The sequence below is a fragment of the Micromonospora sp. NPDC093277 genome, assembly GCF_044765245.1.
Lineage (GTDB): Bacteria > Actinomycetota > Actinomycetes > Mycobacteriales > Micromonosporaceae > Micromonospora.
In genome coordinates this window covers 518804-631069 of the sequence record NZ_JBIWJO010000001.1, presented here as the reverse complement: position 1 = coordinate 631069, position 112266 = coordinate 518804, and the positions used below count along the sequence as shown (strand labels likewise).

General features: G+C 72.8%; 106 protein-coding genes, 4 tRNA genes and 1 pseudogene (1 of these 111 running past the window's edge). 42 read left to right on the top strand and 69 right to left on the bottom strand.

Annotated elements, in window-relative coordinates; genetic code table 11:
- The 14 genes from ACIRG9_RS02900 to ACIRG9_RS02835 form a co-directional block, all read right to left on the bottom strand.
- On the bottom strand, positions 1-545 hold a 545-nt coding region (locus ACIRG9_RS02900), incomplete at its 3' end, for a putative Ig domain-containing protein (RefSeq protein ID WP_402849209.1).
- Between the two features lie 121 nt (positions 546-666).
- Positions 667-2148 (bottom strand): Asp-tRNA(Asn)/Glu-tRNA(Gln) amidotransferase subunit GatA, encoded by a 1482-nt coding sequence (gatA, locus tag ACIRG9_RS02895; RefSeq protein ID WP_402849207.1) that lies wholly within the window; start codon positions 2146-2148, stop codon positions 667-669.
- Positions 2145-2450 carry an Asp-tRNA(Asn)/Glu-tRNA(Gln) amidotransferase subunit GatC gene (gene gatC, locus ACIRG9_RS02890; RefSeq protein WP_402849205.1) on the bottom strand — a complete coding sequence of 102 codons (306 nt, stop codon included), beginning with the start codon at positions 2448-2450 and terminating at the stop codon, positions 2145-2147. The genes gatA and gatC overlap by 4 nt, the downstream gene beginning before the upstream one ends.
- Before the next feature lie 186 nt (positions 2451-2636).
- The gene (locus ACIRG9_RS02885; RefSeq protein WP_402849203.1) at positions 2637-5318 is read right to left on the bottom strand and encodes a putative bifunctional diguanylate cyclase/phosphodiesterase; all 2682 of its coding nucleotides are present in this window, start codon (positions 5316-5318) and stop codon (positions 2637-2639) included.
- A gap of 164 nt (positions 5319-5482) precedes the next feature.
- On the bottom strand, positions 5483-7618 hold the full coding sequence (gene ligA, locus ACIRG9_RS02880) for an NAD-dependent DNA ligase LigA (protein WP_402849201.1): 2136 nt from the start codon (positions 7616-7618) through the stop codon (positions 5483-5485).
- A 248-nt stretch (positions 7619-7866) separates the two neighbouring features.
- Positions 7867-8880 carry an ADP-ribosylglycohydrolase family protein gene (locus ACIRG9_RS02875; protein ID WP_402850226.1) on the bottom strand — a complete coding sequence of 338 codons (1014 nt, stop codon included), beginning with the start codon at positions 8878-8880 and terminating at the stop codon, positions 7867-7869.
- Positions 8881-8912: 32 nt separating this feature from the next.
- Positions 8913-9281, bottom strand: a complete 369-nt coding sequence (locus ACIRG9_RS02870; protein WP_402849199.1) for a VOC family protein — start codon at positions 9279-9281, stop codon at positions 8913-8915.
- A 39-nt stretch (positions 9282-9320) separates the two neighbouring features.
- A complete protein-coding gene (locus tag ACIRG9_RS02865; protein ID WP_402849197.1) occupies positions 9321-10325 on the bottom strand; it encodes a methionine synthase in 1005 nt (334 codons plus the stop codon).
- 95 nt (positions 10326-10420) lie between these two features.
- Positions 10421-11494 carry a tRNA 2-thiouridine(34) synthase MnmA gene (mnmA, locus tag ACIRG9_RS02860; RefSeq protein WP_402849195.1) on the bottom strand — a complete coding sequence of 358 codons (1074 nt, stop codon included), beginning with the start codon at positions 11492-11494 and terminating at the stop codon, positions 10421-10423.
- Between the two features lie 37 nt (positions 11495-11531).
- On the bottom strand, positions 11532-12707 hold the full coding sequence (locus tag ACIRG9_RS02855; RefSeq protein WP_402849192.1) for a cysteine desulfurase family protein: 1176 nt from the start codon (positions 12705-12707) through the stop codon (positions 11532-11534).
- 206 nt (positions 12708-12913) lie between these two features.
- Positions 12914-13873: an electron transfer flavoprotein subunit alpha/FixB family protein gene (locus tag ACIRG9_RS02850; RefSeq protein ID WP_402849189.1), complete on the bottom strand. Its 960-nt coding sequence runs from the start codon at positions 13871-13873 to the stop codon at positions 12914-12916.
- Between the two features lie 9 nt (positions 13874-13882).
- The gene (locus ACIRG9_RS02845) at positions 13883-14662 is read right to left on the bottom strand and encodes an electron transfer flavoprotein subunit beta/FixA family protein (protein WP_402849186.1); all 780 of its coding nucleotides are present in this window, start codon (positions 14660-14662) and stop codon (positions 13883-13885) included.
- A 187-nt stretch (positions 14663-14849) separates the two neighbouring features.
- Positions 14850-15260, bottom strand: a complete 411-nt coding sequence (locus ACIRG9_RS02840) for a hypothetical protein (protein ID WP_402849183.1) — start codon at positions 15258-15260, stop codon at positions 14850-14852.
- Entirely contained in the window at positions 15257-16054 is a 798-nt protein-coding gene (locus tag ACIRG9_RS02835; RefSeq protein WP_402849181.1) for a GNAT family N-acetyltransferase, read from the bottom strand. The genes ACIRG9_RS02840 and ACIRG9_RS02835 overlap by 4 nt, the downstream gene beginning before the upstream one ends.
- An 11-nt stretch (positions 16055-16065) precedes the next feature.
- Between ACIRG9_RS02835 and ACIRG9_RS02830 the strand changes: the two genes are divergently transcribed.
- From ACIRG9_RS02830 to ACIRG9_RS02820, 3 genes are read left to right on the top strand one after another with little or no spacing between them, the layout of a single operon-like run.
- Positions 16066-16482, top strand: a complete 417-nt coding sequence (locus tag ACIRG9_RS02830; protein WP_402849179.1) for a YidH family protein — start codon at positions 16066-16068, stop codon at positions 16480-16482.
- Positions 16479-16778 (top strand): DUF202 domain-containing protein, encoded by a 300-nt coding sequence (locus ACIRG9_RS02825; RefSeq protein ID WP_402849176.1) that lies wholly within the window; start codon positions 16479-16481, stop codon positions 16776-16778. Before ACIRG9_RS02830 ends, ACIRG9_RS02825 begins: the two co-directional genes overlap by 4 nt.
- 28 nt (positions 16779-16806) lie before the next feature.
- Positions 16807-17214 (top strand): PLD nuclease N-terminal domain-containing protein, encoded by a 408-nt coding sequence (locus ACIRG9_RS02820; protein WP_402849173.1) that lies wholly within the window; start codon positions 16807-16809, stop codon positions 17212-17214.
- Positions 17215-17252: 38 nt separating this feature from the next.
- Here the strand turns inward: ACIRG9_RS02820 and ACIRG9_RS02815 are convergent, their stop codons facing one another.
- Entirely contained in the window at positions 17253-18875 is a 1623-nt protein-coding gene (locus tag ACIRG9_RS02815; protein ID WP_402850223.1) for an acetolactate synthase, read from the bottom strand.
- 108 nt (positions 18876-18983) lie between these two features.
- Entirely contained in the window at positions 18984-19757 is a 774-nt protein-coding gene (locus ACIRG9_RS02810) for an enoyl-CoA hydratase-related protein (protein WP_402849170.1), read from the bottom strand.
- 98 nt (positions 19758-19855) lie between these two features.
- Between ACIRG9_RS02810 and ACIRG9_RS02805 the strand changes: the two genes are divergently transcribed.
- Both ACIRG9_RS02805 and ACIRG9_RS02800 read left to right on the top strand, forming a co-directional pair.
- Complete coding sequence (locus ACIRG9_RS02805; RefSeq protein WP_402849167.1) at positions 19856-20371, top strand: DUF6232 family protein; 516 nt, start codon at positions 19856-19858, stop codon at positions 20369-20371.
- Between the two features lie 105 nt (positions 20372-20476).
- Positions 20477-20959, top strand: a complete 483-nt coding sequence (locus ACIRG9_RS02800; protein WP_402849164.1) for a DUF6232 family protein — start codon at positions 20477-20479, stop codon at positions 20957-20959.
- A gap of 7 nt (positions 20960-20966) precedes the next feature.
- Here the strand turns inward: ACIRG9_RS02800 and ACIRG9_RS02795 are convergent, their stop codons facing one another.
- Entirely contained in the window at positions 20967-21419 is a 453-nt protein-coding gene (locus ACIRG9_RS02795) for a rhodanese-like domain-containing protein (protein WP_402849161.1), read from the bottom strand.
- A gap of 72 nt (positions 21420-21491) precedes the next feature.
- Here ACIRG9_RS02795 and ACIRG9_RS02790 point away from each other — a divergent pair, with 72 nt between their 5' ends.
- Positions 21492-22460, top strand: coding sequence for a helix-turn-helix domain-containing protein (locus ACIRG9_RS02790; RefSeq protein ID WP_402849158.1), 969 nt, complete (start codon positions 21492-21494; stop codon positions 22458-22460).
- Between the two features lie 21 nt (positions 22461-22481).
- Here the strand turns inward: ACIRG9_RS02790 and ACIRG9_RS02785 are convergent, their stop codons facing one another.
- Together ACIRG9_RS02785 and ACIRG9_RS02780 are read right to left on the bottom strand one after the other, a co-directional pair.
- Positions 22482-23381, bottom strand: a complete 900-nt coding sequence (locus tag ACIRG9_RS02785) for a ribokinase (RefSeq protein ID WP_402849155.1) — start codon at positions 23379-23381, stop codon at positions 22482-22484.
- A 17-nt stretch (positions 23382-23398) separates the two neighbouring features.
- Positions 23399-24250, bottom strand: a complete 852-nt coding sequence (locus tag ACIRG9_RS02780; RefSeq protein WP_402850220.1) for an ABC transporter ATP-binding protein — start codon at positions 24248-24250, stop codon at positions 23399-23401.
- A gap of 75 nt (positions 24251-24325) precedes the next feature.
- Between ACIRG9_RS02780 and ACIRG9_RS02775 the strand changes: the two genes are divergently transcribed.
- Positions 24326-25336 carry an ABC transporter ATP-binding protein gene (locus tag ACIRG9_RS02775; RefSeq protein WP_402849152.1) on the top strand — a complete coding sequence of 337 codons (1011 nt, stop codon included), beginning with the start codon at positions 24326-24328 and terminating at the stop codon, positions 25334-25336.
- Positions 25333-26343: an ABC transporter permease subunit gene (locus ACIRG9_RS02770; RefSeq protein ID WP_402849149.1), complete on the top strand. Its 1011-nt coding sequence runs from the start codon at positions 25333-25335 to the stop codon at positions 26341-26343. Before ACIRG9_RS02775 ends, ACIRG9_RS02770 begins: the two co-directional genes overlap by 4 nt.
- 114 nt (positions 26344-26457) lie before the next feature.
- Here ACIRG9_RS02770 and ACIRG9_RS02765 read toward each other — a convergent pair whose 3' ends face one another.
- Complete coding sequence (locus tag ACIRG9_RS02765) at positions 26458-27663, bottom strand: ROK family protein (RefSeq protein WP_402849146.1); 1206 nt, start codon at positions 27661-27663, stop codon at positions 26458-26460.
- A 126-nt stretch (positions 27664-27789) separates the two neighbouring features.
- Here ACIRG9_RS02765 and ACIRG9_RS02760 point away from each other — a divergent pair, with 126 nt between their 5' ends.
- The 6 genes from ACIRG9_RS02760 to ACIRG9_RS02735 all read left to right on the top strand — a co-directional run bounded on the left by ACIRG9_RS02760 (position 27790) and on the right by ACIRG9_RS02735 (position 31892).
- Positions 27790-29241 carry a glycoside hydrolase family 3 N-terminal domain-containing protein gene (locus tag ACIRG9_RS02760; protein WP_402849143.1) on the top strand — a complete coding sequence of 484 codons (1452 nt, stop codon included), beginning with the start codon at positions 27790-27792 and terminating at the stop codon, positions 29239-29241.
- 84 nt (positions 29242-29325) lie between these two features.
- On the top strand, positions 29326-29826 hold the full coding sequence (locus ACIRG9_RS02755; protein ID WP_402849141.1) for a hypothetical protein: 501 nt from the start codon (positions 29326-29328) through the stop codon (positions 29824-29826).
- On the top strand, positions 29823-30320 hold the full coding sequence (locus ACIRG9_RS02750; protein ID WP_402849138.1) for a thiol-disulfide oxidoreductase DCC family protein: 498 nt from the start codon (positions 29823-29825) through the stop codon (positions 30318-30320). The genes ACIRG9_RS02755 and ACIRG9_RS02750 overlap by 4 nt, the downstream gene beginning before the upstream one ends.
- Entirely contained in the window at positions 30256-30960 is a 705-nt protein-coding gene (locus ACIRG9_RS02745; protein ID WP_402849136.1) for a TetR family transcriptional regulator, read from the top strand. Before ACIRG9_RS02750 ends, ACIRG9_RS02745 begins: the two co-directional genes overlap by 65 nt.
- Before the next feature lie 105 nt (positions 30961-31065).
- Positions 31066-31251, top strand: a complete 186-nt coding sequence (locus ACIRG9_RS02740; protein WP_402849133.1) for a DNA repair protein — start codon at positions 31066-31068, stop codon at positions 31249-31251.
- 122 nt (positions 31252-31373) lie between these two features.
- Positions 31374-31892, top strand: a complete 519-nt coding sequence (locus ACIRG9_RS02735; protein WP_402849130.1) for a hypothetical protein — start codon at positions 31374-31376, stop codon at positions 31890-31892.
- Positions 31893-31942: 50 nt separating this feature from the next.
- Here the strand turns inward: ACIRG9_RS02735 and ACIRG9_RS02730 are convergent, their stop codons facing one another.
- The 6 genes from ACIRG9_RS02730 to ACIRG9_RS02705 all read right to left on the bottom strand — a co-directional run bounded on the left by ACIRG9_RS02730 (position 31943) and on the right by ACIRG9_RS02705 (position 39129).
- A complete protein-coding gene (locus tag ACIRG9_RS02730) occupies positions 31943-32674 on the bottom strand; it encodes a Clp protease N-terminal domain-containing protein (RefSeq protein ID WP_402849128.1) in 732 nt (243 codons plus the stop codon).
- Positions 32675-32747: 73 nt separating this feature from the next.
- The gene (locus ACIRG9_RS02725; RefSeq protein ID WP_402849125.1) at positions 32748-33179 is read right to left on the bottom strand and encodes a DUF3592 domain-containing protein; all 432 of its coding nucleotides are present in this window, start codon (positions 33177-33179) and stop codon (positions 32748-32750) included.
- Positions 33180-33238: 59 nt separating this feature from the next.
- Entirely contained in the window at positions 33239-37570 is a 4332-nt protein-coding gene (eccCb, locus tag ACIRG9_RS02720; protein WP_402849122.1) for a type VII secretion protein EccCb, read from the bottom strand.
- Between the two features lie 2 nt (positions 37571-37572).
- Positions 37573-37998 carry a hypothetical protein gene (locus ACIRG9_RS02715; protein ID WP_402849119.1) on the bottom strand — a complete coding sequence of 142 codons (426 nt, stop codon included), beginning with the start codon at positions 37996-37998 and terminating at the stop codon, positions 37573-37575.
- Positions 37999-38086: 88 nt separating this feature from the next.
- Complete coding sequence (locus ACIRG9_RS02710; RefSeq protein ID WP_402849116.1) at positions 38087-38764, bottom strand: hypothetical protein; 678 nt, start codon at positions 38762-38764, stop codon at positions 38087-38089.
- Complete coding sequence (locus ACIRG9_RS02705) at positions 38761-39129, bottom strand: hypothetical protein (protein ID WP_402849114.1); 369 nt, start codon at positions 39127-39129, stop codon at positions 38761-38763. Before ACIRG9_RS02705 ends, ACIRG9_RS02710 begins: the two co-directional genes overlap by 4 nt.
- Before the next feature lie 159 nt (positions 39130-39288).
- Between ACIRG9_RS02705 and ACIRG9_RS02700 the strand changes: the two genes are divergently transcribed.
- Positions 39289-41271, top strand: coding sequence for a sensor histidine kinase (locus tag ACIRG9_RS02700; protein ID WP_402849111.1), 1983 nt, complete (start codon positions 39289-39291; stop codon positions 41269-41271).
- Complete coding sequence (locus tag ACIRG9_RS02695; RefSeq protein ID WP_402849108.1) at positions 41259-41912, top strand: LuxR C-terminal-related transcriptional regulator; 654 nt, start codon at positions 41259-41261, stop codon at positions 41910-41912. Before ACIRG9_RS02700 ends, ACIRG9_RS02695 begins: the two co-directional genes overlap by 13 nt.
- A gap of 20 nt (positions 41913-41932) precedes the next feature.
- On the opposite strand, the gene ACIRG9_RS02690 is transcribed toward ACIRG9_RS02695, so the two are convergent.
- The 8 genes from ACIRG9_RS02690 to ACIRG9_RS02655 form a co-directional block, all read right to left on the bottom strand.
- Positions 41933-42118, bottom strand: a complete 186-nt coding sequence (locus tag ACIRG9_RS02690; RefSeq protein ID WP_402849106.1) for a hypothetical protein — start codon at positions 42116-42118, stop codon at positions 41933-41935.
- 201 nt (positions 42119-42319) lie between these two features.
- Positions 42320-42967 carry a hypothetical protein gene (locus ACIRG9_RS02685; protein ID WP_402849104.1) on the bottom strand — a complete coding sequence of 216 codons (648 nt, stop codon included), beginning with the start codon at positions 42965-42967 and terminating at the stop codon, positions 42320-42322.
- Between the two features lie 157 nt (positions 42968-43124).
- The gene (locus ACIRG9_RS02680) at positions 43125-43850 is read right to left on the bottom strand and encodes a hypothetical protein (protein WP_402849101.1); all 726 of its coding nucleotides are present in this window, start codon (positions 43848-43850) and stop codon (positions 43125-43127) included.
- Between the two features lie 168 nt (positions 43851-44018).
- The gene (locus ACIRG9_RS02675; protein ID WP_402849099.1) at positions 44019-45797 is read right to left on the bottom strand and encodes an FtsX-like permease family protein; all 1779 of its coding nucleotides are present in this window, start codon (positions 45795-45797) and stop codon (positions 44019-44021) included.
- Between the two features lies 1 nt (position 45798).
- Positions 45799-46527, bottom strand: a complete 729-nt coding sequence (locus ACIRG9_RS02670; protein WP_402849097.1) for an ABC transporter ATP-binding protein — start codon at positions 46525-46527, stop codon at positions 45799-45801.
- Positions 46524-47063, bottom strand: a complete 540-nt coding sequence (locus tag ACIRG9_RS02665) for a PadR family transcriptional regulator (protein ID WP_402849094.1) — start codon at positions 47061-47063, stop codon at positions 46524-46526. Before ACIRG9_RS02665 ends, ACIRG9_RS02670 begins: the two co-directional genes overlap by 4 nt.
- A 97-nt stretch (positions 47064-47160) precedes the next feature.
- On the bottom strand, positions 47161-47976 hold the full coding sequence (locus ACIRG9_RS02660) for an alpha/beta fold hydrolase (RefSeq protein WP_402849091.1): 816 nt from the start codon (positions 47974-47976) through the stop codon (positions 47161-47163).
- A 113-nt stretch (positions 47977-48089) separates the two neighbouring features.
- On the bottom strand, positions 48090-48755 hold the full coding sequence (locus ACIRG9_RS02655; protein ID WP_402849088.1) for a DUF4097 family beta strand repeat-containing protein: 666 nt from the start codon (positions 48753-48755) through the stop codon (positions 48090-48092).
- 237 nt (positions 48756-48992) lie between these two features.
- On the opposite strand from ACIRG9_RS02655, the gene ACIRG9_RS02650 reads away from it, so the two are divergent.
- Positions 48993-49748 (top strand): helix-turn-helix domain-containing protein, encoded by a 756-nt coding sequence (locus ACIRG9_RS02650; protein ID WP_402849085.1) that lies wholly within the window; start codon positions 48993-48995, stop codon positions 49746-49748.
- A 641-nt stretch (positions 49749-50389) separates the two neighbouring features.
- Here ACIRG9_RS02650 and ACIRG9_RS02645 read toward each other — a convergent pair.
- The 4 genes from ACIRG9_RS02645 to ACIRG9_RS02630 form a co-directional block, all read right to left on the bottom strand.
- Complete coding sequence (locus tag ACIRG9_RS02645) at positions 50390-51049, bottom strand: YdcF family protein (RefSeq protein WP_402849082.1); 660 nt, start codon at positions 51047-51049, stop codon at positions 50390-50392.
- A 44-nt stretch (positions 51050-51093) separates the two neighbouring features.
- The gene (locus ACIRG9_RS02640) at positions 51094-51705 is read right to left on the bottom strand and encodes a hypothetical protein (protein WP_402849079.1); all 612 of its coding nucleotides are present in this window, start codon (positions 51703-51705) and stop codon (positions 51094-51096) included.
- Positions 51706-51957: 252 nt separating this feature from the next.
- Positions 51958-52033 (bottom strand) — tRNA-Lys (locus ACIRG9_RS02635).
- A 302-nt stretch (positions 52034-52335) separates the two neighbouring features.
- A tRNA-Lys gene (locus ACIRG9_RS02630) sits at positions 52336-52408 on the bottom strand.
- 186 nt (positions 52409-52594) lie between these two features.
- Between ACIRG9_RS02630 and ACIRG9_RS02625 the strand changes: the two genes are divergently transcribed.
- Together ACIRG9_RS02625 and ACIRG9_RS02620 are read left to right on the top strand one after the other, a co-directional pair.
- The gene (locus ACIRG9_RS02625) at positions 52595-53887 is read left to right on the top strand and encodes an Ig-like domain-containing protein (protein ID WP_402849077.1); all 1293 of its coding nucleotides are present in this window, start codon (positions 52595-52597) and stop codon (positions 53885-53887) included.
- Positions 53888-54106: 219 nt separating this feature from the next.
- Positions 54107-55429 carry an Ig-like domain-containing protein gene (locus ACIRG9_RS02620; protein WP_402849074.1) on the top strand — a complete coding sequence of 441 codons (1323 nt, stop codon included), beginning with the start codon at positions 54107-54109 and terminating at the stop codon, positions 55427-55429.
- Between the two features lie 174 nt (positions 55430-55603).
- Here the strand turns inward: ACIRG9_RS02620 and ACIRG9_RS02615 are convergent.
- Together ACIRG9_RS02615 and orn are read right to left on the bottom strand one after the other, a co-directional pair.
- Positions 55604-55676 (bottom strand) — tRNA-His (locus tag ACIRG9_RS02615).
- Positions 55677-55776: 100 nt separating this feature from the next.
- Positions 55777-56367 carry an oligoribonuclease gene (gene orn / locus ACIRG9_RS02610; protein ID WP_402849072.1) on the bottom strand — a complete coding sequence of 197 codons (591 nt, stop codon included), beginning with the start codon at positions 56365-56367 and terminating at the stop codon, positions 55777-55779.
- Positions 56368-56440: 73 nt separating this feature from the next.
- Between orn and ACIRG9_RS02605 the strand changes: the two genes are divergently transcribed.
- Positions 56441-57700: a glycosyltransferase 87 family protein gene (locus tag ACIRG9_RS02605; RefSeq protein ID WP_402849070.1), complete on the top strand. Its 1260-nt coding sequence runs from the start codon at positions 56441-56443 to the stop codon at positions 57698-57700.
- Positions 57701-57857: 157 nt separating this feature from the next.
- Here the strand turns inward: ACIRG9_RS02605 and ACIRG9_RS02600 are convergent.
- The 3 genes and pseudogenes from ACIRG9_RS02600 to ACIRG9_RS02590 all read right to left on the bottom strand — a co-directional run.
- Positions 57858-58283, bottom strand: a pseudogene (locus tag ACIRG9_RS02600) (hypothetical protein); the annotation flags it as partial.
- 671 nt (positions 58284-58954) lie between these two features.
- Entirely contained in the window at positions 58955-59683 is a 729-nt protein-coding gene (locus ACIRG9_RS02595; protein WP_402849066.1) for a YcnI family protein, read from the bottom strand.
- 17 nt (positions 59684-59700) lie between these two features.
- Positions 59701-61383: a copper resistance CopC/CopD family protein gene (locus ACIRG9_RS02590; RefSeq protein ID WP_402849063.1), complete on the bottom strand. Its 1683-nt coding sequence runs from the start codon at positions 61381-61383 to the stop codon at positions 59701-59703.
- Between the two features lie 209 nt (positions 61384-61592).
- On the opposite strand from ACIRG9_RS02590, the gene ACIRG9_RS02585 reads away from it, so the two are divergent.
- From ACIRG9_RS02585 to ACIRG9_RS02570, 4 genes are read left to right on the top strand one after another with little or no spacing between them, the layout of a single operon-like run.
- Positions 61593-61802, top strand: coding sequence for a sigma factor-like helix-turn-helix DNA-binding protein (locus ACIRG9_RS02585; protein ID WP_402849060.1), 210 nt, complete (start codon positions 61593-61595; stop codon positions 61800-61802).
- A gap of 32 nt (positions 61803-61834) precedes the next feature.
- Positions 61835-62359: a MauE/DoxX family redox-associated membrane protein gene (locus ACIRG9_RS02580; protein WP_402849057.1), complete on the top strand. Its 525-nt coding sequence runs from the start codon at positions 61835-61837 to the stop codon at positions 62357-62359.
- The gene (locus ACIRG9_RS02575) at positions 62352-63068 is read left to right on the top strand and encodes a DsbA family protein (protein WP_402849054.1); all 717 of its coding nucleotides are present in this window, start codon (positions 62352-62354) and stop codon (positions 63066-63068) included. Before ACIRG9_RS02580 ends, ACIRG9_RS02575 begins: the two co-directional genes overlap by 8 nt.
- Positions 63065-64195 (top strand): hypothetical protein, encoded by a 1131-nt coding sequence (locus ACIRG9_RS02570; RefSeq protein ID WP_402849051.1) that lies wholly within the window; start codon positions 63065-63067, stop codon positions 64193-64195. The genes ACIRG9_RS02575 and ACIRG9_RS02570 overlap by 4 nt, the downstream gene beginning before the upstream one ends.
- A 21-nt stretch (positions 64196-64216) precedes the next feature.
- Here ACIRG9_RS02570 and ACIRG9_RS02565 read toward each other — a convergent pair whose 3' ends face one another.
- Genes ACIRG9_RS02565 through ACIRG9_RS02550 form a run of 4 tightly spaced genes read right to left on the bottom strand, consistent with a single transcriptional unit; the run spans position 64217 to position 66895 of the window.
- Positions 64217-64987, bottom strand: a complete 771-nt coding sequence (locus tag ACIRG9_RS02565; protein WP_402849049.1) for an energy-coupling factor ABC transporter ATP-binding protein — start codon at positions 64985-64987, stop codon at positions 64217-64219.
- Complete coding sequence (cbiQ, locus tag ACIRG9_RS02560; protein ID WP_402849046.1) at positions 64984-65754, bottom strand: cobalt ECF transporter T component CbiQ; 771 nt, start codon at positions 65752-65754, stop codon at positions 64984-64986. Before cbiQ ends, ACIRG9_RS02565 begins: the two co-directional genes overlap by 4 nt.
- Before the next feature lie 11 nt (positions 65755-65765).
- Positions 65766-66179, bottom strand: coding sequence for a PDGLE domain-containing protein (locus ACIRG9_RS02555; RefSeq protein ID WP_402849043.1), 414 nt, complete (start codon positions 66177-66179; stop codon positions 65766-65768).
- A complete protein-coding gene (locus tag ACIRG9_RS02550) occupies positions 66176-66895 on the bottom strand; it encodes an energy-coupling factor ABC transporter permease (RefSeq protein ID WP_402849041.1) in 720 nt (239 codons plus the stop codon). Before ACIRG9_RS02550 ends, ACIRG9_RS02555 begins: the two co-directional genes overlap by 4 nt.
- Positions 66896-67055: 160 nt before the next feature.
- Between ACIRG9_RS02550 and bcp the strand changes: the two genes are divergently transcribed.
- The 3 genes from bcp (at position 67056) to ACIRG9_RS02535 (ending at position 68329) form a co-directional block, all read left to right on the top strand.
- Positions 67056-67526: a thioredoxin-dependent thiol peroxidase gene (gene bcp, locus ACIRG9_RS02545; protein ID WP_402849038.1), complete on the top strand. Its 471-nt coding sequence runs from the start codon at positions 67056-67058 to the stop codon at positions 67524-67526.
- 119 nt (positions 67527-67645) lie between these two features.
- Positions 67646-67731: transfer RNA gene (locus tag ACIRG9_RS02540), tRNA-Leu, on the top strand.
- A gap of 64 nt (positions 67732-67795) precedes the next feature.
- The gene (locus ACIRG9_RS02535) at positions 67796-68329 is read left to right on the top strand and encodes a GNAT family N-acetyltransferase (RefSeq protein ID WP_402849036.1); all 534 of its coding nucleotides are present in this window, start codon (positions 67796-67798) and stop codon (positions 68327-68329) included.
- Between the two features lie 41 nt (positions 68330-68370).
- On the opposite strand, the gene ACIRG9_RS02530 is transcribed toward ACIRG9_RS02535, so the two are convergent.
- Complete coding sequence (locus tag ACIRG9_RS02530) at positions 68371-69204, bottom strand: class I SAM-dependent methyltransferase (protein WP_402849033.1); 834 nt, start codon at positions 69202-69204, stop codon at positions 68371-68373.
- Positions 69205-69314: 110 nt separating this feature from the next.
- On the opposite strand from ACIRG9_RS02530, the gene ACIRG9_RS02525 reads away from it, so the two are divergent.
- Together ACIRG9_RS02525 and ACIRG9_RS02520 are read left to right on the top strand one after the other, a co-directional pair.
- The gene (locus ACIRG9_RS02525) at positions 69315-70388 is read left to right on the top strand and encodes an LCP family protein (RefSeq protein ID WP_402849030.1); all 1074 of its coding nucleotides are present in this window, start codon (positions 69315-69317) and stop codon (positions 70386-70388) included.
- Positions 70389-70638: 250 nt separating this feature from the next.
- Positions 70639-71919, top strand: a complete 1281-nt coding sequence (locus ACIRG9_RS02520; RefSeq protein ID WP_402849027.1) for a glycosyl hydrolase family 28-related protein — start codon at positions 70639-70641, stop codon at positions 71917-71919.
- A 22-nt stretch (positions 71920-71941) separates the two neighbouring features.
- On the opposite strand, the gene ACIRG9_RS02515 is transcribed toward ACIRG9_RS02520, so the two are convergent.
- The 7 genes from ACIRG9_RS02515 to ACIRG9_RS02485 form a co-directional block, all read right to left on the bottom strand.
- On the bottom strand, positions 71942-73174 hold the full coding sequence (locus ACIRG9_RS02515; RefSeq protein ID WP_402849024.1) for a hypothetical protein: 1233 nt from the start codon (positions 73172-73174) through the stop codon (positions 71942-71944).
- Between the two features lie 3 nt (positions 73175-73177).
- Positions 73178-74680, bottom strand: a complete 1503-nt coding sequence (locus tag ACIRG9_RS02510; RefSeq protein ID WP_402849021.1) for a hypothetical protein — start codon at positions 74678-74680, stop codon at positions 73178-73180.
- On the bottom strand, positions 74677-75861 hold the full coding sequence (locus tag ACIRG9_RS02505) for a glycosyltransferase family 4 protein (RefSeq protein ID WP_402849018.1): 1185 nt from the start codon (positions 75859-75861) through the stop codon (positions 74677-74679). Before ACIRG9_RS02505 ends, ACIRG9_RS02510 begins: the two co-directional genes overlap by 4 nt.
- Positions 75862-75871: 10 nt before the next feature.
- The gene (locus tag ACIRG9_RS02500) at positions 75872-76993 is read right to left on the bottom strand and encodes a glycosyltransferase (protein ID WP_402849015.1); all 1122 of its coding nucleotides are present in this window, start codon (positions 76991-76993) and stop codon (positions 75872-75874) included.
- Positions 76980-78122 carry a glycosyltransferase gene (locus ACIRG9_RS02495; protein ID WP_402849012.1) on the bottom strand — a complete coding sequence of 381 codons (1143 nt, stop codon included), beginning with the start codon at positions 78120-78122 and terminating at the stop codon, positions 76980-76982. Before ACIRG9_RS02495 ends, ACIRG9_RS02500 begins: the two co-directional genes overlap by 14 nt.
- 95 nt (positions 78123-78217) lie before the next feature.
- Entirely contained in the window at positions 78218-79465 is a 1248-nt protein-coding gene (locus tag ACIRG9_RS02490) for a hypothetical protein (RefSeq protein WP_402849009.1), read from the bottom strand.
- A 153-nt stretch (positions 79466-79618) separates the two neighbouring features.
- Positions 79619-81703, bottom strand: coding sequence for an acyltransferase family protein (locus ACIRG9_RS02485; protein ID WP_402849007.1), 2085 nt, complete (start codon positions 81701-81703; stop codon positions 79619-79621).
- 125 nt (positions 81704-81828) lie between these two features.
- Between ACIRG9_RS02485 and ACIRG9_RS02480 the strand changes: the two genes are divergently transcribed.
- Genes ACIRG9_RS02480 through ACIRG9_RS02445 form a run of 8 tightly spaced genes read left to right on the top strand, consistent with a single transcriptional unit; the run spans position 81829 to position 90390 of the window.
- Entirely contained in the window at positions 81829-82677 is an 849-nt protein-coding gene (locus tag ACIRG9_RS02480; protein ID WP_402849004.1) for a MurR/RpiR family transcriptional regulator, read from the top strand.
- 12 nt (positions 82678-82689) lie between these two features.
- Positions 82690-84342, top strand: coding sequence for a urocanate hydratase (gene hutU / locus ACIRG9_RS02475; RefSeq protein WP_402849001.1), 1653 nt, complete (start codon positions 82690-82692; stop codon positions 84340-84342).
- A gap of 10 nt (positions 84343-84352) precedes the next feature.
- Positions 84353-85573 (top strand): allantoate amidohydrolase, encoded by a 1221-nt coding sequence (locus ACIRG9_RS02470; RefSeq protein WP_402848998.1) that lies wholly within the window; start codon positions 84353-84355, stop codon positions 85571-85573.
- Positions 85574-85601: 28 nt separating this feature from the next.
- Positions 85602-86960, top strand: coding sequence for a formimidoylglutamate deiminase (locus ACIRG9_RS02465; protein WP_402848995.1), 1359 nt, complete (start codon positions 85602-85604; stop codon positions 86958-86960).
- 50 nt (positions 86961-87010) lie between these two features.
- Complete coding sequence (hutI, locus tag ACIRG9_RS02460) at positions 87011-88234, top strand: imidazolonepropionase (RefSeq protein WP_402850217.1); 1224 nt, start codon at positions 87011-87013, stop codon at positions 88232-88234.
- Positions 88222-89760, top strand: a complete 1539-nt coding sequence (gene hutH, locus ACIRG9_RS02455) for a histidine ammonia-lyase (protein WP_402848992.1) — start codon at positions 88222-88224, stop codon at positions 89758-89760. The genes hutI and hutH overlap by 13 nt, the downstream gene beginning before the upstream one ends.
- A gap of 34 nt (positions 89761-89794) precedes the next feature.
- Entirely contained in the window at positions 89795-90190 is a 396-nt protein-coding gene (locus ACIRG9_RS02450) for a hypothetical protein (protein WP_402848990.1), read from the top strand.
- Positions 90187-90390: a DUF6186 family protein gene (locus ACIRG9_RS02445; RefSeq protein ID WP_402848987.1), complete on the top strand. Its 204-nt coding sequence runs from the start codon at positions 90187-90189 to the stop codon at positions 90388-90390. The genes ACIRG9_RS02450 and ACIRG9_RS02445 overlap by 4 nt, the downstream gene beginning before the upstream one ends.
- Before the next feature lie 242 nt (positions 90391-90632).
- On the opposite strand, the gene ACIRG9_RS02440 is transcribed toward ACIRG9_RS02445, so the two are convergent.
- The 12 genes from ACIRG9_RS02440 to ACIRG9_RS02385 all read right to left on the bottom strand — a co-directional run bounded on the left by ACIRG9_RS02440 (position 90633) and on the right by ACIRG9_RS02385 (position 101981).
- Positions 90633-92360: an RNA-guided endonuclease TnpB family protein gene (locus tag ACIRG9_RS02440; protein ID WP_402848984.1), complete on the bottom strand. Its 1728-nt coding sequence runs from the start codon at positions 92358-92360 to the stop codon at positions 90633-90635.
- Between the two features lie 205 nt (positions 92361-92565).
- Positions 92566-93183, bottom strand: coding sequence for an RdgB/HAM1 family non-canonical purine NTP pyrophosphatase (rdgB, locus tag ACIRG9_RS02435; protein WP_402848982.1), 618 nt, complete (start codon positions 93181-93183; stop codon positions 92566-92568).
- A complete protein-coding gene (gene rph / locus ACIRG9_RS02430; protein ID WP_402848979.1) occupies positions 93180-93908 on the bottom strand; it encodes a ribonuclease PH in 729 nt (242 codons plus the stop codon). The genes rdgB and rph overlap by 4 nt, the downstream gene beginning before the upstream one ends.
- 230 nt (positions 93909-94138) lie before the next feature.
- Positions 94139-95293 (bottom strand): glycosyltransferase, encoded by a 1155-nt coding sequence (locus ACIRG9_RS02425; RefSeq protein ID WP_402848976.1) that lies wholly within the window; start codon positions 95291-95293, stop codon positions 94139-94141.
- Between the two features lie 11 nt (positions 95294-95304).
- Positions 95305-96447, bottom strand: a complete 1143-nt coding sequence (locus ACIRG9_RS02420; RefSeq protein WP_402848973.1) for a glycosyltransferase family 4 protein — start codon at positions 96445-96447, stop codon at positions 95305-95307.
- Positions 96448-96538: 91 nt separating this feature from the next.
- The gene (locus ACIRG9_RS02415) at positions 96539-97285 is read right to left on the bottom strand and encodes an MBL fold metallo-hydrolase (protein ID WP_402848970.1); all 747 of its coding nucleotides are present in this window, start codon (positions 97283-97285) and stop codon (positions 96539-96541) included.
- Between the two features lie 226 nt (positions 97286-97511).
- Positions 97512-98477 carry a PLP-dependent cysteine synthase family protein gene (locus ACIRG9_RS02410; protein ID WP_402848967.1) on the bottom strand — a complete coding sequence of 322 codons (966 nt, stop codon included), beginning with the start codon at positions 98475-98477 and terminating at the stop codon, positions 97512-97514.
- Between the two features lie 13 nt (positions 98478-98490).
- Positions 98491-98847: a MoaD/ThiS family protein gene (locus ACIRG9_RS02405; protein WP_402848964.1), complete on the bottom strand. Its 357-nt coding sequence runs from the start codon at positions 98845-98847 to the stop codon at positions 98491-98493.
- 66 nt (positions 98848-98913) lie between these two features.
- Entirely contained in the window at positions 98914-99402 is a 489-nt protein-coding gene (locus ACIRG9_RS02400; RefSeq protein WP_091115208.1) for a Mov34/MPN/PAD-1 family protein, read from the bottom strand.
- 54 nt (positions 99403-99456) lie between these two features.
- Complete coding sequence (locus tag ACIRG9_RS02395) at positions 99457-99954, bottom strand: DUF2017 domain-containing protein (RefSeq protein WP_402850215.1); 498 nt, start codon at positions 99952-99954, stop codon at positions 99457-99459.
- Between the two features lie 73 nt (positions 99955-100027).
- A complete protein-coding gene (gene clpS, locus ACIRG9_RS02390; protein WP_091201734.1) occupies positions 100028-100318 on the bottom strand; it encodes an ATP-dependent Clp protease adapter ClpS in 291 nt (96 codons plus the stop codon).
- Between the two features lie 115 nt (positions 100319-100433).
- The gene (locus tag ACIRG9_RS02385) at positions 100434-101981 is read right to left on the bottom strand and encodes a hypothetical protein (RefSeq protein WP_402848960.1); all 1548 of its coding nucleotides are present in this window, start codon (positions 101979-101981) and stop codon (positions 100434-100436) included.
- 199 nt (positions 101982-102180) lie between these two features.
- Here ACIRG9_RS02385 and ACIRG9_RS02380 point away from each other — a divergent pair, with 199 nt between their 5' ends.
- The 5 genes from ACIRG9_RS02380 to ACIRG9_RS02360 all read left to right on the top strand — a co-directional run bounded on the left by ACIRG9_RS02380 (position 102181) and on the right by ACIRG9_RS02360 (position 109076).
- Positions 102181-104856, top strand: coding sequence for a LuxR C-terminal-related transcriptional regulator (locus tag ACIRG9_RS02380; RefSeq protein ID WP_402848957.1), 2676 nt, complete (start codon positions 102181-102183; stop codon positions 104854-104856).
- An 18-nt stretch (positions 104857-104874) separates the two neighbouring features.
- Positions 104875-106161 (top strand): nicotinate phosphoribosyltransferase, encoded by a 1287-nt coding sequence (locus ACIRG9_RS02375; RefSeq protein ID WP_402848955.1) that lies wholly within the window; start codon positions 104875-104877, stop codon positions 106159-106161.
- 10 nt (positions 106162-106171) lie between these two features.
- Positions 106172-106753, top strand: coding sequence for an isochorismatase family protein (locus ACIRG9_RS02370; RefSeq protein WP_402848952.1), 582 nt, complete (start codon positions 106172-106174; stop codon positions 106751-106753).
- Positions 106754-106817: 64 nt separating this feature from the next.
- A complete protein-coding gene (locus ACIRG9_RS02365; protein WP_402848950.1) occupies positions 106818-108242 on the top strand; it encodes an MFS transporter in 1425 nt (474 codons plus the stop codon).
- Between the two features lie 75 nt (positions 108243-108317).
- Positions 108318-109076 (top strand): alpha/beta hydrolase family protein, encoded by a 759-nt coding sequence (locus tag ACIRG9_RS02360; RefSeq protein WP_402848947.1) that lies wholly within the window; start codon positions 108318-108320, stop codon positions 109074-109076.
- Between the two features lie 534 nt (positions 109077-109610).
- On the opposite strand, the gene ctaD is transcribed toward ACIRG9_RS02360, so the two are convergent.
- The gene (gene ctaD, locus ACIRG9_RS02355) at positions 109611-111371 is read right to left on the bottom strand and encodes a cytochrome c oxidase subunit I (RefSeq protein ID WP_402848945.1); all 1761 of its coding nucleotides are present in this window, start codon (positions 111369-111371) and stop codon (positions 109611-109613) included.
- Positions 111372-111513: 142 nt separating this feature from the next.
- Positions 111514-112266, bottom strand: the 3' portion of a protein-coding gene (locus ACIRG9_RS02350) for an FAD-dependent monooxygenase (RefSeq protein ID WP_402848943.1). It continues 354 nt past the right edge of the window; only the last 753 of its 1107 coding nucleotides appear in the window; its start codon lies off the right edge, out of view — the gene reads right to left on this strand; its stop codon occupies positions 111514-111516.

The window sequence follows — 112266 nt, the reverse complement described above, 5'->3', positions numbered from 1 at the left end:
GACAACTTCCCCGACGACGACAACGCCATCCCCTGCGGCAACGAACCCGACCGCAACGACGTGAAGTACGGCTCGGCACCACCCGACGCCGTGAACACGTGCACCGGATACGTCTCGTAGGCGGTGACCGGGGAGGCGGGAACACCCGAGGTGATGGTGATCGTCGGCGCGACCACCTCGACGGTCACGTCCTGGTCGGCGAAGAGACCGTTGGCGTCGGTCACCCGCACCCCGAACGAAAAGCTCCCCGGCTTTTCCGGCGTACCCGACAACTTCCCCGACGACGACAACGCCATCCCCTGCGGCAACGAACCCGACCGCAACGACGTGAAGTACGGCTCGGCACCACCCGACGCCGTGAACATGTGCACCGGATACGTCTCGTAGGCGGTGACCGGAGACGCCGGGGCACCCGAGGTAATGGTGATCGTCGCGGCAGTCGCCGGCTGCGCCGTGCCGAAGAGGACCAAAATGAGCGCCGAAAGAATCGCAATCGGCCGTAGCGTCTTCATCGCCCGTCCAGGAGATTTATCGAGGCAAGCCATACGCGTTCGCCAGTGGAAAGAGACTTTATCCAATCAGGACCAGTGGCACGGCGAAATGGACCGAACGGTGCGCGCGTGTCGCCGATTCGCGGGGCGGCCCCTCGGCCGCCCCGCGAGAGGGTCACATTGCCGGCGGGGTGAGGGTGCCGACCGCGGACTCCAGCGCGGCAGCGACCCGGTACATCCGGTCGTCGGCCATGGTCGGAGCCATGATCTGGAAACCGACCGGGAGCCCTTCGGAGAGACCGCACGGAACCGAGATGGCCGGTCCGCCGTACAGGTTGGTCGGAATGGTGAACAGGTCGGCCAGATACATCTGGTAGGGGTCGGCGGTGCGCGCCCCGATCGGGAACGCCACGAACGGGGTGGTCGGCGAGATCAACGCGTCGACCCGCTCGAACGCGGTGGTGAAGTCCCGGGTGATCAGGGTCCGGACCTTCTGCGCCTGCCCGTAGTAGGCGTCGTAGTAGCCCGAGGAGAGCGCGTACGTGCCGATCATGATGCGCCGCTTCACCTCGGGGCCGAAGCCGGCCTCGCGGGTCAGCGACATGACCTCCTCCAGCGACCGGTTGCCGTCGTCGCCGACCCGCAGGCCGAACCGGACGCCGTCGAACCGGGCCAGGTTGGAGGAGCACTCGCTCGGCGCGATCAGGTAATACGCCGGCAGCGCGTAGCTGAAGTGCGGGCAGGAGACCTCGACGATCTCGGCGCCCAGCTTGGCCAGGGTCTCGACGGACTCGCGGAACGCGGCCATCACACCCGGCTCGGCGCCCTCGCCGGCGAACTCGGCCACCACGCCGAGCTTGACCCCGGTCAGGTCGCCGGTCGCGCCGAGCTTCGCCGCGCCGACCACGTCCGGCACGGCAGCCGGGATCGAGGTCGAGTCGCGCGGGTCGTGACCGCCGATCACCTGGTGCAGCAGCGCGGCGTCGAGCACCGTACGGGCGCACGGGCCGGGGGTGTCCAGCGACGAGGAGAACGCGACGAGGCCGTAGCGGGAGGTACCGCCGTACGTGGGCTTCGCGCCGACCGTGCCGGTGACCGCGCCCGGCTGGCGGATCGAGCCGCCGGTGTCCGAGCCGATCGACAGCGGCGCCTCGTATGCGGCCAGGGCCGCGGCGCTGCCGCCACCGGAGCCGCCCGGGATGCGATCGAGGTCCCACGGGTTCCGCGTCGGGCCGTACGCGGAGTATTCCGTGGAGGAGCCCATGGCGAACTCGTCCATGTTGGTCTTGCCGAGCATCACCGTGCCCGCGTCACGCAACCGCTGCACGATCGTCGCGTCGTACGGCGGGCGCCAGCCCTCAAGGATCTTCGAGCCGACGGTGGTGGGGACGCCCTTGGTGGTGAGCACGTCCTTCACCGCGACCGGCACGCCGGCCAGGGGGCCCAACTCCTCGCCGGCGGCCCGGCGCTCGTCGACGGAACGGGCGGCGGCCAGCGCGCCCTCGCTGTCCACGTACAGGAAGGCGTTCACGCGGTCCTCGACGGCGGTGATCCGGTCCAGGTGGGCCTGGGTCACCTCGACCGCGGAGGTCTCTCCGCCCGCGACGAGCGCCGCGATCTCGGTCGCGCTCAGTTTGGTCAGGTCACGGTCACTCATGAAGCCACATCCTCGTCCAGGATCCGCGGGACGCGGAACCGCTGCTCCTCGGCGTCGGGGGCACCCGACAGCGCCTCCTGCGGGGTCAGCCCGGGCACCACCACGTCCTCGCGGAGGACGTTGGCCAGCGGCACCGAGTGGGAGGTCGGCGGGATGTCCGCCGCGGCGACCTCGCCGACCTGGGCGACCGACTGGAGGATCACGTCGAGCTGGCCGGCGAAGGTGTCCAGCTCCTCCTCGGTGACGGCGAGCCGCGACAGTCGCGCGAGGTGCGCGACCTCCTCGCGGGAGATGGCGGCCATGACGACCCCTTCCTGGCTGTGTGCTGCGTGCCGACCTGCCCGCGTACGGTGCAGGTGGTGACCGTGCCGAGTCTATGTGTCGGGGCCCCCGGCGGTGCCTCCGGCTCCCCGGCCGCCCACCACCCGCCGCGCGCTGGGCGCGGTGCGGCGGCTTCGCCCGCACCACGTACCGACGAGGTCGACAGGCTATCCGTGATCGTGGTCGGCGTGCGGGCCCGGACGGCGGCGCGGCCCGTCGGCGTCGGCGGTCACCATGGGGCGGACCGGTCGGTACCGGGCCAGCCAGGCGGCCAGTTTCTCGGCCGGCATCGGCCGGGCGTGGAACCAGCCCTGGGCCACGTCGCAGCCGGCGGCGTGCAGCAGCCGCCAGGTGCGCTCGTCCTCCACCCCCTCGGCCACCACGCGCAGCCCGAGCGCCCCGGCCAGCTCGATCATCGACCGGACGATCGCCGCGTCGTCCGGGTCCTCGGTCATGCCGAGGACGAACGACCGGTCCACCTTCACCTCGGACAGCGGCAACCGGCGTAGGTGCTGCAACGACGAGTACCCGGTGCCGAAGTCGTCCAGCGCGATGCCGACGCCGATCCGGTGCAGCTGGGAGATGCTGGCCAGCACCCGACGAGGGTCGGCCATCAGGGCGCCCTCGGTGATCTCCACCTGTAGCCGCTGCGGGCGTACGCCGTACCCGGCGAGCCGGTCGGCGATCTGATCGGCGATCTCACCGGTGTGCAGGTCCCGGACGCTGACGTTGAGCGACGCGCGCAGCGTGATGCCGGCCGCCGACCACTTCGCGAGCTGCTCCACCACGTCGTCCACCACCCGCCGGGTGAGCAGCCGCATCACCGCGCTCTGCTCGGCGACCTGGATCAGCTCCCCCGGGTCGACCATGCCCCGGCGCGGGTGCCGCCAGCGCAGCAGCGCCTCGACCCCGACCACCTCACCGGTGGCGATCTCGATCTGCGGCTGGTAATACATCGTGATCTCGCCTGGATCGCCGGCCGGGTCGTCACCGCCGCCGGTCGCCCGGGCCTCGGCACCGCCGGGCGGGCTCCCCGCGTGTCCGGTGGGCGGGGTCCCGGCTTGTCCGGTGGGCAGGCTCCCCGCGTGTCCGGCGGGCAGGGTCCCGGCTTGTCCGGTGGGCAGGCTCCCCGCGTGTTCGGCGGGCAGGGTCCCGGCTTGTCCGGCGGGCAGGGTCTCCGGAGCGCCGCCGGGTGCTGCGTCGGGTTGGCCGCCGAACGTCGCCGGCAGCAGCTCCCCGTGGCCGGCAACTCCCGGCCCATCGGTCGTGACCGTCCGGGCCGCCCGGCGGCGGATCGGATCGGCGTTGGCGACGATCCGGTTGATCAGTTCGTCATCGGGCGGCACCTGGACGCGTCCGCGGCGCCGCAGCCGCCACCGCCCCGACCCGCCGCCCGGCCGGACGGCACCGCCGGACCGGCCACCGTTGTGGGACACGCCGTCGCCCCGCCCGGCGCGGCCCGGCCCGGTCAGCCCGGGCGCGGGAGCGAGGGTGGCGCCGTCGCCCCCGCGTACGCCGGGCGGCTCCTCGACGCCGGCGGCGGCCGTGGTCTCCAGGACCCGGCGCAGGTCGGCGAGGAGGCTGAGCCGTTCCGCCGAGTTGTGGTCGGACTCGGCCGCGTACACGGCGACGGTGTCGTTGCGGTGCTTGGCGTCGTACATGGCCACGTCGGCGTGGCGCATCAGGGTGGCGAAGTCCTCGCCGTGGTCGGGGAAGATCGCGATGCCGATCGAGCCGCCCACGTCCAGCGGCAGCCCGTCCAGCGGGACCGGCTCGGCCAGCGCGGCGACCACCCGGTCGGCAAGCTCACGGGCCTGGTCGGTGCCGGTGAGCCGGGGTACGACGACGGCGAACTCGTCGCCGCCGAGGCGGGCCACCAGGTCGCCCTCGCTCACCACGCCGGTCAGCCGGGCGCCCACCTCGACCAGCAGCCGGTCCCCCACCGCGTGCCCGAGGGCGTCGTTGACGTGCTTGAACCGGTCCAGGTCGAGCAGCAGCAGCGCCAGGTGGGCGTCCGGTTCGCCGCGGGCGGCCCGCTCGGCGTGCAGGTGCACCTGCTCGGCCACCTCGGCCAGCAGCGCCTTGCGGTTGGGCAGACCGGTGAGCGGGTCGAGGGCGGCCAGCTGCTCCCGCTCGGTGGAGAGCCGGGCCATCCGGTGGACGGCGAACAGCGGCACCAGCACCAGCGGGATCAGCGCGGCGCTGGCCCGGGCGGCGGCGACCAGCACCGGGGCGAGCAGCAGCAGCGAGCCGGCGGAGAGCAGCTCGTAGCCCAGGCCGAGTCGGACGCTGGGCCACCAGCGGTCACCGAAACGCAGCCGGATCGCGGAGCTGACCAGGCCGTAGTTGACCACGAACCAGGCGGCGGTGGCGGCGCCCACCGCCGCCACGTCCGTCCAGTGCGGCCGCCCGCCGTCGAACAGCGCGCCGGAGCCGAGTCGGGTGACCGCGTACGCGGCGGCGAGCGCGCAGGCGTACTGGGCGGCGTTGAAGGCGGTCCGCCACAGGGCGTGTCCCAACCGCCAGCCGGAGACGACCACCGCCACGGCCTGCACGGCGACCGCCGGACCGAACCCCCAGCCGAGCAGGATGGCGAAGGTGAAGCAGGTCGACGGGAAGACCGCCGAGGTGCTCCGCCGGCCGGGTGGCACGAACGGTCGGGCGTCACAGACGACGGCGAGCGCCGCCATGGTCCAGAACGCGGCCGGCAGGTCGGACAGCCGATCGGGCAGCCGGGCCAGCGGACCGGCCGAGACGAGCACGGCCAGGACACCGATCGTCACGACGAAGCCGAAGAACGGCGCACCCCGCCCGGGCGGAACGGAGTTTCGCGGGTCGCCGGTCTCCATCGCACCTCCCGGGCGCGGCCCTGGCGTGCGCCGTCCGCACGTCGTACGCCAATGAAACGCCCTCGGTGCCGGTTTTCCCGACGCGACAGTCACGAATCGGTTGTAGTCGTAACTAAGTTGGTATACGCGGCACGGCCTCGCCAAGATCCACTTTGTGCCCCGACTCAGGACTCGACGCGGGCCACCTCCCGGGCCGCCTCCGGGCCGGACTCCAGCAGCACCCGGAAGCCCTCCTCGTCGAGGACCGGCACCTTGAGACTGGCCGCCTTGTCGGCCTTGGAGCCGGGATTGTCCCCGACCACCACGAAGCTGGTCTTCTTGGAGACCGAGCCGCTGACCTTGCCGCCCCTGCTCTGGATCGCCTCGGAGGCCTGGTCCCGGCTGAACCCGCCCAGGGTGCCGGTCACCACCACGGTCACCCCTTCGAGCGGGCGCGGCCCCTCCTCGCCGGCCTCCTCGGCCATCCGTACGCCGGCCTCGGCCCACTTGCGCACCACCTCGCGGTGCCAGTCGACGGTGAACCACTCCTTGACGCTGGCGGCGATGGTCGGGCCGACGCCGTCCACCGAGGACAGCTCCTCCTCACTGGCCGCCTCGATCGCGTCGATCGAACGGAAGTGCCGGGCGAGGGCCTGCGCCGCGGTCGGGCCGACGTGCCGGATGGAGAACGCGACCAGCACCCGCCACAGGTCGCGCTCCTTGGCCACGGCCAGGTTGTCCAGCAGTTTGCTGGCGTTGGTGCCCAGGGTGCCGTCCTTGTTGACGAAGAACGGCGAGCGGGCGAGCTGCTCGGCGTCGAGCTGGAACAGGTCACCCTCATTGGTGATGACCTGCGCGTCGAGCAGCGCGGCCGCGCTCTTCTCGCCGAGCGCCTCGATGTCGAAGACCTTGCGGCTGGCCAGGTAGAAGACCCGTTCGCGGATCTGGCCCGGGCAGTTGCGCGCGTTGGGGCAGCGGATGTCGACGTCGCCCTCCTTGGCCGGTGCGAGCGGGGTGCCGCAGGCCGGGCAGGTGGTGGGCATGACGAACGGGCGGGCGTCGGCGGGGCGCAGGTCGACCACCGGGCCGAGCACCTCGGGGATGACGTCGCCGGCCTTGCGCAGCACCACCGTGTCGCCGATCAGCACCCCCTTGCGCTCCACCTCCTGGGCGTTGTGCAGGGTGGCCAGCGCGACCGTGGAGCCGGCCACCCGGACCGGTTCGAGGACGGCGAACGGGGTGACCCGGCCGGTGCGGCCCACGTTCACGTCGATGTCGAGCAGCTTGGTGGTCACCTCCTCCGGCGGGTACTTGAAGGCGATCGCCCAGCGCGGCGCGCGGCTGGTGGAGCCGAGCCGGCCCTGGATGGAGACCGGGTCGACCTTGATCACCACGCCGTCGATCTCGTGCTCGACGTCGTGCCGGTGCTTGCCGTAGTAGGCGATGTACTCGGCGACCCCGGCCAGGTCCGGCAGCACCCGCCAGCGGTCGCTGGTCGGCAGCCCCCATGCCTTCAGCGCCGCGTACGACTCGGACTGCGCCGTCGGCCGGAAGCCCCGGCGGGCGCCGATGCCGTGCACCACCAGCCGCAGCGGGCGGGAGGCGGTGATCCGCGGGTCCTTCTGGCGCAGGCTGCCGGCGGCGGCGTTGCGCGGGTTGGCGAACGGCGCCTTGCCCTGCTCCACCAGGCCCGCGTTGAGGTCGGCGAAGGCGGCCACCGGGAAGTAGATCTCGCCGCGCACCTCCAGGAACTCCGGCACCTCGGGGAAGTCGTCGGACGGGGTGAGCTGGGACGGCACGTCCTTGATGCTGCGCACGTTGGCGGTGACGTCCTCACCGGTGCGCCCGTCACCGCGGGTGGCGGCCCGGGCCAGCCGGCCCTTCTCGTAGGTCAGGTTGATGGCCAGGCCGTCGACCTTCAGCTCGCAGAGATAGGGAACCGGGCCGCCGGCGTCCCGCTCGACCCGCTCGGCCCAGGCGGCCAACTCCTCGTCGGCGAAGGCGTTGTCCAGCGAGAGCATCCGCTCGGCGTGGGTGACCGGCGTGAACTCGGTGGAGAAGGTGCCGCCGACCCGCTGGGTCGGCGAGTCGGGGGTGCGCAGCGCCGGATATTCCTCCTCCAGCGCCGCCAGCTCGCGCAGCAGCTTGTCGAAGTCCGCGTCCGGGATGGTCGGCGCGTCCAGCACGTAGTAGCGGTACTGGTGGTCGGTGAGCTCCTGGCTCAGCGTGGCGTGCCGCTCCCGCGCCTGCGGGGTCGGCTCGGCGCCCGCCGCCGCCTCCTGCGCGGGGCTCACCGCCTGTGGAACCGCTTCCTCGGACACGCTGCCGCCTTCGGACACCCTTTCGACCTCCCGTAATCGTTCTGCCCCGGCACCGTAGCGGGCCGGGACGACAACCTTCCCCGCACCACCCTGACCAGGCGCGCAGCCCCAGTCTGCGCCCCGCCGCCCGAGGCAACCACCCGCCCAGCCCGAACCGGGCGCGGTCGATCATGAGGTTGTTGCCCACGTCACCGGGGCGTGTCGAGGGCGACAACCTCATGATCAACGGGGGCAGGGTGCGTGGGGGCTCAGTCGTGGGGGGTGGCGAGGAGGGCCAGTTGGTCGGCGTACTCGATTCGGGTGGACCAGGCGGGGGGCCAGGCGGCCATGCCGTGGGTGGCGCCGAGGAAGGCGCCGGCCAGGGCGGCGATGGAGTCGGAGTCGCCGGCCGTGGTGGCGGCGCGGGCCAGCGCGGAGACCGGGTCGTCGGCGTGTCGCAGCGCGCAGAGCAGCGCGGTGGCCAGGGCCTCCTCGGCGATCCAGCCCTCCCCGGTGAGCCGGCACGGGTCGTCGCCGTCGTCGGGGCGGGCCAGCGCCGCGTCGAGCCGATCCAGCGCGCGCAGGCACTCGTCCCAGCCCCGGGCGATGAACTGCTCCGGGGTCGTCACGCCGGGACGCTGCCACAGGTCGCCGAGCCAGTCGGCCCGGTAGACCATGCGCTGCTCCCGGGCCCGGCCGGCGAGCAGGCCGGGCAGCTCGGCGAGCTCGGCGCCGTCGCGCAGCAGCCGGACCGCGTACGCGGTCAGCTCGCTGGCGGCCAGGCCGGTCGGGTGGCCGTGGGTCAGCCCGGCCTGCAGCTGGGAAAGCCCGGCGAGCGTGTCGAGGTCGACGTCGAGGAGCCCGACCGGGGTGACCCGCATGTTCGCCCCGCACCCCTTCGAGCCGGCGACCGTCGCGTCCTGCCAGCGGGTGCCCCGGTCCAGTTCCGCGCAGGCCCGCAAGCAGGTCATCCCCGGCGCGCGGTTGTTGTCCGGGCTGACCGCCCAGTCCAGGAAGCGCCGGCGCAGCAGCGGCTCCACCGCCTCCGGCGCGTACGCGGGCGCGTCGTGCAGCGCCCAGGCGACGGCGAGCGCCATCTGGGTGTCGTCGGTGACCAGCGCCGGGTCGCCGGTCAGCTCCCGGGGGCCGGCCGGGCCGTACCGGCGGACGATCTCGGCGACGGTGAGGAACTCGGTGGGCTTGCCCAGGGCGTCGCCGTAGGCGAGCCCGAAGAACGAACCGGAGGCGCGGCGCGGAGCGGAAGCGATCACGGTGGCGATCATGCCGTCCGGACGCAAGCCGCGACCGTCCGTGGTCAGTCGACGCAGAGGCAGAACGGGTGCCCGGCCGGGTCCGCGTAGACCCGCCAGCCGTCGCCCTCGCCGGGCAGCCGCCGCGCGCCCAGGGCCAGCGCGGCCTGCTCCGCCGCCTCGATGTCGTCCACCGTCACGTCGAGGTGGAACTGCTGCGGCCGATCCGGGTCGGGCCAGTCCGGCGCGCGCAGGTTGAGCGCCTTCTGGAAGGCGATCCGGGGCTGGTGCCCCGGCGGGCCGCCGAGCACCACCCACTCGTCACCGTCGGAGTTTTCCTCGATCAGCGGCAGGCCGAGCAGCTCGGCGTAGAAGCTGGCCAGGGCACGCGGGTCGGGGCAGTCGATCACCGTGGAGCGCAGTCGTCCAACCATGCCGGCCATCGTTCCCCCGAGGTACGACGGTGTAAACCGCTATTCCTCGGACAGCCGGCACCCGGCGTCCCGGCAGGCGGTGAGCACGGCCCGGGCGTACGCCGGGGTGGCTCCGGCCAGGCCGCAGGCGGGGGTGACCACCACCTGTTCGGCGAGCCGGCGCCGGGGGAAGCCGAGCCGGTCCCAGAGCTGTCGTACCCGGTCGGCGACCTGGGCGGAGGTGGGGGCGCGCCCGGTGGACGGGGGCAGCGCGGGCGCGGCGCCGGCCAGCAGCCCGAGCCCGGCGTCGACCGCCTCGCCGAGCGGATCCAGGTCGGTGACGAGGCCGAGGTCGAGGGCGACACCGACCGCCCCGGCGGTCCGGATCAGCTCCAACGGCACGTCGGGCGCGCAGCAGTGCACCACGCTCGGCACCCCGGCCGCCTCGATCACGCCGCGCAGCAGCGTCCGGGCGACCTCCGGCTCCACCGCCCGGTAGGTGCCGAAGCCGCTCTCCGTGGGCACCCGGCCGGCCAGCGCCGCCGGCAGGGACGGCTCGTCGAGCTGAAGCAGCACCGACGCGCGGGGCAGCCGCCGGGCGACCGCCTCGACGTGCCCGCGCAGCCCCTCGGCGAGCGAGCCGGCGAGGTCGCGGAGCGCACCCGGGTCACGGAGCAGCCGGCCACCGATCGGCAGCTCCAGCGAGGCGGCCAGGGTGAACGGGCCGGCCGCCTGGACCTTGACCGGGCCCGCGTACTCCTCGGCCTGCTCGGCGAGCTGGTCCAGGTCGCGTTCCATCAGGTCGCGGGCGCGGCGCAGGTCCCGGCCGGGGCGCGGGGCGATCCGCCAGCGGGCCGCGTACAGCTCGACCGGCAGCTCGACCAGGAGGCCGCCGGTCCGGCCGATCAGGTCCGCGCCGGGGCCCCGGGCGGGCAGCTCCGGCAGGTGGGGCAGGCCGGGCAACTCGCCGAGCACGATGCGCTGCGCCTCGGCGATGTCGGTGCCGGGCAACGAACCGATGCCGGTCGCCGCCCCCGCGGGCCAGGGCCAGAGCTGATCAGTCACCGCCGCAGACTATCCGCTGCCGCGCCCGCCCTCGGCGCGGACGCCCTCAGACGGAAACCACGGGTACGCCGGGGGGACGCGGAGCAGCGGCGGGGTCAGCCGGTGATGGTGGCGGAGCCGAGCACCACGTCTCCGGCCGGGTCCGGCCGGTAGGCCACGATCGCCTGACCGGCGGCGACCCCGCGGACCGGGCGGCGCAGGTCGGCGCGGAGGCCGTCGGCGGTCAGCTCGACGGTGGCCGGCACCACGTCGCCGTGCGCCCGGAGCTGCACTTCGCAGTCGATCGGCGCGGCGGGCCGGTCACCACCGGTCCAGACCGGACGGGTGGCCTGGACCTGGGCGACCTCCAGCGCCTCGGCCGGGCCGACCGTCACGGTGTTGGTCTTCGGGGTGATGGAGAGCACGTAGCGGGGGCGACCGTCCGGGGCGGGCCGGTCCAGGTGCAGGCCGCGCCGCTGCCCCACGGTGTACTGGTAGGCGCCGCTGTGGCTGCCGATCACCGCGCCGGTGAGCGCGTCGACCACCTCGCCCGGGGCCTCGCCGAGCCGCTGCGCCAGGAAGCCACGGGTGTCGCCGTCGGCGATGAAGCAGATGTCGTGCGAGTCGGGCTTGTCGGCAACGGCGAGACCGCACCGGGCCGCCTCCGCGCGTACCTCGGCCTTGGTGGAGTCGCCGAGCGGGAAGATCGACCGGTCGAGCTGCTCGCGGGTCAGCACCGCGAGGACGTACGACTGGTCCTTGGCCGCGTCCACGCTGCGCCGCAGCAGCCCGTCCGGGCCGAGCCGGGCGTGGTGGCCGGTGACCACGGCGTCGAAGCCGAGGGCCACCGCGCGGTCCAGCACCGCGGCGAACTTGATCTTCTCGTTGCAGCGCAGGCACGGGTTCGGGGTACGGCCGGCCGCGTACTCGGCGACGAAGTCGTCCACCACGTCGGAGTGGAAGCGGTCGGCCATGTCCCAGACGTAGAACGGGATGCCGATCACGTCGGCGGCCCGCCGGGCGTCCCGGGAGTCCTCCAGCGTGCAGCAGCCCCGGGCGCCGGTGCGGTAGGTCTGTGGATTGCGGGCCAGCGCCAGGTGCACTCCGGTCACGTCGTACCCGGCCGCCACCGCCCGCGCCGCCGCGACGGCGGAGTCCACCCCGCCCGACATCGCCGCCAGAACCCTCACCGGCCCACTCCCCTCGTCCTCTCCGAGGGTATCCGGGTCAGCGGGGGCTACGGAGAGCGGCCGCACGGCGGGCCCGCTCCACCGTGCCCGGCAGCGCGGCGATGAGGGCGTCGACGTCCGCCCGGGAGCTGGTGTAACCGAGGGTGAACCGCAACGACGACCGGGCCCGGTCGTCGTCGGCGCCCATCGCCAGCAGCACGTGCGAGGGCTGGGCCACCCCGGCGGAACAGGCCGAGCCGGTGGAGCAGGCGATGCCCTGGGCGTCCAGGAGCAGCAGCAGCGCGTCCCCCTCGCAGCCGGGGAAGGAGAAGTGCGCGTTGCCGGGGAGCCGGTCGACCGGGTCGCCGTTGAAGATCACCTCGGGGACCGCCTGCCGGACCCGTCCCACCAGTTCGTCGCGGAGCGCGGCGACCCGGGTCGCGTACTCCTGCTGGCCCTTCACCGCGGCCTCGACGGCGACCGCGAAGGCCACGATGCCGGCGGTGTCGAGGGTGCCGGAGCGGACGTCCCGCTCCTGGCCGCCGCCGTGCAGCAGCGGCGTGGCGGCCACGTCCCGGGCCAGCAGCAGCGCGCCCACGCCGGCCGGGCCGCCGAGCTTGTGCCCGGTGACGGTGAGCGCGGAGACGCCGCTGGCGGCGAAGTCGACCGGCACCTGGCCGACCGCCTGGACCGCGTCGGTGTGGAACGGCACGCCGTGCTCGGTGGCGACCGCGGCCAGCTCGGCCACCGGCTGCAGCGTGCCCACCTCGTTGTTCGCCCACATGGCGGTGACCAGGGCGACCCGGCCGCCATGGGTGGACAGCTCGGTGCGGAGCCGCTCAGGGTCGAGCCGGCCGGCCGCGTCGACCGGCAGCCAGCCGGCCTCGGCGCCCTCGTGCCCGGCCAGCCAGTCCACCGTGTCCAGCACCGCGTGGTGCTCGACGGCACTGGCGACCACCCGGATGCGGTCGGCGCGCTCGGCGCGGCGGGCCCAGAAGACGCCCTTCACGGCGAGGTTGTCGCTCTCCGTGCCACCCCCAGTGAAGATCACCTCGGAGGGGCGGGCACCGAGCACCGCGGCCACCCGTTCGCGGGACTCCTCCACCCGCCGCCGGGCGCGCCGGCCGGCGGCGTGCAGCGACGAGGCGTTGCCCACCTCGCGGGCCGTGGCGGCGTACGCCTCGAGTGCCTCGTCGAGCATCGGGGTCGTCGCCGCGTGATCCAGGTATGCCATCGGTGTTCAGCCTAACGGCCGAGTCCTCTCGCACCGGGTCCCGGACCACCCCTCGCGGACCCGGTCCGGTTTGTCCATCCCGGCGCGATGCGGATGTCGTCACTCGGTAGGCTGAACCGAGGGCACCCTGACGGCTGATCGGCGGGCCGGCTCAGCTCCCCGGCCCGCCGATCAGCTCCCTTTCGCCGTGTCGCGAAAGGGAGCGTTCAGCGGCGCTTGCGGATCTCCTCGGCGGCCTGCGGGACGACCTTGAACAGGTCGCCGACCACGCCGAGGTCGGCCAGCTCGAAGATCGGCGCTTCGCCGTCCTTGTTGACCGCGACGATGGTCTTCGAGGTCTGCATGCCGGCACGGTGCTGGATCGCGCCGGAGATACCCAACGCGATGTACAGCTGCGGGGAGACGGTCTTACCGGTCTGCCCGACCTGGAACTGGTGCGGGTAGAACCCGGAGTCGACCGCGGCGCGGGACGCGCCGACCGCGCCGCCGAGCAGGTCGGCCAGCTCCTCGACCAGCTTGAAGTTGTCGGCGTTGCCGACTCCACGACCACCGGAGACGACGACCGACGCCTCGGTGAGCTCGGGACGGGAGCCCTTCTGCTCGGCGACCCGCTCGACCACCCGAGCCAGCTTGTCGGCATCGGCGACGGCGACGGTGAGCTGCTCGACGGCCGGGGTGGCCGGGGCCGGGGCCGGGGTGAGCGAGTTCGGCCGGACGGTGACCAACGGAAGACCCTTGGTCACCTTGGACTTGACGATGGTGGAGCCGGCGAAGGCGACCTGGGTCGCGGTGCCGTCGGCGGCCAGGGCGACCACGTCGGTCAGGATGCCATTGTCCAGCTTCACGGCGAGCCGGGCGGCGATCTCCTTGCCCTCCTGCGACGAGGCGAGCAGCACCGCCGCCGGCTGGACCCGCCGGACGAGGTCGGCCAGCACGGTGGCCTTCGGGGCCACCAGGTAGCCGTCGATCTCCTCACCCTCGGCGGCGTAGACCTTCTCCGCGCCGTACTCGCCCAGCTTGGCGCTCAGTGCCTCGGCCGCGCCGGCGCCGCCGAGCACGACCGCGCTCGGGGTGCCCAGCTCGCGAGCGAGGGTGAGCATCTCCAGGGTGACCTTCTTGACGCCGAACTCCCGGGTGGCTTCGACGACGACGAGAACCTCAGACATGTCCAGACCTCACACGAACTTCTCGGTGGCGAGGAACTCGACCAGCTTCACGCCGCCCTCGCCCTCGTCGGTGATCTTCTCGCCGCCGGAGCGCGGCGGACGCTTGGTGTGTTCGAGCACGGCGCTGGTCGCCCCGTCGAAGCCCACCTCGGAGGCGGCGACACCCAGGTCACCGAGGGCGAGCGTCTGGACCGGCTTCTTCTTGGCGGCCATGATGCCCTTGAACGACGGGTAGCGCGGCTCGTTGATGGTGTCCCACACCGAGACCACGGCCGGGGTCGAGGCCGTGACCACCTCGTAGCCCTCCTCCGTCTGCCGCTCCACCGTCAGGGTCGACCCGTCGACGGTGAGCTTTCGCGCACCTGTCAGCGCGGCCACACCCAGCCGCTCGGCGATCATGTGCGGCATCACCTGGACCCGGCCGTCGGTCGACTCAGCGCCGCAGATCACCAGGTCCGCGCCCAACTGACCGAGGGCGGCCGCGAGGACCTTCGAGGTGGTCACGGCGCAGGAACCGTGCAGGGCGTCGTCCACCACGTGCACGGCCTTGTCCGGGCCCATGGAGAGCGCCTTGCGGATCGATTCGGTCGCCCGGTCCGGACCCATCGTCAGGATCGTGACCTCACCGCCGTGCGCCTCCTTGATCTTCAACGCCTCCTCGATGGCATACTCGTCCATCTCATTGATGACGTTGCTCGCCGAACCGCGGTCGACGGTGTTGTCGTCAGCACGCAGGCTGCGGTCCGCGCCCGAATCAGGCACCTGCTTGACGAGTACGACGATGTTCATCGCGCTTCGACGACCCTCCTGTTTGGTGTAGCGATCCCTCGCCCGGTCACGGGCGCAGCCTCCCGCGTAACTTAACGATCGGTCAACTACGGGCTGCTGTGCACTTGCCCACGGAGGCAATGTTACCCGCAAGTAGCATAGCTTCCATGGGCAGGCTTAGAGTGACACAGCTCACCACCCGAACCGGTCAGGCCGGCTCGGCGAGGGCCGTCCTGATCCGGTCGAGCACCGCCACCTCGTCGGGGGTCGCGCCACGATGGGCCTGCGCCACCTGATCGGCCGCGGCCAGCACCACCGACCGGTACGCCTCGACGTCCCCCGGTGACTTCGCCCGCAGGATCGCCACCGACCGGCTCAGCGCGGGCAGCACGATCGCCTCGACCTCCAGCGCCGAGTCCCGCGGCAGCTCCGGCAGCGGGCCGGTGGTCAGCGCCTCCTTCACCACCCCGCTGGCCGCGCCGAACGCGCCCGACGCCGCGAAGCTCTCCCGCACCATGGCCAGCATCCCGGGCTCGGCGTTGGAGACCAGGAAGACAGCACCGAACGCCCCGGTCTTGAGGGTCAACCGCTCGTCCGCCGTCAACCGTTCCATGATCATGGAGTGTAGACGTACGGGGTGGTCGTGGTGACCGCAACGAGCCCGAGCCGCTCCAGGATCGGTCGGCTGTCCGGCGAGCAGTCCACCTGCACCAACGCCTTCCCCCGCTGCTCGGCCAGCCGCGCCCGGTACGCCACCAGCGCCCGGTAGATGCCCTTCTTCCGCCACTGCGGCAGCGTCGAGCCGCCCCAGAGGGTGGCGAAGCTCGTGTTGGGCAGGTAACGCACCCAGCCGGCGCTGACCACGGTGTCGCCCGCCTCGGCCACCACCACCGTGATCGACTGCGGGTCGGCCTCGATCTCCTTCGCCAGCCCGGTCACCAGGTGGCCCCGATCGTCGTGCCAGACCGCCTCCTCCATCGCCCGGATCCGTTCCAGGTCCTCCCGGGCGGTCACCTCGCGCAGGCGCACCCCCTCGGGGAGCATCGGGACGGCGGCGGCCAGGGCCGCGACCGGACCGACCACGACGGTCTCCAGGTCCTCCGGGACGAACCCGGCGGCGCGCAGCCGGTCACCCAGGTCGGCCGGCTCGTCGTGGCCGTTGAGCTTCCACTCGACCCCCTCGCCCCGACGGCGGAAGAACTCGACCTGCCGGGCGATCAGCGCGTCCAGGTCCGGGCCGGCCACCCCGTCGAGGGTCCGGTACGTGAGGAAGCCGCGGTGGTCCAGGCCGACGACGCGGACCAGCGGGCCGTCCCGCTCGACGGTCACCCCGGCCGGCAGCGGGTCCGGAATCTCCGGGCGGATCTGGAGGTCGTAGGCGTCGCGCAGGGTCCGCGCATCAAGATCGGTCATGCTCACAGGCTATGCGGCACACAAAGCGGATAATCGGCATCGTGTGGCAGGCGATCAGGCGGTGGTTCGACCCGCGCGAGTTGCGGTCGGTGGGCAGCACGCCGGACTACCGCTTCTCGCTGGCCAACGAGCGGACCTTCCTGGCCTGGCTGCGTACCGGCCTGGCGCTGGTCGCCGGCGGGTTGGCCGCCGCGCAGTTCCTGCCTCCGCTCCCGCTGACCCACCTGCGCGAGGCGATCGCCATCGCGCTGCTGGTGCTCGGCGCCACCGTCGCGATCCGCGCGGTCGACCACTGGGCGCGCACCGAGCGGGCGATCCGGCTGGGCGAGGAACTGCCGGCGTCCCGCTTCCCGGCGATCCTGGCCCTCGCCGTGGCCGCGGGCGCGCTGCTGCTGGTGATCGCGGTCCTCGTCCGGGGAGTCGGGTGAGCGGCGACCCCGGCCTCCAGCCGGAGCGGACCCGGCTGGCCTGGCGGCGTACGTTGCTGACGCTCACCGGGGTCACCCTGCTGCTGGTCCGGCTGGCGCTCACCGGCGGTCTCACCGGGGCCCTGCTGGCCGGGCTCGCCGTGGCGGGCTGGCTCGGCGCGTTCGCGGTCACCTGGCGGCGGGCCACCGGCACCGGCCCGCTGCCGGCACACCGCTGGTCGTTCCCGCTGGTGGCGCTGGCCGCCGCCGGTTCGGGGCTGCTCGGTGTCGTGCTGGTGCTACGCGGGCTGCGCTGAGCGGCATCGCTGAGTCATGATGTCCGTCATGGCACGCCTCTACGGGCTCCTCTTTCTGGCCCAGGTCGTACTCGCTGTCTTCGCGCTGATCAGCTGCCTCTCCGCCGAGGACGGGGAGATCCGGGCGTTGCCCCGGATCGCCTGGGTGCTGATCATCCTGTTCTTCCCGCTGATCGGTTCGATCGCCTGGTTCGCCGCCGGGCGGGAGCCGTCCGCCCGCCGGTCGCGTACCGCCTGGCCGATGGGGAACGGGTTCTCCGAGCGGGAGCGTCCCCGGCCGGTGGCACCGGACGACGATCCCGCGTTCCTGTCCTCCCTCGCCGACCGGGCCCGCCGGGAAGACCAGGAGCGCCTGCGCCGCTGGGAGGAGGACCTGCGCCGGCGCGAGGACGAGCTGCGCCGGCCGGACGGCGATCGGGACCGGCCGGAGGTCTGAGCACGGCGGCCGGTCCCGGCCGCCACCGCGGGCTGCGGTCAGGCCAGGTTCGACGAGCGGGGGTACGCGTCCGCCGGGTCGGTGAGCACGTTGACCAGGTACGGCACGCCCGCGTCGAAGGCGCGGGTCAGGGCCGGCCCGAGGTCGGTCGCCTTCTCCACCGTCTCGCCCGCGCCGCCGAGCGCCTCGACCACCCTGTCGTAGCGCAGGCCGGGCTGAAGGTCGGCGGCCACGTCGTAGCCGTACATGGCCCGCATCGGGTGCTTCTCCAGGCCCCAGATGCCGTTGTTGCCGACCACGATCACCACCGGGAGCCGCTGCCGGGCCAGGGACTCCACGTCCATCAGCGAGAAGCCGGCCGCGCCGTCGCCCATCAGCACGCAGATCTGCCGGTCGGGGTGGGTCACCCGGGCCCCCATCGCATAGCCCATGCCGGTGCCGAGGCAGCCGTACGGGCCGGGGTCGAGCCAGGTGCCCGGCTGCGCCGGCTCCAGGTACTTCCCGGCGTACGAGACGAAGTCGCCGCCGTCGCCGATGGTGATCGCGTCGGCGGCGAGCACCTTGCGCAGCTCGCCGTAGACCCGGGCCGGCCGGATCGGGTCGGTCTCGGCGGCCATCTCCTCGGCGTCGCGGGCCTTCGCGGCGTCCTCGGCGGTACGCAGCTGGGCGATCCAGTCGGCGTGGTCGGCCCGGTCGCCGGGATGCCCGGCGAAGGCGGTGAGGATCAGTCGCAGGTCTCCGGCGGGGCTGGCGGCCGGCTGGACGTGCCCGGCGCGCTGGCTGGGCGCGTCGACGACGTGCACGACCTGCGCGTCGCCGAAGTCGCCGAAGCCGAGCCGGAAGTCCAGCGGGGTGCCGACCACCACGACCACGTCGGCGCCCTTGAGCGCGACCCGGCGGGCCTTGGCGAAGGCGAGCGGATGCGCCGGGGGCAGCGCGCCCCGACCCATGCCGTTGGTGAAGACCGGCACCTGGAGGGACTCGGCGGCGGCCCGCAGGGCGTCGACCGCGTCGCCCGCGTACACGTCGGAGCCGGCGATGATCACGGGCCGGGACGCGCCGGCGATCAGGCCGGCCGCCTTCGCGACCTCGTCCGGGTCGGCCTCGATCGGGGCGATCGGGGCGACGGCCGGCAGGTCGGCGTCGCCGGCGGAGAAGACCGCTTCGAGGGGGAAGTCGAGGAAGGCCGGGCCGCGGTGCGGGGTGAGCGCCGCGGTGAGGGCGGCGGTGACCGCTCGCGGGATGTCGTCGGCGCTGAAGACCGTCTCGGCGTGCTTGGTGACCGGGGCGACCAGCGGCAGGTGATCCATCTCCTGGAGGCTGCCGGAGCCCCAGCGGAACTGCGGGGCCCGCCCGCCGAGCACCAGCACCGGGGAGGCGTTGAAGAACGCGCTGGTCAGGCCGGAGACGCCGTTGGTGACGCCGGGGCCGGCGGTGAGCACGGCCAGGCCGGGGCGACGCTGGAGCTTCGCCACCGCCTCGGCGGCGAAGACGGCGGACTGCTCGTGGCGGACGTCGTAGATCGGGAAGCCGGTCTTGTGCGCCGCGTCGTAGAGCGGGAAGACGTGCCCGCCGGAGAGGGTGAACATCTCCCGTACACCGTGCGCGCGCAGTGCCGCCAGCGCCAGTTCGCCGCCGTGCCCCTCGACCCGTTCCATCAACGCGACTCCAATCGTCACAGGACCGGAATCACACGCTACTGGCCGGTAGGCGGAATGGGAACCGCCCTCGGGCCGGCGGCGGGGTGTGCCGCCGACCCGGACGGTGGATCAGCGGCCGGTGAAGTTCGGCTTGCGCTTCTCGACGAACGCGGCCATGCCCTCGCGCCGGTCGTCGGTGGCGAACAGCGCCGCGAAGAGCTGGCTCTCCCAGGCCAGGCCCGAGTTGAGGTCCATCTCCAGGCCACCGTCGACGGCCGCCTTGGCCGCCCGCAGTGCCTGCATCGGGCCGGTCAGGAAGGGCTTCACATAGGCGACCGCGGCGTCGTAGACCTCGGCGGCCGGGACCACCTTGTCGGCCAGGCCGATCCGCAGCGCCTCCGGCGCGTCGATCATCCGGCCGGTCATGATCAGGTCCTTGGCCCGGGCCGGGCCGACCAGGCGGGCCAGCCGCTGGGTGCCGCCGGCACCCGGGATGATGCCGAGCTTGATCTCCGGCTGGCCGAGCTTGGCGTCCTCGGCGACGATCCGCCAGTCGCAGGCCAGCGCCAGCTCGCAGCCGCCGCCGAGGGCGTATCCGGTGATCGCGGCGACCACCGGCTTCGGGATCCGGGCGATGGCGCCCAGGGCGCTGGAGAGGTCGGCGGCCCGGTCGGCCATGTCCACGTAGGACATGTCGGCCATCTCCTTGATGTCCGCGCCAGCGGCGAAGACCTTCTCGCCGCCGTACACGATGACGGCACGGACCTCGGGGTCGGCGGTGGCCGCCGCGGCGGCGGCGCGCAACTCCTCCTGCACCTGGGTGTTGAGCGCGTTCATCGGCGGCCGCTCCAGGCGGATGGTGCCGATGCCGTCCTTCACTTCCAGCCTGACGAACTCGCCCACGCTGCCCTCACTTCCTCGTCGAAGTCGCGTGCCAACCTTACGACCCGGCTCGTTGGGGTAGACAGTGTGGTGTCCGCCGCGACACCCGGAGTGAGGCCATGATCACCTACTACGAGGACCGGTCGGTGCAGGTGACCTCCACCGCCGTCCGGGTGGACGGGCGGACCTATCCGCTGGCCGAACTGGGCATGGTGTGGCACCGGCGGGGCGACCGCTCCTGGCGGGTGCTCGCCGGCCGGGGCGCGATCGGCGCCGCCCTCGCCGGGCCGCTGGTGGCCGCCGCGCTCGGCGTCGGGCTCGCGCTCCGGCTGGGCCTCTCCCCCGTGCTCACCGTCGCCCTGGTGGGGGCGTCGGTGCTGGTCGGCCTCGGGGCCGGGCCGCTCGCCGACGTCCTCTTCGAGCGCCTCGACCGGTCGTACGCCCGGGGCAGTCGGGAGCTGGAGATGTGGGCGCGCTGGCGGGGCCAGCCGGTACGGCTGCTGCGTACCGGCGACGCGCTGCGGTTCGGCCAGATCTACCGGGCGGTGCAGCGGGCGATGGAGACCGCACCGCCGCCGGGTCGGCACGCGACCGGTACGTCCGGCGACAGACCGGGGCCGCGCAGCAGGCCGTAGGTGTCCCGCTCGCGCTCACCCGTCTCGGCGCGAGCGGCTTTCGCGCCATCCGGATCCGCGGCCTGCGACACCGTCCACCTTGCACGACGGTGGTTAGGCTGAGTGATGGCCCTCTATTACCGGGACGACGCGGTACAGGTCACCTCCGAAGCGATCCACGCCGGCGGTCAGGTCGTCGCCCTCGCCGACGTGACGTACGTCTGGCACGCCCGCGGTACGGCCACCCTCGCCGTCCGGGGCCGGGTCCTCGGCCGGGGCATGCTGGTCCTGCTGCTGTCCCTGCCGCCGCTGGTGGCGCTGATCTGCGTGATCTCGCTGGCCTGGGCCGCGCAGGACCGGGGCGACTGGAAGCTGGCGCTGGTGATCCTGGCCGCGTTCGTGGTCATCGGGCTGGCGCTGGCCCCGTTCCTGGAGGTGCCGCTCGGCTGGCTGGACCGCTCCTACGAGCGGGGCAGCCGGGTGCACGAGCTGTGGGTGCAGCACCACGGGCGGGAGATGATGCTGCTGCGCACCCCCGACGCGTTGCGCTTCGGGCAGATCTACCGGGCCGTGCAGCGCGCCGTGGAGCAGCAGAGCGAGCACCGCTGACCGCGGCTCAGCAGTCGCAGGCCACGGTCGCGAGCGCGGCGGTCAGCTCGTCCACCCGGCGGCGGACGATCCCCGCCGGGGTGACCACCGGCAGCCCCTCCCGGGCCCAGTACTCGAAGCCGCCGATCATCTCCTTCACCGGCCGGCCCAGCCGGGCGAACTCCAGCGCCGCCCGGGTGGCGCCGTTGCAGCCCGGTCCCCAGCAGTACGTCACCACCGTCGACCCGGGCGGCACCACGTCGGCGGCGCGGGCGGCGATCTCGGCGGTGGGCAGGTGCACCGCGCCGGGCAGGTGCCCCTGCCGCCAGGCCGCCGCGCCCCGCGAGTCGACCACCACCAGGCCGGGCGTGCCCGCCTCCAGCGCGGCGTGCACGTCGCTGACGTCGGTCTCGAAGCTCAGCCGGGCGAGGAAGTGGGCAGCGGCGGTCGCCGGATCGGCCGGCGGTACGGAGAACGTCATGCCCTCGATCCTGCGGCCCGCACGGGCACCGGCGGGAGTGGCGTGATCGCCGTTCTCCGCTAATATCCCGCCATGACTCCCGTCGACCGGACCGTGGCGGTGCTCGCGTACCCGGGGATGTCGGTCTTCGAGACCGGGATCGTGACCGAGGTGTTCGGGCTGCCCCGGCCCGAGCTGGGAGTCGACTGGTACCAGCTCACCGTCTGCGCGGAACGCCCCGGGCCGGTGCCCGTCGTCGGCGGCGCGGCCCTGCACACCCCGTACGGCCTGGAGTCGCTGGCCGCGGCGGCCACGGTGATCCTCCCCGGGGTGCCCGACGTGACCGCCGACCCGTCGCCGGAGCTGGTGGCCGCGCTGCGCCGGGCGTACCGCCGAGGGGCCCGGCTGATGTCGATCTGCTCCGGCGCGTTCGCCCTCGCGGGTGCGGGCCTGCTCGACGGTCGCCGGGCCACCACCCACTGGCGGTACGCAGACCTGCTGGCCCTCCGCCACCCTGCGGTGACGGTCGACCCGGACGTGCTCTATCTCGACGACGGCGCGATCCTCACCAGCGCCGGCAGCGCCGCCGGGCTGGACCTCTGCGTCCACGTGGTGCGACGCGACTTCGGTGCGGCGGTCGCCAACGCGGTCGCCCGCCGACTGGTGATCCCACCGCACCGCGACGGCGGGCAGGCCCAGTTCATCGAGGCGCCGGTGAGCACCGACCCGGACGACGACCGGATCGCCGCGAGCATGGCCTGGGCGGTCCGGCACCTGGCCGAGCCGCTGACCGTGGCGGCGCTGGCCCGGCAGGCGCACATGTCGAGCCGCAGCTACCTTCGACACTTCGCCCGGGCCACCGGCGCCAGCCCGATCCGGTGGCTGATCGACCAGCGGGTACGTGCCAGCCTCGCCCTGCTGGAAACGACCGACGCGCCGGTCGCGGAGATCGCCGGTTCGGTGGGCTTCGACAGCCCGGTCACCTACCGGCACCATTTCGGCCGGGCCATGCGGACCTCACCGTCCGCGTACCGGCGGGCGTTCCGGGCCGGCGCCGCCTGACCGATCGGGCCAGCGGCGCGTTCAGGCCCGCGGGACGTACAGCTCGTCGATCTCGACCCGGCGGGGCAGCGCCACCGAGGCACCGAGCCGGCGGGCGCAGGCGGCGCCGGCCGCCGCCGCCCAGTGCACCGCGTCGAGCAGCTCGCGCCCCTCTCCCCAGGCCACGGCGAGGGCGGCGGTGAAGGCGTCCCCGGCCGCGGTGGAGTCCACCACGTCGACCTTCACCGCCGGGACGTGCACCGAGGTCCCGTCCCGGTCGACGTACCGAGCCCCCTCGGCGCCGAGGGTGAGCACCGCCCGAGGCACCAGGTCGAGCAGGGCCTCCGGTTCGTCCCGGCCCCGGCCGGTGAGCGCCCGTGCCTCCGTCTCGTTGACCACCAGCAGGTCGACCGCGGCGAGCAGTTCCGCCGGCACCTGCCGGGCCGGCGCCGCGTTGAGCACCACCCGGGTGCCGGCCGCGCGGGCCGCCACCGCCGCCTCGGTCACCGTCTCGACCGGCACCTCCAGCTGCGCGACCAGCACGTCCGCCTCGCGTACGGCGCGCAGCTCGCCCTCGGTGAGGCCGCTGAACGCGCCGTTGGCACCAGGGACCACCAGGATGGCGTTCTCGCCCGCCGAGTTGACCATGACCAGGGCGACGCCGGAGTCCCCGTAGACCACCCGGAGCTGGCTGGTGTCGACCCCGGCGGCGGTGATCCGGGCCTTGAGGGTGACCCCGAAGGCGTCCGAGCCGATCGCGCCGAGGAAGGCGCAGGAGGCGCCGGCGCGGACCGCGGCGATGGCCTGGTTGGCGCCCTTGCCGCCGGGCACCATCACGAAGTCGCTGCCGAGCACGGTCTCGCCGGGACGGGGCAGCGCCGGGGTGGTGCCGACCACGTCCATGTTGGCGCTGCCCACCACGGCGACCCGGGTCTGCGGCACGCTGGTCTCTCCTCGGGTCAGGCGGCGCGGGCGGCCCAGCGGTCGCCGGAACGCTGGACGATCAGGGGCAGGCCGAAGGTCTTGGACAGGTTGTCGGCGGTGAGCGTGTCCGCGAGCAGCCCCTGTGCCATCACGCCACCGTCGCGCAGCAGCAACGCGTGGGTGAAGCCGGGCGGGATCTCCTCGACGTGGTGGGTGACCAGCACCATGGCCGGCGCGTCCGGGTCATACGCCAGCTCGGCGAGCCGGGCGACCAGGTCCTCGCGCCCGCCCAGGTCGAGCCCGGCGGCCGGCTCGTCCAGCAGCAGCAGCTCCGGATCGGTCATCAGGGCACGGGCGATCTGCACCCGCTTGCGTTCCCCCTCGGACAGCGTGCCGTACGCCCGGTCCGCGAGGTGGCTCACGCCGAGCTGGCCGAGCAGCACGCGGGCGCGCGCCTCGTCGGTGCGGTCGTAGCTCTCCCGGAAGCGGCCGATCACCGACCAGGCGGCGGTGACCACGACGTCGGTGACCCGCTCGTCGGTGGGGATCCGCTCGGCCAGCGTGGCGGTGGAGAGGCCGATCCGCGTCCGCAGCTCGTTGACGTCGGTGCGGCCGATCCGCTCGCCGAGGACGTGCGCACTGCCGGTGGTCGGGTACAGCCGGCCGGCGGCCAGGTTGAGCAGGGTGCTCTTGCCGGCGCCGTTCGGGCCCAGCACCACCCAGCGCTCGTCCAGCTCGACCCGCCAGTCGACGTCGTGCAGCAGCGCGGTGCCGGAGCGCCTGACGCCGATCCCGTCGAGGCTGACCACCACATCAAGGTCACCAGTCACCGGTCCATCCAACCACGCAACCGGCGGGCTGCCCCCCACGGGCGGTGCCTCCGCCATATGGTGGGGCGCCGTGTCGTTGGTCACCACAACCTGAGGACGGTTCATGCCCGACTGTTGCCCGGAGCGGCGCGAATGAGCGCGGTCATCGAGATCTCCGGTCTCCGCAAGACGTTCCACACCCTGCGCCAGGGGCGCCGGGTCGCCGTGGACGGTTTCGACCTGCTGGTCGAGGCCGGACAGGTGCACGGGTTCCTCGGGCCGAACGGCTCGGGCAAGACCACCACGCTGCGCGCCCTGCTCGGGTTGGTACGTGCCGACAGCGGCCGGATGAACGTATTCGGGGCACCCTCCCCGGATCGGCTGCCGGACGTGGCGGACCGGGTCGGCGCGATCGTGGAGAGCCCGCAGTTCTTCGGCAACTTCACCGCCCGCCGTACGCTGCGGCTGCTGGCCAAGGCCGGGGGCGTGCCCACCACCCGCATCGACGAGGTGCTGGAGCAGGTCGGCCTGCTGGACCGCGGCGAGGAGCGGGTGAAGGGTTACTCGCTGGGCATGAAGCAGCGGCTGGCGGTGGCCTCGGCGCTGTTGAAGCAGCCGGAACTGCTGATCCTCGACGAGCCGGCGAACGGCCTGGACCCGGCCGGCATCCGGGAGATGCGGGACCTGATGCGGTCGCTGGCCGCCGCCGGGGTGACCGTGCTGCTCTCCAGCCACATCCTGGCCGAGATCCAGCTCATCTGCGACCACGTGACGATCATCAGCCGGGGCCGGCGGGTGGCGCACGGCCGGGTGGACGACGTGCTGGCCAGCTTCGACCAGCACGAGTGGCAGGTCCGGGTGGCCGAGCCGGAGCGGGCCGTGGAGCTGCTGGGGCAGGCCGGCCTGTCGGTCACCGCCCACCCCGACCACCTGGTGGTCACCGGCGTCGACGAGCCGGAGCTGATCAGCCGCACGCTGGGCGAGCAGGGGCTCTGGGTACGCGAGCTGGTCCCGCTCCGGCCGGATCTGGAGAGCGTCTTCCTGGAGCTGACCGGCACCACCCCGCACCCGACGGTGCCCCAACAGCTGGACGGGCCGCCCGCCGATCCGGACGACGTGGTGATCGACCTCGACGCGCGCGAGAACCGGGAGGTGAACGCGTGAACCTGGTCCGAGCCGAGCTGGAGCGGCTGACCGCTCGCCGCTTCGTGCAACTGATGGTGGTGCTGCTGCTGGTCGCCTTCGCGGTGACCGCGGCGACCACGCTGGCCGGGTCGCACCAGCCCACGGCGGCGGAACTGAGCCGGGCCCAGCAACAGGCCGCCAACCACATGCGCGAGCTGGACATGGCGCACGACCGCTGTCTCCGGATCAAGGCCGGGCAGGCGACGCCGACCGAGACCGACTACGTCCCGGCGGACTGCGCCGAGGTGGACCCGGGCCGGATGGAGCGGCTGCCCATTGTGGCGGACTACCTCGACGGAGTGTTCGTCTTCGCCCTCGAGGCCCGGCCGCTGCTCTATTTCCTGGTCGCGTTCCTGGTGCTCTTCGGGTTCCTGGTCGGGGCCTCCTACATCGGCGCCGACCTGAACTCGGGCGGGGTGGTCAACCTGCTGCTGTGGCGGCCCCGCCGCTGGGCGGTGCTCGGCGCCAAGCTGGGGACGCTGCTCGGCGCGCTGCTGGTGCTCTCCGCGGTGGCTTCGGCGGCGTACCTGTCGGCGTTCTGGCTGATCGGGCAGACGGCGGGACATCCCGGGTATCTGGACGGGGAGTTCTGGCGGTCGCTGGGTGGCATGTACGTGCGGGGCCTGGTGCTGGTGCTGCTCGCCGGGGCGCTCGGTTTCGCCATCGCCACGCTGGGCCGGCACACCTCGGCGGCGCTCGGCACCGTAGCCGCGTACCTGGTGGTGTGGGAGCTGGGCGCACGGCTGGTGCTGCAGATCGTCGACGTGGCCCGGCCGGAACAGTGGATGGTCTCCAGCTACCTGATCGCCTGGCTTTCCGGTGGGGCCCAGTTCTGGGACAACCACGCCTGCCGGAATGTCGTCGACGGCTACTGCGACGGCTCCTACACCCTGGGCGTGGGGGTTGGCCTGGCGGTGCTGCTCGGGTTCACGGTCCTGCTGGTCGGGGGCGCCTTCACCGCGTTCCGCCGCCGCGACCTGATCTGAGCGCGACCGGTACGGCCCCGCGCGGGCGGGGCCGTACCGGCAACTCCTTGCAGCACTTCTTCGATTCGTGAAGAATTCCTTCACATGGCGGCGCGGGCGGCGAGTGGCGGACGGTCAGCCGACCGTCGAGCCGAACACCTCGTCGCGGACCGCGTCGAGCGCGGTGCGCAGCGCACCCCGCAGGATCGGCTCCTCGGTCAGTCCGGTGGCGACCACCCGCGGCCGGACCAGGGTGATCGCGGCGACCTCGTGCTGCACCCGGTCGGCCAGTGCCGCCCCACCTGCCTGACCTACCTCGCCGGCGAGCACCACCAGCGGCGGGTCGAGCACCACGCAGGTGCTCGCCACGCCGAGGGCCAGCCGGCGGGCCAGCTCGTCCAGCATCGGCCCGCCGGCCGTACCGGCCTCGATCGCGACGCGCACCGCCTCGGCGGCGCTGCCCGCGGCGCACCCGGCCTCGGCGGCGCCGCCCGCGACGAACCCGTGCTCGGCCGCCACCGAGTGCACCGCGTCCGCGCCCGCGAGCTGCTGGAACGCCGGCTTGGCCCGCTTCGAGACGTCCCGCGGGATGGGCACGCCGGGCACCGGCAGGTAGCCGATCTCGCCGGCCGCCCCACTGCTGCCGTGGTGCAGCCGGCCGCCGAGCATGATCGCCAGGCCGACGCCGGCGCCCACCCACACCAGCACGAAGTCCGACACGCCCTGGGCCGCACCGGACTGGGCCTCGGCGACGGCGGCCAGGTTGACGTCGTTCTCGAAGACCACCGGGGTGTGCAGGTCGTCGCGGAGCGCGGCGAGCAGGCCCCGGTGCCAGCGCGGCAGGTTGAACGCGAAGGTGATGTCGCCGCTGCCCGGATCCACCAGGCCGGGGGTGCCCAGCACGATGCGCCGTACGCTCGACAGCTCCGCACCGGCGCTGTTCGCCGCCTGGACCACCGCGTTGTGCACCACGCCGACCGGGTCGTCGGTGTCCCGGGTGGACTGTTCCACCCGGCCGACGACCTCGCCGGTGATGTCGGCGCAGGCCGCCACCACGCGTTCGGCGCCGACGTCCACGCCGACCACGTACGCGCTGCTCGGACGGACCGCGTAGAGCTGGGCGTTCGGGCCCCGCCCGCCGGCCTGCTCACCGACCCGGGTGACCAGGCCGCGCTCCTCCAGCCGCTCCACCAGCTGGGACGCGGTGACCTTGGACAGGCCGGTCAGCTCGCCGAGCCGGGCCCGGGTGAGCGGCCCGCGTTCGAGCAACAGCTCCAGCGCCGCCCGGTCGTTGAGCGCGCGTAGCAGGCGGGGGGTGCCGGGCAGCCGGGTCGCACTCATGCCAACGTCCTCAATTGTTCAGTAAAGTTTGCTAACCAAAAAAACGCCTGTACCGGGGTGTCCGCAAGCGTATCGGCCGCCCCGATCCGGAGTCGTCGGACGACCCGGCAGGGAAAGGGGAGACTCGTGGGGCAGGATCCAGGACTCCGGCGGCTGGCACTGGGCACGCTGCTGGCCGCGTACCCGGGCCCGGTCCCGCCCGACTGGGCGGTGGATCTGCTCGCCGAGGGACTCGCCGGGCACACGCTGTTCGGCGGCAACATCCACGACCCGGCCCAGGTGGCGGCGACCACCGCCGCGCTGCGCGCCGGCCGACCCGACGTGATCATCGCGATCGACGAGGAGGGCGGCGACGTCACCCGGCTGGCGCACGCCACCGGCAGCCCGTACCCCGGCAACGCCGCGCTCGGCGCGGTGGACGACGTGCCGCTGACCCGCCGGGTGTACGCGGCGATCGGGGCGGAACTCGCGGCGCTCGGCATCACGGTCGACCTGGCTCCCACCGTCGACGTGAACACCGCCGACGAGAACCCGGTGATCGGCACCCGCTCGTTCGGCGCCGACCCGGCCCGGGTGGCCGCTCACTCCGCCGCCGCGGTGTCCGGCCTCCAGTCGTCCGGGGTGGCCGCCTGCGCCAAGCACTTCCCCGGGCACGGCGCGACCGTCGCCGACTCCCACTACGAGCTGCCCACCGTCGACGCGCCCCCGGCGGTGCTCCGCGAGCGCGACCTGCCGCCGTTCGCCGCGGTCATCGACGCCGGGGTACGCGCCATCATGACCGCGCACATCCGGGTGCCGGCGCTGACCGGGGACGGACCGGCCACGTTCAGCCGTCCGGTCCTGGTCGACCTGCTGCGGGGCGAGTACGGCTTCACCGGCACCGTGGTCACCGACGCGCTGGAGATGAAGGGGGCCGCGCTGGCCGCGGGCGGCGTCGGTCCGGCCGCCGTACGCGCCCTGGCCGCCGGGGCGGACCTGCTCTGCATCGGCGCGAAGGTCGACGCCGGCCTGGTGGAACTGGTGGTCGAGGAGATCATCGGCGCGCTCGGCGACGGCCGGCTGGACCGGAGCCGGGTCGAGGAGGCGGCCGGGCGAGCCGCCGAGCTGGCCGCCTGGACCGGTGCCGCCGGCACCCCGGCCAGCACGCCCGACGGGCTCGGCTACGCCGCGGCGCTGCGCGCGGTACGCGTCGAGGGCGACGTCTCCGGCCTGACCGCGCCGCTGGTGGTGCAGGTCCACGCCACCTCCACCATCGCCGAGGGGCGGGTGCCGTGGGGGCTGGGCCCGCACCTCGCCGGGGCCGAGGAGGTCCGCGCGGTCGCCGGTGAGACCGATCCGGACGAGTTGCGCGGGCGGGCCGGCGACCGGCCGATCGTGCTGGTCGGCCGCCACCTGCACCGGCTGCCCGGGGCGCGGGAACTGGTCGAGACGCTGGCCGCCGCGCATCCGGTGACGGTGGTGGAGATGGGCTGGCCGGGCGCCTGGCGTCCCGCCGGGGCCCGCGCCTTCGTCACCACGTACGGCGCCAGCCACGCCAACGGCCGGGCGGCGGCGCAGGTGCTCGGCCTGTCCAGCTGAGCCACCGGGCGCCGGCATCGCGCGCCACCCCCTCTTGAACGCGTTCAAAACCTGTCGTACGCTGAGCCCGGCCTAAAGTTGAACGTGTTCAAGAAGGGCGACGAGATGGACGTGAAGGTCTGGATGTATCTGACCTACCTCGCGGTCAGCATCGGTCTGACCGTCTGGGTGGCCAGGGCGCTCTCCCGCAACGGGCTGGTCTTCCTGGAGGACGTCTTCTCCGACAAGCGGCTGGCGGATGCCGTCAACAGCCTCCTGGTGGTCGGCTTCTACCTGCTCAACCTCGGCTACGTGACGGTGGCGATGAAGGAGGCCGGACCGGTCGGCACCACCAGCCAGGCGCTGGAGGAACTGTCCATGAAGGTCGGCCTGGTGCTGCTGGTGCTCGGCGCGCTGCACTTCTTCAACGTCTTCGCGCTCGGCCGGTACCGCCGTGGCCGGCTCCGCCAGCAGGCAACCGCCCATCCCCCGCTCGCCCCGGTGGGCTACCTGCCCGTACCACCCGGCCCCAGGCCGGGCGGCCCCACCGGGCCGATCCCGGCCGGCGGTCCCGCATCGTCCACCGGCCCGACGCCGACGCCGTGACCGTCGGGCCGGGCGGGCACCCAGCGGATCCCACCGGGCACGGGGCCAGTGGGATCCGCTGGTTCACCGTCCTCTACGACGCGCACTGCCCGATGTGCCGGGCCGCCCGGCAGTGGCTCGCGTCCCGCGCCCAGCTCGTACCCCTGGAGTTCGTGCCGGCCGGCTCGGCGGAGGCCCGGCGGCGCTTCCCCGGGCTCGACCACGACGCGACGCTGCGGGACCTGACCGTGGTGGCCGACACCGGCGCGGTGTACGCCGGCGACGGCGCCTGGTTCGCCTGCCTGTGGGCGCTGGCCGACCACCGGTCCACGGCCGAGCGGCTGGCCCGCCCGCACCTGCTGCCGCTGGCCCGGCGGATGGTGGCGACCGCCTCCTCGGTACGCGAACTGGTCCGCGAGCCGCGGCCGGACCCGGGATACGGTGAAGACGATGACCGAGCAGACTGCGGCGACCGGTGCGGGTGGCCCGACCACCGGGGCGACCGCCCGGGGTGAGCAGACCCGGCAACTGATCCTGGACACCGCGATGCGGCTGTTCCGCGAGCGCGGTTACGCGCGCACCACCATGCGGGCGATCGCCCAGGAGGCCGGCGTGGCGGTGGGCAACGCCTACTACTACTTCGGCTCCAAGGAACACCTGATCCAGGGGTTCTACACCGACACCCAGCACGAACACCGGGCCGCGGCGGCGCCGGTGCTCGCCCGGGAGCGGGACTTCGCCGCCCGGCTGGCCGGGGTGCTGCACGCCGGCGTCGACGTGCTGACGCCGTACCACTCGTTCGCCGCCAGCTTCTTCAAGACCGCGGCCGAACCGACCTCGCCGCTCAGCCCGTTCTCGTCGGAGTCATCGGAACCTCGCGAGGCGGCGATCGCGCTGTTCCGGGAGGCGCTGGAGGGTTCCACCGCCCGGGTGGACCCCGAACTGCGCCCGGAACTGCCGGAGCTGCTGTGGCTGGCGTACATGGGTGTGGTCCTCTACTGGGTGCACGACCGCTCGCCGGATCAGGTGAAGACGAAACAGCTGATCGACGGCGCGGTGCCGCTGGTGGACCGGCTGATGGGGCTGTCCCGGCTGCGGGTGCTGCGCCCGGTGACCCGCCAGGTGCTCACCCTCATCCACACGCTACGTCACTGACCATCCGGCGGCGGGTTTGCGGCCCGCCGGCGGGAACCTGACCCACCGATCCCACGTCATATTCATTTCCATACATGTACAACTTTTCGTGGGACGGTAATTGTCATGCCGAAACAGCCAGCCGACCGGTATCAGCAGGACGCCGAGCGAAACTGGCCAGCCACCGGAGAAACCGAGCGGCGTCCGGCACAGCCCCGGTACCGGGAAGCCCGGACCGGGCCGCTCTCCTGGGCCGCGCTGAACGCGCTGCCCACCGAAGCCGCTACCCGGCACGGCCTCAACACCCGCTGACGCCCCATCGTCGGCCGGCAGCGGCGACACACCCGGGGCTGCTCCACCGCGTTCTTTCGCACAGGTGTCGGGTAGCGTCGTCTGGTCCGAAATCCCGGCCTACGACAGGAGAAGCTCCGCGCATGGGCAAGAAGACGATCCACGTCTCCGACTTCACCGGCCAGCTGCTCGGCCCCGACGACGAGGTGGTCAAGGTCGTCGTGCTGGAGCACCCTGACCTCGTCGCCGGGCCCGTGCAGCTGGATGCCACACCCGTCGAGGTGGAGAGCATCGACGACGCGGCGCTGGACGTGGCCGTGGTGGAGATCCACGACCGGCACGGCGGGGACGAGCCGCGCCGGGTGGTGCTGACCGCCAGCGAGTTCGACGCCATGGCCACCGACGTGCCGATGGCGCAGCTGCTGCGTACCGCGGAGCGGGTTCGGCCGCCGAAGACGCGGCGGAGCGCGGAGAAGGTCGACTACGGCACCATCGAGCACGCCGGGAAGCCGCACCGCGGCCGGGTCACCGAGGAGGAGGCGCGGCTGGTGCGCGAGCGCCTCGACGAGGTGAACAAGCGCCTCGCCGACGCCGGGATCCGCCAGGTCGACCCGGCCGACCCGGAGCACGCCGCCCGGTACGGCTTCCCCGCCGTCGACTGACGTCCCGATTCCGGGCACGCACCCTGCGGCGCGTGCCCGGCCTGGCGTGGTCAGGCCATTTTCCGGGCGATCTCGGCCAACGCGCCGGCGATCGCGGCCTCCATCGTGTCCTTCTGCAGCCCGAGGCCGGTGAGCACGCCGTCGCCGTCCTCCTCTTCGAGCAGGGCGAGCAGCATGTGCTCGGTGCCGATGTAGTTGTGGCCGAGCCGGAGCGCCTCCCGGAACGTCAGCTCCAGCACCTTCTTGCCCCGCGCGTCGTAGGGGATCAGGTCCGGGACCCGCTCGGCCTTCGCCGGCAGGGTCGCGGTGACCGCCTCCCGGAACCGCTCCGCGGACACGCCCGCGGCCTCGATCAGGCGGGGAGCGAGCGCGTTCGGGTCGACGAACAGGCCGAGGGCGAGGTGCCCGGGGACGATCTCGGCGTTACCGGCGGAACGCGCCTCCTCCTGTGAGGCCATCACCACGTTACGGGCGCGCGGGGTGAACCGGCCGAACCCGGCGTTCGGGTCCAGGGCAGCCGCCGTCTCGGCCTTGGCGGCGGAGCGCTTCTGGGCAGCCTGCTTGCTGACCCCCATGCTGCGGCCGATCTCCGTCCAGGAGGCGCCCGAGCGTCGGGCCTGGTCGACGAAGTGTCCGATCAGATGGTCGGCGATGTCGCCCAGGTGGTCGGCGACCAGGACGGCGTCGGTGAGTTGGTCCAGCGCGTCGGTGTGCGACTTCTTGATGCCCTCGATCAGGTCGTCGAGGCGTACCGGGTGGGTCATCTTCACGGGATCCGTCATGCGTCAACCATAGGTTGACGACCCTCTTCCGTCAATCTTCAGTTGACGCTGCTTCGGCGGTTGGTCTCTCGTGCTACACGGCCCGGGCGGGCCCGCTCCGGATCAGCGCGAGCGAGATCATGATGACCACGAGGCCGAAGCCCTCCAGGACGGTCGGCGCCTGCAGGAGCAGGTCCTCCGTCGCGTATCCGTCCGGGATGGCGGCCCTGGTCGGATCCGCGGGGTCGACCCGCACCGAGAGCACCTCCCCGACCTCGAACCGGCGCTTGTTGAGCTCGCTCGAGAACCGCTCCCGGTGCCGCACGCCGTCAATCACGTACTCCACGGTCACCCGCGTAGCCGCGAACGAACCACTGATCTGCAACCGTTCCACGTGGACCACCCGGCCGGTCGTCTCGGCGCCGACCCGCACCCGCTTGTCGATCGCCTCGGTCAGCCGGGCGTCGAGCAGGAGCCCGCCGCCGATCATCAGGGTGCCCACGACGACAGCCAGGACCAACCTCAACGCCCGTACGCCAACCGCCCCCACCGAACCCCGCCCCTCCCCCGACAGTCGGCGAACAGTCACTCCGGCTCGGGCGGCGACCAGGCGGTCTGGACCACCCGGTTGCCGTCCCGCCGGCGGACCAGCGTGCCGCGCCCCGGCGGCATCGGCTGCGGTCGCAGCCCACCGAGCAGCGGCCCCTCCTCCCGGCTGCCCGACATCAGCAGACCCGGCGAGTCCAGCTCGCGCAGGCGTTGCAGCACCGGCTCGTAGAGCGCCCGCGCGGCCCCGCCGACCCGGCGGGCGACGATCAGGTGCAGGCCGATGTCCCGGGCGTGCGGCAGCAACTCGTGCAGCACGCTCAGCGGGTTGGTCCCACCGGTGGCGACCAGGTCGTAGTCGTCCACCAGGAGAAAGAGTTCCGGCCCCTGCCACCAGGAGCGCTCCCGGAACTGGTCGTACGAGACGTCCGGCCCGGGCAGCCGCCGCTCCATCGCCTGCCGGACCTGATCCAGTCCCTCGACGAAGGCCGGCCGCGCCGCGGCGTAGTGCAGCAGGTACTCCCCCTCGACGGCGTGCAGCAGACTCCGGCGGTAGTCCGCGACCATCAGCCGGGCCTGCTCCGGCGAGTACCGGCTGATGATCTGTCGGGCGACCAACCGCAACAGGTTGGACTTCCCGCACTCGGCGTCACCGAAGACGATCAGGTGCGGTTCGCGGTCGAAGTCGAGATGGACCGGGGCCAGGTCCGCCTCGTCCAGCCCGATCGGCAGCCCGGTCGCCGTCGGGTCGCGTACCTCGTCCAGCTCGGCGGCCGAAAGCTGGCGCGGCAGTAGCCGCACCGGTGGGGCCGGTTCGCCCGGCCACGCCGCCGCGACCCGGTCCGCCAGCGCGGCGGCCGCCTCCGTCAGATCCGCTACGTCGCCGCGGCCGTCGATCCGGGCCAGGGCGGTCAGGAAGTGCAGCCGGTCGGGCGTCAGCCCCCGACCCGGCGCGGACCGGGGTACGGTTGCCGCCGCCCGCCGGTCGAACTCCGACTCCGTCGGGTCACCGAGCCGCAACTCCAGCTTGGTGCCGAGCAGGTCCCGGAGGGTGGACCGGAACTCGAACCACCGCACCGCGGTGAGCACGACGTGCACGCCGACCGCGAGCCCGCGCTGGGCGATGCCGGTGACCACCTCCTCCAACTCCTCGTACTCCTGACGTAGGGCGCCCCAGCCGTCCACCACGAGGAAGACGTCCCCGTACGGGTCGTCGGTGACCTTCCCGGAGTCGCGCAGCGCCCGGTAGGCGGCCATCGAGCCCACACCGTGCTCGGTGAAGCGCCGCTCCCGCTCGTCGAGCAGCGCGGCCACCTCGGCGACGGACCGCCGGACCGCCTCGGCGTCACGCCGCCCGGCCACCCCGCAGACGTGGGGCAGCCGACCGAGGCTCCGCAGCGCGCCGCCGCCGAGGTCGAGGCAGAAGAACTGCACCTCGCGCGGGGTGTGACTCAACGCCAACGACGCCACCAGGGTCCGCACCGTGCTGCTCTTGCCGGACAGCGGCGCGCCGACCACACCGACGTTCCCGGCGCTGCCCCCGAGCTCCAGCACCAGCGGCTCCCGGCGCTGTGCACGGGGCTCGTCGAGCAGGCCGATCGGCACCGCCAGCGCGGACCGCGGCGGGCCGCCGCTGAGGCCCCGGGCCGGGTCGACCAGCAACGGCGGCAGGAGTTCGTCGAGCGTCGGCGGTTCACCGAGCGGCGGCAGCCAGATCTGGTGGGCGGGGACGCCCCGACCGTGCAGCCGCGCGACCAGCACGTCGAGCGTGCTGCGACCGGCCAGCTCCGGGGGTACGCCGACCTCCGCGTCGCCCGTCGCCGCCGGGCCGGAGACGTACGCGGCCCGGAACGCGGTCATCGTCACGCCCGCCTTCAGGTAGCCGTGCCCCGGGGCGGCGGGCAGCGCGTACGCGTCGGGCACCCCGAGCACCGCCCGGCTCTCGCTCGCCGAGAAGGTACGCAGCCCGATCCGGTACGACAGGTGGCTCTCCAGCCCGCGTAGCCGCCCCTCCAGCCGCTGGCTGGCCAGCAGCAGGTGCACGCCGAGGGCCCGGCCCACCCGGACCGCCTGCACGAAGACCTCGCTGAACTCGGGCCGCGCGACGAGCAGCTCGGAGAATTCGTCGCAGACGACCAGCAGGGTCGGCAGGGGCGGCAGGTCGGCGCCGGCCGCCCGCGCCTGCTCGTAGTCCCACCGGTTGGCGTAGTTGCCGGCGCTGCTCAGCAGCTCCTGCCGGCGGAGCAGTTCGCTGGTCAGCGCGTCCGCCAGCCGGTCGATCAGCGTGAGATCCTCGGAAAGGTTGGTGATCACCGCGCTCACGTGCGGCAGCGCGGCGAACGGCGCGAAGGCCGCCCCGCCCTTGAAGTCGACGAGGACGAGGTTCAGCTCCGCCGAGGAGTGCCGGGCCACCAGCGCGGCCACGAGGGCACGCAGCAGCTCACTCTTGCCGGAACCCGGCGCCCCGACCAGCAGACCATGCGGGCCCATGCCGTCCCGGGCCGGCTCCTTCAGGTCGAGCAGCACCGGCTCGCCCCGCTCGTCGAAACCCAGCGGCACCCGCAGGTGGTCGGGGCCCAGCGGGGTGTGCCGCCCCTCGAACCGCCACAGCGCCGCCCGATCCGGCACGCCGAGGACGAACAGCGCCTCGTCCGCCTGCGCCGTGACCTGCGACGGCAGGCCCGACCGGTCGCCGGCCGCACTCCACGCCTCGGCGATCACCGACACCAGCGTCCCGCCACCGTCGGCCGCCCCGGCCTCGGGGTCCAGCTCCACGTCACGGTCGGCGGGCGTCAGGTCGGGCAACGCGATGCGGAACGTACGCCGGCCGTGGATGGCCCAGCCCGGCATGTTGGCCGGCAGTCGCATCGCCTGATCCGGGCCGACCAACGACTCCTGCGGCTGCGACAACCGGGTCTCGATCCGGATCTGGGGCAACTCCCGCAGGTCCTCCGGGATGCTCCGCCAGCTCCGCTCGGCGATGACCACGTGGACCCCGTAGCCGAGGCCCTTGTTGGCCAGCTCGACGACCCGGGTGGCGAAGTCCGGCAGCAGCGTGGTGAAGTCGTGCCAGCGGTCGACGACCAGGAACACGTCCGGCCACGGCCCGGCGTCGAGGGTGGCGCGCCGGGCCCGCAGGCTGGTGGGCGACTCCAGGTTGTAGCGGCGGAACAGCTGCTTCCGGTCGAGGACGTCCTGCTCCAGCTTGTCGAGCAGCGCTCCCACGTCGCCCACCTCGTCGTCACCGACGACGGCCCGGACGTGCGGCAGGCGCCGCATCGGCCCGAGCCAGTTCCCGCCCGACTCCAGGCAGTTGAACGCCACCTCGTCGGCCGAGTGGGTCAGCGCCAACCCACCGATGATGGTGCGCAGCAGGCTGGTCTTGCCGGTGCCCGCCCGCCCGACCACCAGCAGGTGTCCCTCGGCGGAGGCCAGGTCGAGCCAGACCGGCTCGCCGGCCGGCTGGTCGATCCGCTGCGCCTGCCCGACGGGCACCTTGAGCAGTCCGCGCCGCCGCCAGTCGGTCGCGCAGAGCTTCACGTCGTCGGCTGGTTCGAGCGGCCCGAGCAGGTCGCCGAGACGCGGCCCCCGCTGGTCCTGCCGGCGGCGCTGCCGGTGGTGACCCTCGCGGGACATGGCGATGTGGATCTCGTCGCTGGCGCTGCCGAACTGGCACGGCGTCTGCGCCGACCGCTTGGGCAGTTCGAGGTGGACGTACCGCCACAGGTCGTCGGGGGTGATCCGGCCCTGGCCGGTGATGTCCGCCGCGCCGGTGCTCAGCCCCTGGATGATCGTCTCGGTGAACGCCGAGCGCAGCCGCGGCGCGGTGCCCGAGGCGGGCCGCCCGTCGTCGGCCCGTTCCACCGAGTTGGTCGCGGTGATGACGTACCGGCCGTACCCGGTCTTCAGCTCGCCATCGATCGCCAGGTCGTCCGTCGTCTTCAGGCCGTGGCCCTCGAACGCGCCGCTGTAGCAGCAGTCGAGCAGGAGCACCGAGCTGGCCGCGTCCGACTCGTCGAGGAGTTCCCGGACGAACGACGCGGAGATCGCGGTCGACGAGAGGTGGTCGAGCTCGGTGTTGGCCACCGCCAGGTGCAGCCGCCCCCGCTTGCTGCTGCGCACACCGTGGCCGGAGAAGTAGAGCAGGAGAAGGTCCTCCGGGCCGGCCGCCCGCAGCATCGCCTCGATCGCCCGCTCGATCGAGCTCTTGGACTCGTTCTCCAGCAGCACCGTCTGGTCGAACGCGCCGACGTCGGCGTCGGCCAGCAGACTGAGCAGGTCACGCGCCTCCTCGCGGGGCGCGTACAGGTCCGCCAGGGACTCGTCGATGTAGCGGTCGTTGGCGATCAGGAGCGCACGTCGCTGTCCCACCATCAGCTCCGGGCGCCGGTGCTCCCGCCGTCCGCCGGCGAACCGGATGGCGCCGGGCCGGACGGTGCGCCGAGAAGCTGCGTCAACCGGTCCAACACGGCCGGATCGATCCGGGTGTCGCCGGTCACCACGACCTCCCGGTCGCCGTTGCGAACCCGAATCGACCGGGCCTTCACCCGGTCGGCGTACGCCACCACGATCTGGGCCAGGGCCCCCATGGTGGTCGCGGAGAAGAGACCGCCGACGACCAGCATGCCGAGCTCCCACGCCTGCGCCGACTTGCCGGGTCCGGCGGCCGGCGCCTGGGCGTACGCGACCCGCAGCCCGCGTACCGCCCGCAGGTCGTCGGCGAGCCCGGCGGCCAGCCCGTCGATCCGCTCGGCGGGCAGCGGCGCCGCCGGCTCGATCAGCAGCGAGAGTTCGGTCACGCCCCACCTCCGACAGCACGATTGTCTACATTCAACACCGCCCTTGCCGCTGGCCGGCACCCCCAATGATCGGGATGCCGGCCAGCGGTCAGGCGGTGCGGGCCAGCCGGAGCGCCAGGGCGGCGAAGCCGGCGGCCTGGAGGGTGGCGCCGGCGACCTCGAACCATTCGGTGCCGGCGATCAGGCCGGTCACGTGCAGCGCCGGCCAGCAGCAGATGGCGACCGCGGCCCAGGTCGGCGCGGTCCGGGCGCGTAGCAGGGCGATGCCGAGCAGCAGGGTGCCGAGGATGTTGCCGACCACGAAGAGCAGCAGGAACGGGATCGCGGCCTCGGAGCCGGCGTCCAGCACCGCGGCGTAGTCGCCGGTGGGGCCGCCGCGTTCGGCCATGGCCAGGGTGACGAAGCCCCCCATCACGGCACCGAAGTACGCCACGTACCCGCCGATCATGAGTGATCCGCCGACGAGGCCGAGCCGGTTCGCCCGGATCCGGGTGAACCCGATGGCGCCGAGCGTGGCCGGGATGATGAGCAGGCAGCCGAGCAGGGCCGCGATGGTCGAGACCCGCAGCAGCGCCGGATGCGCGGCGGCGAGCGCGAGGCTGTCCGCGCCGGTCTCGTCGCTGCCGCCGGTGCGGGTGGCGACGGCGTAGGCGGCGTTGGCGACCACGAACCCCCAGGGTGCGGCCAGCATCGCGAGGACGGTGCCGACCCGGCGTGGCGCGTCGGCCGGCGCGAGGGTGATCTCGCGGTCGAGGGTGGCGGTCATGACGCGGCCACCGCCGGACGCCGCAGGCCCGGCCAGATCAGGATCAGGGCGGCGACGGTGACCACGAGACCGACGCCGAGGAGCACCTCGTTCGCGGTGGAGATGCTGTCGTCACCGAACGCCGGCAGCACGGCGAGTCCGGACAGGATCCGGGTGACGATCACCGTGACCAGGCCACCGCGCCGTCCGCGCCAGGCGAGCCAGGCGCCGGCGAGGGTGATCGCGCCGAGCAGGGTGATCACCACGGCGGCGGCGACCGGCGGCTGGCCCTCACCGCCCACGCCGGAGAATCCGGTGGCCAGGTCGCCGAGGCCGAGCAGGCCGGCGAGTACGAGACCGGCGGTGAAGCTGTGGGTGTGTCTCACGATTGCCTCCCTTGAGCGGATGTCCTGGCCAGCAGTCTTGGCCGGACGCACCGGGGAGCGCATCGGGGCGGACCCGGGACCGGGGGTGCGGGCAGGTACGGAGGCGATCTCCGTGCTGGCACGTATCCGTCGGGGTCGTGACCGGCCTACCGTGGGGCCATGACGTTGCCACGGCTGGTCGCGTACGCGATGACGGCGATCGCCGTCGCGTTCGTCGGCGCGGGCGGCTGGCTGCTGGCCCTCGGCCGCGACACCGGCCAGACGCTCTACTTCGCGACCGCCTGCCTGCTCGCCGCCGCCTCCGTGGTCCTGGGCATGCTGATCGTGACGAGGCGCCCGACCAATGTGATCGGTGCCCTGCTCACCTTCTTCGGGCTGCTCGCCATCTGGGTCGCCCTGACCGACGTCTACACCTACGTCGTGGCGCACCGCCCGGGGCGGCTGCCGGTCTCGTCGCTCCTGGTCACCGTCGGCCAGGGCTCCTGGATGCTCAACTACGTGCCGGCGGCGCTGCTCATGCTGCTCTTCCCGGACGGGCGGCTGCTGCCCGGGCGGCGCTGGCGGGTGGTGGCCGCCGGCCTGCTGGTGGTGCCAGCGGCGTTCATCGTGCTCACCGGTCTCGACCCCGCCCCGTTCCCGCCGCCGTTCGCGGGCGTCGAGCACGCGTTCGGCACCCCGCCACCGGCACTGGCGCGGCTGCTGGGGCCGATCGCGGTCGCCCTGCTGCCCGGGCTGCTCGCGCTGCTCGTCGCGTCCACGGTGGCGATGGTGGTGCGGTACCGGCGGGCCACCGGCCCGGTCCGCCGGGCGCAGGTGAAGTGGTTCGCGCTCGGCGCGTTCTTCCTGCCCGTGACGCTGCTGCTGTGCTGGCTGAGCTACCTGCTGCTCGACGGGCCGGACCTGGCGGTGCTCGGACTCGCCGCGACGCTGGTCGCGGTCCCGACGGCGACCACGATCGGCATCCTCCGCCACGACCTGTACGACGTGAACAAGGCGCTGAGCGCCACGGTCACCTACGGCCTGGTCACCGCCGCGCTGCTGGCCTTCTACACGGTCGCCATGTTCGTCGCCGGCGTCGCGGCGGGCCGTTCGTCGCCGGTGGCCGCGGCCGGCGCCACCGCGGTCTGCGCGCTCGCCCTGTCCCCGCTGCGCGTCCGGTTGCAGCGCGAGGTGGACCGCCGGTTCTATCCCGCCCGCCGGGCCGCGCTCGCGGCCGTCGAGGACCTCCGTGATCGGATGCACGCCGGTGAGGCGGCGCCGGAGCGGCTCGAGGCGGCGCTGCGACAGGCGCTGCGCGATCCGGAGGTACGCGTCGGATACCGGATGCCGGGCACGAACGAGCTGGTCACCGCGACCGGGGACGGCTTCGAGGCGGCCGAGGACGCGACCGTGATCCGCCTCGGCGGCCAGCCGATCGGCGTCCTCGTCCGCGGCGGCACCACGACCCGGGAGCTGATGCACGAACTCGCCGACGCCTGCGCGCTGCTCGTCGAGGTGGTCCGGCTGCGGTTGCAGCTACGCCGGGCCCTGCACGACGTGGAGGCCAGCCGGGCACGGCTGCTGCGCGCCGGGTACGCCGAGCGGCTGCGCCTGGAGCGCGACCTGCACGACGGCGCCCAACAGCGGTTGGTCTCCCTCGGCATGGCGCTGCGGCTCGCCCAACGGCACCTTCCCGAGACCGACGTCTCCGGCCTGCTCGACCAGGCGGTCGCCGAACTTGGCACCGCGGTCGCGGAGCTGCGGCAGATCGCGCACGGGCTGCGGCCATCCAGTCTCGACGAGGGGCTCGCCAACGCGCTGACGATGCTGGTCCGCGGCGTGCCGCTGGCGGTCACCCTCGACATCTGCCGCGAGCCGGTCCCCGAGGACCTCGCCACCACCGCCTACTACGTGGCCAGCGAGGCGCTGACGAACGTGGTGAAGCACTCCGGCGCCACCGCCGTACACCTGCGGGTTTCCCGGGCCGAGGGCGACCTGACCGTGACGGTCCGCGACGACGGCGTCGGTGGGGCCCGGGTACGACCCGGCGGCGGGCTGGCGGGCATCGGCGACCGGGTGGCCGCCGCCGGGGGTGCGCTCACGGTGGCCGGCCAGCTCGGTAACGGAACCCTCGTCGAGGCGGTGCTGCCGTGCGGATCGTGATCGGCGAGGACTCGACGCTGTTCCGGGAGGGTCTGGCCCGGTTGCTGGTTGACGCCGGGCACGAGGTGGTCGGCAAGGCGGTCGACGCCCCGAGCCTGCTGGCCGCCGCCGAGGAGGCCGCGCCGGACCTGGCCATCATCGACGTACGGATGCCGCCCGACCACACCGACGACGGTGCCCGCGCGGCCCGCCAGATCCGGGCGCGCCGGCCGGACCTCGGCATCGTGCTGCTCTCCCAACACATCGAGACCCGGCACTCGGTGGATCTGGTCGCCGGCGGCCGGTTCGGCTATCTGCTCAAGGACCGCGTACTCGACGTCGACGACTTCCTCGACGCGCTGCGGCGGGTCGCGGCCGGCGGGTCAGCGCTCGACCCGGAGGTGGTCACCCGGCTCATCGGCCACCGGCCGCCGAACGACCCGCTCAGCAGCCTCACCGCCCGGGAGCGGGAGGTCCTCGGGCTGATGGCCGAGGGGCGCACGAACGTCGGGATCGCCCGCCGCCTGTGGCTCACCGAGCGAACCGTCGAGGCGCACGTCAGCTCCATCATGGCCAAGCTCGGCCTGGCCTCCACCGACGAGGACCACCGGCGGGTGCTCGCGGTGCTGGTGTACCTCCGCCGGTCGGGCCACACCGAGTGAGCAACGAGACGCGCCTCAGCTCAGGCCGAGCGGCGGGCCAGCACCCAGCCGACGACGGTCAGCCCGGCGCCCAGTACGACGAGCGGGACCGAGTCGACCGCCACCAGGCCGACCGCCACCAGCACCGCCCCGGCGATCGAGAACCCGAAGGCGACCGGGTTACGCAGGCCCGGCGGCCGCCAACCGCCCTTCCGCTGCTGCACCATGCTCCTGCTCCCTGCGGTCTTCGGATGGCCGGAAACGTCCAATCGGTCCGTGGTGACGAGCGCGAGGCCCCAGGTGCACGCCGCCGATCCCCGCGAACAACACCCTCACCGGGATGATCGTCCAGGACATCAGGAACGAAAGCAATGCACAGGCGTCTATGTAAAGAGCGGTCACGATCCCCGAGCATGCGGCGGGGCCGGTCAGGGATAGAGGTTGGGCGCCATGCAGCTGGCGAAGATCAGCGCGAACACCCAGTCGAGGTTGGACGGCAGGCACAACCGCACCAGCAGGCCCGGCCGTCGCCCGGCCGTTCGAGGGCCGCGCTTACGGGGAGGTCCGAGGCGGCGGTCGAGGTCCGGTGTGAAGTACTGCGTCAACGCCCACTTGAGGCCGCTCGCCAGGACCATGCCCAGGGTGAACATGTGCAGCGTCGCGGCGCCCGTCATGACACCTTCGTGCACGGGATAGCTGGCCCCATCGCTCGGCCGCAGCTGAGATGCCGCGATGTACACCGCGAGCGGCACCAGGCTCAGACCGAACCACGCCTGGGTGCGGAAGAGGTTCGCCATCTCGGCGTCGCCACCGGTGCGCGGCCAGTCCCAAGCGTGGCCACGCACCTCGTCCAGCGTCCAGACGAACCGCTTGTCCCGGTTGGCCAAGCGCACCAGCAGCGGTGCGGTCAGGACGACGAGCGGTCGTCCCAGGTCCCGCAACTGCCGACGCGCCCGGCCAGCCTCGACTTCGCCGTCATCGTTCAAGAGCAGATCAACCAGCCACCCGGCACATTGACATTTTCGCACCCGCCCAGTTGGGCGCACGTCGCCGAGCGCCAGCCAGCGTTCGCCCACGTGAAGACGTTCCTGGTACTCCCAGCGTGCGAGGCCGCTCTGCCTCGCAGGCAAGCCTGCGGAGGCTGCCTGCTGTCTCGACCTGACTGAGGTCGGGACAGCAGGCTGCTCCGCGTAGCCGGTGATCCGGCCGTTGTCTTTCCCGGCCGGGCCCGACTCAGGAGACGGCGGTGAGGCGCTGGGCCGCGGAAACGGCCAGTTCCCGGGTCACCTGCTCAGCCCGCTCGGCGGTGTCGGCCCGCGTCTCGATCCGGGAGGCGAGCATGCCCCGGGCCAGCAGCACGGCACAGAAGTGGGTCGGACCGTCCGGATCCTTCTCGTTGAGCACCTCGCAGAACATCAACTGGTCGTCAAGCCCGCTCAAGATCGACAGTTCACGCTCGCCGAGAACCCGGTGCGATCCCTCCCGGTCCTGATACGTACCGCAGCCGAGCCTGCCGCGGATCTGGGCGACGGCGTCAGCAGCGGAATCGACGCCCCACACCGCGGCGAACTGTTGAATACGCAGGCCGGACGCCTCCCACTCCCGGCGCTGACCGAAGGCACTTCCGTAGACGCCGTTTCCCCGCCGGGTCCCGCAGACTCCGGAGAGAACGCTACCCATGTACGGCGACTGGAGCGGCACCTCCGTGACCCCGCCGACGTCAAGCGCCGGCCCGATCAACACGGTGCCTACCTCCCCTTCGAGCTTGGGGTCCAAGTCGAAGATGGATTGCGCCCCGAGCATCGCCGGATCGGTGCTGAACGGCTCGGGCGACGCGATGGCCGGCCGCCCCCGGCCACCCGCCCCGGACGTTCCGGTGTTCGCCCCGCAGGCCGCGGTGAGGACGAGCCCCACCGCGGCCACCAGAGCGATCAGTGACTTACCAACGATGCGGCGCATCAATGATCGCCTTCGGGTCGCTCACGGTCGCGCTCCTGAATGAGCCGATGGTCCATGTCACTTCCTTTACCAGCGAACCGGAGGCGTTGAACCCGCAAGGCCCAACTCGGCCCATCCCCCAGCCGTTCGGCTCCACGGATCTTCCCGACCGTACGCCGCTGACTCCCGTCAGGCCGGTGCGGACCGGAGGGTGTCCGCGACCGGGCGCCGGACGGCGGCCAGGGCGGGGACGGCGGTGAGCGCGGCGGTGGTGAGGAGAATTCCGAGCGCCATGGCGAGCAGCCAGGAACCGGGTGGGTACCGGAGCTCGCCGTGGCCGAGGACGATGGTCAGGCCGATGCCGGCGGGGATCCCGAGGGCGACGCCGGGTGTCGCGGGAAGCAGCTGCGCCACCGCCATGCCCGCGGTCACCTGTGCGGGTGTGGCGCCGAGTGTGCGGGCGACGGCCAGCGGGTGGCGGGCGTCGAGGACCGCGGTCCAGGTGCTCACGATGGCGTTGATGAGCGCGAGGACGCACAGCACGACGATGACGAGGACCATGGCCTGGAGGGTTCGGGTGTCCTTAGGGCTGTCCAGCTCCGTTTCGCCGAGCTTGACCTGCCGGTTCTGCGCCAGGCCCATGAGCAGGGCGGTGAGCGCGGTCGTGGTGATCAGGACGTTGACCATGACGAGGCGGGCGCGGCGGGGGCGGCGGGCGTTGACGCGTACCCCGATCAGCAGGGCGGTGGGCATCCGACGGGACAGCCAGACGCGCCACCCGCGGCGTCGGGGTGGCGTGGCGGCGTCGGCCAGTGCGTGGACGGTGTCGGTGGTGGCGGCGCGTAGCACGGGCGCCAGCGCCGCCGCGGCCGCGATGGTGAGGGCGAGGACGGAGGCGGCGAGCACGGTGCGTAGCGCGGGCGGGTGGGTGCCGGTGGAGCCGAGGAGTCCGGCACCGGGGTTGGTGAGTGCCGGTGCGGCGAGCCACCCGACGGCCAGGCCGGTGCCGGCGGCAGCGAGCCCGATCACGAGGTATTCGGCGAGGTGAACGGCGGCGATCATGGCCGGTCCGGCACCGACGGCCTTGAGTAGTCCCACCCGGCGGCGTTGATCGACGACGCGGCCGGCGACGATGTTCGCGACGCTGGCCACCGCGAGGGCGGTGAGCAGCCAACTGCCGGCCAGCAGGGCCACGCGCGCCCCTTTGACGAGCCTGCCGTCCGCGTCGGCGATCCCTTTCCAGCTGGTGTATTCCATCCCGTCCATGCGCATGTGGTCGAACGAGGTGCTGGCCCGCGGGTCGGCGTATCTCAGGTTCAGGGCGTACGACAGCGGCCGCGCGCCGGCCAGCGCGCCGATCTGGCTACTGTCGACCCAGACCAGGCCGGCGTTCTCGGTCAGGGGGCTGCCCGCGTCCATGCGCCAGTCGGCACCCGGGTAGACGGCCCTGGCGGCGGTGACCGCGGTCCCGACCACCCGCAGCGGATGGCCGAAGATGTCGACGCTGTCGCCGACGTGCACGCCGAGGGCGTTGGCGAAGGTCGGTTCGATGACCAGGCCGCCGGGGCGTACCCAGGTGCCGGCGGTCACCGCGGGCCGGTCGAGCGCGGCCGGGGAGTCGTCCCGGCCCTGAACGACCGCCGGCACGGTCCTGCCACGGGCGGTCAGCATCAGATAGCCCATCGGGTACGGTCCGCTGTGCGCGGTGACGCCGGGCGCGGTGGCCAACGGCGCGAGAGCGGCCAGAGCTTCCTGGCCCGTCGCCACCGGCGTCACCACCACGTCCGGGCCCGCGGTGGCGGCCCGGGTCCGCTCGTACGGCCGGGCGAGAGCATCGTTGAGAGCGAGGCCGAGAGTCAGGGTCGCGGTCGCGGCGCTGATCGCGAGCAGCAGCAGTACGGTCTCAGTGCGCCGCCGGCGCAGGTCCCGCATCATCAGCCGGCACACGAGCAGCAGTCGTCCGGCCACGTCAGCGCCACCCGCCGTAGACCGTGCCCGTGCCGGCGCTGGCGAACTGGCTGTCGTCGGCGAACGCCCCGTCCCGCATGGAGATCACCCGGTCGGCGACCGCGGCGATGCGCGCGTCGTGGGTGACCACCACCAGCGTCTGCCCCGCCGTACGCAGCTCCTCGAACAACCGCAGCACCTCCAGGGTGGCGGCGCTGTCCAGGTTTCCGGTGGGCTCGTCGGCGAGCACGACCAGCGGCTCGTTGCTCAACGCGCGGGCGATGGCGACCCGCTGACGCTGGCCGCCTGACAGCGCCGACGGCAGGTGCGCGGCGCGGTCGGCGAGCCCGACCCGGTCCAGCAGGTGCAGGGCGCGTTGGCGGGCCCGGCGCGGAGACTGCCCGGCCAGCAATGCGGCCAGCTCGACGTTCTCCACCGCGGTCAACTCGTCCATGAGGTGAAAGGACTGGAAGACGAAGCCGACGTGGTGGCGCCGCATCCGGGCCAGGCCGCGCTCGCTCATCGCGTCGATCCGATGCTCGCCCAGCCAGATCTCGCCGCCGGACGGGCGTTGCAGCCCGCCGAGCAGGTGCAGCAGGGTGGACTTGCCGCAGCCGCTGGGACCCATGATCGCCAGTGTCTGCCCGGCGGGCACCTCCAGGTCGACCTCGTCGACCGCGCGGACCAGCGCGCTTCCCCAGCCGTACTGTCTGGTCAGCCCGCGTGCCACCAGCATCGTCGATCCCGTCACGCCCCCGCCTTCCCTCCGGACCGGGCACGCTCGGTCCACATGCGCTCGCACGCCTCCAACCACTCCAGGTCGGCCCGCAGCCGCAGCACGACACCCTCCAGCAGCAACCCGGCGACCGGGTCCACCGCCCGGTCCAGCGCGGCCCGCTGGGCGTCACGCAGCCGGCGCAACACCTCGCGCCGCTGGGCGTCGACCAGCGTCACCGGGTCCGCCAACCGCGCCGTCGCGGCGGCCACCAGCTTGAGATGGAACTCCGCGAGGTCCGGCTTCGGCCAGTTCACCTCGCTCAGCCAGGCGGCGACCCGCTGCTGCCCCGCCGCGGTCAGCGCATAGACCCGGCGGTCGGGCCGATCCGGCAGGCCTTCGGACCGCTCCGAGGTCACCAGCCCGGCCTTCGCCAGCCGGGACAGCGTCACGTAGACCTGCCCGGCGTTCATCGCGTCGCCGAGCGGGCCGAGCGCGCCGCGCATCCGGCTGCGCAGCTCGTACCCGTGCGCCGGCTCCTTCGCCAGCATGGCCAGCACCACGTCCTGCACCCAGGCACACCCCTCGCGTAGACCGCTAATAGATAACCGCTAGCTATGGTGCTGTCAAATCGACGGGCCGGGTGGCAGACATCCGTTTGTCGGGCCTTCAGTGCCCCTCACGCTGGAGGGCGGCGACCTCGCGTACGGCTGCGGCGATGGCGCGGAAGTCCTTACGCAGGAGCGCACCGTGGTTGCTCGCGACCTTCGCGCTCACCTTGATGTTCGGGTTACGAGCGGTCACCGCATCCAGGCTGGTGCGAATCCGCTCCTGCTCATCACCGCGGCTTCCGAAGGACGTCCCGGAGGCAACCACGTACCGCGTCGGGACGGTGATGTCGTCCAGCACCGGGCCCAGCTCGCGCTCGCGGGAGAGCCTGCCGAGTTCGATGTTGCTGTCGGCCTGCTGTTCGGCGGTCATCCGTGGGGTCAGCCCCGTTGGGCGCAGCAGCGGCATGAACCATCCCATCCGCCGGAACAGCTTTCGGATCCGCTGCTCCATTGCCTCGTCGAGCCAGTCGTGCGGGAACGCGCCGTCGACCAGGACCGCGCCCAGGGCCCGATCCGGATGCCGGCTGGCCCAGTGCGCCGCGACGACCGCGCCGTAGGACCAACCCACCAGCAGCGCCCGGTCCACACCTCTGGCGGCGAGGACGGCATCGACATCCCGGACCGCGACCTCGAAGGAATAGTCCGCCGAACGCCGCGACTTGCCGCGAGCCCGCTCGTCGTAGGTGAGGTGCCGATAGTCGGGGCCGAGTTCCGCAACGACCCGCCGCCAGTAACCCTGCGTGGCGAACTGGCCGTTGAGGTAGACCACCGGGATACCGGGACCACCGGTGTCGGTGACGGCCAGGGCCGTATCGTCGACCGGCACCATGCCGGTCCACTTCGTACTTGTCGAGGACGTGCTGTTCTTCGTCATGGGGTTCCCCCGGGTCGCGTTACGTGGATGGCAGGCCGCGGGACGGCCGCGCCGTCGGCGACGACCGAAAGGATCTCGATCGCGGTGGGCGCGGCCGTCCCGGTTCTGCTGTGTCAGAGGCTGCGGGCGGTGATGTCGCCGTGGGAGGTGGTGGCGCGGATGTCGAGCTCGGCGGTGCCGTCGTTCTTGAGTGCGTTGCTGACGCGGCCGTAGCCGGTGTCGGCGTCCAGGGCGGCCGAGACGCCGGCGGCGGCGGCGACCGAGATGTCGCCGGACTGGGTACGGAGTACGACGGTGCCGCGCACGGCCTCGTCGATCCGGATGTCGCCCCGCGGGGTGCTGATCTCCGCGGGGCCGTTGAGCCGGCCGACCTCGACGTCGCCGTCGATCGCGGTGAGGCGGACACTCGCGGCCTCATCGATCTTGATCTGGCGGTACGCGCCCTCGAAGGCGACGTCGCCGAGGCGGCCGACGCCGCGAAGCTCGGAGCTGGCGGTCTTGGCCTCGATGCGGGAGCCGGCGGGCAGCTGGACGGTGACCTCCAGGGATCCGGAGGGGCCGAGGAGCTGGTTCTTGGGCTCGGGGGTGTGGATCCGCAGGACGCCGTCGGCGTAGGCGACCGCGGTCTGCTCGGCAGCCTGGACGTCGCGGCTCTTGCCAGGGTTGGCGGGCAGGACCTCGACGGTGGTGTCGGCACGGTCGGCGGCGATGAACTGGATGCGTCCGGCGGGGATGTCCAGGACGGCGGAGATCGGGGCGGGGGTGTCGAACTTCTGCATCGTGCTCTCCCGTACTCGTTCGTTGTTTCCGATACTGGAAACGCTACGTTGCTTTCCAAGAACCGGCAACGTGTTCGTTGCACGGAACGAGCGTTTACGCAGGTGAAGACGGGGAATTCGTTGCAACCGTCTCGCCCTTAACGCAACGGCAATCACCCTCGACATTGCAATGGGTGGGAAGTGAACGCTACAGTGGGGAGCAGGGACCACCACCGAAGGATCAGCAAGGAGATCGCGATGCCGGGAGGCAGGCTCACCCAGCAGGAACGCCAGCAGATCGCGCTGGGGCTGGCCGACAGCCTCCCCTACGCCGAGATCGCCCGACGGCTGGACCGTCCGACCTCGACGATCACGCGTGAGGTGATGCGCAACGGCGGCCCCACCGCCTACCGCGCCGACCTGGCCCACCGCGCCACCGAACGCCGCGCTCAGCGGCGCAGGCCAGTCTCCGCCCGAGGGCCGGAGTCAGTCCGCCAGCCACCCGGACGCAACGCCGAGGCCGTGACCGAGTACGAGGAGACGCTCACCACCGTCCTCATGGCCTCGGGCCTGCCCAAGATGATGGCCCGGGTGCTGACCTGCCTGTTCACCACCGACGCGGGCAGCCTCAGCGCATCCCAACTCGCCCAGCACCTCCAGGTCAGCCCGGCGTCCATCTCCAAGGCGATCTCCTACCTGGAGAGCCAGAGCCTCGTCCGCCGCGAACGCGACGAACGTCGCCGCGACCGCTACGTCGTCGACGACGAGCTCTTCTACCAGGCGACGATCGCCAGCGCGCGGTCCAACGACCAGCTCGTCGAAACCGCACGCCAGGGCGTCGCCATCCTCGGCCCCCACACCCCCGCCGCCACCCGCCTGGAGAACATCGCCCGCTTCCTCGACTTCATCAGCGAAAGCATCACCCGCGCCGCCGAACAGGCCCGCGCGGTCCTCCACACCAAGCCCGGACCAACCTCAACCGGCACCGCCCAGCCAAGTCCAGACCACGGATAGGCAGCCATCTCGACCGTTCCAGCCGGTCAGATCCGGCAGGTCGTCGACTCCGACCTCATCCCGCACCTCGATCTCGGGGGCGTCCACGACCACAGCATGCCAGGGCAGAACCACCTACGAACCCGGGCCGCCGCACGACCGGCAAGCCCTGGCCGGCCAGTGGATCCTCGGCAGGCGCGGCGCGAGTCACGCCGGCCACCGCGTGGTGCTTGAGCAGTCCCTACAGTGGCTGCATGTGGAGCCTGCTGAGCGACTTCGCCGCCGACATCACCGGCAGCGCGCTCGGCGCCACGATAGGTCGACTGTTCAGGGGAACCGACGGCGAGCGGGGCGTGGCCGCCGCGTATCGGGACCACTCGAAGCGAGGCCTCCGCGGGCGGTGGCGCCATGGCACCTACGCAGGAGCGACAGCGACCTTGCGTGGGTTCCTGGTCGATTGCGTTCGATACGGCGGACGCCGGTAGCTCTGGCAGACATCCGGATCGTGAGCGAACGAGACTTGAAACTGTGGGAGCACCTGCCCCTCAGTCCGGCGTTGAGAGTCCTGAACTGTCAAACCAGGAACGGCTCCGTGCAGCTGGCGGTGGACAGGGCCGACATCGTGTTCGTTCGTACGACTTGATGCCTCGACCGGGCACGGCTCAGATCAGTCGGCTCGTGTAACCCGCTTCGACCAGACGGCCGAACGCCACCCGTACCTCGTCCGGCATCTCCTGCGGGATCGCGAACCCGCGCTCCGCGTACACCTCGATCCGCTGCGTGTCGCCGACCAGCATGTCGACCACTTGTCGGGGGTCGCCCATGCCGCGCACGTAGTCGTCGATCTCCAACGGATTCGAGGCGCAGACGACCTCAACCTCCGGCCACACCAGCTTGCAGGTGGCGTACGCACGGCGTTGCTGGAACGGCCGCGACATGATCAGCGCCGACCGCACTGGGATCTCCCGCTCGGCCAGGAGTTGGCGCGAGTACTCCAGGTTCTCAGAAGTATTCCTGGCAAGCGGCTCGACGAGAATCGACTCCGCCGGCACGCCCTGCTCGACCGCGTACTCGCGATAGTGCACCGCTTCTCCGCGCGGGAACAGCTCGACGGTGGTCGGCGCGTTCGCACCGGTGAACACGATCCGGGGATACAGCCCCTCGTGGAACAGGCGTGCCGCGATCACCGCGACGCCGCGGTCATCGCTGCCCAGCCCGATCCCCACATCGCATGGCCGCAGTTGGTGGCGCATGTCGTGGTAGCGCCACAGCGTCTCCACGTCCGCCCGGATCGCATCGGGTATCGCTGGGGCGGCCCTCATGCCGCCAGCGTAGAGGCAACCGGGGCGGTCCGGCCGCTGACAACTCAGCTGTCCCGCAGGCGGTCAGCCAGGTCCGCGGCGAAGGCCTGTATCTGTTCCTCCGTGCTGGCCTGCCGGGGGTACGCCACGATGGCCACCACCAGGTTGCTCACCCGCATGGCCAAGGCTCGGCCCTCACTCACCCGGTACGCCTCATCACCCACGCCGGGCAGTGGCTGGGACTCGCTTACGGCCCGCCGCAGTTCCCGGCTGGCGGCATCCGGCGCATCCTGTCGGCCGGAGGTGACGATTACTTTGTAGTCGACCTCGATTTTGGGGGCCGAGACGTAGTCGGGATGACCCTGTGGAAGCAGGAGGTGGCAGCTGTTGGAGCTGGCCTGCTGCAGGGTATAGGTGGTGCCGAGCAGGTGCACGCTCGACTCGAGCGCCCCGCACGGCGGTGGCTCCGCACGGAATTGACCCTCGTCCTTGAAGCCGCCTCGCAGGTAGGTGAGCACAGCCGCGGCGGTCAGCAGGACCGCGACAACGGCTGTGACCAGAAACGGGTTCCGCCACCGGGGACGGCGGGATGCCGAGGGCGCTGGCTGCATCGCGTAGCCGGGCTGACTGTGCCCCGCCTGGGCATCTCCGACCTGCGGCTGGTGCTCGATGTGCATTGCGTGGAGCTTAGCGTCGTCCTGTCTGTCCGCAGTGGCGGCACGCGTCACTGCCCGGCGCCTCGTGCGACTGCCCGACGCCGCCGGGCCGCATCGGGCGCGGTTCCATGATCTACGCGACTCGTGCGCGACGCTGGTGCACGAACAGCGCGCGCCGATGGAGAAAATCCAGGACGTTCTCCAACGCCTGATCTGGCGATCATCAAAGAGGTCAGGGCCGGTCTCGGTGACCGGGCCTGATGGTGTTACTGGTGGTGCGCCGCCAGGGACTCGAACCCCGAACCCGCGGATTAAGAGTCCGCTGCTCTGCCAGTTGAGCTAGCGGCGCTCGCTGGAAGCGGAAAGGACATTAACACGGCTCCGATCGGACCGCTCCGGGGACCACCCTGCCCGGGTGGGTGGTGATCGACTCGGTGTGCGGCATGTTGTGGTCAAATCGTGCAACGAGACCACCCTTTGCCGCGCACGGAGTTGATCAACGGCCACGGGTGCACGGTCGAGCGAGGCCGCTCGACGCGCCACCTGGTGGCCCCAGGAAGTGGGGTGGGTGCTGCCGGGCGGCCATCGACATGGAAACGAAGAAGGCCCCAACCCGGCGTGAGACGCTGGGCCAAGGGCCTTGATCAAATGTGCGCCGCCAGGGACTCGAACCCCGAACCCGCGGATTAAGAGTCCGCTGCTCTGCCAGTTGAGCTAGCGGCGCTCGTTGGCAACGGGGAGAACACTAGCACGGCCCTTGACCGGGGTTCCAATCCGATCCCCGGCTCCCCTCTTCGGTCAAGCTTAACCGGCAAAACCCTCCAAATCTCCCCGCCGTCCGCTCGAAGGGCCCGGCGCGAGGGCGGCGATGCGGCACGATGTCCGCCAGGGACGCGAGAACGGGGTGGGGATGGGCAGGTTCGCGCGGGCCGGGGCGATGATGGGCGTCCTGGTCCTCACGGCGTCGCTGGCACTGACCGGGTGCGGGGACGACCAGAAGAAGCCGGCGTTCGTGGCCGGCGAGCAGCAGACTGACTCGACCGCCGGCACGCCCGCCGCGGACACCACCTCCGGCGCCGATCCTGGCACGACGGGCGGGCTGGCGCAGCCGGACGTCCAGCCGCTGCAGGTGAACCCGGCTGACGGCTCGAAGGGCCGGCCGGTCAGCACCGAGATCAGCGCGGTGATCCCCGGCGGCGGGACGGTTTCGAAGGTCGTCCTCACCGCCGCGGACGGCAAGACGGTGCCGGGCCGGATGCGCCGCGACGGATCGTCCTGGGTGCCGTCCGCCCCGCTGAAGTACGCGACCCGCTACACCGCCACGGTCAGTGGCACCGGCACGGACGGCCGGACCCACGAGGGCGCCAGCGCCTTCACCACGATGGCCAAGCCGAAGTCGATGATCGGTTCCGGGTTGTACATGTTCACCGGCAAGACGTACGGGGTGGCGATGCCGGTGGTGGCCGAGTTCTCGCCGGGCATCCCGAAGAAGGACCGGGCCGCGGTGCAGAAGCGGATGTTCGTGCAGACCGACCCGCCGCAGCCGGGCGCGTGGCACTGGGTCGCCAACGGCACCCAGGCGTACTACCGGGCGCCGGAGTACTGGAAGACGGGCACCACGATCACGGTACGGCTGGCGTTGGCCGGGATCCCGCTGAGCAACGGCCGGTACGGCAACGTCGACCGGAGCGCGACCGCGAAGATCGGTCGCGCGTTCGAGATGAAGGTCGACAACGCGACCAAGAAGATGAGCGTGTACGAGAACGGCGCGCTGATCCGCACGCTGCCGGTGAGTCTCGGCAAGAAGAGCACCCCCTCCTCCAGCGGCACCATGGTGGTGATGGAGAAGAAGGAGTCGACCGTCTTCGACACCCGGGACGAGCCGGACGCACGGAACCGGTACGTCACGAAGATCGATTTCGCCCAGCGGATCACCTGGGGTGGCGAGTACATCCACGCCGCGCCCTGGTCCGAGGGGGTGCAGGGCCGGCAGAACGTCTCGCACGGCTGCGTGAACGTGTCGATGGCGAACGGGCGGTGGCTGTTCGGCAAGACGCTGGTCGGCGACCCGATCACCGTCAAGGGCACCGAGCGGAAGCTGGAGCCCGGCAACGGCTGGACGGCGTGGAGCCTGAGCTGGTCGCAGTTCGTCGCGGGCAGCGCGCTGCCGGTCCCGGACGGCGGGGCCGAGCCGGCCTTCTAGACAGGCGTACCGTGGCTCGCACCGGCCGGGGCCGCCGGACCGGGCTGTCCGGCGCACTCCGGTGGCCAGGGCGGACGCGGGCCCCAGTCACGGAGCGCCGCAGTGTACGAAATCGTTACCTGCGGTCGGGGTGTTTCGATTCACTTCCGGCAACGGATATCAGTATCCGCGCGTCTGTAGGGGACGATGGGTTCGGAGCATCACAACTGTGGGGGAATCATGCGAGCTAGCCAGGACGAGCTGATCCGGCCCGGCGTCGCAAGGCGGGGCGGGCGCCGCCGGATGTTCGTGGCCGCGGTGCTCGTCGCCGCCGTGGCGCTGACGTCCGCCTGCACCAGCGGCAACAAGGACAAGGACGGCGACAAGCCGTCCAGCTGGCAGAGCGGCGAGAGCGCCCCGAAGGCGAGCGCCACCATCTCCGAGCCCGCGGCCGACGCGAAGGACGTGCCGGCCGCCACCGCCATCGCCTTCACCACCGAGGAGGCGGAGGAGACCACGGTCGAGCTGAAGGACGCCGCCGGCAAGGCCGTGCAGGGCCAGCTCGCGGCCGACGGGAAGAGCTGGCTCCCGGCCGGCGCCCTGGAGTACGGCAAGACGTACACCGCGACGGTGACCGCGACCGGCGACGACGGGAAGCCGGCGACGGCGACCAGCACCTTCACCACCATGGCCAAGCCCGCCAATCAGGTCAGGGTCAGCAGCTTCCTCGCCGACAACCAGGTCGTCGGCGTGGGCATGCCGCTGATCGTCAAGTTCAGCCGCGCCATCCCGCAGGACTACCGGGACGACGTGCAGCGCCGGATGACGGTCACCGCGAGTCCGGCCCAGGAGGGCATCTGGCGCTGGATCAGCCCCACCGAGGTGCACTACCGGCCGAAGGAGTTCTGGAAGGCCAACAGCACGGTGACGTACCGGGTGCAGGCGGGCGGGCTGCCGCTCGGGAACGGCTGGTACGGGCGCGCCGACCTGACCGTCGACATCAAGATCGGCCCGTCGTTCGTGATGACCGTCGAGAACAGCACCAAGCGGATGACGGTCACCAAGGACGGCAAGGCAATCAAGACGATCATGGTGAGCCTCGGCAAGAAGACCACCCCGTCGTCCAGCGGCACCATGGTGGTGATCGAGAAGAAGGAGCACACGGTCTTCGACACCATGGAGGAACTGGGCCCGGTGGATGGCTACCGCCAGCCCATCGACTACGCCCAGCGGCTCACCTGGGGCGGTGAGTTCATTCACGCGGCCCCCTGGTCCGAGGGGCAGCAGGGCCGACAGAACGTCTCGCACGGCTGCGTGAACGTCTCGATGAAGGACGGCGCCTGGCTCTTCGCGAACACCCGGATGGGTGACCCGATCACGGTGAAGGGCACCGAGCGCAAGCTCCAGAACGGCAACGGTTGGACCGACTGGAACATGACCTGGGACGAGTACATCAAGGGCAGCGCTGTGCCGTACGAGCCGCCGGCGCCGCCGGCCGAGGACGGCAGCGTGAGCACGGACCCGGACGCCACGGACGCGCCCACCCCCCGGCAGACCACCTGACCGGCGGCCAGACCGCGATCGAGCCCCCTCCACCGGAGGGGGCTCACGCGTTTCCGGGCCGAGAACGACGGAAGCCCCCTCCCGTGCGTTGATCTCCCCTACCTGCCCCCTAGAACGCGTCAGGCCCCCTCCGAGGAGGGGGCCTGACGTTGCTGTGGATAGATCCACTTACCGGGTGACTGATGGGAATTGAACCCACGACAACCGGGACCACAACCCGGTGCTCTGCCAACTGAGCTACAGCCACCATGCGCTCCGCGCCGGCCGGACCGGGCGGGGTGCGGACTAATAATAGCCACACCCGGGCCGCCCCCGTCCAGCGGGTTCCGGTCGGCCGCGCGGACGGCTCAGAGCTGGGCGGCGATGGCCTTGGCGCTCTCCACGTCCGGGCCGGGGAGCGGGACGAAGATGGTGCGCCGGTAGTACTCCAGCTCGCGGATGCTCTCCCGGATGTCGGCGAGGGCCCGGTGGGCCAGCCCCTTCTGCGGTTGCCCGAAATACACCCTGGGGTACCAGCGCCGGCAGAGCTCCTTGATCGAGGAGACGTCGATCATCCGGTAGTGCAGGTGCGCGTCGAGGCGGGGCATGTCCCGGGCGATGAAGCCCCGGTCGGTGGCGATCGAGTTGCCGCAGAGCGGCGCGCTGCGGACGTCCTTGACGTACGTGCTGACGTAGTCGAGCACCATGTCCTCGGCCTCGGCGAGGGTGACCGTGGAACGGCGTACCTCCTCGGTGAGGCCGGACTTGTGGTGCATGGTGCGCACGATCTCCGGCATGCCGTCCAGCGCCGCGTCGTCGGCGTGGATGACCACGTCCACGCCCTCCCCGAGCACGTTCAGGTCGGGGTCGGTGACGAGCGCGGCGACCTCGATCAGGGCGTCGCGGCCAAGGTCCAACCCGGTCATCTCACAGTCGATCCAGACGAGAAGATCAGCCACCGGACCAGACTACGCGCCACCGACCTGCCCGTGCCTGGAGCACCCGGGGGAGCTGGACCGCTAGTGTTTCTGCGTGCCAGCCGAACCCGTCGCGCCGCCCGCCGCCACCGAGGACGATCCGGGCGGGCGTACGGTGCGTCGGCTTGTCACGGTGGTGGCCCTCGTGGCGGTGCTGCCGGTGCTGTACCACCCGAACCTCGGTCACGACTTCTTCGACCTGAAGATCTACATGCGGGCGATGGACTGGTGGGCGGCCGGCAACCCGCTGTACGACTACGTCCAGCCGGACCGGGTGCAGGGGGCGCTCTACTTCACCTACCCGCCGTTCGCGGCGCTGCTGCTGCGGCCGTTCGCCCTGCTGCCGCTCGGCGTCACGGTGGCGATCTTCACGGTGCTGACCGTGCTCGGCGTGGTGGTGACGACGATCTGGCTGGTGACGCCGGTGGTGCGGCGGCACCACCTGCCCCGGCTGTTCGCGCTCGCGGTGGCCGTCCTGCTGGTCTTCGCCGCGGAGAGCACCCGGGAGACGATCACCTTCGGCCAGATCAACATGCTGCTGGTGGTGCTGATCCTGGCGGACCTGCTCTTCGCCGTACCCGGGGAGCGGGGCTGGGCCGGGGTGGGCGTGGGGCTGGCGACGGCGCTGAAGCTCTATCCGGGCATCTTCATCGTCTATCTGCTGGCCGCCCGGCGCTGGCGGGCCGCGCTGGTCGCCTCGGCGACCGCGGCGCTGGCCACCCTGCTGGCCGCGGCCGTCGCGCCCCGCGACTCGTGGCGGTTCTGGACCCACGAGCTGTGGGCGACCGACCGGGTGGGCCGCACCGACTACACCGGCAACCAGTCGTTGTTCGGCCTGCTCAGCCGGTTCACCGCGCCGGAGAAACCGAGTCAGCTGCCCTGGCTGTTGCTGGTCGTGGTGGTCGCCGGGTACGGGCTGTGGCGGGCCGCCCGCGTGGCGCGGGCCGGCGACGCGCTCGCCGGGCTCACCCTGACCGGCCTGGTCGGCGGGCTGGTCAGCCCGATCACCTGGACCCACCACGTGTACTGGTTCGTTCCCGCGGTGGTGGTGCTGGTCGACGCCGCTCTCGACGAGCGGCGGGACACGGTGGCGAGTGCCCGGCGGCGCCGCTGGCTGTTCGCGCTGGCGGCCGGCACCGCCTTCGTGAGCATCTACGGGGTGGTCACCTTCCTGGACTGGGGGGTCGCCCCGGTACATACCGACAACGTCGGCGAGTTCGTCGCCCGCAACGCGTACGTGCTGCTCAGCCTGTTGTTGCTGGTGACGCTGCCGGCCCGGCGGCGGGACCGGGCGGAGCAGCGGGCCAGACCCTGAAAGTTGCACCAAATGGACAGATCTCGCGACCGGTTGAGTTTGGCGCTAATCTGCTCACAACTACCTCAATTTTCTCCCAGGTAGCACCGAATTCCCCCGGTGACGGTGGCCCTACGCGTCGGCAGCGCGGAGGGCCACCCGCCGTTCCGGCCCGGGATCAGGCGTCGGTGGGACCGTCCCCCGGCCGGGGCGTCCCCGGCGTCGAGGCGGGCGGCCAGGACCAGTCGCGGCCGGCCGGCAGGTCCGCGAGGGTCTCCGGGCGCAGGCTCGGCACCGGTTCGAGCGCCGGCCGGGGCCGTGCGGCCGGTGACGCCGCTCCGACGGAGACCAGTTGCCGCTCGGGCAGCGCGCACGGCTCCGCGCGGCTGCCCAGCCCGCTGAGCGAGGTGACCCCGAGCCGCCCGGCGAGCACCGGGACCTGGTCGGGCTCGACCACGAAGACGACCTCGCGCGGGCGGACCGGGCGCAGTAGCAGCGCCACGGCGAGGACCACCAGCAGCACCCCGCCGGCGAGCAGCGCCCACGCCATCCCGGGAAGCCAGTCGGCTCGCACCTCGGCGCGCAGGTCCAGGGTCAGGTCGGCGTGGCCGTCCGGGCGCATCACCACCAGGCTCAACGACCGGTCGGCCAGCTCGGCCGGGGCCCACTCCAGGGCGCCGGTCCCCTCGCGTACCCAGAAGCTCTGGTCGTGCGGGGCGGTGGCGTCGACGCCGGCGGCGGCCGGGCCGGCGGGTTCCAGGCGGACCGGCAACGGGCCGCGGGCCAGCGCGACCCGGCTCACCGCGGCGTGCGGGACGTCCCGGAGCCAGCGTTCGACCTGATCGGTCGGGGCCAGGCCGAGGAAGGCCGGGCCGTCGGGGGTACGGGCGGCCAGCCGCAGGCGGGCCAGCCCGGTGCGGGCGAACGGCGCCTCCGCGCGGAGCAGGTCGTCGACATCGGTGACCACGACGGCCTGGCCGGGGGTGCGGATCGTCTCGACGCGGGCGCCAAAGCCGCCGTTCGGGTCGGCGTGCCGGGCCGCGGCCCAGAGCACGGCCCCCACCAGCAGCGCCGAAATCCCTGTCGCCAACAACAGCATGCCGGCGATCGTGCGCACGAACCGCATTCGCGTCTTCCCCTCGGTAGCCAAATACCCGGCCGACCTTACCGACACGAACCGCGCAATCGCCGGATATCCACGGCAAGCGCCCAAAGGACCGCGGAAAGCCTGCCGGCCCGCCGGATCTTCCGGCGGGCCGGCAGCAGCGACGCAGGTCAGGGCTTCGGCGTGGACTCCCGGCGGGTACGCAGAAAGGCCAGCCCGCCGAGGACCAGACCGGCCAGACCGGCGACCAGACCGGCCACGCCGAGGGCGCTGCCGGCGCCCCCGTCGGAGTCGTCGTCACCGCCGGCCGCAGCGACCGCCGAGGCGTTCGCGGCTGGCGCCGCGGACGCCGACGCGGCGGTCAGGGTGAGCACCGGGGCCGGGTTCTCCGGCTCCTCCCCGCCCGGCGTCGGCTCCTCGATCCACCGGGACACGTTGCCGTCGGAGTACGTCTGGAGCACCTTGAACACCATCTGGTCGACCTGTGGCAGCGGCCCCATCGACACCGGGAACTCCTGGAACTCGCCCGGCTTGACCCCGGCGTTCGCGGACGCGGTCCAGGTCAGCTTGGACACCGCCTCGGTGAGCTGACTGCCGTGCACCTCGACCGGCGGGTCGACCTTGCGCTTCTCCACCTGCACCGTCCACCCGGGCACCGGCATGGTCGAGACCGAGCCGACCGGCGCGTTCTCCGGCAGCACCACCTCGACCTTGACGGTGGACGCCGTGTCGCTCTCGTTCGGCACCCGGAGGGCGAAGCGGCCGTAGCCGCCCTGGCTGGCCTCCTTCGGGTTGATCGTGACGTGCGCCGAGGCCGGACCGGCCAGGCCGAGCACGGCCGTGGCGACGGCGGCCAGGGTGAGCGTGGCGACGGCGGCGGGACGCCGGAGACGGATCATGGGTGACTTGCCTTCCGTTACTTGATCGGCACGGTGGCGGTCACCGTGGCCTGGTCGATGTCAGACGTGCGGAGGGTGAAACGGAGCTGCCACTGCCCCGCCGCGGGGAGGCTGATCTCCCCGTAGGCGTGGTTGTCGGTCAGCCCCAGCAGCGGGATGTCGATCGGCTCGATCCCGGCCGACGGCAGCGCCGCGGTCGCCTTCCACTCCTTCACCGGCTGCGGCCGGTTGTCCGGCGTGTACGCGTACAGGTGGATCGAGTTGCTGCCGCGCTCGGCCGGGTCCAGCTCCACCTGGAGCGAGTAGAGCGGGCTGGTCAACGTGCTGGAGAAGTAGCCGGCGGACTCACCGGCGACGTTGGTGGCGGCGGTACGGGCCGGGGTGGTCTGCACCAGGGTGGCCGTGACGCCGAGCACCACCGCGGTGATCGCCAGCTCGGCCACCACCGCCCGGCGCATCGCACCTGGACGGCCCGCGGCGGTCCGCCGTCGCACCAACGCCCTAGAGTACGCGGCCACCCCGACCACCAGCGCGAACAGCCCGATCTTGGCGAGCAGCAGCTGCCCGTACGTGGTGTCGACCAGGGCCGCCGGGGTGGCCACCTCGATCAGCGCCTGCACGGTGCCGGCGAGTAGCAGCGCGGACACCGCCAGGGTCGCCCAGCGGGACCAGATCGGCAGGATCGCGTCCAGCTCCCGCTCGTCGGCCCGGCGCAGCAGGAAGGCCGCGAGCATCACCAGGCCGCCCAGCCAGACGGCCATGCTGCCCAGGTGCACCGCGTCCACCACCACCGAGACCGCCGGGGCGGGCGAGGCCGCCGGGTGGCCGGCCAGCGGCCAGGTGAACAGCGTCGCCCCGCCGAGGACGGCCAGGATGATCCCGTCGGTGCGGCCGATCGGCCCGGCGAAGAGCGGCCGGAGCAGGAACGCCGCCGCGGCGAGCAGGCCGAGCCGGACCAGGTGCGCGGTGCCGTACGCGCTGCCCAGCACGTCACCGAAGCCGGAGCCGGTCACGTCGAACAGGCCGCCCCCGGCGGTGTAGGGCACCTGCAGCCACAGCTCGGCGAGGGTGGCGACGACCAGCAGGCCCAGCCCCGACCAGGCCAGCCGGCCCGGCCCGCGCCGGGACAGCCGACGCGGCCAGAGCGCGGCCAGCACCAGGGCCGGGCCGACCAGCAGCAGCAGGCCCAGGTAGCCGGCGTACTTGGCCACCTTCACCGCGTTCTCCACCACCGGGTTCGCGCGGTTGTCCGTACCCGAGTCGGTCGGCGGCGTCGACGGCGCGCCGACCGAGTAGGTGAACGCTCCGGAGACCGGGTGGCTGTCGGCGGAGATCACCCGGTAGCTCACCAGGTAGGTGCCGCGCGCGCCGGAGGAGTCGACCGGGATGGTCACCACCGTGCCGTTGAACGTCGGCTCACCCCGGTCGGCCCGCGACCCGTCGGGAGCGATCACCCGGATCTTGTCGGGGACCTTGCGTACCCCCTCGCTGAAGGTCAGCACCACCTCGGCCGGCGCGTTGGGCACCACGGCGGAGGCGGTCGGGCTGGTGCTCACCAGCACCGCATGGGCGCTGGCCGGGGTCGCCGGGGCGAGCAGCAGGGCGACGAGGGTGACCAGCAGGCCGGCGACAGTCCCCCACCGGGCGGCCCAGCGACGGTCGGCGGCGGCCACGGGCCGGCGGCGTACGGCAGCAGTCATGACCATCATGCTTCCCGACGGCCGACGGATCGGCGAGCCTGGCTCATCCGCGGCCCGCGGCGAGGGCCGACCGCGCCTCGCGTACGTCGTCGCACGTCATGAAAGGGGTAGTCGGGGAGCGGGCGGGAAAAGTTCCCGGCGTGGGCGGGACCATAGAAAGGGCCGAAGGACCCTGCCCCGCCCGGGTACGCCGCGTAACCTCGTCTGTCGTGATCCCCGTGCCGCGCGACACCTCCGCCGACCCCGGTCCGGCGGGGCACGACGCCGCCCGGGATCCGGCCACGCGTACCTGGCTGCTCGGCCTGTCGTACGCAGAGGCCGCCGCCGTGGAGGGTGTGCCGGTGGGCACCATCAGCTCCCGCGTCGCCCGGACCCGTGACGAGCTGATCGACGCCGTCGACAACGCGCTGGCCGGATGACGGTGGAACTTCTCTCGGATCCGGGGCGACCAATGACCGTGACAGCACCGAGTGCCCGGGCTGCCCGCTGGGCCGTCCTCCGCCCCTGGCTCGGCGTGGCCGCCCGGCTCGGCCTGGCCGCCGTCTGGTTGTTCGCCGGCGCGAGCAAGGTCGGCGACCTGGCCGCCTCCGGTCGGGCGGTCAACGCCTACCAGGTGATGCCGTACGACCTGGCGACCGCGATCGGCGCCGCGCTGCCCTTCGTGGAGCTGGCGCTCGGCGTGCTCCTGATCGTCGGGCTGGCCACCCGACTGGTCGCCGGCGTCTCCGCGGCACTGCTGGTGATCTTCATCACCGGTATCGCCTCCGCCTGGGCCCGTGGCCTGGCCATCGACTGCGGGTGCTTCGGCAGTGGCGGCCAGCTCGCCGCCGGCCAGGCCCCGAGCTACCTCCCGGAGCTCCTCCGGGACCTGGGATTCCTGGTACTGGCCGGGTTCCTGCTGATCTGGCCCCGCACCCCGTTCGGACTGGACGGCTGGCTGGCGGGCGAACCACCCGTGGAGGGCAACGATGAGTAGTCGTAAGGGGCGGAAGGACGCGGCCCGGGTGGTACGCGAGCAGATCGCCCGGGAGAAGCGGCGCACCCGCACCATCATCACGTCGATCGCCGCGGTGGCGCTGCTGGTGATCGCCGGGCTGATCGGTTGGGCCGTCTACTCCAGCCAGAAGTCGAAGACCTTCACCGCCCCGCCCAACGCCAACCACGAGGGCACCGGCATCGTCCTCGGCAACGGCCCGGTCAACATCGACCTCTACGAGGACTACCTCTGCCCGGCCTGCAAGCAGTTCCAGGACACCAGCGGCGCGACCATCACCCAGCTGATCAACGAGAACAAGGTGCGGGTGGTCTTCCACCCGGTCGCCTTCCTCAACCGCTTCTCCACCACCGAGTACTCCACCCGCGCCTCGGCCGCCTCCGGCTGCGCCGCCAACGGCGCCCGGTTCAAGGAGTTCACCGACGCGCTCTTCGCGAAGCAGCCGCCGGAGAACAGCCCCGGGCTGAGCGACGCCGAGCTGATCGACATCGGCGCGAGCGTCGGGGTGAACCGGGACGACTTCAGCTCCTGCGTCAAGGACGGCACCTACAAGTCGTGGACCTCGCACGTCACCGACGACGCCAGCCGGGCGGGAGTCACCGGCACCCCGACCATCAAGATCAACGGAAAGGAACTCGAGGACCGCAGCCCCGAAGGACTCAAGGCGGCGGTGGAGGCGGCCGGCAAGTGATCCTGGCACCACTGCGACGGGCGGGGCTGGTGGCCACCGCCACGCTCGCCGCCCTCCTCGGACTCGCCACGCCGGCCGCCGCGCACGGCGCGGACGCCCCCGACGGCACCGACTACCGGGCCGAGGTCACCGCGACCAGCCCCGCCCGACCCGGCCTCACCGCCCGGATGGTCGAGGCGGGGGCCCGGCTGGAGCTGACCAACCGCACCGGGCGGGACGTCGAGGTGATGGGCTACTCCGGGGAGCCGTACCTGCGGATCGGACCCGGCGGGGTGTACGAGAACACCCGCTCCCCCGCCACGTACCTGAACCGGACCATCGCCGGCGACACCCAGCTGCCGCCGGAGGCCGACCCGGCGGCCCCGCCGGTCTGGCGGCGGGTCGCGGACGGGCCGTCGGCCCGCTGGCACGACCAGCGGACGCTCTGGCTGGAGTCGACGCCGCCGCAGGTGAGCGCCGGCCCGACCCGGCAGCAGCGGATCCGCGACTGGGTGGTGCCGCTGCGCGCCGGCGACGAGACGATCGAGGTACGCGGCACCCTCGACTGGCTGCCGCCACCGGACGCGTACCCTTGGTGGGTGGCCGCGACGCTCGGGTTCCTGGTCATCGGCGCGGCCGGGCTGGTCCCGGGCTGCACCGCGCCCGGGGTACGCGCGCTGCGCGCGGTCGGCGCCCTGCTCGCCCTCGGCGGTGCGGCCACGGTGGCGTTCACCGTGGGCCGGATGCTGGACGCCGGCGCCGAGGGGGTCGGCGGGGTGTTGCTCGGGCTGCTCGGCGCGCAGGTGTGGACGCTGCTGACCGGGCTGGGCGCGATCGCCGCCGGTGGCTACGCGCTGGCCCGCCGGGGGGCCGCCGACTTCGCGCTCGCCCTGGCCGGGGCCTGCCTGACCCTCTTCGCCGGGCTGTCGAACCTGGCCGTGCTGTCCCGCTCGGTGGTCCCGATGGCGGGGCCGGCGGTCCTCGCCCGGATCACGGTGGCGTTGGTGCTGGCCACCGGGGCCGGTGCGGTCGCCGCCGGCGTCCTACGCCTGCACGCCGCCGCACGCGCTGCCTCAGCCTCGGGAAAGATCCGCACGACTTCCGGGAAGGTGCTGCCTCCCGCGCCGGTGAGCCAGCAAGTTCCTTGACGTTGTCCAGATCTTGAGCTCTCAGGAGCGCGCGGTGGCGCGGGGGTCGAATCCGTAGGGGAGTTCCAGGCGGTGCTTCGCCAGCAGGGGCTGGTCAGTGAGGACGTCCACGGTGGGGGCGTCGGCGACCACCCGGCCGGCGTCCAGGATCACCGACCGCTCGCAGAGCTCCGCCGCGTACGGCAGGTCATGGGTGACCATCAGCAGGGTCACCGGCAGGGCCCGCAGGATCTCGGCCAGCTCCCGCCGGGCCGCCGGGTCGAGGTTGGACGACGGCTCGTCCAGAACCAGGATCTCCGGGTGCATGGCGAGCACGGTGGCCACCGCAACCCGGCGGCGCTGGCCGAAGGAGAGATGGTGGGGCGCCCGGTCCCGGTGCTCGCCCATCCCCACGGCGGCCAGGGCCTCGTCGACCCGAGCGGCCAGCTCCGCCCCGCGCAGCCCCAGGTTGGCCGGCCCGAACGCGACGTCCTCGGCGACGGTGGGCAGGAAGAGCTGGTCGTCCGGGTCCTGGAAGACGATGCCCACCCGGCGCCGGATCTCGGCGAGGGTGGTCCGGTCCCGGCCGACCGTCAGGCCGCCGACGCTGACCGTGCCCTCGGTCGGGGTGAGGATGCCGTTGAGGTGCAGCACCAGTGTGGTCTTGCCCGCGCCGTTCGGCCCGAGCAGGGCGACCCGGTCGCCGCGCGGCACGGTCAGGTCCACCCCGTGCAGGGCGACGTGACCGTCCGGGTACGCGTACCGGACGCCGCGTACGTCCAGGGAGGGAGGTGTCGGCACGTCCCCGATCATGTCAGGACGACCGCGACGGCGGCGATGGTGGCCGCGGCCACCGGCACGGTCGCGGCGGCCGCCCACTGCCCGGCGGTGGCCGCACCCGCGCCCTGCCACACCGCCGGCATCCTCCCGTCGTAGCCGCGGGAGACCATCGCCAGATAGACCCGCTCGCCACGCTCGAAGGCACGCAGGAAGAGCGCGCCGACGCCCGCGGCGAAGCCGCGCAACTGCCACAGGAAACGGGGATCGTCGCCCCTGGACACCCGGGCCACCCGCATCCGCCGGGCCTCGCCCACCAGCACCTCCAGGTAGCGCAGCATGAAGGTGGCGATCTGGGTGAGCAGCTGCGGGCAGCGCAGCCGGTCCAGGCCGACGATCAGGTCCCGCGTCGCCGTGGTCGCCGCCAGCAGGAGCGACGCCAGTACGCCGAGGGTGCCCTTGGCCAGGATGTTCCACCCGCCGTACAGGCCGTCCACGGACAGGCTCGCCCCGGCCACCTCGACCCGCTCCCCGGTGCCCAGGAACGGCAGCACGAACGCGAAGAGCACGAACGGCAGCTCGATCAGCGCCCGGCTGAGCAGCCAGCCGGCTCCGACCCGGGCCAGCGCCGCCACGGCGGCGACCAGCAGGGCGTACCCGGCGAAGGCCCAGTACGCCTCCCGGGGGGTGGCGACCACCGCGACGGTGAAGAGCACCATCGCGGTGATCTTCACCTCGGGCGCGAGGCGGTGCACCGGGGAGGTGGACTCGCGGTAGAGCACGTGGCCGTGCCCGGCGCCCATGGCCGCGTACCTCAGCGGGTGCCGGCGGCGTCTTCGGCCGCCAGCCGCGTCGAGTCGCCGCCGGCCCGGCCGGTCGGGTTGTCGCCGCTCGGACCGCGGCGGCGGGCCAGCCAGAACAGGCCGCCGCCCAGGGCGAAGGTGAGCAGCACGCCGATCACGCCGGAGAGACCGGTGGAGAGGAAGCCGTTCGTCACGCCGCGGACGCCGTAGTCGGCCAGCGGGCTGTCGCCCAGCTCGTGCTTTCCTGCCTGCTGGGCCGGGCAGCTGCCGCCGGTGATCTCGTCATCGGCGTTCACCGTGCAGCCCTTCAGCAGCGACGAGTCCAGTCCGTCGGGGTGCGGCGAGGCGTAGTTGCTGACCACGCCGGCGAGCAGCAGGGCGACCAGCAGGCCGCCGAGGAGGAAGGGCCAGGGACGCTTGCTCATCGGGCACCTCCGGCGACCGGGACGGCGGGAGCCGGCGTGGCCGGCTTCAGTGCGCGCAGCGCATATACCAGGTCGGGGCGGACCTTGGCGACGGTGACCACGGTGGTCGCGGTGATCAGGCCCTCACCGATGCCGATCAGCAGGTGGAAGCCGGCCACCGTGCCGGCCAACCCGGCCAGGTTGCCGCCCAGGTCGGTGGTGCCGCCCAGCCAGTACTCCAGGACGAAGCCCTGGCTGGCGACCAGCACGCTGACCAGCGCGGAGACGAAGGCGGTCACGGCGAGGCCGCCCGAGGTACGCGGCAGCACCCGCAGCAGCAGCGCGATCAACAGGTAGCCGACGGCGGTGCCGAGGATGGCCATGTTGGTGATGTTGAGGCCGAGCATGGCCACCCCGCCGTCGCCGAAGACCAGCGCCTGCACGACCAGGACCACGGCGACGCAGAGCGCGCCGACCCACGGGCCGACCAGCAGCGCGGCGAGGGCGCCACCGAGCAGGTGGCCACTGACCCCGGCGGTGACGATCGGGAAGTTGAGCATCTGCACGGCGAAGATGAACGCGGCCACCAGACCGGCCATCGGCGCCAGCCGGTCGTCTAGGTCGCGGCGCCCGCGCAGCACGCAGAAGGTGAGCACAGCGACCGCGAGCACCGCGAAGATCGCGGCGATGGGACCGTTGATGATCCCATTCGAGATGTGCATCGCCAGGGTTTCCACGCCACCTCCCGGGGCCCGGCGGGGCGGTCCACGCCGTCACCGCTGAGCTTATTTGTGGCCGACCACTGTTGCCAATATATTGCAACAAGCCATGGTGATCATCACGCGGTGGCGCGTCGCCGCCACGCCCGGGCGGCACACCGGCGGTATCGTCTCCGCCATGACCGACCGCCTCAGCCCCGGCGACCCCGCCCCCGAGTTCACCCTCCCGACCGACAGCGACGGGACGCTCTCCCTCGCCGACCTGCGCGGCCGCAAGGTCATCCTGTACGCGTATCCGGCCGCCATGACGCCCGGCTGCACCAAGCAGGCCTGCGACTTCCGGGACTCGCTCGCCTCGCTCCAGGCCGCGGGCTACGAGGTGGTCGGCATCTCCCCCGACAAGCCCGCGAAGCTGGCCAAGTTCCGCGAGCGGGACGCCGTCACCTTCCCGCTGGTCGCCGACACCGACAAGGCTGTGCTGACCGCGTACGGCGCGTACGGCGAGAAGCAGATGTACGGCCGGACCGTGACCGGGGTGATCCGCTCCACCTTCGTCATCGACGAGGACGGGAAGATCGAACGGGCGCTCTACAACGTCCGGGCCACCGGGCACGTCGCGAAGCTGCGCCGCGACCTCGGCCTGGACTGAGGTTGTCGCAGGGGGCGGCCAGGGTCCGAGCGTGGCCCCGCCACGAGCCGGTGTGGAGAATTCCGCGGCGGACCGGACTTCACACCGTCTCGACGCGACGCTCTAAACTCATCGGGTCGGCGGGAGTGGCGGAACGGCAGACGCGCAGGCCTTAGGTGCCTGTGTCCGAGAGGACGTGGGGGTTCGAAACCCCCCTCCCGCACCAGCGACGGTGTCGTGAAGGTCACGAGGGCGGGTTCGTACCGCGCCATTCGCGCAGGATGGCCGGCGTGAACCTGCGCTTCGTCATCGACCCCGTGCTCACCCCCGAGCTGCGCGAGCAGATCGTCGCCCTCTGGGTGGACGTCACCAACGCCGGCGGCGCGGTGGGCTTCGTCGCCCCGGTCACCGCAGCCGAGGTCCGTCCCGTCGCCGAGGAGACCTTCGCCGGCCTCGCCGACGGGCTGGACCGGCTGCTGGTCGGCTACGAAGAAGACCGACCGGTCGCCTTCCTGGTCATCGCCGACAACCGGTTCAACCTGCAGGCACACTGGCGGCCACTCAAGCGGGTGATGGTGCACCCGGACACCCAGGGCCGTGGGTACGGGGCGGCGCTGATGCGCGAGGCCGAGCGGATCGGCCACGAGCTGGGCCTGGAGGCGTTGCAGGTGACGGTCCGGGACGGCCAGGGATTGGGCGCGTTCTACGGCCCGCTCGGCTATCGGGAGGTCGGTAGGCTGCCCGCCGCGCTGCGCCTGGCTCCCGGTGACGACCGGGACGAGGTCTTCATGTGGCTCGACCTGAACGGCCGCGGCGCGGCCTGACCGCACCGGCCGTCCCGGCCCAGGGATCTCGGCGTGCCGGCTCACCAGGCCACGCCGATCCCGTCGCCCGGATACCAGTGCCCGGCCGGGGTCTCCCGGTACGCGAGGAAGCGGCGGCCGGCCCGCTCGGCGTGCTCGGCGAGCACGTTGGTGACGGTGGCGTTGTCGGTGAGCAGCATCGCCCCTGCGGCGAGCTTCGCCTCGACCGCGTCGAACTCGTTCTTCTCGTGGCCCCGGCTGTGGTCGCTGTCATGCAGGAAGATGTCGACCGGGCGGTCCAGCGCGCGGATCGAGGCGATGGAGTCCCCGATGACCAGGTCGACCACATCGGCCCACGGGGTGGCACGGGCGAGGTAGCCGGCCTCGGGATTGATGTCGAGCGAGGTGAGCCGGCCGGGGTGCCCCTCGGCGGTGTTGCGCAGCAGGGCGGCGGCCAGGACGCAGCTGCCGAGCCCCTTGTCCACGCCGGTCTCGACGACGTGTGCCGGCCGGCGGGCGCGGACCATGGCGTACCAGCCGATCCGGCGGGCGTAGCGGACCTGCCGGTCGGCCAGGCCACGCCGGGCCGAGGCGGCGGTGGCGGCCTCGATGTGCCCGCGAAGCGTGTCGTCGCCCTCCAACTCGGCGAACCAGCCCCGCACCTGCCCGACCGGCACCTCGCACACCACGCTGACGAACCAGGCCAGCTGCTGCTTACTCAGCTTGGTCAGGTCGTACGTGTAGTTGTGATGTTCCCGGGAGGTGAACAGCCAACGGGCTGAGGCGCCCAGCAGCCTGCTGTCGTACCGGGCGACCCGAGCCAGCCGCGTCGGGAAGGCGGCGACCGGTGCCAGGCGGGTACGGGCGATGGCCCGACGGAGCTTCGTTGCGTCCACGAGAGCGGTTTTACCAGGTCAGGCGGTGGCCGGCGGGAGAAATGTTGTTTACCGTCCGGCGGGCGGTGCCGGGGCCCGCGCGACCGTACTCGAATAAGTAGCATCGTCCCATGTCGGATCGCCAGCAGATCGCCGAGCCGGGAGCAGTGCGGCCGGAGTCCGTACCGTCCGCACTGGACGATGTCGCCCCGGTGCCACCACGCCGTCGCCGAGGGCGCCGGATCGCCCTGATCGTGCTGCTGGTGATTGCCTTGATCGGCGTGGGTGGCGCCGGCGCGGCGGCTTTCTACCTGCGCTCGGTGGAGTCCACGATCGAGCGGGTGGACGCCTTCACGGACGTGCCCGAGCAGGCCCGTCCGCCGGTGGTGGTCAAGGACGCGTTGAACATCATGATCCTGGGTAGCGACTCCCGTGACCCGGAGAGCAGCGGGGGTTCCCGCAGTGACACGATCATCCTGGCCCACCTGCCGCAGGACCGGTCGAGCGCCCAGCTGATCTCGATTCCGCGCGACACCTGGCTACACGTGCCGCGCTCGAAAAACGGCCAGCACGGTGATCGGGACGCCAAGATCAACGCGGCGTTCGCGTGGGGCGGTGTGCCGCTGATGGTGCAGACCGTGGAGAACTTCACCGGGGTCCGGATCGACCACGTGACGATGGTGGACTTCGCCGGGTTCAAGGAGATCGTCGAGGCCCTCGGCGGCATCGAGATCGACGTCGAGAAGAGCTTCACCTCGACCCACTCACTCAACCCGGACAGCAGGCGGACGTTCCGCCAGGGGCGGCAGACCCTCGACGGGGCCGCCGCGCTGGACTACGCCCGGGAGCGCTACGCCTTCGCCGACGGGGACTTCGCCCGGATCCGACACCAGCAGCAGGTGATCAAGGCGATCCTCGACAAGGCCGCCTCCGGCGGCACGCTGTCGAACCCGGCGAAGCTCAACGCCTTCGTCAAGGCGACCAGCAACGCGGTGTCCGTGGACAAGTCGCTGTCCATCCTGGACTTCGCCACCGAGCTTCGGCATCTGCGCAGCGGCAACCTGAGCTTCTTCACCTGCCCGACGAAGGGCACCGGCCGGGTCGGCGACCAAAGTGTCGTCTTCGCCGACAAGGCCAAGGCGAAGGTACTCTTCGACGCCGTACGCCGCGACTCGGTCGCCGATGTGCTTCAGGCCGGCCAGTAGGGGACCGACGGATCGGCGGGGCTCCAGGTCCCGCCCCAGCCGCCTACCGCAGCATGTCGTCGACATGGAATCATCGGTCGCGGCCGCAGCTGGGCGTCCACTGCGGTAACGGGGTGCGGGTGCCGTGGGCAGTGGCACCCGCTGTCGGGGAGGAAAGCACATGGCCCAAGAGGATGCCGCCCACGAACGGAGATTCGGGGGAGTCTCGCGACGGGCGGCGCTGCTTCGCGGTGGGGCCATCACCGCGGGAGTGGGCTCCACGGTCCTGGTCGGTGCGGCCGCCAGCAACCTCTTCTCGGACGGAGCCAGCGGGTCCGTCATCGACGTCAAAGAACACGGCGCCGTCGGGGACGGCGAGACCGACGACACCAAATCCCTCCAGAAGGCCATCGACGCCGCGCGTGGGACCGGCGGCATCGTCTTCTTCCCACCGGGCACATACCTCACCCGCACGCTGACCCTGTACTCACGGGTTCACCTCAGGGGCTCCGGCGGCGACGCGACGACACTCAAGCTCCGCGCGGGCGCGAACTCGGCGGTCATCGAATCGGACGGCTACGCCAAGCTGGCCGGCACCCGCTCGGACGACGGCATCACCCTGTTCAGTGTGCGCGACCTCGCCGTGGACGGGAACAAGCAGCAGAACCCGCACGGCGGGTACGGCCTTCGGATCTACGGCTACGGCTACGAGCTGACCGAGGTGATCGTCTTCAACTGCCGCAACGACGGGGTCGTCAGCGAATGGGGACCGACCGCCGCGCTGCCGACCGGCCAGCAGATGGAGTCACGCCTGTCGGCGGTGCGCGCACGCGAGAACGACGGGCACGGTTTCCACTTCGCCGGTCCGCACGACTCCCTGTTCCTCAACTGCCTGGCCTCCCAGAACGGCGGAGCCGGGTTCCGGCTCGCCGGGGAGTCCCACGGGACGTTCATGGTGAACTGCCACGCCTGGGGCCTCCGCCAGGACCTCTCCTTCGACCTGGCCGCCCCGGCCCTCGGTTGCGTCAACTGCTACGCCGACCTCAACGGGGGCGTCGGGGTACGCATCTCCCGCAACGACTGCCGCTGGATGTCCGGCTTCGTGCTGGGTTACAACCACCCGCAGGAGATCGGGGTGCAGTTCGCCCCCGCTACCCAGGCCGACGAGCCGGCCGGCTGTGTCGTGGACACCCGGATCGTGAACTGCGGCACCGCGGCCGTCGACTTCGGCGGCGACCGTGGCGCGTCCATCGTCCGGGCCAGCGTCTGGCAGCCCGGTGCCGCGGACGAGCAAGGACGGCACATCCCCGGATCGGGTCGCGGCTGGATGGGCAAGCCGGCCCGTACGACCCAGGTTGAGATCATCCAGGAGTTGGGGAATCCGGAGAAGAACCTCGTCGTCAGCCCCGCCTTCGACCTGCGCACCCAGGCCACCCCGTCGCCACCGGACGACGGGAGCGTCCGGGTGTTCGCCCGCGAGGCGAACGGCAAGACGCAGCTGTGTGCCCTGTTCCCGAACGGCGCGGTACGGGTGATCAGCACCGAGCCGTGAGCGTCGGGGGGTCCCGATTCGGCTACCGCCCGACCGGCACGCCGCCCGCCGGCAGGACGGCGACCGAGGCGGAATCGCTGTCCCGACCGGTCCCGCCGAGCCGCATGCGCACGAGGAACCAGCCGACCACCAGCGCCTCGGCGACCAGCAGCAGCAGGACCAGGTCGGAGAGTCCGCCGGCCCAGACGACCGCGGCGGCCACCCCGGCGAACGCGATTGTGCGGGAACCGACGGCCGAGCCCAGGTACCGGCGTGGCGGTGCCCAGATCATGTGTCGGGTGGAGAGCCAGGCGGAGACCATGACGAGCGCCTTGTAACCGCAGTAGGCGGCGAGCACGGCTACACCCAAGCTGGCGAAGTCCTCGGCCAGCAGTCCCCGGACCTGCCGGCTGCCGAGGACGATCACGCAGACCGCAACCAGGGTGGCCACTGTCATGGCTCGGGCGCCCGTCAGCCAACGGCTCTTTCGCCCCGCCACGACATCTTCCCGGGTACTCGCCGAGAGGGCCACGTGGAACGGCCCGAAGGCCAGATCCATCGCCCGAAGCACCGTCACCGACGCTGGCCCGGCCACCGAGCCGGCCACGGACGGCAGAGCGATGGAATACGACAGGTCCACCGCCCCGGCGTAGCAGTACATCGCGCCGAGCGAGAGGCTGCGCCGCACGGTTGGGCGTACACGGCCAGCGTCGGCGGGCGGCCGGCGTAGGAGGCACCAGAGCAGCACGGCGGTCTGTGCCGGCACGGCGGCGACGTACACCGGCAGGTCCACGGCCACGCAAGTGACCGCGCCAAGGATGGTGCCGACCGCCGTCAGCTGCGGGATGAGGTTGGCGTGCTGCGGTGAGCGGGCGCGGGTGGTGGCCCAGAACACCGCCTCGATCGCCAGTTGCAGGATCACCGGCGCGAGCATCAGCATGCGTTCGGCGACGGTGGTCTGCGGCAGGGCAACGGACGCGGACACGTAGCCGACGACAGCGACGGGCAGGGCGACCGCCAGCGCCACCTGGCCCGCCCACCGGCCCAGGTCCCAGTCGTGCGGCACGATGTCCGTGGCGAGCGGCCGACCGACCAGCGCCTCGATCAGCGTGTACGGGATCGCCAGCAGGATGCCCTGGAGCGCGACGAGCGCGAGGTGGTCCCCGTCCCACCGGGACGCCAGCAGGAAGACGGAGATGCTGCACAGACGGGTCAGCGCCTGGACCGACAACTGCGCGCGTTGCAGGCGCGCCACCTGGGCCGCGAGGGACCGCACAGCTCACCGGTGCCCGGGCAGCTGAGCCGGCGCCCCGGCGGGCGTGGGACCGGCCCCCAGACGCCGGCCGTACGCGACGAACAGCGCCAGGCACATCATCGCGCCCGGGTACTCCCACGCCTCCAGCACCAGGCAGGCGCAGGCCAAGCCGGCCAGGATCGCAAGGTGCAGCCCCGCAGTCGGCTCGTCCGCCGCTCGTCGCCAGAGGTGTACCAGCGCGAATCCGAGGGCCGTCACGACGGCGACCGCCACCACCGGGCCGAACTGCAACGCCAGGCTGACGTAGTAGTTGTCGACGAAGATCTGGTCTCCGGAGGCGATCCGGGAACTCGTCGCGGCGCCGGCGCTGCCGATACCCCCGCCCCACAGCGTGAGGTCGCCCAACAGATGCGACCAGTTGGTGAACCGGTCGAACATGCTCGTGGCTCCGGTGGCACCCAGCGCGCCGAAGGCGGCGGCCAGGGCCCCGACCACTCCCAGGGCCACCAGCCGGGCACGACGGGCAGCGGCCCCGCCCGACCGGTTCGACACCACGCAGGCCAGCACGCCGGCCGCCACCAGCAGCGCCCCCGAGCGGCTCGTGCTGAGGGCGAGGCAGAGGACGGCGGCGGCGGCGCCGGCGTGCCAGGACCACAGCGTGGGGCGTGCTCCCCTGGTCAACCAGAGCGTCACGTAGCCCAGCAGGTACGCGCCGGCCAGGATGCCCAGTTCGGCGTTGAACTCGGTGAGGCCGGGCACCCGGAACGTCTCCCCGATGTAGCGGACCGCCCGGCCTTCCTCGAAGCCCCACTCCACGAGGCGGGCCGGCCCCACCGCCAGTTCGGCGACCGCCGCGACCGCGTTGGCCACGAGCAGCCAGGACATGACGGTGACGAGGGTGGTGATCCGGGGCAGCGCGAGCGCGACGAGCACCAGGACGATCATCAGGGGCACGACCAGGAGTCGCACACCCACGGCCGTCTGCGCCACCCCGTGGTGGGCGATCCCGATCAGGCTCCACGCCGCGAGGAGCAGCAGCGCCACCCCGGCGGTGAGGTGGTGGCGGCGGCGGTTCCACCAGCCCTGCCGTAGCACCGTCTTGGCGAAGAGCACGCCGGCAACCAGGGTCGCCGAGATACTCAGTGCGTACTCTCGGCCGCCGAAGGCGTTGCCCACCAGCCCCTCCACGCCGAGGAACCAGAGCCCCAGCGGCGCGGTGAGGACGATCATCACGAACGCCAGTCCAGGCACGGTGCGAACCGCGAGGACGACCAGCACGACCAGCACGACGGGCAGGACCGGAGAGAAGCCGGCGAACGGCCCGGCGACCATGGCGGCCAGCAGCACCGGGGCGGCGATCAGCAGCCACCGGCGGCGCTGCGGGGGGGCCACCGCGGCGGCGATCGGCAGCCACCAGCGGCCCAGCCGGGAGACGATCGCGCCGTCGTGTTCCCGCACCACTGCGGGGTCCTCGGGGCCGACCGGGGCCGGAGCACCGGGGCGCCGGGTGTCGGTCTCGGATGTCATCGGATGGTCACCTCGTCGTGGAGAAGGCCGGGCAGGTCGGTGCGCGTCTGGATCGCCTCGTAGGTGTCGAGGATCGCATCGACGTGGCGGTCCCAGTCGAGCTGCTGACCGTCGTAGGCGGCGGAGGAGGCTGCGGTGCGGTACTCGTGGTCCGGCAGCGTCGCCGCCTGACGCAGCACGCTGGTCAACTCCGCCCGGTCACCGAACGTGCGGACGGACCCGTCGGATGCCATCGGCGGCCGGGCCACCCGGCTGGAGATGATTGGACGCCCGGCCATCAGCGCCTCACAGCACGAGATCGGGTAGTTCTCCGCCCACTGGCTGGGCAGGACGAGCCAGCCGGCACGCCGCAGGGCCTCCTCCTTCCCCGGCCCGTCGAGGTAGCCGAGGTACCACAGGCTCGGCAGGGCACGGGTCGCCTCCTCGACGGCGGCGCGGTACGCGCCGTCCCCGGCGATCAGCAAGGTGGCGTCGATCGTGGCCGCGACGTCCCGCCAGGCGTCGATCAGCAGGTCGATGCCTTTGTGCTCGGTGAGCGCACCGAGAAACAGGAAGACCTTCGGATCTCCAGGCGGCCACTCCACCGGCCGCTCGCCGGTGGTGCAGACGGCCAGTGGCACGATCCGGCCGGTGAGTCGGGCCTCGCCGGGCACGTGCTTCCGCACGATGTCCCGGGTGCGCTGCGCGGGCCAGAGCAGGGTGACCCGTCGCAGCCGCCACACCAGCCAGGCCGAGCGGACCCGCAGCAACCGGTCCCCGATATCGGTCCGGCCGCGGTTGGCCAAGGCGTTGTTCGGGTCGCACAGCGCATAGTCGTGGACGGTGTGGCAGGTCGGATACTCGGTGGCCAGGCTCGCGACGGGTAGCACCCCGATCCCCTGCCAGTTGTGCACGTGCACCACGTCGGGGGCGAAGGAGCGCAGGTCACCGACCCGCAGACCGGTCGGGTCGATCAGGTCGCCCAGGTGGCCGAACATCTTCCGCAGCAGCCGTGGCCCTCGCCCCAGCCGATCCGAGAGCCGGGTTCCGACCGGCTGGTCGTCCGGCTGCGCGTTGGCGGACGCCCGGCTGAAGATCCGGACCTCGTGCCCCCGCGCGGCCAGCGCCCGGGACAGGTCGCGAACATACTGTTCCGCACCGCCCCGGACGGCGAAGGAGGAGTGCACCATGGCGATACGCACGGGAGTGTTCCTATCCTCCTGCGCCGGCCGGCACGGGCCGCCGGTCGTCGGACGGCGATCCGTCGAGCAGCGCGACCAGATCGGCCGTCGCCTCCTGCCAGGACCGGCCTCCCTGGCCGACGGCCGGACGCGGCGCCTGCTCGGCCGCGCGCACGGCCGCCACGAGGGATCTTGCCGACCAGGAGGTCATCCGCACGGCCCGGCCACCGGTGGCCTCGTGCAGCGCGGGATCGGGCGAGACGACCGTCGGCGTGCCGACCCGCAACGCCTCCGCCGCCGGCAGGCCGTAGCCCTCGAAGTGACTGGGCATGAGGAAGACGGCGGCGTCGGCCAGCGCAGCGGCGTACCCGGCGTCCGAGAGCCGTTCCAGCATGACGATCCGGTCTCTCGCCGTCGACCTCTCCGCCGCCTCCCGGAACCGGTCGACCGGCTGCCCGCCGGTCAGCACCACCAGCGCGTAGCCGGGCAGCTCGGGCAGCGCATCCACCGCCAGTTCGACGCCCTTGTGCGCCGCGTGGCCAGTGATGAGGAGGTACCGCTCGCCGCGCTCCCGGATCCGGGCGAGCGGCTCGGGTAACCCGCCGGGGAGGACGGTCAGGTCGCTGCCCGGGTGCCAGACCCTCGCGCGCTCCGGTGGCACCCCGTACAACCCGAGCAGGTCGTGCTGGGTGCGCGCGCTCACGCAGAACAGGCGCTCGGACCGGCGGATCGCGGCGGCGTAGCTGACCCGCCGGTACTGGCGTACGGAGGTAGCCAGGTCATGGGGCCAGAGTTTGAACGCGAGGTCGTGCAACACAGTGACGACCGGGAGCCGGCTGCCCAGCATCGCGGCGGATGGGCTCAGCGACAGCACCACGCCCGCCCCGCCCGGGGCGCGCCCGGTGGCTCGCCACAACGCTGCCGTGGCGGAGGCGATCGTCCCGGCCCGGCCGCCCTTCTGTCGGCTGACGATCTCGATGTCGGCGGCGTGCTCGGACGGGACGTCCCAGGAGGACGGGGCGGCGACGATCCGCAGCCGCCAGCCGGCCGGCCAGTGGCGGACCAGTTCGGTGAGCACCCGGGTGATCCCACCGGCGCCGACTCCGCTGCAGTCGACGACGACACTCGCCGGTGGCCGGCTAGCTCGACTCATGCGCGATCCACTTCGACATGCGTGCCGCGAACCTCGCCCGGGAGAATTCCGCAGCGTGGCGCTGGATCCGGTCGGCCCAGAGGTCCGCCGCGCGCCGTACGGCGGCGGCGTACGCCCTGGGCTCCATCGACTCGACCAGGTGACCGGTCTCGCCGTCGCGGACGGTCTCGAGGAGGCCACCGCCACGCAGGCCGATCACCGGGGTGCCGCAGGCCTGTGCCTCGACGGGCACGATGCCGAAGTCCTCGTGAGTGGGGAACAGCAGCGCCTGCGCGCCCCAGTAAAGCTCGCGCAGTCGCTCCCGGGTCGGCCGCCGCTCGAACGTCACCTGCGCCGAGACCCGCTTTGCGGCCCGCCGCAGCCGGCTCTCCTCCGGTCCGGAGCCTGCGATGATCAGCGGAAGTCCGGCCTCGGCGGCGGTCTCCATCATCAGGTCGAAGTTCTTGTAGGGCACCCACCGCCCGACGCCCAGCAGATACTCACGCGGCTGGGCGCGCTCGGGGGGCGGTGCCGCGGCGAAGAAATCCACGTCGACCGGCGGGTGGATGACCACCGCGTCGCGGTTCCAGAACCGCCGGATCCGCTGCTGGACCTCGCGCGAGTTCGCCGCGTAGGCGTGTACGTGCCGGCTGAGCCTGACGTCGACGGACTGGAGCGCCCGTCGGGGTAGGGCGAGCAGCGGATTCTTCCCCCGCGAGTCCAGACCCGGGCTCCAGACATAGCGGGCGGGCGAGTGGACGTAGCTGAGGTGCCGCGTCCGCTCCGGAGGACCGAACCTGGCGGTGTGCGCGAAGGCGTGGCTGGAGGAGATGACGACGTCGACGGGGCCGACGTCCCACCCGCGCCAAACCAACGGCATGAACGGCAGGGCGAGCGCCTTGCTACGGGTCAACGGCGTTCTGGCCATCCAGGACTGCCGCAACCGGAGCTGGTCCACGGGGACGTCCCGGTCCGCCCAGAGCACGAAGCGCTGCGCGTGCGGCACCAGGTCGGCCATGGCGACGAAGGTGCTCTCCGCTCCGCCGGTGGCCCCGAACCACTCGTGGACCATGGCGACCGACCGGCCCGCCAGCAAGGGTGGACGAACGACCCGGTTGACGGCAGGACTCAGGTCCTCCACAAAAGTCATGATCCCCCGCTTGACCAATGCTTCCGATGTGGATGGCAGTGCCCGCTCATTCATTCGTTTGCGGAAACGCCTGTCAACGTCCGTTCGGACGGAGTTCAGCTGCTACGGCGCCAGAGGTCACGCAACGCGTCCCAGTTCCCGGCGATGCCCGCCTCGCAGAGCGTCTCGAGGTAGAACGCGCCGACGCTGTCGTCCCGGTCCCACCAGATACCGCACATCGGACGGTCGTCACCGCTCTTGAAGGCGTACTCGACGTAGCTGCCGGCCGCGCCGGTGACGCCGCCCTTGGTGCGGGTCGCCTCGCGCAGGCCGGGAGCGAGCGCGGTGCCGGTGAGGCTGAGCTGCCCACGGTAGGCGCGGGCGGCGTCCTCCTTGGCCGGCGAGTCGTAGAGCGCGAAGTGCACCGAGACGCCGCCGTACCGGCAGAAGACGTGCCGCTGCTCGTCAGGGGGCAGGTCAGGGCCGCCGGTGTCGGTGTCGGCGGCACAGCCGCCCATCCGGGTGAGCCACGGCTCGGCCAGTTGCGCGAGGGCCCCGTCGAACTTGGACTTGTTGATAGAGAACTGAGTCGCCTCGTAGACCGCCAGGGAGGGGGTGGGGGACGGTTCCGGCGTACCCCCGCGGCTGCTCCCCCAACCGAAGCCGATGGCGCCACCGCCGAGCAGCAGCACCAGCGCGACGACCGCCTGGAGCCAGACCCGCGAACGCCGCGGCGGCCCGTCGACCGGGGCGATGCGGCGGCGGGGCGGCTCGGAGGGCGTGATCCGGGGCACGGGCGAGGTGAACGGGTCCTGCGGCGGGAGACTGACCGGCTGCGCCTGTTCGGGCAGCGGGGCCGGGGACACCTGCTGGGGTGCGGGGGAAACCGGCTGCGGCGGGGACGAGACCTGCTGGGGCACCGCGGCGTGCATCGCCCACGGCAGCGGTGCGCCGGAGGTGGGACTGGGCGTGCCGGAGGTCGGCACGCCGGAGACCGGCTCCGGCGGCTCGGCGACGGTGCCGGTCTCGGGGATCAGGACCTCGGCCTCGGATTCCGCCGGGTGCAGGTCCATGCCGAGGGTCTGGAACAGCCGCTGCGCCCCCATCCCCTCCTCCGACGGGTACGCCACCCAGGGCTTCGCGGCGGCGAAGTCGGCGTTGACGTAACGCTGGCCGCCCGCGGTCAGCGCCATCGCGTTGGCGGCGTTGGCGAAGGCCTCCCGCCAGGGCTGGTCGGTGGCCGCGGCGCCGTCGAGCATCGCCACCGTCACCAGCCGGTCCTGCCCGTCGACGGCCCACCACGCCGTGCCCACCTGGCACACGCCCAGTGCCTCGGTGAACCTGTATGGACCGACCGGCTGCATGCCACGACTCCTCTGCTCATCCGCCCTGCGGATAGTACAGAGGCGACGCTTGTGGCACCGCCTCCGGTCGCCGGCTGTGAACGCGCCGAACAGCCAATGTCGGCAATCGGTTCGGTCTGGGGAACCATCGCCGGCCCGGGGTCCCGGTCCCGCTTATTCGGTCGGCACCCGCAGCTGCGCGTCGAGCCGGTCGGCGAGGGTCCGCGCGTAGGTCGCGGTCAGGTGGTTGGCGTCGCGATAGACGAGCACTCCACCGATGACCGGCGCGCACCGGTCGGCCGGGCAGATGGCGTCGTTGAGGTCGACCACGCGTACGCCGGTCTGCCCCTCGGCCGCGTCGACCTGGACCGGGCCGATGCCGGCCAGGGCCTCGTCCCGGGGCACGGCGCACCTGGTCAGTTCCTCCCGGTGGGTGGAGACGCACTCGGCGATGTCCCGTCCCGGCGCGGGGGTGTCCCGCACGACCACCACCGGCGCCACGTCCGCGAGCCCGTGCCAGGTCCGCCGCATCGCCTCCACCAGTGCCGTCCGGTTCTGCGCCCCGTGCAGCACCCTGCCGTCGGAATAGACGGAGTAGTTGTAGCTGGTGGTGACGATCATGTCCGGGCGGTCCTCGGCGACCGCGCGCCGCAGCGACCGGTTCCAGGTCACGCACGTCTCGTACGGGCGCTCGTTGGTGCCCGTGGCCACCAGGGCGTCGATGGCGGGGCATCCCGACTTCGTGTACGTCACCAGCTTCCAGTTCCGCCGTTCCGCGATGGACCGCAGCGCGGGCGTCCACTGGGCGGCGTGGGAGTCACCGGCCAGGGCGATGGTGAACGTGGCGTCGGGCGCCCCGTAGGTGCACCGCAGGACCTTGGTCTCGTTCGAGTCGGCGTGGCAGCCGTCGGCGTAGACCGAGGGAAGGTCGGCACGGGCCGCCGCGGGCTCGGGCACGATCGACGGCACGTCGTCGACGGGAACACCCGCGCCCGGGTCGCCGGGCGTCAGCACGGCGGCGCCCCGGGCGTTCAGCGGGGTCGCGCCGGTGGGGCCCACGGCGGTGATGCTGTGGAACACCACGCCCGCGCAGACCGACAGCGCGGTGCAGGCCAGCCCGACGGCGAGCGCGACCCGGGGGCGCACCGAGAGCTTCCGGGAGTGCCAGATCGGCCGTTCCACCAGTCGGCTCGTCAGGTACGCGAGCAGGACCGAGAGGGCCACCGCTGCGGCCGGCAGCACGACGCCGGGATCGTCCGTCCGCGCGGTGAACGCCACGATCAGCGGCCAGTGCCAGAGATACAGGGTGTACGAGATGCCGCCGAGGAACTGCATCGGCGGCATGCGCAGGACCGCTACCGGGCCGTACCGGGCGTCCGGGCCGGCCGCGATGACGAGTGCGGTCCCGATGGTCGCGGGCAGCGCCAGCGCGCCCGGGAAGGGCATCGAGTTGTCGAGCGCCACCGCCGAGCCCACGATGGCGGCGATGCCGATCCAGCCGGACGCCGAGGCCGCGGCGCCGGTCGGCCGGCGCAACGGCCACAGGGCGAGCAGCGCGCCGACCGCGAGTTCCCAGATCCGGGTGGTGGTGACGAAGTAGGCCCGGCCGGGTTCGGTCTGGACCAGCAGCACCGACCAGGCGAAGGAGGCCAACCAGAGGGCACCGACCACCGCCAGGGCGAGCCGGACGAACCGCGGCTGCGCCGCGCCGCGCCGTCGCGCCACCCAGGCGACGGCCACCAGCAGCACCGGCCACAGCAGGTAGAACTGTTCCTCGACCGCGAGGGACCAGAAGTGCTGAACGATGCTCGGGGCCTGCTCGGCGGCGAGATAGTCGACGGACAGGTCGGCGAGCCGCCAGTTGATCATGTAGATGGCGCTGCTCACCGCGTCCCACGCCGTGTCCCTCCACCGGATGTCCGGCAGGAAGAGGTACGTGAGGACCAGGGAGGCGAGCAGGACGAGCGCGGAACTGGGCAGCAACCGCTTTGCCCGTCTCGCCCAGAATCTGCTGAGCGACAGGCGTCCCCGGGCCGCCACCTCCGCCACCATCCCGCTGGTGATCAGGTATCCGGAGATGACGAAGAAGACGTCGACCCCGACGAATCCGCCGGAGATGAACGGAACACCCGCGTGCCAGAGCACGACCAGCAGGACGGCGAGGGCGCGCAGGCCCTCGATGTCCGTTCGGAAGCCGCGCCGCGGGGGCGCGTCGGCCGGCGGTGGCGAGACCGCAGGGGCCGCTGTCACCGGCTGCATGACCTGCCTCCTCCGTTCGCCCGCCGCGCGGATAGTACAGAGAAAGGTCCTCACATCGTGCGCCGGTGGGCGGCCAGGGGCCGGCACCCTTGCGCTCTGAAAGTTTTCATGCATAGAGTCACGGCATGAATGAAAGCGGTGCGGCACCCACCGACCGCCTGCTCGACCTGTTCCACGGCGTACGGCTCACTCCGACTCAGCGGCGGATCGCGCACTGCCTGGTCCAGCACGCGGGCGCGGCGGCCTACCTGTCGGCGGCGGAGGTCGCCGAGCTGGCCGGGGTCAGCCAGCCGTCGGTGACCCGGTTCGCGATGGCGCTCGGCCACGACGGCTACCCCGCGCTGCGCCGCCGGCTGCGGGAACTCTCCGCCACCGGCGGCGGCGACCCGGCCGACGCCGGCAACGCCCTCCAACGGGCGGTCCGCACCGAGCTGGGCAACCTCGACCGGCTCGCCGGGCAGCTCGCCGACGCCGACCGGATCGCCGCGGTCGGGAAGCTGCTGGCGGCCAGCCGTCCACTGCCGGTGCTCGGGCTGCGCGCCGCCGCGCCCCTCGCGGCGTACTTCGCGTACTTCGCGGCGAAGGTGCACCCGGACGTACGGGTGCTCGACGACGGGGGCAGCCTCCTCGCCGACCGGCTCGAACAGGCCGCCGCCGCCGGGGCGAGCGCGCTGCTGGCCTTCGTGCTGCCCCGCTACCCCAGGGAGACCCTGGACGCGCTGCGCGAGGCCCGGGAGGCCGGGCTGACCGTCGTGGCGATCACCGACTCCCCGGTGAGCCCGGCCACCGAACACGCCGAGGTGGTGCTGCCCGCCGCCGTCGGCACCGACCTGGTCTTCGACCTGCACACCGCCCCGATGACCCTGGCCATGGTGGTGCTCCAGGCAATCTGCGACGCCGCCCCGGCCGAGACCCAGGCCCGGCTCGAGGCATTCGAGTCGTCCGCCGCCCGCCGACAGTTGTTCCTCGGCTGAGAGGAGTACGAGATGCAGCACCAGCCTGTCCGCGCCGCCCGCGGCAGCACCCGCACCGCGAAGGGGTGGCCGCAGGAGGCCGCGCTGCGGATGCTGATGAACAACCTCGACCCCGAGGTGGCCGAGCGCCCCGAGGACCTGGTGGTCTACGGCGGCACCGGAAAGGCCGCGCGGGACTGGCCGTCGTACCACGCGCTGGTCCGGACGCTGACCGAACTGCGCGACGACGAGACGATGCTGGTGCAGTCCGGCCGCCCGGTCGGCGTCATGCGGACCCACGAGTGGGCGCCCCGGGTGCTGCTGGCCAACTCCAACCTGGTCGGCGACTGGGCCACCTGGCCGGAGTTCCGCCGGCTGGAGCAGCTCGGCCTGACCATGTACGGGCAGATGACGGCCGGCTCCTGGATCTACATCGGCACCCAGGGCATCCTGCAGGGCACCTACGAGACGTTCGCCGCGGTGGCCGAAAAGCGATTCAACGGAAGCCTGGCCGGCACCCTGACGCTGACCGGCGGCTGCGGTGGGATGGGCGGGGCGCAGCCCCTCGCGGTCACCATGAACGGCGGCGCCTGCCTGATCGTGGACGTGGACCGCAGCCGGCTGGAGCGCCGCGCGCACGACCGCTACCTGGACGAGATCGCCGACTCGCTGGACGACGCGGTGGAGCGGGCGCTCGCCGCGAAGCGGGACCGGCGGGCGCTGAGCGTCGGCGTGGTCGGCAACGCCGCCACGATCTTCCCGGAGCTGCTGCGCCGGGGCGTCGCGATCGACATCGTCACCGACCAGACCAGCGCGCACGACCCGCTGTCGTACCTGCCGGAGGGGGTGGAGCTGGCCGACGCCCGGGACTACGCGAAGGCGAAGCCGGCCGAGTTCACCGACCAGGCGCGGGCCTCGATGGCCAAGCACGTCGAGGCGATGGTCGGCTTCCTCGACGCGGGCGCGGAGGTCTTCGACTACGGCAACTCGATCCGTGGCGAGGCGAAGCTCGGCGGGTACGAGCGCGCCTTCGACTTTCCCGGCTTCGTGCCGGCGTACATCCGGCCGCTGTTCTGCGAGGGCAAGGGCCCGTTCCGCTGGGCGGCGCTCTCCGGCGACCCGGCCGACATCGCGGCCACCGACCGGGCCATCCTCGACCTGTTCCCGGAGAACGAGTCGCTGGCCCGGTGGATCCGGATGGCCGGCGAGCGGGTCGCCTTCCAGGGCCTGCCGGCCCGGATCTGCTGGCTCGGCTACGGCGAACGGGACAAGGCCGGGGTGCGGTTCAACGAGATGGTCGCCTCCGGCGAGCTGAGCGCGCCGGTGGTGATCGGCCGCGACCACCTCGACTGCGGCAGCGTGGCGAGCCCCTACCGGGAGACCGAGGCGATGGCCGACGGCTCCGACGCGATCGCCGACTGGCCGCTGCTCAACGCGCTGGTCAACACCGCCAGCGGAGCGTCGTGGGTATCCATCCACCACGGCGGCGGAGTGGGCATCGGCCGTTCGATCCACGCCGGCCAGGTCTGCGTCGCCGACGGCACCGCCCTCGCCGGGCAGAAGATCGAGCGGGTGCTCACCAACGACCCGGCCATGGGCGTCATCCGGCACGTCGACGCCGGGTACGACGACGCCCGTGAGGTCGCCGCCCGCACCGACGTCCGCGTTCCCATGGCCGAGGCGTGAGGGAGGGCCCTTGCTGACGCATTCGGTAGCGGAAGGGACCCTTCCCAACAGGTTCCGGGAGCTGTGGGACAGGATCGCGCCGGTGGGGCGGGACGCGGGCAGCGGCGGCTACCTGCGGTACGCGTTCACCGAGCCGGAGCTGTGGCTGCGGAACTGGTTCCGGGAACAGGCCGGGCGGCGGGGCATGCCGGTCGCCGAGGACGGCAACGGGAACCTGTTCGCCTGGTGGGGCGACCCGGACGCCGGCGACGCGGTGCTGACCGGCAGCCACTTCGACTCGGTGCCGCACGGCGGGGCGTACGACGGGCCGCTCGGCATCGTCAGCGCGTTCCTCGCCGTGGACGAGCTGCGGGCCGCCGGGGTCGCCCCGGCCCGGCCGGTGGCGGTGGCCGCGTTCGTGGAGGAGGAGGGTGCCCGGTTCGGCGTACCCTGCCTGGGATCGCGGCTGCTCACCGGGGAGATCGCGGTGGACCGCGCGGCCGGGCTGCGCGACGCGGCCGGGGTGAGCTTCGCCGAGGCGCTGGGCGACCGTCCGGCGGGCGCCGACCCGGCGCTGCTCGGCCGCTTCACGGCCTTCGTGGAGCTGCACGTCGAGCAGGGCCGGGCGCTGGTCGACCAGGCCGCGCCGGTCGCCGTGGCCAGCGCGATCTGGCCGCACGGCCGGTGGCGGTTCGACTTCCACGGCGAGGCCAACCACGCGGGTACGACCCGGATGGCCGACCGCCGCGACCCGATGCTCACCTACGCGTTCACGGTGCTCGCCGCGAACAAGGAGGCCCGGCTGCGCGGCGCGCACGCCACCGTGGGCCGGGTGTCGGTCGAGCCGAACGCCACCAACGCGATCCCGGCGAAGGTGACCGGCTGGCTGGACGCCCGGGCGGCCGAGCCGGAGACGCTGCACGGCCTGGTCGATGCGGTACAGGCCAAGGCCACCGAGCGGGCGCGGCGGGACGGCACCGAGCTGACCTGTACGCAGGAGTCGGCGACCCCGCTCGTCGCGTTCGACGGCGGGCTGGCCGAGCGGCTGGCGGCGCTGCTGGACGCGCCGGTGCTGCCCACCGGGGCGGGACACGACGCCGGGGTGCTCGCCGCGCACCTGCCCACCGCGATGCTGTTCGTGCGGAACCCGAGCGGGGTGTCGCACTCCCCCGCCGAGTCCGCCACCGACGCCGACTGCGCCGCCGGGGTGGTCGCCCTGGCCCGGGTGCTGGAGGAGCTGGCATGCCGCTGACCACTCAGCTCGACAGGAGGCGAGGCCGGTGACCGCCACCCGCTGGCTGGCCGAGTACGCCTGGCTGCCCGGGCACGCCGAGCCCACGGCCGACGTGCTGATCGAGGCCGAGGACGGCCGGATCACCGCGGTCACCCCACTGGTCGGCTCGGGCCGGCCGGCCGCCGGCGTCGAGGTGCTGGGCGACGCGGTACGCCTGCCCGGGCTCACCGTGCCCGGCCTGGCCAACGCCCACTCGCACGCCTTCCACCGGGCGCTGCGCGGGCGTACCCACGGCGGGCGGGGCGACTTCTGGAGCTGGCGGGACGTCATGTACTCGGTGGCCGCCCGGCTCGACCCCGACTCGTACCTGGCCCTGGCCCGGGCCGCGTACGCCGAGATGGCGCTCGCCGGGATCACCTGCGTCGGCGAGTTCCACTACCTGCACCACGCCCCGGACGGCACCCCGTACGCCGACCCGAACGCGATGTCGGCGGCGCTGGTCGAGGCGGCCGCGCACGCCGGCGTCCGGATCACGCTGCTGGACACCGCGTACCTGACCGCGAGCGTGGACGGAGACCCACTGGTCGGGCCGCAGCGGCGGTTCGGCGACGGCAACGCGCTGCGCTGGGCGGAGCGGGTGGCCGCCTTCCGTCCGGAGGACGACCACGCCCGCGTCGGCGCGGCCATCCACTCGGTCCGTGCCGTGCCGGCGGGGCAGCTCGCCACCGTCGCCAGTCTGGCCGACCGTGCCGGTGTGCCGCTGCACGTGCACCTCTCCGAGCAACCGGCCGAGAACGACGCCTGTCGGGCCGTGCACGGCTGCACCCCGACCCGGCTGCTGGCCGACCACGGGGTGCTCGGCCGGCACACCACCGCGGTGCACGCCACCCACCCGACCGGCGCCGACGTGGCGCTGCTCGGGGAGAGCCGGACCGGGGTCTGCCTCTGCCCGACCACGGAGCGGGACCTCGCCGACGGGATCGGGCCGGCCCGCCGGATGGCCGAGGCGGGCAGCCCGCTCAGCCTCGGCAGCGACAGCCACGCGGTGGTGGACCTCTTCGAGGAGGCCCGCGCGGTGGAGCTGGACGAGCGGCTGCGAACCCGCAGGCGGGGGCACTTCACCGCCGCCGAACTGGTCACCGCCGCCACCGTCGGCGGGCACGCCGCGTTGGGCTGGGGGGACGCCGGCCGGCTGTCGGTCGGCGACCGGGCCGACCTGGTCACCGTACGGCTGGACAGCGCCCGGACGGCCGGGGTGCCGCCGGTCGGCGCGTTCTTCGCGGCCACCGCGGCCGACGTCACGAACGTGGTGGTCGACGGGCGGACCGTGGTCGCCGACGGCCGGCACCTGACCGTCGACGTGCCGGCCGAGCTGCGCGCCGCCATCGAGGAGGTGACCTCTTGACCGGCTTCCCACAGCGGCCGGTGCGGCCGGGCGACCCGGCGCGGCCGGCGGTGCGGAACTCGAGCAGCCTGCTGGTGACCAACATCGGCGAGCTGGTCACCAACTCCTTCGGGGCGGGCGAGGGCGGGCCGCTGGGCATCCGGCGGAACGCGGCGCTGCTGGTCGAGGACGGCGTGGTGGCCTGGATCGGGCCGGCCCGCGACGCCCCGGCCGCCGACCGGCGGATCGACGCCGAGGGGGCGGCGGTGCTGCCCGGCTTCGTGGACAGCCACGCCCACCTGGTCTTCGCCGGGGACCGGGCCGCCGAGTTCGCCGCCCGGATGGCCGGCGAGCCGTACACCGGGGGCGGCATCCGCACCACCGTCGGCGCCACCCGCGCCGCCTCCGACGACGAACTGCGGGCCACCGTCCGACGGCTGCGCGCCGAGGCGATGCGGCAGGGCACCACCACCATCGAGATCAAGAGCGGGTACGGCCTCACCGTCGCCGACGAGGCCCGCTCGCTGCGCGTCGCCGCCGAGTTCACCGAGGACACCACGTTCCTCGGGGCGCACGTCGTGCCCGCCGAGTACGCCGACCGCCCCGACGACTACGTCGGCATGGTGTGCGGGCCGATGCTGGCCGCCGCCGCACCGTACGCCCGGTGGATCGACGTGTTCTGCGAGCGGGGCGCCTTCGACGTGGACCACGCCCGGGCGATCCTCGCCTGCGGGCAGGCCGTCGGGCTGGGTGTACGAGTGCACGCCAACCAGCTCGGCCCCGGGCCGGGCGTGCGACTCGGGGTGGAGCTGGGCGCGGCCAGCGTCGACCACTGCACCCACCTGTCCGACGCCGACATCGACGCGCTCGCCTCGCAGCGGGTCGGCTGCATGTGCGCCGAGGGCAGGCACACCGCCACCGTCGCCACCCTGCTGCCGGGGGCGGAGTTCTCCACCCGGTCGCCGTACCCGGACGCCCGACGGCTGCTCGACGCGGACGTCACCGTGGCGCTGGCCACCGACTGCAACCCCGGGTCGTCGTACACCTCGTCGATGCCGTTCTGCATCGCGCTCGCCGTACGCGAGATGCGGATGACCCCGGCGGAGGCGGTCTGGGCCGCGACCGCCGGCGGGGCGGCGGCGCTGCGCCGCCACGACGTCGGCCGGTTGGAGCGCGGCAGCCGGGCCGACCTCATGATCCTCGACGCCCCGTCCCACCTGCACCTGGCCTACCGGCCCGGTGTGCCCTTGATCCGCCAGGTTCTGCACAACGGAGTGCCCCAATGTCGATCGTGACCATCCAGCCCACCGGGATCTCCCCCGCCGACGTGCTCGCCGTCGCCCGCGGCACCGCCAAGGTCGTCCTCGACCCGGCCGCCGTGTCGGCGATGACGGCCAGCCGGTCCATCGTGGACGGCATCGAGGCGGCCGGCCGGCCCGTCTACGGCGTCTCCACCGGATTCGGGGCCCTCGCGAACACCTTCGTGGCGCCCGAACGGCGGGCCGAGCTGCAGCACGCGCTGATCCGCTCGCACGCTGCCGGCGTCGGCGCGCCGATGCCCCGCGAGGTGGTCCGCGCGATGATGCTGCTGCGGGTACGCTCGCTCGCCCTGGGCCGCTCCGGGGTCCGGCCGCTGGTCGCCGAGGCCCTGGTGGACCTGCTCAACCACGAGGTCACCCCGTGGGTGCCGGAGCACGGCTCGCTCGGCGCCTCCGGCGACCTGGCCCCGCTGGCGCACTGCGCGCTGGTGCTGCTCGGCGAGGGCTGGGTGCTCGGCCCGGCCGGGGAGCGGATTCCCGGCGGCGAGGCGCTGCGCCGGGTCGGACTGGCGCCTATCGAGCTGGCCGCCAAGGAGGGGCTGGCGCTGATCAACGGCACCGACGGCATGCTCGGCATGCTGCTGCTGGCCATCCACGATGCCGGGCACCTGTTCGCCATGGCCGACGTGACCGCCGCGCTGGCGATCGAGGCGATGCTCGGCTCGGAACGGCCGTTCCTGCCCGAGCTGCACGCCATCCGGCCGCACCCCGGCCAGGCGGCCTCGGCGGCCAACATCCACCGGCTGTTGCAGGACTCGGTGGTGATGGACTCGCACCGCCACGACCTGGCGCACGCGGTGCAGGACGCGTACTCGATGCGGTGCGCCCCGCAGGTGGCCGGCGCGGCCCGGGACACCCTCGACTTCGTGGCGACCGTGGCCGGGCGGGAGCTGCGGTCCGTGGTCGACAACCCGGTGGTGCTGCCGGACGGGCGGGTCGAGTCGACCGGCAACTTCCACGGCGCGCCGCTCGGCTTCGCCGCCGACTACCTGGCCATCGCCGCTGCCGAGGTGGGCGCGATCGCCGAGCGCCGGGTGGACCGGCTGCTCGACGTCACCCGCTCCCGGGACCTGCCCGCTTTCCTCTCCCCCGACGCCGGGGTCAACTCCGGGCTGATGATCGCCCAGTACACGGCGGCCGGGATCGTCGCGGAGAACCGGCGGCTCGCCGCGCCCGCGTCGGTGGACTCGCTGCCCACCAGCGGCATGCAGGAGGACCACGTCTCGATGGGCTGGGCGGCGGCCAAGAAGCTGCGTACCGTGCTGGACAACCTGGCCAGCCTGCTCGCGGTGGAGCTGCTGGCCGCCGTACGCGGACTTCAGCTCCGGGCGCCGCTGGCCCCGTCGCCGGCCGGGCGGGCCGCGCTGGCCGCCCTCGCCGACGTGGTGGGCGAGCCCGGGCCGGACGTGTTCCTCGCCCCGCTCATGGAGGCCGCCCGGGACGTGGTACGCGGCCCCGAGCTGCGCGCCGCGATCGAACGGGAGGTCGGGCCACTCGGCTGAGCGGATTCCGCCCGAGCCGGTCCAGACTGGAAGGGTGGAACCGACGTCCGTCGCCACGCTGGCGTCGCCGCCCTGGTGGCGCCGGCTGCTCTGGCCGGCCGTCATCGGATACGCCCTGGTCGCGGCGTTCGCCCGGCCGCTCACCGGCACGGCGGCCGCCGCCGTGCTGCTGCCCGGCGGGGTGCTCCTCGCCGTGGGCCTGCGGCGCGCCCCCGGTCAGCTGCGGCAGGTCGGGCGGCGCGCCGCCGTCGCCTGGCTCGGCCTCGGGGTGCTGTTCTGCCTGTGGGAGCTGGGCGCGTTCCTGGCCGGCAACGACGAGGCGCACCCGACGTTCAGCATCCTCACCGACCCGCTGCTCGACACCTACCCCGGCCGGGTGGCCGGCTATCTGCTCTGGCTCGGCACCGGTGCCTGGCTGGTGACCCGGTGACCGCCCGGGCGCTGATCGCCGCCGGCTTCGCCGCCATCCTGCTGGTGATGCTGGCCGTGGACGTGGCCGGCCGGCGAAGTGCCGGACCGGCCCGTGCCCCGCTGGCCGAGGCGCTGACCGCCGCGCTGCGCACGGCCGCCGGCCGGGCCGTGGTGCTCGGCGTCTGGCTCTGGCTGGGCTGGCACTTCCTCGCCCGTTGACCCGACCGGCCGTGCCTACCGGCCACGCCAGCCGGCTGAGCGCGCGCCGGCCCCACCGCGCCCGGGCCCGGGCAAGATCGCGCTCAATCGCGGAAGTAGCGCCGGCCCCGCCGTGCCGGACCCCGCGCAAGATCGCGCTCAATCGTGGAAGTAGTGGCCTCACCGGTGGCGCGAGGCCACTACTTCCTGGATCGAGCACGACCTTGGCCGGCGCGCCGGACGCCTCGGCGGGCGGAGCGTGGTCAGGTAGCCAGTAGCGAGACGCCGATCAGCACGGGTAGCGCCGCCACGGTCGACAGCAGCACCGAGTCGCGCGCCAGGACCATGCCCCGGCCGTAGTGGGCGGCGTAGATGAAGACGTTCTGCGCGGTCGGCAGCGCGGCGGTGACCGTGCAGGCCAGCACGAGCACGTGCGACATGCCCAGCCCGAACCGGGCGACCAGGTACGCGACCGCCGGCTGGGCCAGCGCCTTCAGCGCGACCGCGAGCCGCACCTCCGGCCCGGTGTCGCCCGAGCCGGGCACCGCGGAGCCGTGCAGCGAGAGACCGTACGCGAGCAGTGCGGTCGGCACCGCCATCGCGGCGACCAGCTCCACGGGTCGCATCAACGGCGCGGGTGGCGCCCAGCCGGCGAGCCCGACGGTGAGGCCGAGCGCGCAGCCGACGGTGACCGGGTTGGTGAGCGGCTGGGTGACGACGGCGACCAGCGAACGTCGCCCCGACCCCGGTCGTGTTCTCCAGGACCTTGACATCCTCCCCTTCCTAAGGAAGGGGAGTCCCGTGGTCGCCCACGAGGTTTCCTGTTTCACCGCCGGTCGCCCCGTTCGGGAGGTTTCCCGTTGAGGTCTTACACCAGCTCCGCAGGCAGTCACCGCCAGCCCGGCGGCCAGAAGGTTACGTGCCGCGTTGACGTCCCGGTCGTGGACGGCGCCGCAGCGGCATGTCCACGACCGCACGGCGAGCGGCATCTGCTCAGCGAGGGTGCCGCAGGTCGAGCAGAGTTTGGAGGACGGGTACCAGCGGTCGACCGTGATCAGGTCACGGCCGTACCAGTCGGCCTTGTACTCCAACATGGTGCGGAACTGCCGCCACCCCGCATCCGAGATCGCCCGGGCCAGGCGGTGATTCTTGATCATGTTCCGTACGGTCAGGTCCTCGATCACGATCGTTTGGGTGTCACGAACGAGTCGAGTGGTCACCTTGTGCAGATGGTCCCGCCGCCGGTCGACAATCCGGGCGTGGACCCGGGCCACCTTCAGGCGGGCTTTGGCCCGGTTCGCCGAGCCCTTCTGTTTGCGGGCGAGGTGCTGTTGGGCGCGGGCCAGTCGGGCCCGGTCGGCCCGCTCATACCTCGGGTTGGTGATCTTCTCCCCGGTGGAGAGGGTGAGCAGACTGTCCAGCCCGGCGTCGATCCCGACCGCCGCGGTGGTGGCGGGGGCGTCGGGGATCAGGTCGTCGCAGAGCAGGGACACGAACCAACGCCCGGCCGGATCCTGGGAGACGGTCACCGTCGACGGGGTCGCGCCCTCGGGCAGCGGCCGGGACCACACGATCGCCAGCGGCGTGTCCATCTTCGCCAGGGTCAGCGTGCCGTCGCGCCATCGGAACGCACTGCGGGTGTACTCCGCCGAACGCCGCGACTTCTTCTTGCTTTTGAACGTCGGATAGCGGGCACGCTTGGCGAAGAAGTTCGTGAACGCGGTCTGCAGGTGCCGCAGCGTCTGCTGCAACGGCACCGAGGACACCTCGCCGAGGAACGCCAGGTCCTCGGTCTTCTTCCAACCGGTCAGCATCGCCGACGTGGCGTGGTAGGTGACCCTCTCCTGCCGCAGCGTCCACGCCTCGGCGCGTGCGGCCAACGCCAGGTTGTACACCTTCCGCACACACCCGAACGTCCGAGCAAGCTCAGCGGCCTGCGTATCGGTCGGGTAGAAGCGGTACCTGAACGCCCGCTTCACCGCCCTGGCCACGGCCCACACGTTAGCACACCTGTTCGGGAACCCTGCGGTTGCATGTGGACGCACGCCGATCCGCCTGGGGCGGCGAATCAGCTATCCCTGCCCTGCCCCGACAGGCGTTCCGTTTCCTCCCCGGCCTGAAGGCCGGGGTATCCACGGAAGGAATCTGATGACCGCGAAGCCGTTGAACACGCCCTGCATGACGGCGGAAGCCCGGTCAGACCGTCTGCGGGAGCACCTTGGCGGCCAGCTTGGCCAGCTCGCGCAGCGCCTTGCCCCGGTGGCTGACCGCGTCCTTCTCCGCCGGCGTCAGCTCCGCGTTGGTCCGCTCCTGCCCCTCGCCGAGGAAGATCGGGTCGTACCCGAAGCCGCCGTCGCCGCGCGGCGCCCGCAGCAGCCGGCCGGCCTGGCGGCCGTCGACCAGGTGCTCCTTGCCGCCGGGCAGCACCAGCGCCACGGCGCAGACGAACGACGCGGCGCGGTGCTCGTCGGGCAGATCGGCGATCTGGTCCAGGACCAGCTGCAGGTTGGCCTGGTCGTCGCCGTGCCGGCCGGACCAGCGGGCGCTGAACACGCCCGGCATGCCGTTGAGCGCGTCCACGGCCAGCCCGGAGTCGTCGGCGATGGTCGGCAGGCCGGTACGCCGGCATCCCTCCCGGGCCTTGATCAACGCGTTCTCGCCGAAGGTCAGGCCGGTCTCCGGCAGCTCCGGGTACGCCTCGACGTCATCGAGGCCGAGCAGGGCGATCCGGTGCGCGCCGAGCGCGCCGTCGAGGATCCGCTGCAGCTCGACGAGCTTCTTGCGGTTCCGGGTGGCGAGGAGCACCTTGTTCATGAATCGAGCGCCTTCCGCTGCGCGTCGGCCAGTTCCAGACAGCCCATGACGCCGAGGTCCAGCAGGGCGTCGAGTTGTTCCCGGGCGAAGACGCCGGCCTCGCCCGTCCCCTGCACCTCGACGAAGTCGCCGGTGCCGGTGCAGACCACGTTCATGTCGACCTCGGCGGTCACGTCCTCGGCGTAGCAGAGGTCCAGCCTCGGCTCGCCCTCGACGATGCCGACGCTGACCGCGGCAACCGAACGGTGCATCACCTTCTCCACCTTGCCGGTCAGGGCCTTGCGCTCGGCCAGCCAGGTCACCGCGTCGTGCAGCGCCACGTACGCGCCGGTGATCGCGGCGGTCCGGGTGCCGCCGTCGGCCTGGAGCACGTCGCAGTCGAGCACGACGGAGTTCTCGCCGAGGGCCTTCAGGTCCACGCAGGCACGCAGGCTGCGGCCGATCAGCCGGGAGATCTCGTGGGTACGCCCACCGACCTTTCCCTTGACGCTCTCCCGATCCGAGCGGGTGTTCGTGGCCCGGGGCAGCATCGCGTACTCGGCGGTGACCCAGCCCAGCCCGGAACCCTTGCGCCAGCGGGGCACCCCCTCGGTCACGCTGGCCGTGCACAACACCCGGGTCGCCCCGAACTCGACGAGGACCGAGCCCTCCGGGTGGGTGCTCCAGCCCCGGGTCAGGGTCACCGGTCGGAGTTGGTCGGGCTGCCGCCCGTCAGGTCGCGCCATGCATGCACCCTATGCGGTGGCTGGCGGTGACCGTTGCGGGGTGGGCCCGGGCGTCGGCGCCGAGCACCAGCCCGGCCGGCGACCGGGCTGCCGGCGGACGACGGGCCGGCGGGCGCGGGCCGGCGGGCGCGGGCCGGCGGGCGCGGGCCGGCGTGGCGCGGATCAGGGCGTGGCGCGGATCAGGGCGTGGCGCGGATCAGGGCGTGGCGCGGATCAGGGCGTGGCGCGGATCAGGGCGTGGCGGGCGTCTCCGGTGCGGTGGCGCCGGACGGCTGTCCGGGCTCGACGCCGTGCGCGCGGAGGAAACCGGCGGTCGCCGCGGGCCAGCTGAACTCCTCGGCCCGGCGCCGGGCCGCCTCGCGCCGGTCCGCCTCCGGGCGGTCCAGCAGCCGGGTGACGGCCTCGGCGATCGCCGACGGGGTGCCGTAGGCGGCGAGCCCGCCCGACCCGATCACCTCGGGCAGGGCGCTGGCCGCGTTGGCCACCACTGGGGTGCCGCAGGCGAGCGCCTCCAGCCCGGCCAGGCCGAACGTCTCCACCGGGCCGGGCGCCAACACCACGTCCGCGCTGGCCAGCAGCGCGGCGAGGCGCGTCCGGTCGGGCAGGAAGCCGGTGAAGTGCACCGGCAGGCCCGCCGCGCGCCGGGCCAGGGTGGCCCGCTGCGGCCCGTCGCCGGCCATCACCAGCACCGCGGGTACGCCGGCACCGCGCAGCCGGGCGAGGGCGCCGATCGCCAGCTCGGGGCGTTTCTCCACCGACAGCCGGGCGCAGTGGACCAACAGCACCTCGGTGTGGTCGGCGTACCGCTCGCGCAGCGCCGGGTCGGCGCGCCCGGGGTGGAACGTGGTCAGGTCGACGCCGAGCGGCACCAGCTCGACGGGCGTGTCGTCGAGCCGCTCGAACTCCTCGGCCGCCCATCGGGTGGTGCAGACCACCCGGTCGTACCGGTGCAGGGTCTCCCGGTTGAGCCGGTCGGCGATCCGGCGGGCCGCGCCGGCCGGCACCCGCCACTGCCCGAGCAGCCCGGCCAGGCTCTCGTGGGAGACCATCACCGACGGCACCCCGTGGTCGCGGGCCCAGCGGCCGGTCCACCGCAGCGTGCTCCGGTCCGACACCTCCAGCCGGTCGGGAACCAGGTCGCTGAGCGTCCGGGCCAGCCGGCGCCGGTCGGTCAGCAGCCGGTAGCCGCCGCTGCCGGGCAGCTCCGGCCCGGGCAGGGTGATCTCCCGGCCCCACGGCTGGCGGGTGTCGCCGTACCGCTCGCCGGGGATCACCAGCACCGGCTCGTGGCCGGCGGCGAGGTAGCCCTCGCCGAGGTGCCGCAGCGCGGTACGCAGACCACCGGATCGGCCGGTGACGAAGTTCGCCACCCGAACGATGCGCATCGGCCGGCCGCTCATCCGTGTGCGGCCAGGCCGGCGGCCGGCGTACCGGCGACGACCGCGTGGTAGTGCCCGATCAGCTCGTCTCCCACCGCGCTCCAGCTGCGGCGGCTGACCGCCTCCCGGGCGGCCTGGCCGTACGCGGTGCGGCGGGCGGGATCGGCGGCGAGTTCCGCGACCGCGGCGGCGACCGCGTCCCCGTCACCGGGCGGCACCAGCAGGCCGGTCACGCCCGACTCGACCAGGTCCACCGGACCGCCGCTGGCCGGCGCCACCACCGGCACCCCGCTGGCGGCGGCCTCCTGCAGGGTCTGCCCGAACGTCTCGTGCGATCCGGTGTGGACGAAGACGTCGAGGCTGGCGTAGAGCCGGGCCAGTGCCGCACCGCGCTGGACGCCGAGGAAGCGCACCTCGGGCAGGGCGCGTTCGAGCTGCCGGCGGGCCGGACCGTCACCGGCCACCACGACCCGTACGCCGGGCAGCTGGGCCGTCGCCGCGAGCAGATCGACCTGCTTCTCCGGGGCGAGCCGGCCCACGTAGCCGACGAGGAGTTCACCGCCGGGTGCCAGGGCCCGATGCAGGGATTCGCAGCGCCGGGTCGGGTGGAACAGCTCGGCGTCGACGCCGCGACGCCAGAGCCAGATCCGCTGGATCCCGTTGGCGATCAGGTCGGCGGCGGCCCGGGTGGAGGGGGCGAGGTTGCGGTGCGCGCTGTTGTGGATCTCGCGGAGTCGACGCCAGGCCGCCGCCTCACCCCAGCCCACCCGGTACGCGCGGGCGTAGGAGGCGACGTCGGTCTGGTAGACCGCGACGACCGGGAGGTCGTGCCGGCCGGCCAGGGTCGCCCCCGCCGCGCCCAGGATGAACGGGCTGGCGAGGTGGACGACGTGCGGCTGGTGGCCGAGCAGCGCGTCGGCCAGCCCGGCGGCCGGCACCCCGAGCCGGAAGCCCTGGTAGCGCGGCAGCGGCAGGCTCGGGATTCGCACCACGGGATAAGGGTGCTGCTCCGCCGGCCGACGCCGGCGTCCGGCTGGCGCCGGGGCGATGACCAGCGGCTCATGGCCCCGCGCCAGGAGGTGCTCGGCGGTCCGGAGGACGGAGTTCGCCACGCCGTTCACGTCCGGCGGAAACGACTCGGTCACGATGGCGATCCGCATGGCCCGAGGGTGCGGCCCGGACGAATGCGCCAGGCGACCGGCCGCTGACCGGCCGGCGAACACTACGGCAACGCGACGCGCTGCCGGCAGGTCAGACGTCGTAGCAGGCGCCGGCGCGGGCCACTTCCAGCGGTCCGGCGTACGCCGCGGCCGCCGCCTCGACGGTGAGCGCCTCGCTGCCCCAGGCCGGGACCAGGTGGGTGAGCAGCAGTTGGCCGACCCCGGCCTTGGTCGCCGCCTCGCCGGCCTCCCGGCCGGTCAGGTGCAGGTCCGGCGGGTTCTCCACCCCGTCGAGGTAGCTGGCCTCGCAGAGGAACAGGTCGGCGGCCTGGGCCAGACGCAGCAGCGCGTCGCAGGGCGCGGTGTCCGCCGAGTAGCAGAAGACCCGGCCGCCGTGTTCCAGTCGCACGCCGTACGTCTCGACCGGGTGGTTCATCCGGTCGACAGTGACGGTGAACGGGCCGATCGGGAAGGTGCCCGGCTGCAGTCCATAGAACTGGTAGACGTCGTCGACGGTGCCGTCCTCCTGCCCGTAGGCGGCGGCCAGCCGGTCCGGCGCGCCGGAGGGCGCGTACATCGGCAGGGGAGGGTACGGGCCGTCCGGGGCGTAGCGGCGCACCACCACGTACGACACGGCGTCGAGCATGTGGTCGCAGTGCAGGTGGGTGAGGAGGATCGCGTCGGGGGTGTGCAGCCCGACGTAGCGCTGGAGGGTGGAGAGCGCCCCCGAACCGAAGTCGATCAGGAGCCGGAAGCCCTCCGCCTCGAGGAGGTATGCCGAGCAGGGGGACTCGGGGCCGGGGAAGCTGCCTGCACAGCCGAGGACGGTCAGTCTCATCCGGTCGCCCCGTTGTCACGCTTCGTAGCCGACACGCCGGCAGTCACCCCGCCGATGATCTCTACCGACGCGTGCGCCACGGTGCGCAGCCTACGCGTCGGGCCCGGTCGGCAAGAATCATCTACCGGAAGTTGTCATCAACGTGACACCCGTACACGTCTCGCTCGGGCACGAAAGAGTCGGGCCGGCCGACGGGGTGCCGCCGACCGACCCGACCCGCGAGCCGTCAGGCCCAGAGCTGCCCCTCCAGGGCGTCCTCGGCGTCCGCGAGGGTGCCGCCGTACGCCCCGGTCGAGAGGTATTTCCAGCCGCCGTCGGCGACCACGAACGCGACGTCGGCCCCGCGGCCGTCCCGTACCGCCTCGTGGGCCACCGCGAGGGCGGCGTGCAGGATCGCGCCGGTGGAGAAGCCGGCGAAGATCCCCTCCACCTCGACGAGTTGCCGGGTCCGCAGCACCGCGTCCCGGGTGCCGACCGAGAAACGCCGGGAGAGGACCCCGGCGTCGTAGAGCTCGGGCACGTAACCCTCGTCGATGTTGCGCAGGCCGTAGACCAGTTCGCCGTAGCGGGGCTCGGCGGCGACGATCTGGATGCCGTCCACCTTCTCCCGCAGGTAGCGCCCGGTGCCCATCAGGGTGCCGGTGGTGCCCAGGCCGGCCACGAAGTGGGTGATCGTGGGCAGGTCGTGCAGCAGCTCCGGCCCGGTGGTCTCGTAGTGCGCCCGGGCGTTCGCCTCGTTGCCGTACTGGTAGAGCATCACCCAGTCGGGGTGCTCGGCAGCGATCTGCTTCGCCGTGGCCACGGCCTGGTTCGAGCCGCCGGCGGCCGGCGAGAAGATGATCTCCGCGCCGTACATCCGCAGCAGCTGCACCCGCTCGGTGGAGACGTTCTCCGGCATCACGCAGACCAGCCGGTAGCCACGCAGCTTCGCCACCATGGCCAGCGAGATGCCGGTGTTGCCGCTGGTCGGCTCCAGGATGGTGTCTCCCGCACGGAGCCGGCCGGCCGCCTCGGCCGCGCGGACCATGTACAGGGCCGCCCGGTCCTTGATGCTGCCGGTAGGGTTCCGGTCCTCCAGCTTCACCCAGAGCCGCACCGGCGGCGCCCCGTCTGACACGGTGGGCGAGAGCCGGGGCAGCCCGACCAGGGGCGTGCCGCCACACGCGTCGAGCAGGCTTTCGTACCGCGCCATGACGCGCCGCCCGTCAGCGGGTGCGCGGCGCGACGGGGTGCCGGGCGATCGCGGCGCCGTGCTGGGCGATCGCCGCCGCCGCGGCGAAGCCGAACGCGCCGCCGGCCACGGCCGGCAGGATGGTGACGCTGTCGCCGTCGTTGAGCTTGGCGTCGAGCGCGCCCAGGAAACGGACGTCCTCGTCGTTGACGTAGACGTTGACGAAGCGGTGCAGCACGCCAGCGTCGGTGACCAGCCGGGCCTTCAGGCCGGCGTGCCGGGAGTCCAGGTCGGCGAGCAGGTCGCTCAGCGTGTCGCCGGTGCCCTCGACGGCCTTGGCGCCGCCGGTGTAGCTACGCAGGATGGTGGGGATACGGACCTCGATGGCCATCGTGTGCTCCTTGTTCGGGTCGTGCCAGGTGACGGGAAGAGAGAAGAGATGCCGGCGCTGGAGAAATCAGCTGCCGGAACACTCGTAATCGACCGTCGCCGGGCTCTGCCCGAACATGTAGGACTGGACGGCGTGCGGGTCCACGGCGGCATCCACGATCCGAACCGGCTCCTCGGTGACCACGCCGTCGACGATGCGGAAGGAGCGGATCTCCTCCGTGTCGGGCTCACGGGTCGAGACGAGCAGGTAGTGCGCTCCCGGCTCACCGGCGAAGGAGATGTCCGTACGGGACGGATAGGCCTCCGTCGCGGTGTGCGAGTGGTAGATGACGACCGGCTCCTCGTCGCGATCGTCCATCTCCCGCCACACCCGCAGCTGCTCCATCGAGTCGAACTCGTAGAACGTCATGGAGCGGGCGGAGTTCTCCATCGGGATGTGCCGGGTCGGGGTGTCGCTGCCGGCGGGACCGGCGACCACGCCGCACGCCTCGTCCGGGTGGTCCCGACGCGCGTGGGCCACGATCGCGTCGATGATCGACCGGTCGATGCTCAGCACGCCGACCAGCCTAGCGCTGCCGGTCGTGGGCGGCGAGGTGGCAACCGTCACGACTCAGTCGATCAGGGAGTTGAGCAGGGATTCCTGCAAATATCCCAGGTACTGGTATACCGACAGTTGGAAAACCCTTGACGAGGTCGGATCCATCGCCATCGCCTCGTCGAGCTCCTCCTCCGCGTCGGTGCCGTCCTTGATCTCCAGCCGGACCGCCATCGCCAGCCGGGCGTCGTTGAGCGCGCGCAGCCACGCCTCGGCCGCCTCGGCGTCCAGGCGCACCTCACCGCCGACCTCCCCGGAGGGCAGCACGGCGAGGATCGCGCCGGCCTGGTCGATCTTGGCGGTCTTGAGGTCCCCCTCCGTGTAGCGGCGGAACTCGGCGGTGCTCGCCGCGTCCTCCGGGTAGACCTCGGGAAAGAGCCGGCCGACCACCGGATCGCCGTGGTCGAAGCCGTCGGTGAGCAGGCCGACCACCTCGGAGGCGACCTTGCGCAGCACCCGCACCTCGTCCACGGCGAAGTTGGACACGTAACGGTCGCCGGATCGGCGGAACATGCTCACGCCAACGCCTCCCTGCGGTCGGCGCCGGCGTGAACCATCACCGCGCCGAGCCTGACGGTTCCCTCGCTCACGAGCGGTCCACCGTCGCCCAGAGCCCGTACGCGTGCAACTGCGACGCGTCGTGTTCCATCCGCTCGCGGGCCCCGCTGGAGACCACCGCCTTGCCCTTGTGGTGCACGTCCAGCATGAGCTGCTCGGCCTTCTCCCGGCTGTACCCGAAGAGCTTCTGGAAGACCCAGGTGACGTAGGTCATGAGGTTGACCGGATCGTCCCAGACAATCGTCACCCACGGCCGGTCGGAGACCGGCACCTCATCGGTGTCCGGCGTCTCGACCGGCGCAACCTGCGGAGCCGCCATGCCCCCCATCGTGCCACCGGATCCGGGCGACCGATGAATCGGAACGCCGGGCCGGTCCGGTTCACCCGCCCGCGCCGGGTACGGCGACCCGGGCAACCGGCCCGCGGCGCCGGCCTCAGCCGAGCAGAATGCCGTGGTCGACAGCATCGATGAGCACCACGCCCAGCGAGAGCCGGACCGCCTCGAAGCGTCGCGACACCTCGCGGGTCAGTTCCAGCTCGACCTCGCGCAACGCCCGCTGCGCCCAGGAGCGCGCGGCGTTCGGGTCGGCGCCGTCGGGCACGTTCCACTGCTGCCAACAGCCGCCGGAGAGCGCCACCCCGAGCGCGGGCAGCACCTCGTCGCGTACCGCGCCGGGAAAGGCGGCCAGGGCGTCGAGCGCGCCGTCACCGGAGAGCCCGGCCACCTCGGCCGTGCTGGTGACCAGGAACACCCGGTCCAGATCCCGGCCGGCCGGATGGTCGGCGAGGCCCCAGCGGACGGCGTGGACGATCCGGCGGCGTACCCCCTCGGCCAGGGGCGCACCGAAGACGCGGGCCGCCGCCTCGTCGACGACGCCGCGGACCGCCTCGTCGCACCGCGCGGTGGCGAGCAGCGACAGCGCCCCCATCTCCTGGTCGAACAGCTGCGGCAGACCGGCGCAGCCGACCCCGAAGACGATCTCCTGCACCACCCGGAGGTGGATGCTGGCCAGCTCCAGCGCGATGTGCTGGCGGATCCGCTGGGCGCAGGCGCGGGCCCGGCGGTCCAGTCGCTCGGCGACGTCGCCGGAGTCGGTTCCCGGCACGACGGAGACCCGACCGTGCGCGCCGGGCGGCTCCGGCGGCTGGGCGCTGGCCCGCCGCAGCCCCTCGTCCGCCGCCCAGCCCACCAGGGCGAAGCGCAGGGCCGGCTGGTCGGGCTGTCGCACCGGGTACCAGCGGGCCGCGCCGAGGGCGGGCACCGCGGACAACAGGGCGGCGCGGTGCGCCCCGACCGAGACCTGCACCGGGTCGACCCGATGCTCCGCCGCCGACGGCGCGGGCGGCACGGACACCCGCGTGTCGTTCGTCGCCGTCGGCCCGTCCGCCACGGTCGCCCAGCCGGCGCCTGGGGTGACCGCGAAGATCACCTCGACCCGGGCGCGGGCCACCTCGGCCAGCAGGTCCAGCTCGGCGGCGGCGAACGGCTGGTCGGCGGAGATCACGAACAGCAGGGCGCCGGCCCGGCTCACCGCGTCGAGCAGCACCCGGGTGGCAGCGACACCGAGCGAGCCGGTGTCCGGCGTGTCGAGCATCGCGAAGTGGCGCAGCAACGGGTCGGGCAGGCCCAGCTCCACCCGGCGGGGCGGTCGGGCGAGCGCCGGACCGGCGGCGAGCGGGTCCGGGCCGTACGAGTGCGGCTGGCGGTAGCCCGGCACGTAGGCGGCTCGGCTCGGCGCCTTGGCGTGGTTGACGAGCAGGTAGCTGCCGGCCGGCACGGTCAGCATCCCGGGCTCCAGCCCGAGCAGGTCGGCGAGCAGTTCGCGGCGGCCGGCACCGGCCGGACCCGCGACGACGACGGTCAGCGGGTCGTCGGGGCCGGGGGCGACCGCCCCGAGCCGGTTGGGCAGCGGCGCGGAGGGCGAGGACCCGGCCGGCCCACCCGGACGGGGCACACCAACCGAGGGGTGACCCGGCTTCATTTCGCGGCCTCCCGATCGGGCGACCGGACGCCGAGCCGGCCGCATGGGAAATCCGGTCATCGACCCGGATGCCCGAAGAGTACGAGCGTCGTACACCCGGCACCGAACACCCCGGATACTCATGCGTGATGAACAGGTTACTCAATCTCGTTGCGTGACGATCCGCACGCGGCCGGATTACCGTCGATATGCTGCATCGATGAGTCGGTGGGACTTCGTCGGCCGGACAGCGGAGCTCAACCGTCTGTTGTCGGCGGTCGGCGACCCCGAGGTGCGCGGACTGCTGTTCAGCGGCAAGCCCGGGGTCGGCAAGAGCCGCCTGCTGCGCGAGGGGGTGGCCAACCTCCCCACCGACCGGTACGCCGTCTGGTTCGTCGCGGCCAGCGCCACCACCGCGGCGCTGCCCTTCGGCGGGCTGGTCCAGATGCTCCCCGCCGAGCAGCCGCACGGGCTCTCCCCCGCCGGCATCCTCCGCTGGGCCGCGGACGTGCTCCAGGAACAGGCCGCCGGCCGGCCGATCGTGCTCGCCATCGACGACGTAAACCTGCTCGACCCGCCCTCGGCGGCGCTGGTCCACCTGATCGCCCGCGCGGAGAACGCCACCGTGATCGGGACCCTGCGCGACGGCGAGCAGATCCCGCTGCCGATCCGCGCACTGTGGAGCGACGACCTGGTCAACCTGATCGAGCTGGGCCCGTTGGGTCCGACCGAGACCACCGGGCTGCTCGCCGCGATCCTGGGCGGGCCGGTCGACGCGACGTCCGCCGAGCGGCTGTTCCGGCTCTCCGCGGGCAACCCGCTGCTGCTGCGCGAACTGGTGCTGGCCGCGTCCGGGGGCGACGAGCTGAGTCAGACGTACGGGATCTGGACGTGGACCGGCCGGCTGGAGCTGGCGCCCAGCCTCACCGACCTGATCGACACCCGGATCGGCCGGCTCACCCCCGGCGTGCGGTCGGTGGTCGAGTTGGTCGCCTTCGGCGAGCCGCTCGGCCTGCAACTGCTGGAGAAGGCGGTCGACCCCGCCGACGTGGAGGCCGCCGAGGAGCGCGGCCTGATCAGCCTGGTGCACGACGACCGGCGGTTGAACGTCCGGCTGGCCCACCCGCTGTACGGCGAGGTGATGCGCCGGCAGTGCCCGGTCAGCCGCACCCGCCGGCTGCAGGCCACGCTGGCCGGGCTGCTGGAGCGGGTCGGCACCCGCCGCCGGGACGACCTGCTGCGGGTCGCGGTCTGGCGGCTCGACTCGGGTACGGCGCAGGATCCGGCGCTGCTGCTCGGCGCGGCGGCCCAGGCCTTCGGCCGGTACGACGTGCCGCTGGCGACCCGGCTGGCCCGGGCCGCGCTGGAGGCCGACGGCGGTCCCGGCGCGGCCGAACTGCTCGCCACCATCCTGATGTTCGGCGACCGGCCCGAGGAGGCGATCCAGGTGCTCGACTCGGTCGCCGGGGCGGTCCGCGACGGCCCGCGGTACAGCCGCTGGTTGACCGTCCGCGCCATGGTCAGCTACTGGGGCCTCAGCCAGGAGTCCACGGTGGAGGCGATCTCCGCGCGCGGCGACGAGCTGACCGACCTGGCCGACCAGGCCCGGGTCCGCGCCTTCGAGGCGATCATGCGGTTGCACCGGTTGGACACCGGCGCCGCGCTGCGACTCGCCCAGGCGGTGCTGGATCGGCCGGCCGCGCCGACGGCCGCCCGGGAACTGGCCCGGTGCACGATCGCCCACCTGCACGCCGCGCAGGGCCAGTACCTGCGCAGCGACACCGCGATCGCCCGGGTGCAGGCTGAGGTTGCCCGCTGGCGGGGCGACATGCCGTACCTCCAGCTCGCGATGGAGCTGGCCCGAGGCACCCGGCTGGCGCTCTCCGGCGACCTGGCCGGCATCGACGCGATCGTGGCCGACGAGTTCGCCGACCTGGCCGACGCGGGCGACTTCCGGCTCGGCACCGGCTACCTGGCCATCCTCCGGGCGTACGCGGCGCGGCTGCGCGGGCGCGGCGACGAGGCGCTCAAGACCAGCCTCGGGGCCTGCGCGGTGCTGGCCACCAGCCGGGTCTACGCCGGGCTGGCGCACGCCGAGCGCGCCCAGGCGGCGGCGCTGCGCGGCGACGCGGCGCACACGGCGGCGGCGATGGCCGAGGCGGACCGCATCCACGCGCCGGGCATGGCGGTGCTGTACCCGTGGCTGGAGCAGGCCCGGGGCGCGGCGCACGCGGTCGCCGGTGACCTGCCGGCGGCCACCAAGCAGCTCAGCGCGCTGGCCGACCGGCTGCGCGAGGACGGTCTCGCCGGTCACGAGCTGCTGGTCCTGCTCGACCTGGTCCGCCTCGACCGGGCCGCCGCCCCGGTCGGCCCCACGTGCACCGACGGCGGTCGGCGTACCGTGGCGCAGCGGCTCGCCGAACTCTCCGAGCGGGTCGACGGGACGCTGCCGCCGCTGGTCGCCCGATACGCCCGCGCCGTGGTCGAGAACTCCCCCGCCGACCTGCTCGCCGTCGCCGACGAACTCGCCGCCCGGGACCTGACCGTGTACGCGGCCGAGGCGACCGCGATGGCGCTGCACCGGATGCGCGGTCGCGCCGGCACGACCGGCCCGGCCCGGGAACGGCTCGCCGCCCTGCTGCGCCGCTGCGACCAGGTCGACACGCCGGCGCTGCGGCTGCTCCGGCCGGCGCTGAGCGAACGCGAGTGGGAGGTCGCCCGGCTCGCCGCCGACGGGGAGACCAGCCGGGCCATCGCCGAGCGGCTCTTCCTGTCGACGCGCACGGTGGAGAACCACCTCCAGCGGGTCTACGCCAAGCTCGGGGTGGCCGGCCGGGGCGAGCTGCGGGCCGCACTGTGGTCGTTGCCGGGCCAGGACGGCACCGATTCGGCGTGAACTCTTAGGGTGGGTGTCGTGAGCACCGTTCGCCCCGCACTGCTGACCGACCACTACGAGCTGACCATGGTCAGCGCCGCCCTGCGCGACGGCACCGCCGACCGCCGCTGCGTCTTCGAGGCGTTCACCCGGCGGCTGCCGGCGGGCCGCCGTTACGGCGTGGTGGCCGGGACCGGCCGGCTGATCGACCTGATCCGGGAGTTCCGGTTCGACGCCGAGGAGGTCGACTTCCTGCGTCGGGCCGGGGTGGTGGACGACCGGGCCGCCGAGTGGCTGGCCAACTACCGCTTCACCGGCGACGTCGACGGGTACGCCGAGGGTGAGCTGTTCTTCCCCAACTCCCCGCTGCTCACCGTCTCCGGCGGTTTCGCCGAGTGCGTGGTGCTGGAGACGCTGGTGCTCTCGGTGCTGAACCACGACTGCGCGGTCGCCGCGGCGGCCGCCCGGATGGTCACCGCCGCCCGGGGCCGGACGCTGATCGAGATGGGCTCCCGCCGGGCGCACGAGGAGGCGGCGGTGGCCGCGGCCCGGGCCGCGTACCTGGCCGGGTTCCGGTTCACCTCCAACCTGGCCGCCGGCCAGCGGTACGGCATCCCGACCGCCGGCACCGCCGCGCACGCGTTCACCCTGCTGCACGACGACGAGCGGGCGGCGTTCGCCTCGCAGGTCGCCACGCTGGGCAAGGACACCACGCTGCTGGTCGACACGTACGACATCGTCGAGGGCATCCGCAACGCGATCGCGGTGGCCGGGCCGGAGCTGCGGGCGGTCCGGATCGACTCGGGCGACCTGGCGGTGATCGCCCAGCAGTGCCGGGAACTGCTCGACTCGCTCGGCGCCACCGAGACGAAGATCATCGTCTCGGGCGACCTCGACGAGTACGCCATCGCGGCGCTCGCCGCCGAGCCGGTCGACATGTACGGCGCCGGCACCGCCGTGGTGACCGGCTCGGGCGCGCCGACCGCCGGGCTGGTCTACAAGCTGGTCGAGGTGGAGGGGCGCCCGGTGGTCAAGCGCTCGGAGCACAAGGCCACCATCGGCGGCCGGAAGGTGGCCGTACGCCGGCACAAGCCGAGCGGCACCGCCACCGAGGAGATCGTCGTGCCGCAGGGGGTGCCGGACCGGCAGCCCAACGACCGGCTGCTCCAGCACTCCTTCGTCGTCGAGGGCGAGCCGGTCGCGCGACCCACCCTCGACGAATCGCGGGAGCACCTGCGGCAGTGCCTGATCTCCATACCCTGGGAGGGTCTGAAGCTGTCCGGCGGCGACCCGGCCGTCCCGGTGACCGTCGTACCAGCAGGCTGAGGAGGCCGTGGTGAGCAACGCCTTGATCGTGGTGGACGTGCAGAACGACTTCTGCGAGGGCGGCTCCCTCGCGGTGGCCGGCGGGGCGGGCGTGGCGGCCGGCATCTCCCGGCTGCTCGCCGCCGAGCCGGGCCGTTGGGACCACGTGGTGGCGACGAAGGACTTCCACATCGACCCGGGCGCGCACTTCGGCGACCCGCCGAACTACGTCGACTCCTGGCCGCGGCACTGCGTGGTCGGCACCCCCGGGTCGGAGTTCCACCCCGACCTGGAGACCGGCCGGGTGGAGGCGATCTTCCACAAGGGCGAGCACGCGGCCGCGTACTCCGGCTTCGAGGGGCACGCGGAGGGCGGCGAGTGCCTGGCCGACTGGCTGCGCCGGCACGACGTCGACCGGGTGGACGTGGTCGGGATCGCGACCGACCACTGCGTACGGGCGACCGCCGTGGACGCCGCCCGGGAGGGGTTTCGGACCGCGGTGCTGCTGGACCTCACCGCCGCCGTCGCGCCCGACACGCTGGACGTGGCGCTGCGGGCCATGGAGGGTGCCGGGGCCACCCTGGTCGGCACGCCTGTGATCAGGACCGCTTGACCGGGTAATCGCTTGCGACTGTCGTACCCCGGCCCGAGGATGACCGCCGGAGGTACGCACCGTCGTGAACTTGAAGCCTTACCGGGAGGCGCTCGCCCTGCCCGGTCTCCGGTCGCTGCTGCTCGTGTCGGTGCTGGCCCGCATCCCGCTCACCGCGACCGGGGTGACGCTCACCTTCCACGTCCTGCTAGACCTCGACCGGGGGTACGCCGCCGCCGGGCTGGTCGGCGCCGCGTCGACCGTCGGCGCCGCGTTCGGCTCCCCGCTGCTCGGGCGGCTGGTCGACCGGCGCGGGCTGCGCCCGGTGCTCGTCCTGACCACGATCGCCGAAGGCGTCTTCTGGGGCGTCGCGCCGGCATTGTCGTACCTGGTGCTGCTGCCGGCCGCGTTCCTGGCCGGGCTGGTCGCGCTGCCGGTCTTCTCGGTGGTCCGCCAGTCGGTCGCCGCACTGGTGCCGGCCGAGCGGCGCCGCCCGGCGTACGCGCTGGACTCGATGTCGGTGGAGCTGTCGTTCATGGTCGGCCCGGCGCTGGCCGTGGCGTTGGTGACCGCCATCTCCCCGCGCGTCACCATGTGGGCGGTCGGCGCCGGGATCGTCTCCTCTGGGATCTGTTTCTGGCTGCTCAACCCGCCCACCCGGGGTACCGACGAGCCGGCCGGCCCGTACCGGAAGGTGCCCCGCCGCGAGTGGCTGACGCCCCGCCTGCTCGCTGTGCTGGCGGTGAGCCTCGCCGCAACCCTGGTGCTCGGCGGCACGGACGTGGCGGTGGTCGCCATGCTGCGCGCCGGCGGCGAGGTTGGGTGGACCGGTGCCGTGCTGACCGTGTGGGCGGTGGCGTCGTTGGTCGGCGGATTCGCGTACGGCGCGGTCAGCCGTACCTTCTCCCCGCTGCTCCTGATGGCGGCGCTCAGCCTCGCCACGATCCCGGTGGGACTGGGCGGGGCGCACTGGTGGCTGCTCTGTCTGGCGCTGCTCCCGGCCGGGGCGCTCTGCGCGCCGACCATCGCCTCGACCTCCGACGCGGTCAGCCGGCTCGCCCCGGCGGGCGTACGCGGTGAGGCGATGGGCCTGCACGGCTCGGCCGTGACGGTCGGGATCGCGGTGGGCGCCCCGCTGGCCGGTGCGGTGATCGACGCCCGGACACCGCTCTGGGGCTTCGCGGTGACCGGCGCGATCGGGCTGCTCGTCGCGCTCGTCGTGCTGCTCGTCGAGCTACGCGAGCGGCGGGCGGCGGCCGACGGGCCAGTGGCAGCCGACGGGCCAGTGGCAGCCGACGGGCCAGTGGCAGCCGACGGGCCAGTGGCAGCCGACGGGCCAGTGGCAGCGGACCGGCCGGGGGCGGTCGACGGGCCGGGGGCGGTCGACGGGCCGGGGGCGGTCGACGGGCCGGGGGCGGTCGACGGGCCGGGGGCGGTCGACGGGCGGGAAGAAGCGCCGGTGCCGGCGGGCCCGGCGGCCGGGCCGGTGGTAACGGCTTCGACACGTTAGGCGCGTGCGGGATGCCGCGCGGGGCCTGCGGACGGGGAGAATGGGAGCGCTTCCATCACGTCCCGAGGAGCCGCCATGAAGCCCGCTGCCCTACGCCTGATCGCCGTGGCCCTCTCCGTCGGGATGGTCTCGTGCAGCGCCGACCCACCGCCCGAGCCGAAGGCAACTGGACTCAACGCGGGCAGTGACTGCCCCGAGTTCGCCGGGAGCGGCCGGCAGATCGAGTTCGGCGGGGAGATCGACGCCGAACTGGGCGGGGTCGTCCTCGGCGCCGGGAGCACCGGGGTGGTGCTGGCGCACATGACTCCCGGCGACGTCTGCCAGTGGCTGCCCTTCGGCCGCACGCTGGCCGACCGGGGCTACCGGGTGCTCGCCTTCGACTTCGCCGGGTACGGCAACTCGCGGGGCCACGGGGTGCCGTTGGCCCGGCAGGTGGAGGCGGCGGCTGGCGCGTTGCGGGCTGACGGTGCCAGCCGGATCGTGCTGGCCGGCGGTTCGATGGGCGGTGCCGCGGTGCTGGCCGCCGCGCCGACCCTCAGCCCGGCGCCGGTCGCAGTCGTCGCGCTCTCACCACCCGCCACCTACCAGGACGCGGACGCCGCCGCGGCGGCCCCGAAAATCACCGTCCCGGTCCTGTACGGCGCGGGTGAGCTGGAGCCGGGCTTCGCGGAGTGGGCCCGACAAATGTATGCCGCCACCCCACCGAGCACGCAGCGGCAGTTGGTGTTGGTGCCGACCAGCGCGCACGGGGTGGATCTGCTTGGCGAAGGTGGCAGCGTCGAGATCCGCGACCGGGTGACCCAGTTCCTCGACACCTACGCGCCAGCGGCCTGACCGCCCACCACCCCCGCGCCGACCGGCCACGCCCCGACCTGCCACGCCCCGACGCGCCTGCCCTGCCATGCCCCGACGCCCCCGACCGGCCACGCCCCGACGCGCCCGGCCTGCCGCGCCCCGACGCCGGCCTGCCGCGACCGGGCAGCCTTCGGCCGGCGCGCTGCCTCAGGGCAGGGCTTGATCGACTCCACGCGCGGCATATGGGGGTCAAATCCGACGACGAGACCACCTCTTGCCGCACATTGAGTTGACCATGAGGCGGGCAGGCCGAAGGGCGAGGCGGGCGGCCGAAGGGCGAGGCGGGCGGCCGAAGGGCGAGGCGGGCGGCCGAAGGGCGAGGCGGGCGGCCGAAGGGCGAGGCGGGCAGGCCGAAGGGCGAGGCGGGCAGGCCGAAGGGCGCGGCCGGCGGCCGGAGGGCGAGGCCGGCAGGCCGAGGGAGTGAGGCGGGCGGCCCGAGGGGATGGGCGGGCATGACGAGAGGGGCCCCTTCCCACCGTTCCCGGTGAGAAGGGGCCCCTGCCCTGCGATCGGTCAGCGCTGGTCGCGGTTGCCGCTGGTGTCCTCCAGGTAGCTGGCACCGCCGTCGGCCTCGCTGGTCAGCGGCTTGGCGCCACCCTCCGGCGGGCCGGCCAGGGCGGGCACCCCGGCGGCCAGCTCCGGGAACTTGAGGTCGAACGCCGGCCGCTCGGAGCGGATCCGCGGCATCCGGTCGAAGTTGCGCAGCGGCGGCGGCGAGGTGGTGGCCCACTCGAGCGAGTTGCCGTAGCCCCACGGGTCGTCGACCTCGACCACCGGACCGGCCTTGTACGACTTCCAGCAGTTGTAGATGAACGGCAGGGTCGAGATACCGGTGATGAACGCGCCGATGGTGGAGACCACGTTCAGGTTGGTGAAGCCGTCGCTCGGGAGGTAGTCGGCGTACCGGCGGGGCATGCCCTCGTTGCCCAGCCAGTGCTGCACCAGGAAGGTGGTGTGGAAGCCGACCATGGTGAGCCAGAAGTGAATCTTGCCCAGCCGCTCGTCGAGCATCCGGCCGAACATCTTCGGGAACCAGAAGTAGATGCCGCCGAAGACGGCGAACACGATCGTGCCGAAGAGCACGTAGTGGAAGTGCGCCACCACGAAGTACGAGTCGTGGATGTGGAAGTCCAGCGGCGGGCTGGCGAGCAGCACGCCGGTCAGACCGCCGAAGAGGAAGGTGACCAGGAAGCCGACGGCGAAGAGCATCGGCGTCTCGAAGGTGATCTGGCCTCGCCACATGGTGCCGATCCAGTTGAAGAACTTCATACCGGTCGGCACGGCGATCAGATAGCTGAGGAAGCTGAAGAACGGCAGCAGCACCTGGCCGGTGGCGAACATGTGGTGCGCCCACACGCTCATCGACAGGGCGGCGATGGAGATGGTCGCGGCGACGAGGCCCTTGTAGCCGAAGATCGGCTTCCGGGAGAAGACCGGGATGATCTCGGAGATGATGCCGAAGAACGGCAGCGCGATGATGTAGACCTCGGGGTGCCCGAAGAACCAGAACAGGTGCTGGTACAGCATCGGGCCACCGGTGGCCGGGTCGTACACGTGGGTGCCGATCAGGCGGTCCGCGGCGACCGCCAGCAGCGCGGCGGCCAGCAGCGGGAAGATCAGGATGGCCAGCAGGCTGGTGACCAGCATGTTCCAGGTGAAGATCGGCATCCGGAACATGGTCATGCCGGGGGCGCGCAGGGTCAGGATCGTGGTGATCAGGTTGACCGCGCCGAGGATGGTGCCCAGGCCGGAGACGACCAGGCCGATCACCCACAGGTTGCCGCCGACGCCCGGCGAGTGCTCAGCGGTGCTCAGCGGCGCGTACGCCGTCCAGCCGAAGTCGGCCGCGCCGCCCGGGGCGATGAAGCCGGCGGTGGCCATGGTGCCGCCGAACAGGTACAGCCAGTAGGCGAACGCGTTCAGCCGGGGGAACGACACGTCGGGCGCGCCGATCTGCAGCGGCACGATGTAGTTCGCGAAGGCGAACACGATCGGCGTCGCGAAGAACAGCAGCATGATCGTGCCGTGCATGGTGAAGAGCTGGTTGTACTGCTCGGGCGACAGGAACTGCATGCCCGGCTGCGCCAGCTCGGCGCGCATGATCAGGGCCATCAGGCCACCGATCATGAAGAACGCGAACGCGGTGACCATGTACATGATCCCGATCTGCTTCGCGTCCGTGGTGCGCAGCAGCCGCGCGAGGGCCGACCCCTTGACCGGCTCGCGGACCGGCCAGGGCCGGGTCACGACCGGCTTGGGTGCGACGGTGGTCACGAGTGGCCTCCGGTTCTGGGTTGTCCCGCTCGGCAAACGCTGGTCATCTGCGCAGCCGTCATCCGCAAGGAGGATAGTCCCCGGTAGGTGGCAACGCCGCCGGGGGTGGGCGGCTACGATCACCGCCGCCCGGCGCCGCGCCTCAGAGCGGGTCCACGAGAAGCCGGTAGTGCTCCTGGAAGATGCGCCCGCCGCGCCCGCGCAACAACGGGTCGCGCAGCGCGGGCGGCACGTCGCGGGTTCGGTTGCGGTCCCGGGTCCGGTCCCGCACCCATCGGGTACGCGGCCGTCGCCGGCTCTCGTACGCGATCAGGGCGGCCTCCACGCTGCCGGCGGCCCGCAGAGACTCGGCGAGCACCACGGCGTCCTCCAGCGCCATCGCGGCCCCCTGGGACAGGGTCGGCGCGGTGGCGTGCGCGGCGTCGCCGACGAGCAGCACCCGGCCGTGGAACCAGCGGCCCAGCTCGACCTCCTCGGTCAGCTCGGCGTGCACCGTCTCCAACGCGTCGAGCACGTCGGGGACCGGGCCGCCGTAGCCGCCGAACAGTTCGCGCAGCCGGGCCGGCGGGTCGGCCGGCAGGGCGGTGCCGGCCTCGTCGGCGTAGCAGTACAGCGCGCCGGCGCCGATCGGCACCACCAGGAAGCCGGCGCGCTCGCCGAGCAGGGCGGTCCAATCCCCGACCGGCGGGCCGCCCCGGACCACCGCCCGGTAGACCACCTGCCCGACGGGGCGCGGCGGGCCGCCGAGCGCGGCCAGGGTGCGTACCGTCGAGCGCGGTCCATCGGCACCGATGACCAGGTCGTACTCCCCGGAGGTGCCGTCGGTGAAGCCGACCGCGACGCCGCCGGGCAGCGGCTCGACGGTGCTGATCTCGGCACCGTGCCGGACGGCGCC

Bases quoted from the DNA above. Each gene is read 5' to 3' on its own strand.
- ACIRG9_RS02425 (WP_402848976.1), bottom strand. From the start codon at position 95,293: ATGCGCATCGTTCGGGTGGCGAACTTCGTCACCGGCCGATCCGGTGGT.
- ACIRG9_RS02790 (WP_402849158.1), top strand. From the start codon at position 21,492: ATGACTCCCGTCGACCGGACCGTGGCGGTGCTCGCGTACCCGGGGATG.
- ACIRG9_RS02855 (WP_402849192.1), bottom strand. From the start codon at position 12,707: ATGGCATACCTGGATCACGCGGCGACGACCCCGATGCTCGACGAGGCA.
- ACIRG9_RS02680 (WP_402849101.1), bottom strand. From the start codon at position 43,850: ATGCGCCGCATCGTTGGTAAGTCACTGATCGCTCTGGTGGCCGCGGTG.
- ACIRG9_RS02780 (WP_402850220.1), bottom strand. From the start codon at position 24,250: ATGGCGGAGGCACCGCCCGTGGGGGGCAGCCCGCCGGTTGCGTGGTTG.
- ACIRG9_RS02405 (WP_402848964.1), bottom strand. From the start codon at position 98,847: ATGGCCATCGAGGTCCGTATCCCCACCATCCTGCGTAGCTACACCGGC.
- ACIRG9_RS02795 (WP_402849161.1), bottom strand. From the start codon at position 21,419: ATGACGTTCTCCGTACCGCCGGCCGATCCGGCGACCGCCGCTGCCCAC.
- gatA (WP_402849207.1), bottom strand. From the start codon at position 2,148: ATGAGTGACCGTGACCTGACCAAACTGAGCGCGACCGAGATCGCGGCG.
- clpS (WP_091201734.1), bottom strand. From the start codon at position 100,318: ATGGCGGCTCCGCAGGTTGCGCCGGTCGAGACGCCGGACACCGATGAG.
- ACIRG9_RS02410 (WP_402848967.1), bottom strand. From the start codon at position 98,477: ATGGCGCGGTACGAAAGCCTGCTCGACGCGTGTGGCGGCACGCCCCTG.
- gatC (WP_402849205.1), bottom strand. From the start codon at position 2,450: ATGGCCGCCATCTCCCGCGAGGAGGTCGCGCACCTCGCGCGACTGTCG.
- ACIRG9_RS02800 (WP_402849164.1), top strand. From the start codon at position 20,477: ATGGCCCTCTATTACCGGGACGACGCGGTACAGGTCACCTCCGAAGCG.
- ACIRG9_RS02830 (WP_402849179.1), top strand. From the start codon at position 16,066: ATGCGGCACACAAAGCGGATAATCGGCATCGTGTGGCAGGCGATCAGG.
- ACIRG9_RS02660 (WP_402849091.1), bottom strand. From the start codon at position 47,976: ATGACGAAGAACAGCACGTCCTCGACAAGTACGAAGTGGACCGGCATG.
- ACIRG9_RS02805 (WP_402849167.1), top strand. From the start codon at position 19,856: ATGATCACCTACTACGAGGACCGGTCGGTGCAGGTGACCTCCACCGCC.
- ACIRG9_RS02735 (WP_402849130.1), top strand. From the start codon at position 31,374: ATGGGCAAGAAGACGATCCACGTCTCCGACTTCACCGGCCAGCTGCTC.
- ACIRG9_RS02360 (WP_402848947.1), top strand. From the start codon at position 108,318: ATGAAGCCCGCTGCCCTACGCCTGATCGCCGTGGCCCTCTCCGTCGGG.
- ACIRG9_RS02575 (WP_402849054.1), top strand. From the start codon at position 62,352: ATGAGTAGTCGTAAGGGGCGGAAGGACGCGGCCCGGGTGGTACGCGAG.
- ACIRG9_RS02820 (WP_402849173.1), top strand. From the start codon at position 16,807: ATGGCACGCCTCTACGGGCTCCTCTTTCTGGCCCAGGTCGTACTCGCT.
- ACIRG9_RS02730 (WP_402849128.1), bottom strand. From the start codon at position 32,674: ATGACGGATCCCGTGAAGATGACCCACCCGGTACGCCTCGACGACCTG.
- ACIRG9_RS02700 (WP_402849111.1), top strand. From the start codon at position 39,289: ATGACGTTGCCACGGCTGGTCGCGTACGCGATGACGGCGATCGCCGTC.
- ACIRG9_RS02395 (WP_402850215.1), bottom strand. From the start codon at position 99,954: ATGTTCCGCCGATCCGGCGACCGTTACGTGTCCAACTTCGCCGTGGAC.
- ACIRG9_RS02565 (WP_402849049.1), bottom strand. From the start codon at position 64,987: ATGATCGGGGACGTGCCGACACCTCCCTCCCTGGACGTACGCGGCGTC.
- ACIRG9_RS02875 (WP_402850226.1), bottom strand. From the start codon at position 8,880: ATGATCGCCACCGTGATCGCTTCCGCTCCGCGCCGCGCCTCCGGTTCG.
- ACIRG9_RS02775 (WP_402849152.1), top strand. From the start codon at position 24,326: ATGAGCGCGGTCATCGAGATCTCCGGTCTCCGCAAGACGTTCCACACC.
- ACIRG9_RS02640 (WP_402849079.1), bottom strand. From the start codon at position 51,705: ATGCACATCGAGCACCAGCCGCAGGTCGGAGATGCCCAGGCGGGGCAC.
- hutU (WP_402849001.1), top strand. From the start codon at position 82,690: ATGCAGCACCAGCCTGTCCGCGCCGCCCGCGGCAGCACCCGCACCGCG.
- ACIRG9_RS02745 (WP_402849136.1), top strand. From the start codon at position 30,256: ATGACCGAGCAGACTGCGGCGACCGGTGCGGGTGGCCCGACCACCGGG.
- ACIRG9_RS02835 (WP_402849181.1), bottom strand. From the start codon at position 16,054: ATGACCGATCTTGATGCGCGGACCCTGCGCGACGCCTACGACCTCCAG.
- ACIRG9_RS02625 (WP_402849077.1), top strand. From the start codon at position 52,595: ATGGGCAGGTTCGCGCGGGCCGGGGCGATGATGGGCGTCCTGGTCCTC.
- ACIRG9_RS02650 (WP_402849085.1), top strand. From the start codon at position 48,993: ATGCCGGGAGGCAGGCTCACCCAGCAGGAACGCCAGCAGATCGCGCTG.
- ACIRG9_RS02495 (WP_402849012.1), bottom strand. From the start codon at position 78,122: ATGACTTTTGTGGAGGACCTGAGTCCTGCCGTCAACCGGGTCGTTCGT.
- rph (WP_402848979.1), bottom strand. From the start codon at position 93,908: ATGGCGCGACCTGACGGGCGGCAGCCCGACCAACTCCGACCGGTGACC.
- ACIRG9_RS02380 (WP_402848957.1), top strand. From the start codon at position 102,181: ATGAGTCGGTGGGACTTCGTCGGCCGGACAGCGGAGCTCAACCGTCTG.
- rdgB (WP_402848982.1), bottom strand. From the start codon at position 93,183: ATGAACAAGGTGCTCCTCGCCACCCGGAACCGCAAGAAGCTCGTCGAG.
- ACIRG9_RS02655 (WP_402849088.1), bottom strand. From the start codon at position 48,755: ATGCAGAAGTTCGACACCCCCGCCCCGATCTCCGCCGTCCTGGACATC.
- ACIRG9_RS02710 (WP_402849116.1), bottom strand. From the start codon at position 38,764: ATGACCGCCACCCTCGACCGCGAGATCACCCTCGCGCCGGCCGACGCG.
- ACIRG9_RS02885 (WP_402849203.1), bottom strand. From the start codon at position 5,318: ATGGAGACCGGCGACCCGCGAAACTCCGTTCCGCCCGGGCGGGGTGCG.
- ACIRG9_RS02510 (WP_402849021.1), bottom strand. From the start codon at position 74,680: ATGACATCCGAGACCGACACCCGGCGCCCCGGTGCTCCGGCCCCGGTC.
- ACIRG9_RS02595 (WP_402849066.1), bottom strand. From the start codon at position 59,683: ATGATCCGTCTCCGGCGTCCCGCCGCCGTCGCCACGCTCACCCTGGCC.
- ACIRG9_RS02485 (WP_402849007.1), bottom strand. From the start codon at position 81,703: ATGCAGCCGGTGACAGCGGCCCCTGCGGTCTCGCCACCGCCGGCCGAC.
- ACIRG9_RS02420 (WP_402848973.1), bottom strand. From the start codon at position 96,447: ATGCGGATCGCCATCGTGACCGAGTCGTTTCCGCCGGACGTGAACGGC.
- ACIRG9_RS02845 (WP_402849186.1), bottom strand. From the start codon at position 14,662: ATGAACATCGTCGTACTCGTCAAGCAGGTGCCTGATTCGGGCGCGGAC.
- ACIRG9_RS02580 (WP_402849057.1), top strand. From the start codon at position 61,835: ATGACCGTGACAGCACCGAGTGCCCGGGCTGCCCGCTGGGCCGTCCTC.
- ACIRG9_RS02620 (WP_402849074.1), top strand. From the start codon at position 54,107: ATGCGAGCTAGCCAGGACGAGCTGATCCGGCCCGGCGTCGCAAGGCGG.
- bcp (WP_402849038.1), top strand. From the start codon at position 67,056: ATGACCGACCGCCTCAGCCCCGGCGACCCCGCCCCCGAGTTCACCCTC.
- ACIRG9_RS02385 (WP_402848960.1), bottom strand. From the start codon at position 101,981: ATGAAGCCGGGTCACCCCTCGGTTGGTGTGCCCCGTCCGGGTGGGCCG.
- ACIRG9_RS02740 (WP_402849133.1), top strand. From the start codon at position 31,066: ATGCCGAAACAGCCAGCCGACCGGTATCAGCAGGACGCCGAGCGAAAC.
- ACIRG9_RS02525 (WP_402849030.1), top strand. From the start codon at position 69,315: ATGTCGGATCGCCAGCAGATCGCCGAGCCGGGAGCAGTGCGGCCGGAG.
- ACIRG9_RS02555 (WP_402849043.1), bottom strand. From the start codon at position 66,179: ATGAGCAAGCGTCCCTGGCCCTTCCTCCTCGGCGGCCTGCTGGTCGCC.
- ACIRG9_RS02590 (WP_402849063.1), bottom strand. From the start codon at position 61,383: ATGACTGCTGCCGTACGCCGCCGGCCCGTGGCCGCCGCCGACCGTCGC.
- ACIRG9_RS02840 (WP_402849183.1), bottom strand. From the start codon at position 15,260: ATGATCATGGAACGGTTGACGGCGGACGAGCGGTTGACCCTCAAGACC.
- ACIRG9_RS02765 (WP_402849146.1), bottom strand. From the start codon at position 27,663: ATGAGTGCGACCCGGCTGCCCGGCACCCCCCGCCTGCTACGCGCGCTC.
- ACIRG9_RS02690 (WP_402849106.1), bottom strand. From the start codon at position 42,118: ATGGTGCAGCAGCGGAAGGGCGGTTGGCGGCCGCCGGGCCTGCGTAAC.
- ACIRG9_RS02645 (WP_402849082.1), bottom strand. From the start codon at position 51,049: ATGAGGGCCGCCCCAGCGATACCCGATGCGATCCGGGCGGACGTGGAG.
- ACIRG9_RS02850 (WP_402849189.1), bottom strand. From the start codon at position 13,873: ATGTCTGAGGTTCTCGTCGTCGTCGAAGCCACCCGGGAGTTCGGCGTC.
- ACIRG9_RS02870 (WP_402849199.1), bottom strand. From the start codon at position 9,281: ATGGTTGGACGACTGCGCTCCACGGTGATCGACTGCCCCGACCCGCGT.
- cbiQ (WP_402849046.1), bottom strand. From the start codon at position 65,754: ATGGGCGCCGGGCACGGCCACGTGCTCTACCGCGAGTCCACCTCCCCG.
- ACIRG9_RS02415 (WP_402848970.1), bottom strand. From the start codon at position 97,285: ATGAGACTGACCGTCCTCGGCTGTGCAGGCAGCTTCCCCGGCCCCGAG.
- ACIRG9_RS02480 (WP_402849004.1), top strand. From the start codon at position 81,829: ATGAATGAAAGCGGTGCGGCACCCACCGACCGCCTGCTCGACCTGTTC.
- ACIRG9_RS02500 (WP_402849015.1), bottom strand. From the start codon at position 76,993: ATGAGTCGAGCTAGCCGGCCACCGGCGAGTGTCGTCGTCGACTGCAGC.
- hutH (WP_402848992.1), top strand. From the start codon at position 88,222: ATGTCGATCGTGACCATCCAGCCCACCGGGATCTCCCCCGCCGACGTG.
- ACIRG9_RS02490 (WP_402849009.1), bottom strand. From the start codon at position 79,465: ATGCAGCCGGTCGGTCCATACAGGTTCACCGAGGCACTGGGCGTGTGC.